At 63.3% G+C, this 91,768-nt stretch carries 81 protein-coding genes and 1 tRNA gene; 40 read left to right on the top strand and 42 right to left on the bottom strand.

Features of this window, described 5'->3' with window-relative positions; translation table 11 throughout:
* The 4 genes from GTP90_RS13940 to GTP90_RS13925 form a co-directional block, all read left to right on the top strand.
* Nucleotides 1-655, top strand: a 655-nt coding sequence (locus tag GTP90_RS13940) for a TolC family protein (RefSeq protein WP_161084108.1), incomplete at its 5' end; no start/stop codon positions are given.
* Between the two features lie 12 nt (nucleotides 656-667).
* Nucleotides 668-1,843 (top strand): efflux RND transporter periplasmic adaptor subunit, encoded by a 1,176-nt coding sequence (locus GTP90_RS13935; RefSeq protein ID WP_161084107.1) that lies wholly within the window; start codon nucleotides 668-670, stop codon nucleotides 1,841-1,843.
* Between the two features lie 9 nt (nucleotides 1,844-1,852).
* On the top strand, nucleotides 1,853-4,987 hold the full coding sequence (locus tag GTP90_RS13930; protein WP_161084106.1) for an efflux RND transporter permease subunit: 3,135 nt from the start codon (nucleotides 1,853-1,855) through the stop codon (nucleotides 4,985-4,987).
* A 15-nt stretch (nucleotides 4,988-5,002) separates the two neighbouring features.
* Nucleotides 5,003-5,461: an AraC family transcriptional regulator gene (locus GTP90_RS13925; protein WP_161084105.1), complete on the top strand. Its 459-nt coding sequence runs from the start codon at nucleotides 5,003-5,005 to the stop codon at nucleotides 5,459-5,461.
* Nucleotides 5,462-5,515: 54 nt separating this feature from the next.
* On the opposite strand, the gene GTP90_RS13920 is transcribed toward GTP90_RS13925, so the two are convergent.
* The 5 genes from GTP90_RS13920 to GTP90_RS13900 all read right to left on the bottom strand — a co-directional run bounded on the left by GTP90_RS13920 (nucleotide 5,516) and on the right by GTP90_RS13900 (nucleotide 12,800).
* A complete protein-coding gene (locus tag GTP90_RS13920; RefSeq protein ID WP_161084104.1) occupies nucleotides 5,516-6,943 on the bottom strand; it encodes an efflux transporter outer membrane subunit in 1,428 nt (475 codons plus the stop codon).
* Nucleotides 6,940-8,136, bottom strand: coding sequence for an HlyD family secretion protein (locus GTP90_RS13915; protein WP_161084103.1), 1,197 nt, complete (start codon nucleotides 8,134-8,136; stop codon nucleotides 6,940-6,942). The genes GTP90_RS13920 and GTP90_RS13915 overlap by 4 nt, the downstream gene beginning before the upstream one ends.
* A gap of 5 nt (nucleotides 8,137-8,141) precedes the next feature.
* Complete coding sequence (locus tag GTP90_RS13910) at nucleotides 8,142-9,815, bottom strand: MFS transporter (protein WP_161084102.1); 1,674 nt, start codon at nucleotides 9,813-9,815, stop codon at nucleotides 8,142-8,144.
* 112 nt (nucleotides 9,816-9,927) lie between these two features.
* Nucleotides 9,928-12,351, bottom strand: a complete 2,424-nt coding sequence (locus GTP90_RS13905) for a catalase (protein ID WP_161084101.1) — start codon at nucleotides 12,349-12,351, stop codon at nucleotides 9,928-9,930.
* A 74-nt stretch (nucleotides 12,352-12,425) separates the two neighbouring features.
* Nucleotides 12,426-12,800, bottom strand: a complete 375-nt coding sequence (locus tag GTP90_RS13900; RefSeq protein WP_161084100.1) for a hypothetical protein — start codon at nucleotides 12,798-12,800, stop codon at nucleotides 12,426-12,428.
* Between the two features lie 171 nt (nucleotides 12,801-12,971).
* Between GTP90_RS13900 and GTP90_RS13895 the strand changes: the two genes are divergently transcribed.
* The 4 genes from GTP90_RS13895 (at nucleotide 12,972) to GTP90_RS13880 (ending at nucleotide 16,666) form a co-directional block, all read left to right on the top strand.
* Nucleotides 12,972-13,739: a hypothetical protein gene (locus tag GTP90_RS13895; protein ID WP_161084099.1), complete on the top strand. Its 768-nt coding sequence runs from the start codon at nucleotides 12,972-12,974 to the stop codon at nucleotides 13,737-13,739.
* A gap of 86 nt (nucleotides 13,740-13,825) precedes the next feature.
* Nucleotides 13,826-14,560 (top strand): hypothetical protein, encoded by a 735-nt coding sequence (locus GTP90_RS13890; RefSeq protein ID WP_161084098.1) that lies wholly within the window; start codon nucleotides 13,826-13,828, stop codon nucleotides 14,558-14,560.
* A 38-nt stretch (nucleotides 14,561-14,598) separates the two neighbouring features.
* The gene (locus GTP90_RS13885; RefSeq protein ID WP_254451856.1) at nucleotides 14,599-15,411 is read left to right on the top strand and encodes a substrate-binding periplasmic protein; all 813 of its coding nucleotides are present in this window, start codon (nucleotides 14,599-14,601) and stop codon (nucleotides 15,409-15,411) included.
* A gap of 133 nt (nucleotides 15,412-15,544) precedes the next feature.
* A complete protein-coding gene (locus GTP90_RS13880) occupies nucleotides 15,545-16,666 on the top strand; it encodes a branched-chain amino acid ABC transporter substrate-binding protein (RefSeq protein WP_161084097.1) in 1,122 nt (373 codons plus the stop codon).
* Here GTP90_RS13880 and GTP90_RS13875 read toward each other — a convergent pair.
* Nucleotides 16,660-20,454: a hybrid sensor histidine kinase/response regulator gene (locus GTP90_RS13875; RefSeq protein ID WP_161084096.1), complete on the bottom strand. Its 3,795-nt coding sequence runs from the start codon at nucleotides 20,452-20,454 to the stop codon at nucleotides 16,660-16,662. The two genes, GTP90_RS13880 and GTP90_RS13875, sit on opposite strands and share 7 nt — an antisense overlap.
* 121 nt (nucleotides 20,455-20,575) lie before the next feature.
* Here GTP90_RS13875 and GTP90_RS13870 point away from each other — a divergent pair, with 121 nt between their 5' ends.
* Nucleotides 20,576-23,677, top strand: coding sequence for a ligand-binding sensor domain-containing diguanylate cyclase (locus GTP90_RS13870; protein ID WP_161084095.1), 3,102 nt, complete (start codon nucleotides 20,576-20,578; stop codon nucleotides 23,675-23,677).
* Here GTP90_RS13870 and GTP90_RS13865 read toward each other — a convergent pair.
* The 9 genes from GTP90_RS13865 to msrA form a co-directional block, all read right to left on the bottom strand.
* Nucleotides 23,674-24,159: an arsinothricin resistance N-acetyltransferase ArsN1 family B gene (locus GTP90_RS13865; protein ID WP_161084094.1), complete on the bottom strand. Its 486-nt coding sequence runs from the start codon at nucleotides 24,157-24,159 to the stop codon at nucleotides 23,674-23,676. The two genes, GTP90_RS13870 and GTP90_RS13865, sit on opposite strands and share 4 nt — an antisense overlap.
* Nucleotides 24,160-24,164: 5 nt before the next feature.
* A complete protein-coding gene (locus GTP90_RS13860; protein WP_161084093.1) occupies nucleotides 24,165-24,566 on the bottom strand; it encodes a GFA family protein in 402 nt (133 codons plus the stop codon).
* 38 nt (nucleotides 24,567-24,604) lie between these two features.
* Nucleotides 24,605-25,339, bottom strand: a complete 735-nt coding sequence (locus tag GTP90_RS13855; protein WP_161084092.1) for a YoaK family protein — start codon at nucleotides 25,337-25,339, stop codon at nucleotides 24,605-24,607.
* A gap of 47 nt (nucleotides 25,340-25,386) precedes the next feature.
* The gene (locus GTP90_RS13850; protein ID WP_161084091.1) at nucleotides 25,387-26,808 is read right to left on the bottom strand and encodes a glycoside hydrolase family 19 protein; all 1,422 of its coding nucleotides are present in this window, start codon (nucleotides 26,806-26,808) and stop codon (nucleotides 25,387-25,389) included.
* Nucleotides 26,809-26,817: 9 nt separating this feature from the next.
* On the bottom strand, nucleotides 26,818-29,166 hold the full coding sequence (locus GTP90_RS13845; RefSeq protein ID WP_175048084.1) for a chitinase C-terminal domain-containing protein: 2,349 nt from the start codon (nucleotides 29,164-29,166) through the stop codon (nucleotides 26,818-26,820).
* A 16-nt stretch (nucleotides 29,167-29,182) separates the two neighbouring features.
* A complete protein-coding gene (locus tag GTP90_RS13835) occupies nucleotides 29,183-30,199 on the bottom strand; it encodes a cupin-like domain-containing protein (RefSeq protein ID WP_161084090.1) in 1,017 nt (338 codons plus the stop codon).
* A 3-nt stretch (nucleotides 30,200-30,202) separates the two neighbouring features.
* Nucleotides 30,203-31,897, bottom strand: coding sequence for a glycosyl hydrolase family 18 protein (locus GTP90_RS13830; protein WP_161084089.1), 1,695 nt, complete (start codon nucleotides 31,895-31,897; stop codon nucleotides 30,203-30,205).
* Between the two features lie 296 nt (nucleotides 31,898-32,193).
* Entirely contained in the window at nucleotides 32,194-32,601 is a 408-nt protein-coding gene (locus tag GTP90_RS13825; RefSeq protein ID WP_161084088.1) for a DUF1842 domain-containing protein, read from the bottom strand.
* A gap of 119 nt (nucleotides 32,602-32,720) precedes the next feature.
* On the bottom strand, nucleotides 32,721-33,221 hold the full coding sequence (msrA, locus tag GTP90_RS13820) for a peptide-methionine (S)-S-oxide reductase MsrA (protein WP_161084087.1): 501 nt from the start codon (nucleotides 33,219-33,221) through the stop codon (nucleotides 32,721-32,723).
* A gap of 134 nt (nucleotides 33,222-33,355) precedes the next feature.
* Between msrA and GTP90_RS13815 the strand changes: the two genes are divergently transcribed.
* Nucleotides 33,356-33,544 carry a hypothetical protein gene (locus GTP90_RS13815; RefSeq protein ID WP_117011873.1) on the top strand — a complete coding sequence of 63 codons (189 nt, stop codon included), beginning with the start codon at nucleotides 33,356-33,358 and terminating at the stop codon, nucleotides 33,542-33,544.
* 6 nt (nucleotides 33,545-33,550) lie between these two features.
* Nucleotides 33,551-33,919 (top strand): YfeK family protein, encoded by a 369-nt coding sequence (locus tag GTP90_RS13810; RefSeq protein ID WP_254451855.1) that lies wholly within the window; start codon nucleotides 33,551-33,553, stop codon nucleotides 33,917-33,919.
* Here the strand turns inward: GTP90_RS13810 and GTP90_RS13805 are convergent, their stop codons facing one another.
* Entirely contained in the window at nucleotides 33,920-34,573 is a 654-nt protein-coding gene (locus GTP90_RS13805; protein ID WP_161084086.1) for an energy transducer TonB, read from the bottom strand.
* 36 nt (nucleotides 34,574-34,609) lie between these two features.
* Complete coding sequence (locus tag GTP90_RS13800) at nucleotides 34,610-35,608, bottom strand: aldo/keto reductase (protein WP_161084085.1); 999 nt, start codon at nucleotides 35,606-35,608, stop codon at nucleotides 34,610-34,612.
* Between the two features lie 106 nt (nucleotides 35,609-35,714).
* Between GTP90_RS13800 and GTP90_RS13795 the strand changes: the two genes are divergently transcribed.
* From GTP90_RS13795 to GTP90_RS13775, 5 genes are all read left to right on the top strand, one after another.
* Nucleotides 35,715-36,653, top strand: a complete 939-nt coding sequence (locus GTP90_RS13795) for a LysR family transcriptional regulator (protein WP_161084084.1) — start codon at nucleotides 35,715-35,717, stop codon at nucleotides 36,651-36,653.
* A gap of 24 nt (nucleotides 36,654-36,677) precedes the next feature.
* Nucleotides 36,678-37,106 carry a nuclear transport factor 2 family protein gene (locus GTP90_RS13790; RefSeq protein ID WP_161084083.1) on the top strand — a complete coding sequence of 143 codons (429 nt, stop codon included), beginning with the start codon at nucleotides 36,678-36,680 and terminating at the stop codon, nucleotides 37,104-37,106.
* 594 nt (nucleotides 37,107-37,700) lie between these two features.
* Nucleotides 37,701-38,345, top strand: a complete 645-nt coding sequence (locus GTP90_RS13785) for a Clp protease ClpP (RefSeq protein WP_161084082.1) — start codon at nucleotides 37,701-37,703, stop codon at nucleotides 38,343-38,345.
* A 75-nt stretch (nucleotides 38,346-38,420) separates the two neighbouring features.
* Nucleotides 38,421-38,858 carry a universal stress protein gene (locus tag GTP90_RS13780; protein WP_161084081.1) on the top strand — a complete coding sequence of 146 codons (438 nt, stop codon included), beginning with the start codon at nucleotides 38,421-38,423 and terminating at the stop codon, nucleotides 38,856-38,858.
* Between the two features lie 34 nt (nucleotides 38,859-38,892).
* On the top strand, nucleotides 38,893-39,876 hold the full coding sequence (locus tag GTP90_RS13775) for a zinc-dependent alcohol dehydrogenase family protein (protein ID WP_161084113.1): 984 nt from the start codon (nucleotides 38,893-38,895) through the stop codon (nucleotides 39,874-39,876).
* A gap of 110 nt (nucleotides 39,877-39,986) precedes the next feature.
* Here GTP90_RS13775 and GTP90_RS13770 read toward each other — a convergent pair whose 3' ends face one another.
* The 3 genes from GTP90_RS13770 to GTP90_RS13760 all read right to left on the bottom strand — a co-directional run bounded on the left by GTP90_RS13770 (nucleotide 39,987) and on the right by GTP90_RS13760 (nucleotide 41,552).
* Complete coding sequence (locus tag GTP90_RS13770; RefSeq protein WP_161084080.1) at nucleotides 39,987-40,286, bottom strand: hypothetical protein; 300 nt, start codon at nucleotides 40,284-40,286, stop codon at nucleotides 39,987-39,989.
* A gap of 66 nt (nucleotides 40,287-40,352) precedes the next feature.
* Nucleotides 40,353-40,883, bottom strand: coding sequence for a hypothetical protein (locus GTP90_RS13765; protein WP_161084079.1), 531 nt, complete (start codon nucleotides 40,881-40,883; stop codon nucleotides 40,353-40,355).
* Between the two features lie 246 nt (nucleotides 40,884-41,129).
* Nucleotides 41,130-41,552 (bottom strand): PAAR domain-containing protein, encoded by a 423-nt coding sequence (locus tag GTP90_RS13760; RefSeq protein ID WP_161084078.1) that lies wholly within the window; start codon nucleotides 41,550-41,552, stop codon nucleotides 41,130-41,132.
* 201 nt (nucleotides 41,553-41,753) lie between these two features.
* On the opposite strand from GTP90_RS13760, the gene GTP90_RS13755 reads away from it, so the two are divergent.
* Nucleotides 41,754-42,077 (top strand): CCDC90 family protein, encoded by a 324-nt coding sequence (locus GTP90_RS13755; protein WP_161084077.1) that lies wholly within the window; start codon nucleotides 41,754-41,756, stop codon nucleotides 42,075-42,077.
* A gap of 43 nt (nucleotides 42,078-42,120) precedes the next feature.
* Here GTP90_RS13755 and GTP90_RS13750 read toward each other — a convergent pair whose 3' ends face one another.
* Nucleotides 42,121-46,824, bottom strand: coding sequence for a DUF3320 domain-containing protein (locus GTP90_RS13750; protein WP_217431972.1), 4,704 nt, complete (start codon nucleotides 46,822-46,824; stop codon nucleotides 42,121-42,123).
* 127 nt (nucleotides 46,825-46,951) lie between these two features.
* Between GTP90_RS13750 and GTP90_RS13745 the strand changes: the two genes are divergently transcribed.
* From GTP90_RS13745 to GTP90_RS13735, 3 genes are all read left to right on the top strand, one after another.
* Nucleotides 46,952-48,046 (top strand): S41 family peptidase, encoded by a 1,095-nt coding sequence (locus GTP90_RS13745; protein WP_161084076.1) that lies wholly within the window; start codon nucleotides 46,952-46,954, stop codon nucleotides 48,044-48,046.
* On the top strand, nucleotides 48,047-48,475 hold the full coding sequence (locus tag GTP90_RS13740) for a putative glycolipid-binding domain-containing protein (RefSeq protein ID WP_217431970.1): 429 nt from the start codon (nucleotides 48,047-48,049) through the stop codon (nucleotides 48,473-48,475).
* Between the two features lie 276 nt (nucleotides 48,476-48,751).
* Nucleotides 48,752-49,168, top strand: coding sequence for a PaaI family thioesterase (locus GTP90_RS13735; RefSeq protein ID WP_161084075.1), 417 nt, complete (start codon nucleotides 48,752-48,754; stop codon nucleotides 49,166-49,168).
* Between the two features lie 400 nt (nucleotides 49,169-49,568).
* Here GTP90_RS13735 and GTP90_RS13730 read toward each other — a convergent pair whose 3' ends face one another.
* The 3 genes from GTP90_RS13730 to GTP90_RS13720 form a co-directional block, all read right to left on the bottom strand.
* On the bottom strand, nucleotides 49,569-50,513 hold the full coding sequence (locus GTP90_RS13730) for an ADP-ribosylglycohydrolase family protein (protein WP_161084074.1): 945 nt from the start codon (nucleotides 50,511-50,513) through the stop codon (nucleotides 49,569-49,571).
* Nucleotides 50,514-50,640: 127 nt separating this feature from the next.
* Entirely contained in the window at nucleotides 50,641-51,729 is a 1,089-nt protein-coding gene (locus tag GTP90_RS13725; protein ID WP_161084073.1) for an alkene reductase, read from the bottom strand.
* Nucleotides 51,730-51,777: 48 nt separating this feature from the next.
* Nucleotides 51,778-52,314 carry a carboxymuconolactone decarboxylase family protein gene (locus GTP90_RS13720; RefSeq protein WP_161084072.1) on the bottom strand — a complete coding sequence of 179 codons (537 nt, stop codon included), beginning with the start codon at nucleotides 52,312-52,314 and terminating at the stop codon, nucleotides 51,778-51,780.
* Nucleotides 52,315-52,448: 134 nt separating this feature from the next.
* Here GTP90_RS13720 and GTP90_RS13715 point away from each other — a divergent pair, with 134 nt between their 5' ends.
* Nucleotides 52,449-53,363, top strand: a complete 915-nt coding sequence (locus GTP90_RS13715; RefSeq protein ID WP_161084071.1) for a LysR family transcriptional regulator — start codon at nucleotides 52,449-52,451, stop codon at nucleotides 53,361-53,363.
* Nucleotides 53,364-53,736: 373 nt separating this feature from the next.
* Nucleotides 53,737-54,048, top strand: coding sequence for a hypothetical protein (locus tag GTP90_RS13710; protein ID WP_217431968.1), 312 nt, complete (start codon nucleotides 53,737-53,739; stop codon nucleotides 54,046-54,048).
* Nucleotide 54,049: 1 nt separating this feature from the next.
* On the opposite strand, the gene GTP90_RS13705 is transcribed toward GTP90_RS13710, so the two are convergent.
* The 4 genes from GTP90_RS13705 to GTP90_RS13690 form a co-directional block, all read right to left on the bottom strand.
* Nucleotides 54,050-54,664, bottom strand: coding sequence for a peptidoglycan-binding domain-containing protein (locus GTP90_RS13705; protein ID WP_161084070.1), 615 nt, complete (start codon nucleotides 54,662-54,664; stop codon nucleotides 54,050-54,052).
* The gene (locus GTP90_RS13700; RefSeq protein WP_161084069.1) at nucleotides 54,612-55,217 is read right to left on the bottom strand and encodes a PAAR domain-containing protein; all 606 of its coding nucleotides are present in this window, start codon (nucleotides 55,215-55,217) and stop codon (nucleotides 54,612-54,614) included. Before GTP90_RS13700 ends, GTP90_RS13705 begins: the two co-directional genes overlap by 53 nt.
* 306 nt (nucleotides 55,218-55,523) lie before the next feature.
* Nucleotides 55,524-56,684, bottom strand: coding sequence for an IS30 family transposase (locus GTP90_RS13695; protein WP_161084068.1), 1,161 nt, complete (start codon nucleotides 56,682-56,684; stop codon nucleotides 55,524-55,526).
* Between the two features lie 214 nt (nucleotides 56,685-56,898).
* Complete coding sequence (locus GTP90_RS13690; protein ID WP_175048085.1) at nucleotides 56,899-57,639, bottom strand: alpha/beta fold hydrolase; 741 nt, start codon at nucleotides 57,637-57,639, stop codon at nucleotides 56,899-56,901.
* A 169-nt stretch (nucleotides 57,640-57,808) separates the two neighbouring features.
* Here GTP90_RS13690 and GTP90_RS13685 point away from each other — a divergent pair, with 169 nt between their 5' ends.
* On the top strand, nucleotides 57,809-58,729 hold the full coding sequence (locus GTP90_RS13685; RefSeq protein ID WP_161084066.1) for a LysR family transcriptional regulator: 921 nt from the start codon (nucleotides 57,809-57,811) through the stop codon (nucleotides 58,727-58,729).
* Here GTP90_RS13685 and GTP90_RS13680 read toward each other — a convergent pair.
* The 4 genes from GTP90_RS13680 to GTP90_RS13665 form a co-directional block, all read right to left on the bottom strand.
* Nucleotides 58,714-59,082: a winged helix-turn-helix transcriptional regulator gene (locus GTP90_RS13680; RefSeq protein ID WP_161084065.1), complete on the bottom strand. Its 369-nt coding sequence runs from the start codon at nucleotides 59,080-59,082 to the stop codon at nucleotides 58,714-58,716. The two genes, GTP90_RS13685 and GTP90_RS13680, sit on opposite strands and share 16 nt — an antisense overlap.
* A gap of 237 nt (nucleotides 59,083-59,319) precedes the next feature.
* Entirely contained in the window at nucleotides 59,320-60,789 is a 1,470-nt protein-coding gene (locus GTP90_RS13675) for a hypothetical protein (RefSeq protein ID WP_161084064.1), read from the bottom strand.
* A 104-nt stretch (nucleotides 60,790-60,893) separates the two neighbouring features.
* A complete protein-coding gene (locus GTP90_RS13670; RefSeq protein WP_161084063.1) occupies nucleotides 60,894-61,196 on the bottom strand; it encodes a hypothetical protein in 303 nt (100 codons plus the stop codon).
* Between the two features lie 76 nt (nucleotides 61,197-61,272).
* On the bottom strand, nucleotides 61,273-62,139 hold the full coding sequence (locus GTP90_RS13665) for a phage integrase N-terminal domain-containing protein (protein ID WP_161084062.1): 867 nt from the start codon (nucleotides 62,137-62,139) through the stop codon (nucleotides 61,273-61,275).
* 836 nt (nucleotides 62,140-62,975) lie between these two features.
* On the opposite strand from GTP90_RS13665, the gene GTP90_RS13660 reads away from it, so the two are divergent.
* Nucleotides 62,976-63,215 carry a helix-turn-helix transcriptional regulator gene (locus GTP90_RS13660; RefSeq protein ID WP_161084061.1) on the top strand — a complete coding sequence of 80 codons (240 nt, stop codon included), beginning with the start codon at nucleotides 62,976-62,978 and terminating at the stop codon, nucleotides 63,213-63,215.
* On the opposite strand, the gene GTP90_RS13655 is transcribed toward GTP90_RS13660, so the two are convergent.
* From GTP90_RS13655 to pepN, 4 genes are all read right to left on the bottom strand, one after another.
* Nucleotides 63,194-64,405: a tyrosine-type recombinase/integrase gene (locus GTP90_RS13655; protein ID WP_161084060.1), complete on the bottom strand. Its 1,212-nt coding sequence runs from the start codon at nucleotides 64,403-64,405 to the stop codon at nucleotides 63,194-63,196. The genes GTP90_RS13660 and GTP90_RS13655 overlap by 22 nt on opposite strands.
* 179 nt (nucleotides 64,406-64,584) lie before the next feature.
* A tRNA-Thr gene (locus GTP90_RS13650) sits at nucleotides 64,585-64,660 on the bottom strand.
* 106 nt (nucleotides 64,661-64,766) lie between these two features.
* Nucleotides 64,767-65,768 carry a class 1 fructose-bisphosphatase gene (locus tag GTP90_RS13645; protein ID WP_161084059.1) on the bottom strand — a complete coding sequence of 334 codons (1,002 nt, stop codon included), beginning with the start codon at nucleotides 65,766-65,768 and terminating at the stop codon, nucleotides 64,767-64,769.
* 42 nt (nucleotides 65,769-65,810) lie between these two features.
* A complete protein-coding gene (gene pepN / locus GTP90_RS13640; RefSeq protein WP_161084058.1) occupies nucleotides 65,811-68,477 on the bottom strand; it encodes an aminopeptidase N in 2,667 nt (888 codons plus the stop codon).
* A 209-nt stretch (nucleotides 68,478-68,686) separates the two neighbouring features.
* On the opposite strand from pepN, the gene GTP90_RS13635 reads away from it, so the two are divergent.
* Nucleotides 68,687-69,361 carry a DUF4136 domain-containing protein gene (locus GTP90_RS13635; protein WP_161084057.1) on the top strand — a complete coding sequence of 225 codons (675 nt, stop codon included), beginning with the start codon at nucleotides 68,687-68,689 and terminating at the stop codon, nucleotides 69,359-69,361.
* Nucleotides 69,362-69,373: 12 nt separating this feature from the next.
* On the opposite strand, the gene GTP90_RS13630 is transcribed toward GTP90_RS13635, so the two are convergent.
* Genes GTP90_RS13630 through GTP90_RS13615 form a run of 4 tightly spaced genes read right to left on the bottom strand, consistent with a single transcriptional unit; the run spans nucleotide 69,374 to nucleotide 74,268 of the window.
* Nucleotides 69,374-70,348: a quinone oxidoreductase family protein gene (locus GTP90_RS13630; protein ID WP_161084056.1), complete on the bottom strand. Its 975-nt coding sequence runs from the start codon at nucleotides 70,346-70,348 to the stop codon at nucleotides 69,374-69,376.
* 41 nt (nucleotides 70,349-70,389) lie between these two features.
* Nucleotides 70,390-70,776, bottom strand: coding sequence for a methylglyoxal synthase (locus GTP90_RS13625; protein WP_161084055.1), 387 nt, complete (start codon nucleotides 70,774-70,776; stop codon nucleotides 70,390-70,392).
* Nucleotides 70,777-70,785: 9 nt separating this feature from the next.
* Nucleotides 70,786-71,694 carry a DMT family transporter gene (locus GTP90_RS13620; RefSeq protein WP_161084054.1) on the bottom strand — a complete coding sequence of 303 codons (909 nt, stop codon included), beginning with the start codon at nucleotides 71,692-71,694 and terminating at the stop codon, nucleotides 70,786-70,788.
* A gap of 54 nt (nucleotides 71,695-71,748) precedes the next feature.
* The gene (locus GTP90_RS13615) at nucleotides 71,749-74,268 is read right to left on the bottom strand and encodes an alkaline phosphatase D family protein (RefSeq protein WP_161084053.1); all 2,520 of its coding nucleotides are present in this window, start codon (nucleotides 74,266-74,268) and stop codon (nucleotides 71,749-71,751) included.
* 138 nt (nucleotides 74,269-74,406) lie between these two features.
* On the opposite strand from GTP90_RS13615, the gene GTP90_RS13610 reads away from it, so the two are divergent.
* The 13 genes from GTP90_RS13610 to GTP90_RS13550 all read left to right on the top strand — a co-directional run bounded on the left by GTP90_RS13610 (nucleotide 74,407) and on the right by GTP90_RS13550 (nucleotide 86,889).
* Nucleotides 74,407-75,516 carry a glycosyltransferase family 9 protein gene (locus tag GTP90_RS13610; RefSeq protein ID WP_254451854.1) on the top strand — a complete coding sequence of 370 codons (1,110 nt, stop codon included), beginning with the start codon at nucleotides 74,407-74,409 and terminating at the stop codon, nucleotides 75,514-75,516.
* A 51-nt stretch (nucleotides 75,517-75,567) separates the two neighbouring features.
* Nucleotides 75,568-76,293, top strand: a complete 726-nt coding sequence (locus GTP90_RS13605; RefSeq protein ID WP_161084052.1) for a YebC/PmpR family DNA-binding transcriptional regulator — start codon at nucleotides 75,568-75,570, stop codon at nucleotides 76,291-76,293.
* Between the two features lie 6 nt (nucleotides 76,294-76,299).
* Nucleotides 76,300-77,568: a phosphoribosylamine--glycine ligase gene (gene purD, locus GTP90_RS13600; RefSeq protein WP_161084051.1), complete on the top strand. Its 1,269-nt coding sequence runs from the start codon at nucleotides 76,300-76,302 to the stop codon at nucleotides 77,566-77,568.
* Nucleotides 77,569-77,574: 6 nt separating this feature from the next.
* Entirely contained in the window at nucleotides 77,575-78,489 is a 915-nt protein-coding gene (hemF, locus tag GTP90_RS13595; protein WP_161084050.1) for an oxygen-dependent coproporphyrinogen oxidase, read from the top strand.
* 2 nt (nucleotides 78,490-78,491) lie between these two features.
* Nucleotides 78,492-79,151: a nicotinate-nucleotide adenylyltransferase gene (locus GTP90_RS13590; RefSeq protein WP_161084109.1), complete on the top strand. Its 660-nt coding sequence runs from the start codon at nucleotides 78,492-78,494 to the stop codon at nucleotides 79,149-79,151.
* Nucleotides 79,152-79,838 (top strand): ribosome silencing factor, encoded by a 687-nt coding sequence (gene rsfS / locus GTP90_RS13585; protein ID WP_161084049.1) that lies wholly within the window; start codon nucleotides 79,152-79,154, stop codon nucleotides 79,836-79,838.
* A 6-nt stretch (nucleotides 79,839-79,844) separates the two neighbouring features.
* A complete protein-coding gene (gene rlmH / locus GTP90_RS13580) occupies nucleotides 79,845-80,315 on the top strand; it encodes a 23S rRNA (pseudouridine(1915)-N(3))-methyltransferase RlmH (RefSeq protein ID WP_008451768.1) in 471 nt (156 codons plus the stop codon).
* Nucleotides 80,316-80,429: 114 nt separating this feature from the next.
* On the top strand, nucleotides 80,430-81,050 hold the full coding sequence (locus tag GTP90_RS13575; protein ID WP_161084048.1) for a Maf family protein: 621 nt from the start codon (nucleotides 80,430-80,432) through the stop codon (nucleotides 81,048-81,050).
* 44 nt (nucleotides 81,051-81,094) lie between these two features.
* Complete coding sequence (gene rng / locus GTP90_RS13570) at nucleotides 81,095-82,561, top strand: ribonuclease G (RefSeq protein WP_161084047.1); 1,467 nt, start codon at nucleotides 81,095-81,097, stop codon at nucleotides 82,559-82,561.
* 130 nt (nucleotides 82,562-82,691) lie between these two features.
* Nucleotides 82,692-83,531: an AraC family transcriptional regulator gene (locus GTP90_RS13565; RefSeq protein ID WP_161084046.1), complete on the top strand. Its 840-nt coding sequence runs from the start codon at nucleotides 82,692-82,694 to the stop codon at nucleotides 83,529-83,531.
* A gap of 275 nt (nucleotides 83,532-83,806) precedes the next feature.
* Nucleotides 83,807-86,002: a TonB-dependent siderophore receptor gene (locus GTP90_RS13560; protein ID WP_161084045.1), complete on the top strand. Its 2,196-nt coding sequence runs from the start codon at nucleotides 83,807-83,809 to the stop codon at nucleotides 86,000-86,002.
* An 85-nt stretch (nucleotides 86,003-86,087) separates the two neighbouring features.
* The gene (locus tag GTP90_RS13555) at nucleotides 86,088-86,501 is read left to right on the top strand and encodes a hypothetical protein (RefSeq protein WP_254451853.1); all 414 of its coding nucleotides are present in this window, start codon (nucleotides 86,088-86,090) and stop codon (nucleotides 86,499-86,501) included.
* A complete protein-coding gene (locus tag GTP90_RS13550; protein WP_161084043.1) occupies nucleotides 86,488-86,889 on the top strand; it encodes a hypothetical protein in 402 nt (133 codons plus the stop codon). Before GTP90_RS13555 ends, GTP90_RS13550 begins: the two co-directional genes overlap by 14 nt.
* A 30-nt stretch (nucleotides 86,890-86,919) precedes the next feature.
* Here the strand turns inward: GTP90_RS13550 and GTP90_RS13545 are convergent, their stop codons facing one another.
* On the bottom strand, nucleotides 86,920-88,962 hold the full coding sequence (locus GTP90_RS13545) for a LamG-like jellyroll fold domain-containing protein (RefSeq protein ID WP_161084042.1): 2,043 nt from the start codon (nucleotides 88,960-88,962) through the stop codon (nucleotides 86,920-86,922).
* Between the two features lie 132 nt (nucleotides 88,963-89,094).
* Here GTP90_RS13545 and GTP90_RS13540 point away from each other — a divergent pair, with 132 nt between their 5' ends.
* Nucleotides 89,095-90,291 carry a GGDEF domain-containing protein gene (locus GTP90_RS13540; RefSeq protein WP_161084041.1) on the top strand — a complete coding sequence of 399 codons (1,197 nt, stop codon included), beginning with the start codon at nucleotides 89,095-89,097 and terminating at the stop codon, nucleotides 90,289-90,291.
* Nucleotides 90,292-90,314: 23 nt separating this feature from the next.
* Here the strand turns inward: GTP90_RS13540 and GTP90_RS13535 are convergent, their stop codons facing one another.
* Nucleotides 90,315-90,833: a hypothetical protein gene (locus tag GTP90_RS13535; RefSeq protein ID WP_254451852.1), complete on the bottom strand. Its 519-nt coding sequence runs from the start codon at nucleotides 90,831-90,833 to the stop codon at nucleotides 90,315-90,317.
* A gap of 173 nt (nucleotides 90,834-91,006) precedes the next feature.
* On the opposite strand from GTP90_RS13535, the gene GTP90_RS13530 reads away from it, so the two are divergent.
* The gene (locus GTP90_RS13530; protein WP_161084039.1) at nucleotides 91,007-91,660 is read left to right on the top strand and encodes a hypothetical protein; all 654 of its coding nucleotides are present in this window, start codon (nucleotides 91,007-91,009) and stop codon (nucleotides 91,658-91,660) included.
* The last annotated feature ends 108 nt before the right edge of the window (nucleotides 91,661-91,768 follow it).

The raw sequence follows: 91,768 nt of genomic DNA, 5'->3' as shown, positions 1-91,768 counted from the left end.
GGCGGCCGCCCGCGCTGCGGCCAGCGCGCCGGCCATCGCCATCGCCGAACTGCCGGCGCAAACATTGAGCCAGCGGCCCGACGTCTTCACCGCCGAACGCGAGGTCACCGCCGCCAGCGCCGATGTAGGCAGCGCGCAGGCGCAGCGTTATCCGCGCCTGGCCTTGTCCGGCTCCATCGGCTACGGCAACTTCCGCGCCGGTGGCGTCAACACCGGCACCGACACCTGGACCATCGGCCCGGTCTCGATGTCGCTGCCGATCTTCGACGCCGGCAAGCGCCGCGCCAACGTCGACGCGGCCAGCGCGCGCTACGACGCCGCCGTCTCCAGCTACCGCGCCACCGTGCGCCAGGCCGTGAGCGAAGTGGAACAGGCGCTGGTCAACCTGGACGCCACTGGCGCCCGTGCCGCCGATGCGCAGACAGCGCTGGACGGCTACCGCGTCAACTACACCGCCGTCGAAGACCGCTACAAGAACGGGCTGGCCAGCCTGTTCGAACTGGAAGACGCGCGCCGCACCCGCCTGGCCGCCGAACAAACCGTCATCAACCTGCAGCGCGAACGCAGCGCCGCCTGGGTCGCGCTGTACCGCGCGGCCGGCGGCGGCTGGACCGCCCCTACCGACGGTGCTCCCGCCGTCGCCAGCGCCAACTAACTTGTGCTTATCATGAAAAAACTGAAAACCAACCTGAAGCCCGTCGCCTACGCACTGCTGGCGGTATTTGTCATCGGCGGCGCCGGCGTCGCGTTCTACCCGTCCGCCACCCAGGCCGCCGACGACAAGAAGGCGGAAACCGCCAAGCCGGCGCTGACCGTCACCACCACCAAGCCCTCGGCCGCGCGCCTGCCGATCAAGCTGGCCGCCAACGGCAACGTCGCCGCCTGGCAGGAGGCCAGCGTCAGCACCGAAACGAACGGTTTGCGCCTGACCGAAGTGCGCGTCAACGTCGGCGACGTGGTCAAGGCCGGCGACGTGCTGGCCGTGTTCTCGGCCGATACCGTCAACGCCGACCTGGCGCAGGCCAAGGCCGCCGTGCAGGAGGCCGAGGCCAACGCCGCCGATGCCGTCGCCAACGCGGCCCGCGCGCGCACGCTGCAAAACACCGGCGCCCTGAGCGCGCAGCAGATCAGCCAATACACCACCGCCGAGCAGACCGCCAACGCCCGCATCGCCTCGGCCAAGGCGGCGCTGGCCAGCCAGCAGCTGCGCCTCAAGTACACCAGGGTCGTGGCGCCGGACAGCGGCATCATCTCGGCCCGCACCAACAACGCCACAGTGGGCGCGGTCTCCGGCCCCGGCACGGAGCTGTTCCGCATGATCCGCCAGGGCCGCCTTGAATGGCGCGCCGAAGTGGTGGCCGCCGACCTGCGCAACCTGAAGACCGGCACCGGCGCCGTCGTCAAGGCGGCCAACGGCAGCGAAGTGACCGGCAAGGTGCGCATGATCGCGCCGACCGTCGATGCGCAGACCCGCTCCGCGCTGGTCTACGTCGACCTGCCGGCCAGCGCAGGCGCCAAGGACGCGCCGTTCAAGGCCGGCATGTTCGCCAGCGGCCAGTTCGAACTGGGCACGTCGGACGCGATGACCGTGCCGCAGCAATCCATCGTGGTGCGTGACGGCTTCAGCTTCGTGTTCCGCCTCAACGCCGACCAGCATGTCAGCCAGATCAAGGTGCAGCCGGGCCGCCGCCTGGGCGACCGCATCGAGGTGCTGGGCGGCCTGACCGCCGACACGCAGGTGGTGGTGCGCGGCGCCGGCTTCCTCAACGACGGAGACCTGGTACATAACGTCGCCGAGACCGCGCCGGCCGAAAAACTGGCCAATAAGCTGGCAGCCAAGTAAGGACGCGCCATGAACTTTTCCTCACTATCGATCAAGAATCCGATCCCGGCGATCATGCTGTTCGCGCTGCTGACGCTGGCCGGGCTGCTGGCCTTCAAGGCCAATCCGGTGCAGGATTTCCCGGACATCGAACTACCCATCGTGACCGTGACCGCCACGCTGGACGGCAGCGCGCCGGCCCAGCTGGAAACCGAAGTGGCGCGCAAGATCGAGGACTCGGTCGCCACGCTGCAAGGCATCAAGAACATTTACACCACGGTGCTGGACGGCGTCTCCACCACCACCGTCGAATTCATTCTTGAGAAGCCGATCTCCGACGCCGTCAACGAGGTGCGCGACGCGGTGGCCCGCGTCAAGGCCGACATGCCGGCCGAGCTGCGCGACCCGACCGTGACCAAGGCCTCCACCGCCGGCCGCGTGATCATGACCTTCACCGCCGCCGCGGCCAAGACGCCCGGCGAGAAGATGGACAACCAGGAACTGAGCTGGTTCGTCGACAACACTGTCTCCAAGCGCCTGCTGGCGGTGCCCGGCGTGGGCGCGGTCAAGCGCGTGGGTGGCGTGAAGCGCGAGATCCGCGTGGAGCTGGACGACGCCCGCATGGCCGCGCTACGCGTGTCCGCGCTGGACGTGTCGCGCCAACTGCGCCTGGTGCAGAAGGAAGCGCCGGGCGGACGCGGTGACGTCAGCGGCGCCGAGCAATCGGTGCGCACCATCGCCACCGTGCAGAGCGCGGCCTCGCTGGCCGCCATCGAACTGCCGCTGACCGACGGCCGCCGCGTGCGCCTCGACCAGGTGGCCACCGTGACCGACACCGTCTCCGAGCCGCGCGCCATCGCACTGCAGGACGGCGTGCCGGTGATCGGCTTTGAAATCTTCCGCACCAAGGGCGCCAGCGAACTGGCGGTCGCCAAGGGTGCGCGCGCCGCCGTCGCCGAACTGGCCCGCGCCAATCCGCGCGTGGAACTGAAGCCGGTGATCGACAACGCCTTCCCGGTCGAAGAGAACTTCAACGGCTCGATGGAGCTGCTGTACGAAGGCGCGCTGCTGGCGGTGCTGGTGGTGTGGTGGTTCCTGCGCGACTGGCGCGCCACGCTGGTTGCCGCCGCCGCGCTGCCGCTGTCGGTGATGCCGGCCTTCCTCGGCCTGTACCTGTTCGGCTACACGCTCAACACCGTCACGCTGCTGTCGATGGCGCTGGTGGTGGGCGTGCTGGTGGACGACGCAATCGTCGAAATCGAAAACATCGCGCGCCACCTGCGCATGGGTAAAACCCCGATGGAGGCGGCGATGGAAGCGGCCGACGAAATCGGTATGGCGGTCATCGCCACCACCTTCGCGCTGGTGGCCGTGTTCCTGCCGACCGCCTTCATGGGCGGCGTGCCGGGCCTGTTCTTCAAGCAGTTCGGCTGGACCGCCGTGGTGGCGGTGCTGGCATCGCTGGTGGTGGCCCGTTTGCTCACGCCGATGATGGCGGCCTACATCCTCAAGCCTGTCGTCCACGCCGAAGAAAAAGACGGCTGGCTAATGACGCGCTACATCCGCGTGATGCGCTGGTGCCTGTCGCACCGGCTGGTGACGGCCATCGCCTCGGCCGCCTTCTTCATCGGCTCGATCATGCTGGTCGGCCTGCTGCCGACCGGCTTCGTTCCGGCGGCCGACCGCGCGCAGACCCAGATCAACCTGGAACTGCCGCCCGGCTCCACGCTGGCCGAAACCCGCGTGGTCGCCGAACGCGCCCGCAAGGCCGCGATGGAAGTCAAAGGCATCAAGTCCGTGTTCAGCTCCATCGGCGGCGGTTCCAGCGGCGACGCCTTCGCGCCCGGCGCGGCGGCCGAGGCGCGCAGCGCCGTGCTGACGCTGACCACCGCGCACCGCAACGACCGCAAGGAATCGATGGCCGACCTGGAAGGCGAGATCCGCCAGAAGCTCAGCGCCATTCCCGGCGCGCGCTTCAAGGTCGGCCCGCCGGACAACGGCGTCAAGATGCAGCTGGTGCTGCGCAGCGAAGACCCGGTCGCGCTGAAGGAAACGGCGCAGAAAGTGGAGCGCGAAATGCGCACGCTCAAAGGCGTGGGCAATGTGCGCTCCAGCGCCTCGCTGGTGCGGCCCGAGATCATCGTCACCCCGGACTTCGCCAAGGCCGCCGACCTGGGCGTGACCGCCGCGTCCATCGGCCAGACCGTGCGCGTGGCCACCGCCGGCGACTACGACACCGACCTGACCAAGATGAACCTGCCGGAACGCCAGGTGCCGATCCGCGTCAAGCTGCCGGACGCCGTGCGCGCCGACCTGGACGCCATCGGCCGCCTGACGGTGCCGGGCAAGAACGGCCCGGTGCTGCTGGCCACCGTCGCCACCATCACGATGGAGAGCGGCCCGGCGCAGATCAATCGCCTCAACCGCAGCCGCAACGTGACGCTGGAAGTGGAACTGGGCAAACGCTCGCTGGGTGAAGTGAACACCGAGGCGCGCGCGCTGCCAACCATGATGAACCTGCCGCCATCGGTGCGGATCGCGGAACTGGGCGACACGCAGGAGATGGCGTCGCTGTTCGCCAGCTTCGGCATCGCCATGCTGATCGGCGTGGTCTGCATCTACTGCGTGCTGGTCCTGTTGTTCAAGGACTTCATGCAGCCGGTGACGATTCTGTTCGCCCTGCCGCTGTCGATCGGCGGCGCCTTCGTGGCGCTGCTGGTCACCGGCCGCGCGCTGTCGATGCCGTCGATGATCGGCCTGATTATGCTGATGGGGATCGTTACAAAGAACTCAATCTTGTTGGTTGATTATGCTATTCTGGCGCGTCAGGAAGGCATGAGCCGTTTCGAAGCATTGGTCGACGCCTGCCACAAACGCAGCCGCCCGATCCTGATGACCACCATCGCGATGGGCGCCGGCATGATGCCGCTGGCGCTGGGCTGGGGCGCCGATCCGAGCTTCCGTTCGCCGATGGCGATCACGGTGATCGGCGGGTTGATCACGTCGACGTTACTGAGCCTGCTGGTGATACCGGCCGTGTTCACCTACATCGACGATCTGGAACACCTGCTGAAACGCCTGATGGGCAAGCTGCGCCGCGAGCCTGCGCCTGCACCCGACGAAACCGTCCAACCGCTGCGCAAAGTCGCCGGCGGTAGCCACTAACACGAGGAGATCATCATGGAATATGAAGTCAAGGATTTACCGGCGGTGCGCGTCGCCTACCTGCGCTACAAAGGCCCGTTCGGCGCGCCGATCGGCGAGTTCTGGAAAGAGGTGTTCACGCCGTGGCAGAAGGCCTTCGGCCTGGTGAACAAGGTCACCTACGGTGTGGCGCAGGACGATCCATCCACCACGCCGCCGGACCAGTGCCGCTACGACGCCTGCGTGGAGGTGTCGGCCGACTATCCGGTCAAGGAGCCGGCCAAGGAGGCGACCATTCCCGCCGGCCGCTATGCCATCGCCAAATTCAAGGGTACCGGCGACCAGGTTCCTGCGGCGTGGGGCGAGTTCTTCGGCCAGTTGCATGCCGAGGGCAAGGTCGATGCCGGCCCGTGCTTCGAACGCTATCCGGCCGACTACGCGATGGAACCGGCCACCGGCGTGTTCGAGTCGGAGTTGTGCGTCCCGGTGAAATAACCCACGTCGTTCCCGCGCACGCGGGAATCCATAGGCCGCATGCTCGCTAGCGCATTATGGATTCCCGCCTGCGCGGGAATGACCAGCCTCCGCCCAGCCGCCGCCCATCGCGCGGTACAGATCCACCGACGCCACCAGTATCCGCGTCTTCAGCTGCAAGCGTCCGACATCGGCGTTGTACAGCGTGCGCTGGGCGTCCAGCTCCTCCAGATACGAAGCGTAGCCGTTGCGATAGCGGTTGTGCGCGATACGCAGCGTTTCAACCGCCGTGGCGCGGCGCGCGTCGTTCTGCACCGCCTGTTCCTTCAGGCGCGCCAATGCCCCCAGGCTGTTGTCGGTTTCCGCGAAAGCCGTTCGCACCGCGCTCTCATATGCGTACACCGTTTGATCGCGCTGCGCCGCCACCGCGTCGGTCTGGTGCTGCACGCGATCGCCCTCGAACACCGGCGCCGCCACCGCGCCGGTCAGATGCCAGAGCGCCGTCGGCGCGTTGACGAAATCGTGCCACTTCAGGTTCTGCACGCCGCCCACCATCGTCAGCTTGAACGACGGCAGCAGCTGGTCGCGCGTGGCGGCCAGGTTGGCGTTGGCCGCGACCAGGTTCAATTCAGCGCGGGCGATGTCCGGCCGGCGGCGCAGCAGTTCGGACGGCAGCCCCGCCGGCACGGGAGGCGCGGCCAGCTGCGCCAGCTCCAATCCGCGCGCGACCGGACCCGGATTGCCGCCGGTGAGTATCGACAGCGCGTTTTCCTGTTCGAAGATGGAGCGCTTGAGCTGCGGCACCTGCTCGGCGGTGGTCTGGTATTCGGCCTGCGCCTGCAGCCATTCCAGCCGCGAGCTGTAGCCGACGTCGAACTGGCGCTTGGCCAGGTCGCGCGATTCTTCGCGCAGCTTGAGCGTGGCTTCGGTCAGTGCCAGCTGGGCGTCCAGGCCGCGCAGGTTCAGGTATCCCGATGCCACGGTGGCGGCGATCGACAACGCGGCGGCATCGGCGTTGGCCTGCTCCGACTGATAGGTGGCGGTGGCGGCATCGGTCAGCGCGGCCAGGCGGCCCCACACGTCGACTTCATAACTGGCCTGGAACTCGGCCTGGTAGACGTTGGTGACGTAGGGGACGCCGTTGTAGGCCAGCTGGCGCGCGCGGGTCGGCGCGGTATCGACGATGACGTTGGGCTTCTGGCCGGCGGCGGCCACGCCCACCAGCGCGCGGTACTGCGCCACGCGGGCGCGGGCGATGCGCAGGTCGCCGTTGTGTTCCAGTGCGGCGGCCACCAATGCGCTCAACGCCGGATCTCCGAACGCTTGCCACCATTGCGCCTCGACTGCGGCGCCCTGTCCCGCTTCAGCGCCGGTGCGCCAGGCGGCCGGCATCTGCAAGGACGACGCGGGCGCCGGCGGTGCCTTGGCGGCGCAGCCGGCCAGCGCCAGCATCACAGCCAGCGCCGCAGCGACCGGACGCGCCGTTACGCCCCGCTCCCTCATGGCTTGGCTCCCGCATGCTTGGCCTGCGCGCCCCCATCATCCAGCACCGCCGACGTATCGATGCTGACCACCACCGACATCCCCGGCGCCAGCCTGCGCGCCTTGGCCTGGCCCGGATCGATACGGATGCGCACCGGGATGCGCTGCGCGATCTTCACGTAATTGCCGGTCGCATTATCGGCCGGCAGCACGCTGAACTCGGAACCGGTGGCCGGCGAAATCCGCTCCACCTGCCCGGTCAACAGCGCTCCATCCAGCGCATCGACCTTGAAGGTGGCGCTCTGGCCGACCTGCACGCCATTCATCTGCGTCTCCTTCAGATTGGCGATCACCCACAGCTGGCGCGGCACCAATCCCATCAACTGCGCGCCGGTGTTGACGTAAGCCCCCTTGCGCACCGTGACCTGCCCCAGCTGCCCATCCTCCGGCGCCGTGATGCGCGTGTTATCCAGGTCCACCTTGGCCGCATTCAGCGCGGCCGTCGCATTGGCAACCGCCGCCTCCAGCGACAGCTTGTTCACCACCACCGTCTGCACCTGCTGCTTCGCGATCTCCAGGCTGGCGCGCGCCTGCGACACCGCCGCAGCCGTCTGCACCTTGGCCGCCTTGGACGAATCCTGCTCGCGCACCGACAGCGAACCATCGGCCGCCAGCGAATTCACGCGGCTCAAATCGGCCACCGACTTGGCGGCCTGCGCTTCCGCGTTGGCCAGCGTGGCCTGGTTCAACGCCACGCCCGCCTCCGCCGTGCGGCGCGCCTGCTCCCAATTGGCCAGCGCCGCCTTCTGCGCCGCCAGCTGCGCCTGCGCCTGTTCGTAGCGCTGTTGGTAGATGCGGTCGTCGATCAGCACCAGCAAATCGCCCTGCTTCACCTGCTGGAAATCCTGCACCCGCACATCCACCACATAACCGGGCAGCTGGGTGCCGATCAACGTGACCTGGCCGCGCACCAGCGCGTTCTCGGTGGAGACGATGGCGCTGCTGAACGGCGGCAGCCGCCACGCATACAGCACGATCAGCACACCGACCAGCGCCACAAACGAGAACGCGATCGCCGACAGTATCTGCGCGCGCCGGTCGGGCGCCGGCGCGGTGGGCGCCGCCGCGGCGACGGCTGCGGCAGCAGCGGCGGCGGCCACCGCCGCGACGCGGGTTTCGGAGGAAGAGGAATTATCGGGAGTCGTGTTAGCCATGTGGTTCAGCGGGATCCGGAATTGTTGAGGGAGACGTTGGCCATGCCGGTCTGCGCGTTGTGCGCCGGGCTGCCGGGGCAGACGACGCACACCGACCACAGATAGCGGCCCAGCATCCAGGCCAGTGTCAGCAGCGCGACCAGGGTAATCATCAGGAAGACATCGTTATAGGCCAGGATATTGGCCTCGCGCGTGGCCGCAGCGCCCAGCGCCGCCACACCGGTCGCGCCGCGCGCGGCGGGATCGGCCAGCCCCGCGCCCACGCTGGCGCCGCCGCTCTGGATGCGCGCCGCCACCAGCGGATCGAGCAGGGTCAGATGCTCGACCAGTATGCTGGAGTGGAATTTCTCGCGCATGACCTGGAAGGTGCCGACCAGCGCCGAGCCAAGCAGGCTGCCCAACGTCTGCGTGATGCTGAACATGACCGAGAAGCTGACCAGGTTATTCGGCGCCGCGATCACCGCGCCGAAGCCGGAGATGAAGGTCGGCCCGACGAAGAAGGCACCGCCGAAGGCCAGCAGGAACTGGCTCACATACAGGTCGGCGGGCCTGGTCAGGTTGGTGGCGTCGGAATCCATGTAGGCGCCGATCGTCATCAGCACCAGAGAGAACATCAGCTGCAAGGGGATGCGCGGCGGCGTGATGGTCAGCGCGCTGGCCACCAACCCCGCCACCGTGCCGGCCATGACGACGATCCACAGCATCTGCATCTGGTCGTTGTTCAGGCCCAGCGCCTGCAGGAAGCCCACGGTGCCGTTGGCCTCCGACTGCACCACGCGGATCAGCAGCACCGACAGGGCCAACCGCGCGATATTGCCGTTGCTGAGCCAACGCGTGTTGAGCAGCGGGCGCGCGCGGTTATGCTCGACCAGCAGCGCGGCGGCGATCAGCACGATGGCGCCGGCCAGGCACAGGCCCAGCCAGCGCGATTCGAACCACCACACCGTGCGGCCCAGCGCCAGCACCGCCGACAGCAAGGCCACGCCGGGCGCGAACAGGCCGAAGGTGAGGAAGTCCATTTTCTCGAAGGCCTTGACGCGGTCACCCGGCGGCAGCTTGAGCGCCAGCACGCAGGCCAGCGACAGCAGGGCCAGTCCCAGCTCGAAGAAGTACAGGCCGCGCCACTCGCCGAACTCCATCAGCTCCGACGAGAACAGCCGCGCCATCGGCAGCGCCAGTTGCGAGAAGCCGATGCCGAACACCGCCGCCTTGAGCCGGTGCTGGGCCGGGAAGGCCTGCAGCGTGTAGTACAAGCCGAGGGTGGTCAGCGCCGCGCCGCTCATGCCGTGCGCCGCGCGCACCGCGATGGCCGAGGCCAGGCCGTGCACGAACAGGTGGGCGACGGTGGCCAGCGCGTACACCACCAGGAATAATTCGGTGAACAGGCGCAGGCCGTACTGCTGGCGGAACTTCACCAGCAGAAGGTTCATCGACACGTTGGCCATCACATAGGCGGCCGGCAGCCACTGGATCTCGGCCGAGTAGACACCCAGCGAACCTTGCAGGTAAGGCAGGTTGACCGACACCAGCGCGTTACCCAGGCCGCCGGTGACGGCGACGATGAAGCCCACCACCAAAAAGGCCAGCCGGCGCTCGGCGGTGTGCAGCGGTGTCGACGGCGATCCCGGCAAGGAGGGACGCTCGTGCGGAAGCCATACCTGTGGGGCGTAAACGTCCATGGTGGTCAGAAGGTCCGGAAGCGAATTGTATGGGGCGTAAACTGCACAATGACGAGCATATCACTATGCTCGTCATTGTTGCGTAAATTACAGCCCATTCAAAAGGGAGAGCCTACAGGACCACCGCCTCGGCCTCGCGCTGGAAGTTGCGGTGTCCGGCCAGCGCGTGCTTGAACTCCGCCAGCGCCGCATCGAGGCTGTCGGCTTTCGCGCGCCACAGGGACAGGTCCGGTGCGCCGTTTTCCAGCGTGGCCGGCAGGCCAGCCTTCAGCAGCAGCTCGACGCCCGCGCCCACCGCCAGCACCGGCTTGCAGTGGCGGTACTGCTGGCGCACGAAGTCCAGCGCGTCGGCGTCGCGCATCAGCATGGCCGCGCTGGCGGCGCCGTCGGCCACGATCAGCGCGTCGTACAGCACCGCCGGACCGGCTTCGATGGAGATGTCGATATCGAGCTTGCCGCCGTCGGCCGCCGTCAGTTGCCCCAGCTGCGGCGCCACCAGGCGCGGCACCGCGCCGGCTTCCAGCAGGTCGGCGTAGATGGCCTTGACGCCGCCCGCCTCCACGCCGTGGCCCGCGAGGATGGCGACCCGGCGCGTGGCGATGCCGGTCGCTCCCGGCCGCGCCAGCAGCGACAGCGCCGGCGACGGAGCGTACTGCGGCGGCTCGGCGCCGGTGGCCAGCGGCATCGGCGGCGGCACCGCCAGCCCCAGCCCCTGCGCCACGCCTTCGGCCAGGAGGGGATCGACGTTGGCCAGCATGGACAGCAGCCGCACGCGGATCGCCGGCGTCTGCACGCGGCTCAACTCGAAGCGGTAGGCGTTGACGATGTGGGCCTGCTCGGCCGGGCTCTGGCTGATCCAGAACAGGCGCGCCTGCGAGTAATGGTCGGCGAACAGTTCCGGCTTGCCGCGCACCTTGTCCTCCGGCGGCTGCGGCCTGGCGGCGGCGGCGGTGGTGAAGCCGGCCATGCCGGCCTGGAACGGGCAGCCGCCGCCCAGCGAATTGGGCTCGTACGCCACGCGCCCGCGCGCGATCGCCTGGCGGTGCATGCCGTCGCGCTGGTTGTTGTGCACCGGCGCCAGCGAGGCGTTGACCGGGATCTCGTGGAAGTTGGCGCCACCCAGGCGGCTGATCTGCGTGTCCAGGTAGGAGTGGATGCGCCCCTGCAGCAGCGGGTCGTTGCTGAAATCGATGCCCGGCACCACGTGCGCGGTGCAGAAGGCCACCTGCTCGGTCTCGGCGAAGAAGTTATCCGGGTTGCGGTTCAGCGTCATCTTGCCGACCACGCGTACCGGCACCAGTTCTTCCGGCACCAGCTTGGTGGCGTCGAGCACGTCGAACGGAAAGCGCTCGGCCTCCTCCTCGGTGAAGACCTGCAAGCCCAGCTCCCACTCCGGGTAGGCACCGGCCTCGATGGCTTCCCACAGGTCGCGGCGGTGGAAATCGGCGTCGGCGCCGCAGATCTTCGCCGCCTCGTCCCACATCAGCGAGTGGGTGCCGGCCACCGGATTCCAGTGGAATTTGCAGAACACCGACGCGCCCTCGGCGTTCACCAGCCGGAAGGTATGCACGCCGAAGCCCTGCATGGTGCGCAGGCTGCGCGGGATCGCGCGGTCCGACAGGTGCCACATCAGCATGTGCGTCGATTCCGGCATCAGCGTGACGAAGTCCCAGAAGGTGTCGTGCGCGCTGGCCGCCTGCGGCATGCCGTTGTGCGGCTCCGGCTTGACGGCATGGACCAGGTCCGGGAATTTCATCGCATCCTGGATGAAGAACACCGGGATGTTGTTGCCGACCAGGTCCCAGTTGCCCTCGTCCGTGTAGAACTTGACGGCGAAGCCGCGCACGTCGCGCACGGTGTCGGCCGAGCCGCGCTCGCCGGCCACGGTGGAGAAGCGCACGAACACCGGCGTGCGTTTGCCGGCCGCCGCGAACGGCGCGGCGCGCGTGATGGCGCTCAAATCGCCGTAGCTCTCGAAGTAGCCGTGGGCGCCCGAGCCGCGCGCGTGCACCACGCGCTCGGGGATGCGTTCGTGGTCGAAATGGGTGAGCTTCTCGCGCAGGATGAAGTCTTCCATCGCGGTGGGGCCGCGCAGGCCGACCTTGAGCGAGTTCTGGTTGTCGGCGACCGGCACGCCCTGGTTGGTGGTCAGGCGCTGGTCGCCGCTGTCGACGCGCACGCGGTCCAGCGACGCGTTGGCCGGATTGACGCCGTGCGGCGGCACGCCAGCACCGGTCTTGGCGGACGGCGTGGTTTCGCCGGCGGTGCTGGCGGTGGCGGCGGGATGCGGCACTGGACAGCTCTGGCCGGCCTGCGGCGTGCGCGCGGCTTCGCCGTGTTCATTGGGTTTGTTGGCGTTGAACGCCATGCCGGCGGCCAGCTGCTGGCCGCCCTTGACCTTGTGGAGCAAGGCTTGCTGCTGCGGGGAATCGTCCCCCAGATGGTCCGGCGGCGGTGCCGACGAAGGCCCGGACACTGTACTCAAAACCGATCCGGCCCCGATGACGGCGGCCGGCGCTTTGCTGGAATTTTCCATCGATGTACTCCGATAAGCGGCGCCGGGCCGGGCCGCCGCTCATCCCGGCGGGCGCACCGGCGGGGCAGCCTGTGTTATTTGGCGCTGCGCGAGCTCAGCAGCTTGGACAGGCCGTAGCCGGCGGCGGCGGCCAGCAGGACCGACATGGCCGGGCTGGCGCGCACGCGGCTGCGGCCCGATTCGGTCAGCGCCTTGCAGCTGGCGGTGACGCGCTTGCCGCGTTCGATCAGGCTGTCGGACGTGTGTTCCATCGTGTCGGCCACCTTGCCGACACCGTCGGCGACGCGGTCGACGCCGTTGTGCGCGCTGTTGGCCAGGCGGTCGGTGGCGGGCGGAACCTTGTCGGCGACCTTGTCGATGGCGGCGTGGGCATCAGCGCGCAGGTTGTTGCCGATCTGGGTGACGCCGTCGCGGGTGGCGTTGATTTTGTTGTCGAGATTGTTGTCCATGATGCTTTCCTTTTTCGAGTGAATGTTGGAACTGCAAGGGATACAATAGGCCCATCGTCGCCGCTTAACCGTGCGGAAACTAACAAAGAGACAGGCTGAGCGCGGCATTACGGCAACGCACCCGGCAGCAGGTGCCTGTTGCCGCCAAGTTGATCAGTTGAGGAGAACGCCATGTTTCCCATCTCATCGGTGTCGCTGACGACGCCAGCCGACGTCGCGCCGGCGCATACGGCCCCGGCCGCAGGCGCCGGCTCCGCCACCGATGCACCGCCGGCCTCGGCCAGCGTCGACCTGTCGCCCGTGGCCAGCTTCCTGCTGACGCTGTCGCAATCGCGGGAGGAAGTGACGCAGCTGCGCACGGCGCTTGCCAACGGCGCGCAGCCCCGCGAAGTGGCCGCGTCCCTGAATGACACCGCGCAAAACATGGTGAACGCCATCAACCTGTTGCCTTCGGTTGATTTCAACCAGGCGCAATCGCAGACGCCGTCGTTGCTCAACAGTCTGGTGCAAAGCCTGCTGCAACCGGCCTTGAGCGACCACGCGACGCCGGCGCAGCGGCTGGCGCGGATCGGCGTCACGCTGCAGGCGCCGTTGCTGTCGGACGCGACCGGCGGCCTGTCGCTGGACAATGAGGTGTTGCGGGCCGCGTTCCACCGCCAGCCGCAGCGCACCATGCAAGCCCTGCAGGACACGCTGGACCATTTCAGCGACGTGGCGAAGCGCTATGCGGAACAGCTGAGCGCGGCCGGCAACCGCGAAGCGGAAGCGCAGGCAGCCCGGCCGCAACCGACGCTGACGCCCGCCGACGTCGCGGCCAACACCCGGCTGGACCTGGCGCGCGCCGAACTGGACCAGCTGGCGCACCATCCCACGCCGGACACCGCAGCCGACCGCCTGGCCGCGCAACGCGCAACGCTGGAACAGCCGCCGCACACCTAGCAATCAGTGTGCTATGTGAGCTGCCACACGGACGGCGGCGGCGGGATGGCGCATGCTGAGCTAAAAATACTGTTCTGGAGCGCCGCATGTTTCCCATCTCATCCACGCCGGCCAGCAATGTGACGCCCCTGGGGCCGCTGAATGCCGACTTGGTGACGGCCATCGGCTCGCCTACCGATGCGCCCGCCCCCGCCGCGGTCACGGTGGACCTGTCGCCGGTGGCCAGCTTCCTGCTGACCGTGTCGCAGACCCAACAACACCTGGCCCAGTTGCAGGCGGCCCTGGCCCAAGGCAGCGCGCCGCCCGACAGCGACACCACGCTGAGCGACCGCACGCGCGACGTGGTCGACGCCTTCAACCTGCTCCCGTCCGGCGAATTCGACCGCGCCCTGCAAGAGCCCTCCCTGCTGGACACGCTGGTGCAAAGCCTGCGACCGCCGGCGGTCGCGCAGAACCTGGCGCAGATCGGCCTGACCCTGCAAGCGACCCTGCCGCCGGACGCGCACAACAGCCTGTCGCTCGACGACGTGCAGCTGCAAACCGCCTTCCACACCGCCCCGGAGGCCACCGCCGCCACCCTGCAGGCGACCCTCGGCAACTTCGACGCCGTGGCGGAGAACTTCGCCGCGCGGCTGGCCTTCGCGCAGCAGAACGATCCGCTGGGCGCCAATCCGGCGCTGGCCGCCGCCATCGCCGCCTACCGCCTCAACGACATCGCCGGCGCCGCGAGCCATCTCGCGCAAACGGCGGGCAGCGCCATCCCGCGTGTGCCGGCGGTGGCCGCCACCGCCCGCACGCGCGCCAACGGCCACACGCCGTAAGCGCCGGTCCTTCCGCAAAACCGTGCAATAATCGGCGCTTGCCCACTGCCCTGTTGCCGATGAAGCGCCTGAACATCACCGCAATGCTGCTCGCCGCCGCGCTGTCGTGCGCCGCCCCGGCGCTCGCCGCCACCGCGCCGAAGGTGCCGCTGCTGATCGGCGACACGCTCGATGAACAGGGCAAGTCCCGGCCCATGCCGGCGGTCAAGCGCAAGGTGCTCGACGCCGTGGCGCAGGAGCTGGGCGTCACCTTCGAGCCGCGCACCTATCCATGGGCGCGCGCCGAACGCCACGCGCTCGAAGGCGAGGCCCTGGTGTTCGGCCTGCCGAAAACCGCCGACCGCCTGCGCGCGCTGCACTACTCCGACCCCGCCACCCACAACAGCTTGTGGGTGGTCACGCGCAGCGACGCCACCTTCCCCTTCAACGGCCTCGAAGACCTGCGCGGCAAGACCATCGGCACGGTGCGCGGCTACAGCTACGGCCCGGAGTTCGACGCGGCGCGCGGTAAGCTGTTCCGCACCGACGACGACATCTCCTCGCGCGGCACGCGCCTGACCCGCCTGATGCTCAAGCGGGTGGACGCGGTGCTGCTGTTCCAGCCCGAGGGCATGACCGCCAAAGACCTGGAGAACAGTATCCGCCTCTTCATGGCCCCGCGCCTGCCGGCCATCGGCGCCGCCGCCAACGCCGGCTTCAGCGTGCTGCCCAAGCCCCTGATCACCGACAGCGGCCAGTTTTTCGCCATCGCCCGCGACCGGGACGACGGCATCATCGACCGCATCAACACCGCGCTGGCGCGCATCCACAAGCGCGAGGAGGACGCGAGGCGCCAACACGCGCCGAATTAAATTTCGGCCGCAGCCGATTCGAAAGGCGATATGCCGCAAAACAGGCCATTCGCAAGTGCAAGTCACACGATAATATTTTGCGTTTTTGGCGATAATCTCGCCATCACCTTACAACACCACATCAGGAGATCGCATGAAACTGAAGCATATCGCAGCCGCCGCCGCACTGCTGGGCGCCGCCGGCGCCCACGCCCAGGACACCCTGGTCAAGATCGGCCATACCGGCCCGCTGTCCGGCTCCCAGGCCTTTTCGGGCAAGGACAACGAGAACGGCGCGCGCCTGGCGGTCGAGGAACTGAACGCCAAGCCGATCACCGTGGGCGGCAAGAAGCTCAAGTTCGAACTGCAATCGGAGGACGACCAGGGCGATCCGAAGGCCGGCATGGCGGCGGCCCAGAAGCTGATCGACCAGGGCGTCAAGTATGTGGTCGGCCCGTACAACTCGGGCGTGGCCATCCCCGCCTCGCGCACCTACAACGACGCCGGCGTGTTGATCGCCACCGTCGCCACCAATCCCAAGCTCACGCAACAAGGCTACAAGGGCCTGTTCCGCGTGAACGCCAGCGATTCGCAGTTGGGCAGCAAGATGGCGCTGTACGCGGCCAATGAACTGAAAATGAAGACCGTGGCCGTGATCGACGACCGCACCGCCTTCGGCCAGGGCCTGGCCGAAGAGTTCAAGAAGCAGGCCAAGGCCGCCGGCATGACCGTGGCCGGCCACGAATTCACCACCGATAAGTCGTTCGACTTCAGCTCCATCCTGACCAAGCTGAAAACCAAGAAGGTCGAGGCGATCTTCTTCGGCGGCTACGCGCCGCAGGGCGCACCGATGGCGCGCCAGATGAAGCAGCTGGGCATCAACGCCAAGCTGCTGGGCGGCGACACCATCTGCACCGCGGAGATGGGCAAGCTCGGTGGCGACGCCGTCGGCGAGAACGTCCTGTGCCCGCAGGGCGGCGCCAGCCTGGATAAATTGACCAGCGGCCCGGCCTTCAAGGCCAAATACAAGGCGCGCTTCAAGCAGGAGCCGGACGTCTACGCGGCGGCCTACTACGATGCGACCATGATGTACGCCCAGGCGATGCAGAAGGTGAACTCGATCGATCCGCAAAAAGTGGGCGCCGCGATCAGCGCCGGTTCCTACACCGGCGTGGCGGGCACCTACTCGTTCGACCAGCGCGGCGACATGAAGCAGTCGCCGGTCACCATCTTCCACTTCAAGGGCGGCCAGCCGGTTGCGCTGACCACCTACTGATGTAGCGCGCCGTCGGCCTTGATGTCGGCGACGGCGCCGTTCAGGATTTCCAGCGCCTGCTCCATGTCGAAGTCGCCGACCGCCTGTTCCAGCTTGCGGTAGTGCCGGGGGAAGGCGGCGGCCAGCAGCGCGCCATGTTCCACCAGCAGCCGTTCGGCGCGGGCGTCGTCGTCGGCCAGCAGTTCGCCCAGTTCGCGCACCACGGCGTCGCGCTGTTCGGGGTCGACGTCCACCACCGCCAGCTCGGCTTCCGCCGGCAGGCACGCGACGATGGCCGCCACCTGCCCGGCCAGCACCGATTCCAGCTGTGCCAGTTGCGGCGCCAGGCGTTCGGCCAGCGCGGCGGCGCCGGTCTCCCCCACCACCGCCGGCGATAACGCATGTTCGGCTTCGCCGGCCAGCATCTGCAGGGCGCTGGCGCCGATATTGCCGGCCAATCCCTTGAGTGTGTGCGCGCCGCGTTCGGCGCCGGCGCGGTCGCCTGCCGCCAGCAGAGCCGATATCTGCTTCACCGCGCCGGCCTGGTTGGCGACGAAGCCGCGCAGCATGGCCAGGTAGCGCGGGCGCTTGCCCAACACGCGGCGCAGGCCGGACACCATGTCCAGGCCGGGTATCTCGTGCGGGAAGCCGTCGTCAGGCGCGGCTTGCGGATCGCGTCCCGGCTCGGTGCGCGGCTCGTGGCGTGGTTCCGCGCCGCCGGCCACGTCCTGCGCCGGCAGCGTGTGGCGCGGCGGTATCCAGCGCAGCAGCGCGCGCCACAGCTCGTCCGGCTCGATCGGCTTGATCACAAAGTCCACCATGCCTGCTTGCGTGCACAGGTCGCGGTCGGCCTGCATGGCGTTGGCCGTCATCGCCACCACCGGCAGGCCATCCAGCGCCGGCAAGGCGCGTAGCGCGCGGGTGGCTTCGACGCCGTCCATCTCCGGCATCTGCATGTCCATCAGCACGATGTCGTACTGGCCGCGCTGCGCCATCTCCACCGCCTCCACACCGTTGTTGGCGATGTCCACCACCAGGCCTGCGTCGGCCAGTAACTCCGACGCCACCTGCTGGTTCAGTTCATTGTCCTCGGCCAGCAGCACGCGCGCACCGCGCAGGGTCGCCAGCGCGGCCAGCGTGTCGGCCGGCGCCGGACGCGCCAGCGCACTGTCATCCACCTCGCCGCCCAGCAGCCGTATCAGGGTGTTGAACAGCACGGAGGCGTTGACCGGCTTGATCAGCACATCATCGATGCCGGCGTTGCGCGCCTGCTGCTGCACCTCCTCGCGTCCGTGGGCCGTGACCATCATCAAACGCGGCGGCTCGCGCAGCGCCAGCGCCTTGATGGCCGCGGCGGTTTCGATGCCGTTCATGCCCGGCATCTGCCAGTCCAGCAGCACCGCGGCGAGCGGCTCGCCGGCGGCAGCGGCATCGCGCACGATGGCCACCGCCTCGGCGCCGGACGACGCCACCCGCACGTTGAAGCGCATGCCGAGCAGCAGTTCGGCGATCACGCTGCGCGCGCTGTCGTTGTCGTCCACCACCAGCAGGCGGCTGCCGCGCAGATCCGGCGACGGCAGCAACGAAGGGCGCGCATCCTGGCCGATGTCCAGCCGCGCGGTGAACCAGAACGTCGAACCCTTGCCCACCTCGCTCTCGACGCCGACCTCCCCGCCCATCAGCTGCGCCAGTTTCTTGGAGATCGCCAGCCCCAGGCCGGTGCCGCCGTACTTGCGCGTGGTGGAGGCGTCGGCCTGCTGGAAGCTCTGGAACAGCTGGCGCATCTGCGCCTCGCTCAAACCGATGCCGGTGTCGCGCACCGCGAAGTGCAGCAGCACGCGATGCTCGTCCCGGCCGCGCACGCGCACCGTCACCGCCACCTCGCCCCGCTCGGTGAACTTGACGGCGTTGTTGGCGTAGTTGATCAGGATCTGGCCCAGCCGCAGCGCATCACCCACCAGCGCAGCCGGCACGTCGGGCGCCACGTCGAACACCAGCTCCAGGCCTTTGGCGCCGACCTTCTCGCCGATCAGCGTGGCCAGGTTCTCCAGCAGCTGATCGAGCTCGAACGGCTGGTTCTCCACCTGCAGCTTGTCGGCCTCGATCTTGGAGAAGTCCAGGATGTCGTTGATGATGCCCAGCAGGTGCTGGCCGGCGCGCTGGATCTTCTGCACGTAATCGTGCTGGCGCGGCGTCAGGTCCGTCTTGAGCGCCAGGTGGCTCATGCCGATGATGGCGTTCATCGGCGTGCGGATCTCGTGGCTCATATTCGCCAGGAACAGCGACTTGCTGCGCGTCGCGTCTTCGGCGGTCTGCTTGGCCGCGCTGAGCGCCTGCGCCGCCGTGTGCTCCGCCGTCACGTCGGCCAGGTAGCCGTTCCACACCTCCTCGCCCGCGTGCTGGTGCACGCAGGTGCAATGGATGTCGACCCAGCGCGCCGCCGCCAGCCCCTGCGCGCCGAACTCCACGCGGCGGTGCACCGACCAGTGCTGCCGCGCGCTGGCGGCGATCTGCGCCAGCAGGCCCGCGCGGCCGTCGGGATCGAGCAGCGCGAACAGCATGGCGCCGTCCTCCAGCACATCGCTCGCCTGCAGGCCGGTGATGGCGGTGATGGCGGGACTCATGAAGCGGAAGCGCGGCTCGCCCTCAGCGTCCATCTGGAACTGGTACACGGCCACCGGCAAGTTGTTGGTGATCTCGCGCATGCGGCGCTCGTTCTCGAAGCGCAAACGGCGCGCGCTTTCGGCGGCGCGAGTGCGGCCCGTCACCACCATCGCGCACAACCAGACGGCGGCGACGCAGCCGAAGGCCAGCGCCAGCTGGTTCCACAACGGCAGCCAGTTGCCCTTGTCCTGCATGATCACCACGCGCCAGGCACCGCCATCGTCGGACCAGTTCAATTCGGCGGCGGCCAGTGCCTGCGCACGTCCCTGGAACTCGGTCCGGTCGCCAACCAGTGCAAACGGCAGCTGCAGCGGCCCGGCGCCGGTGAACAATTCGCCGAACTGCTTTTCCTTTTCCATCTGGGCGACGCGCGCCGGCGCCGTCGTCCCGGCCTGCATGAACAACCACTCGTTGCGGTTGGTGGCGAACACCAGGCCATCGGGCGACAGCAGCAGCACCGGGTCCTTGCTGCGGGCGAGGATCCGGTCGATCTCGGCGGCCGGCATCTTGATGGTGTAGACGCCGGCGACGGGCGTGTCGCGCGAATTGCCGCTGTAGACCGGCGCCGCGAAATACAGCCCGCGCTCGTGCGTATTGCTGCCGATGGCGGCGTAGACATTGGCCTGCCCCGCCAGCGCGCGCCGGCAGTACGGGCGATAACGCAGGCTGCGGCCCACGCCGATGGCTTTGCCCTCCTTGTTCAGGTAAGCGACGGTGGTGCCGTCGCCATTGAGCACGAACACGGTGTCGGCGCTGTATTGATCGAGGACGGCGGCGAAGTCCACGTGCAGGCGATAGGCGTCGGGCGCCAGCTCGCCCGACAGCAGCAGCTTGACGCCGTCCTCCACCAGTCCCATGAGAATCGCCCCACCCATCACGCGGCCGTCGGTACTGTCGAACTGGATCTGGCGCGCGATGTCGTCGGCCGCCGTCTTCAGGTCGCGGCTGTGCTGCTGGAACACCACCTCGCGCTGGATCAGCACCGCGGCGCCGGCCAGCGCCAACGCCAGGGCGCCCCAGCGCATGGTCCGGCGGCCGGGCAGAGCGCTGCGGCGCAAGCCGCGCCACACCGAGCGCCACGTGCGTCGGGACGCGCGGGCCGGCGGCGCCGGCTGTTGGGGTACTCCGTCTGAAGATCCGTCCATGGCGCCTTGCATAGCATATAGATTTGTCAAGGGATTATAGCTGAAAAGTGTTAGCCGGCAACGCTTCCACGGCGGCCGAATCTGTGCTTTACTTGGCTAGCCAAAATACCAAGGTCCTTGAATGCCGCGCACCTCCGTCCGCCCTCTCATCCGCCTGCTGCTATGCGGCGCGCTGGCCTGCCTGCATGCCGCGCCGGCGCCGGCGGCACCGCGTCCGCTGGCCTTCACCGCGGTCGACTCGCTGGGCGCCGACAGCCGCGCCATCCTCGCCATGCTGCAGGACCGACAGGGCTTCGTCTGGATCGGCACCATCGAGGGCGGCTTGTTCCGCCACGACGGCCATAAGCAGGTGCGCTACATCAACGACCCGGCCGACCCGCATAGCCTGCCGGGAGGCCGCGTCACCTCGCTGTACGAAGACGAAACGGGCAGGCTGTGGATAGGCACCGACGAAGGGCTGGCGCGCTTCGACCCGGCGGCCAACAACTTCACCCGCTACGTGCCCGCCGGCGGCCCGGGCAACGCGCGCATCGTGCGCCGCATCGTCTCCGACTACAAGGGCGGCATGTGGGTGGCGACATGGGGCGGCCTGCACCGCTTCGACCCGCGCAAGGGCAGCTTCACGACCTACCGGCACGAGGCGGCGCGGCCGGACAGCCTGCTCTACAACGACGTCAACGCCGTCGCCGTCGACACCAAGGGCGGCGTCTGGGCCGCCACCTGGCCCGGCGGCCTGGATTACATGGCGCCCGGCGCCAGCGGCTTCCAGCACTTCCGCGTCGACGACCCGGAGCATCCCAACCCCAAGGCCAACGACGTGCGCGCGCTCTACCTCGACAGCGCCGCCACGCTGTGGATAGGATCGGCCGACGGCCTGGTGACGTGGAAGACCGGCCAGCCGTGGGAGCTCCGCGAGGCGCTGACGGTGCCGGCCAAGCGCGTGACCGACATCGACGAGGACCGCGCCGGCGACATGTGGATCAGCACCCGCACCAGTGGCCTGCTGCGCTGGGACCGCGAGCTGCGCCAGTTCCAGAGCTACCGCCACCGCGCCGAGGACGCGCATAGCCTCAACAGCGACGCCATCAACACCACCATGCGCGACCGCAGCGGCACCTTGTGGGTAGGCTCGCTGACCGATGGCGTCAGCCGCGCCAACCTTGGCTACCACGGTTTCGAGCGTTTCGTCCCGCGCGACATCGATCCCGACTTCGTCAAGTCCAGCAACTTCGTGCGCAGCGTGGGCGCGGCCGCCAACAACCAGCTGTGGCTCGCGCTGGACGACGGCCTGGCGCTGTTCGATCCCGCCACGCGCAAGATGGTGCGCACCTGGAGCGCCACGCCGAAGCGGCCGGGCGCCATCAGTTCCAACGTCATCTACAGCACCTACCAGGCGCCGGACGGCACGCTGTGGGTGGGCACCTCGGAAGGCCTGAACCGGCTGGACAAACCGGACGCGCCGTTCAAGGTGATCCACTTCGGCAGCAAGACCACGGACTTCATCAACGCCATCGCACCGGGACGCGGCGGTGTGCTGTGGCTGGGCACCGGCACCGCCCTGCTGCGCTACGATACGGCCAGCGGCGCGGTCCAAAGCTACGCGCACAACGACCAGGACCCGGACAGCCGCAGCGTCGACGGCGCCTCCACCGTGGCGGAGGACAGCGCCGGCCGCGTATGGACCGGCGAGTTCTATCGCGGTCGCGGGCTCGATATGCTTGACCCGGCCAGCGGCAAGTTCCGCCACTTCCGCTTCGACCCGAAAAATCCGGCAAGCCTGAGCAGCGACCGTGTCAGCAGCCTGCACCAGGACGCCGACGGCAGCATGTGGGTCGGTACCTCCAAGGGCTTGAACCACGTGGTGGCCGGCAAGGACGGCGCCTTCAGCATCACCCGCATCCAGGAAAAAGGCGAGCTGGGTACGCGCCTGATCGAGGCGATACGCTCGGATAAAAACGGCATGATCTGGGTGACCACGGCGGCGGGGCTGAGCAAGATCGATCCGGTCTCCGGCACCGTCACCGAATACTCGGTGGAGGACGGCCTGACCGAAGGCTTTTACATCGACTCCGCCGCCAACAGCGGCAACGGCTTCCTGTACTTCGGCAGCAGCAGCGGCGTCACCGCGGTCAACCCGGCGATCCACAGCAGCGCCTCACGCCCGCCGCAGCTGGCGATCACCGACATCCGCGTGCTCAATCGCTCGCTGGGTGGCAAGAACCCGCCGCAGGACGTGGTGCTGGAAGGCGGCGTGACGCAGCCGCGTTCACTGAGCCTGCCGTGGACCGCCAACACCATCTCGATCGAATTCGCAGCGCTGCATTTCGCCGAACCGCGCAGGAACGCCTACAGCTACTGGCTGGAAGGCTTCGACACGCAGCCGGTGCAGGCCGACGCCGCCCATCCCGTCGCGACCTACACCAATCTGGCGCCCGGCAAATACCGCTTCCACCTCCAGGGCAGCAACAACAAGGGCGTGGCCAGCCGCGATGAGATCATCCTGCCGATCACCATCACGCCGCCGGTGTGGGAAACCTGGTGGGTGCGCACCGCCGTGGTGTTGCTGGCTGCGGCGCTGCTGTTGCTGATGTTACGCTGGGCGGTCCGGCGCATGAGCGCACGGGCGCGGATGCTGGAGGCGCAACTGCGGGAGCGCAGCGAGGCACTGCGGATCGCGCAGCACAAGCTGGCCAACCTGTCCGCCACCGACACCCTGACCGGCATCGCCAACCGCCGCTGCTTCGATGACCAGTTGGCGTGCGAATGGCGCCGCGCGGCGCGTGAAAAGAAACCGATGGCGATCGGACTGGTGGAGATCGATCAGATGGCTGCCTACCGCGAGCACTACGGCCAGCAGGCCGCCGACGAAGTCCTGCGACTCGCGGCGCACGCACTGAGCGGGGCGGTGCAGCGCGCCGGCGACCTGGTGGCGCGCTACGGCGCCGACCATTTCGCCTTCCTCGCCCCCGCTACCGCCGGCGACGAAGCGATGCGGATCGCGCGCCGCATGGAGGCGGCGCTGGCCGCCTTGAACCTGCCGAACGTGAAGGCCACATCGGGCGTCATCAGCGCCAGCATCGGCGTCGCATCGCTGCCGGCGACGCAAGACGGCACCACCGAAGACTTGGTGCTGACCGCAGACCAGGCGCTATACCTGGCCCGCTCCGAAGGCGGCAACCGCAGCGTGCTGGCGCCGGAAAGCGCGGAGGCGCGAGTGGCTTAGGAAAGCTGCAACTCCCAGTAGCCGACATCGACCCAGCGGTCGAACTTGCGGCCGACCTGCTTGAAGTGGGCGACCTTCTCGAAGCCCAGGCTTTCATGCAGCGCCACGCTGGCCTCGTTGGGCTGGGCGATGCCGCCTATCGCCATGTGGATCTCTCGGGCGCGCAGTTCCTCCAGCAGCACCTTGTACAACGCCGATCCTATCCCCTTGCCGCCCTGCCCGAACTTCACGTAGACGCTGGTCTCGGCGGAAAAACGGTAAGCGCTGCGGGCGCGCCATTTGGTGGCGTAGGCGTAGCCGAGCACTTCGCCATCCAGCTCATACACCAGCCAAGGCAGGTGTGTGGTGACGTCGCGGATGCGGCCCGCCATGTCCTCCGGCGCGACCGGATGCTCCTCGAAGCTGATGGTGGTGGTGGCGATGTAGTGGTTGTAGATGGCGACGATGGCGGATGCATCGTCCGGCGTGGCGGGTCGTATCATCGGATTCAAAGGTGGCGGGTTTCGGTGGGTGGCGATATCCAGTTGTCGGCGCGGCCGTCGACATAGGTGATGGGAGCATTGGCGAAGTCCTCGTCGCTGACGCCATCGAGGCTGGCGACGTTCACGCCGTAGAACACGCCGTAACGCGGCGAGTTGCCGACACCGTAAGGCCGCACGCCGCAGTGCTTGCAGAAGTAGTGATGCTCGTTCTTCGCGCCGAACTGGTAGACGTTCATCTCGCCCTCGCCGGCCAGCAGGCGGAAGGCCTCGGGCCTGGCCATCACGGCCCAGCAGCGTATCTTCAGGCAGAACGAGCAATTGCAGCGCAGCGTGCCGTGCGCCAGGTCGACATCCGCCTCGAAGCGCACCGCGCCGCAATGGCAGCTGCCTTGGTAAGTCCTCATCATCCGGTGGTATCTCCTTGCGGCAAAGTATAGACTAATCCTTAACTCTTCGCCTGCAGCAGGTCGTCGAACACGGGGATGATGGCCAGCGACAGCAGCGCCACCGCCAGCGGCACCGTGACGATGAAGCCCAGGTATTTGAAGCCGAAGGCGCCGGCCAGGCCGCCCAGCAAAAACATCCCCAGCAGGGAGCTCAGTAACAATAGCTTGCCGCGGTCGGCCATCACCCTCTCGGCCAGGGCGCTGTCGTTCCAGTAAAACATTTTACCCAGCTCGATGCCGATGTCGGTCACCAGGCCGGTGACGTGGGTGGTGCGGATTTCGGCGCGCGACACCTTGGTGATGATGGCGTTTTGCAGTCCCATCACAAAGCATAGCAAGGCGATGATGGCGGACACCTGCCCGGAGGCGTCCAGCCGCGCGCCCATCAGGCCAAAACACAACAGCAGCGCCGCCTCCACGATCAGCGGCAACGCATACAGGCTTTGCGCCCCGCGCCGCCGGCCCCAGTTGATCAGGATCGCCGACGTGGCCGCGCCCAGCAGGAACGACAGCAGCGACGCCAGGCCCGCCAGCACCAGCCGCACATCGCCCAGCGCGGCGTCGTCGGCCACCGCCGAGACGATGCCACTCATGTGGGACGTGTATTGTCCCACCGCGAAAAAGCCGCCGGCATTGACCGCCCCGGCCACGAAGGCCAGCGAACGGCCAAGGCGGCGGTTACTGATATCGGTGCGTTGCGGACTTGTCATGGCCCGCAGGTAGTGCATAGGCATTGGGGGCTTTCTTGTTGCTGACGGCCCTTCCATTGTATGCCATCACCTCACTTGAGCGTTACTCCCCAGTTCTTCTCCACGCATTTGGTGTAGTTTCCGGGGATTAGAGCGCTGTACGGCGTTTGATAGTTGACCAACTGGCATTGGTAGTCGCCGCCGCTGCTCCAGTTCTTCTCCCAGTAGATGTTGTAGGCCGCCGAACTGGAACCGCTGAAGCGCTGCATCGTCGCGCAGGACAGCTGCTCGCTGCCGATGTTCCAGCCCAGGTCCGCCGCAAACTGCTTGTAATAGTCGATGCGGTTCTGCGCCGCCGCCTTCTCGGTGCCGGTGCCGCATTCGGCGTTGATGATCATGATGGTGGTGGCGAAGTTGTTGCCCGCGCCAGCCGCCTTGTCCGCGGCATTCGGCACCCAGGTCCCGTCCAGCAAATGCAGCATCGATGGCTTGGGCGGCTGCGGGTAAACGAAGAAGAACGTCGCCGAGGCGAGATTGAGCCAGGTCGACGCCACCTGGTCGGGATTCTTCAGCAGCACCGACTGGTCGCCGTTGAACATCACCTGCGAGAACGGGCCGTAGTTGTAGTTGTACGAGAGCTGCTTGGCGCCACGCCCGTAGTACTTCTTGAAACTGCCATCGGCGTTTTTACCGCAGGTCCAGACGGTGTTGAACACCGGGTCCGAGCACTCGACGTTGTAGCCGCAGTTGGTACCCGTTTCGTCGCAGCCCATCTCGCGCAGGTACTTCAGGCCCTGCCGCCATTGCGGCAGCGGCAGGCTGGCGTTGTGGTCACCCGTCTCCTGCGCGAAGTGGGCGAACATGGTCGCCAGCGAATGGCGGCAGATGGCGTCCGCATCGCGGCCGTCAGTGTAGTCGCCGCAGACCGCCGGGAACTTGGCCACCGCCTGCAGGAACCGGCCGTACGTGTAGCTGGGCTCACGGATGCCGAAGTAGTAGTCCCACTTGGCCGATGTCAGCAGACGCTCGACCCGCTTGACGTTGGCCGGATTGGCCGCCGCGCCGGGCGATACGGCTTCCACCGCCGCGTTGTCCAGCGTGCGGATCGACGCCTTCACCGTGCGGAAGAAATCATTATCGGTGAGCTGGGCCTCGCGCGCCTCGGCCTGCGCCTTGGTCGGCACGCCGCCCGGTTGCGGCGTACCCGGATCGGGTGGCGTCGGATCGGTGGCGTCGCCGATGTACTTCCACGGACCCCACGTATCCGTCTGATTGGGCGCGGTGCCCTGCACCCACCATTTGGCCTCGTACTGCTTGCCCTGGTAGATCGCGCACATGCCGGCGGTGTAGACCGCCGTGGAGGTCCATGCCGGGCAGGCGGTGGCGGCGGCCGTGCTGATGCCGCCGGAGAGTACGCGCGGAGCGTTGCTGTCAGCCTGGCCGCCGCCACTGCCGCCGCCACAGGCGGCCAGCAGCAAGGCGCCCAGTACAGCGATGCTGTGAACTGGTTTCATCGCGTCTCCTTATTTCAGCGTGACCGGCAGGCCGGGATACTCGTCGCTCAAGGCATAGCGCACGCCATTGACCGTGACCACGTACGCGGACGGCCCCGAGATCGGCAGCGAGTAGTTCAGCGTCAGCGACACCGAGGCCCCCGGCGCCAGCGATTGCCACGATGGGATGGTGAACTTGGCGTGGTTGAAGTTGGCCTTGAAGCCGCCGATATTGTTCGGCCCCGTGTAGCCGGCCTTGGTCACCACCAGCCCGTAGCCCGATTGATCGCTCATGTTGGCGGGCGCCGATACCGGATAGTCGAATTCCACCACCGAGCCGCCCGGGATGGTGACGGTGGTGTTGTTCGTCACCGTCATCACGGGGTTGATCGGGTAGTTGCTGTCGCCGAGCTTCCAGCCGCCCAGCGATATGCTGACCTTCGCGCTACTGGCCGGCATCGGCGATTCCGCCCGCGTGGCGCCATAAGGGCTGGCGGCCTTGAAGGCGTTGTAGATGTTGGTGGTCAGCGTGTAACCCATGAAGTACTCGCCCTTGCCGCCGTTCCTGCTGGCGTCCCAGGCGTAGTCGCCGGCCAGCTCCCAGATCATGATGCCGCCGATGGCGTTGTCGATCACGTACTGGGTCTTGGCGGCCATCGATTGCGCCGTCTCGGTGGAGATGAAGACTTTGCGCGTGGCGTTCCACAGCCACGGCGCGGCCATCGTGGCGCTGTAGTTGGCGGCGTACGTACCGGTGAGGGTCTTCTCAGTCACGCCGTAGGCATCGAGGTAGTCCGGCACGATGGCGTTCTGCAGGTTGAGCGCATGCCACAGCGGATTGCCGCCGCCGGGAACCGGCTTGCCGTTGGCATCGAGGTCGTACCAGACGTTGTCGATGCCGACCGCGCCGGTGCCGCAGGTCTTGACGCCGGCGCAGGTGACGGTGTCGTTCACCAGCGGCGTGGTGCCCCACAGGCCGTTGCTGCCGCCGGTGACGTCCTTCCAGCCGCGCGTGTAATACGGCACACCGATGTTGATGCGGCCGGCCTGCAATGCGCCGCGATAGTAGCGGTAGGCCCAGTCGACGTTCAGGTAGCCGATGCCGCCGTATGAGTAGGCGTTGCCGGCTTTGAGTTCGGCGTCGTTGCCGTCGTCGAACAGCGCGGCGTTCGGACCGACGTACTGGTTCCAGCCGCCGTGCAGATCGTAGGACATCAGGCTGGCGTAATCAAGGTACTGCAGGCCGGAGAGGTTTTCCTCGCCGCGCAGTATCCAGCCGGACGCGGAGCCGGCGATGGTCAGCATGTAGTACTTGTTGTCGGCGACGGCCGCCGTGTCCAGCTTCTGACGCACGGTTTTCAGCAGCACGTTGTAACTCTTCATCAGGCCCGCCAGGCGTGGCTTGGAGAGGCTGAAGTCCAGCGGGTTGCCTGCTTCGTTGTTGGTGGTCGGGTGTTCGTAGTCGATGTCGATACCGTCGAAGAAGGTGTACTGGCGCAGCACGGCCACCATCGAGTCGGCCAGCGTGTTGATGCCGGCGGTGTTGAGCGAGCCGTCGGCGTTGGTGGTGGCCGTGTAGTAGCCGCCGCTGCCCGCCCAGCCGCCTACCGACAGCATGACCTTCACGCCGGGGTAGCGCTTCTTGTATTGCGCCAGCAGGTTGAAGTGGCCTTTGTACGGCAGCGATGGGTCCATCGCCGCGGCGGGGATGGTGGGCCAGGTCATGCCGGTGTCGGGGTTGTTGGCGCCACTGCTCAGTTGGACCTTGGCGTTGGCGTCCACCGAGGCGAAGGCGTAGTTCACGTGGGTGATTTTGTCCCACGGGATGTTGTTGACCAGGTAGGACGGCGTGTTGTTCGCGCCCGTGCGCCAGCTGGTGAAGTAGCCGACGATGCGGCGGTTCAGGCCATTGGCCAGCTTCTCGCGGCCGTTGGCGTCGTACACGCCGCAGTAGTTCACGTTCGGCACCGGCGAAGTCAGTCCATCAGGACGGCACGCGACTGGCGTTGGCGTTGGCGTTGGCGTTGGTGTTGGTGTTGGTGTTGGTGTTGGTGTCGGAGTCGGAGTCGGAGTAGGCGTCGGCGTTGGGGTCGGAGTAGGCGTCACGGACTGCAGCGCCCACGGCCCCCACTCCTCCGTGCCCGGCACGTTATTTTGCGTCCACCACTTGGCCTTGTAGGTCGAGCCGTTGTAGGTCACGCACATGCCGGCGGTGTAGACCGCGCTGGACGACCATGCCGGGCAATCGGCGGTGGCGGCGGCGGTCTGTATGCCGGCCATCAGTTTGGGCGCGGGCGTCGCGCTTTGCGGGTCGGAACCGCCGCCACAGGCGGCAACAGCGCTGCCGATCAGCGCCAGCATCAAAAGGTTGTGTCTCATTTTGTATTCCCGTATTTTAGAAATCGTGATTGTTCGGGTAACGGCTGTAGAAATCGTTGTCCCACTTGAAGTGGGTGGCGGAGATGGTGATGGTGATATCCAGCGCTTCGACGAAGTGCCACCAACCGACGGGCAGGAACAGGATCTCGCCCGGCTCCAGCACGCAGTCGATGACCGGCACGTCTGCCATCATCGGAAAACGCTGCAGGTCGATGTTGCGTCCATCGACCGGAGTGAAACAGTGACGCTGGTTGTACAGCTTGGGCGTATCGCAAGGAGCGATCAGCCGCACGCGCTTGCGCCCGGCGATCTGGATCATGAAGTTGTTGGTCAGGTCGTGATGAAACGGCGTGATCGTGCCGGCCGGCCCAAACCAGAAGAAGCCCCGTCCTTCCGGATTCAGATACTCCGGCAGCGGCGGCACATCGGCCATCAACTCCTGCAACGACTCCCGATTCTGGCCGTCGTTATTGGCGGTCATGTAGAAGTCGTTGGTATGGCCGCTGTCGCGCACCAGCGCCACGTACTCGCCGAAACGCATGCGGCGCTTGTGCGACTGGCTGTTCATCTCATAATCGGGATCGGCGCTGCGGCCGAACTGCACCTCCACCATGCGCTCGCCCAGCTGCTCGCCAAGGTAGTCCAGCGTCCACTTGGCACGAGCGGCGCAGTCGTCCAGCATGCCGGTGATGATCACCGGCAGATTGCGGCGGTAGTGCTGGTCCAGGAACTCCGCGCCGGACAGGCGCGCCCGCCGCGGAAGTTCAACAGGCGCCAGCCGGTTCAATTGCGACTGGATGTCGATCACCCAGTCGCGCTTGGCCAGCCGGTTATGCAATCGCGATACGCCCTTCAGGTAAGGGCTGTGCAGCGCAGCGGCGATCTCCGCGTGCGCATCGCGCGCGCTGATGCCGGACTGGATCAGGATGCCGGCCAGCGTATCCGGCCGGCTGCCGAGGATCAGGTTCTCGGCGATCCAGCTGCGCCATGCATCGCTGACGCCGATGGTTTGGACAACGGCATGGCGCTTCATGGCTTAGCGTCCTTTCCAGACGGCGCTGGTCAGAGCGCCGTTGGCGTCGCCGTCCAGCTCCCAGGAGAAGGCGCCGCGCAGGCTCTGGTCGCGCATGTACTGCATCTTGGTCGCGATCACGGTCGGGTCGTCATAGCTCCACCATTCGCCGGTGCCGGTGTACAGGAACAGCTGCTTGGTCTGCGGATGGTACCAGCGCGTGCCTGCCTTGTTGACCAGGACCTTGTAGTCGTCGATGCCGGTTTCGTAGGTACCCGCCGCGCCGCCGGTGGTGGATTGATACAGGCCGTTGGCGTTCGGGCCGGCGGCCACGCCTTTCCATCCGCGTCCGTAGAACGGCACGCCGAGCAGGATCTTATTGCGCGGCATACCGGCTGCCACCAGCGCCGTCACGGCGTCGTTGGTGTTGTACTTGGCGAGGACGCCGGTGGCCGGATCGGCGGGGTCGTGGTACAGCGGCGAGTGGAAGTTGGTGGTGTTTTCCCATGCGCCGTGGAAGTCGTAGCTCATCAGGTTGACCCAGTCCATGTACTGCGCATACAGGTTGGGTTCCGTCTGGGCGATCTTCTCGCTGCCGGCGCCGATGGCGGCCGTCAGCGCATACCGCTTGCCGTCGATGGCGCCTTGCGCGTCCAGCTGCGCGCGGAACTCGGCCATCAGCAGCGTGAAGTTATGCTTGTCGTTGACCGCGTCGACGGTGTTGTACGGCTGACCGCCACCGCCCGGATATTCCCAGTCGATGTCGATGCCGTCGAAGACGCCCTTGGCGGAGCCTGGGCCGCCGCGTCCATCCTGCACCGGCAGGTCGCCGGCGATGAACATCTTCACGCAGGACTTGGCCAGCTGCTTGCGCAGCGCGTCGGTCTTGGCCGCGGCCGAGAAGTTCTTCGACCAGGTCCAGCCGCCCAGCGAGATGAACACCTTCAGGTTGGGGTGCGCGGCCTTGAGCAGTTTGAGTTGCTGGAAGTTGCCGGTCAGTGGAGCGTCCCACGGAATGGTCTTGCCGTCGACGGTGCGCGCTGGCTGGCGTTGATAGTCGGCGTAGGCGTCGCCGCCGGTGCCGGCCGCCGGCGAGGTCGGATTGTCGTTGCCCACTTCGGCGCTGGTGACCATGTCGCATTCGTAGCCGCCGTTCTTGGCGTAGGTGTTACCGAAGGCGTAGTTGATGAAGGTGAGCTGGTCGGCGATGCTGGTCTGTACGCCGTTGACAGGGGTCTTGGTGGTGTGGATGTCGGCCACTTCGTAGCCGCGTCCATACACGCCCCACTGCGCGAAGTAGGAGCCGATCTCGCGGCCGCCGACCGGCGTTGGTGTCGGTGTCGGAGTGGGCGTCGGCGTCGGTGTCGGCGTTGGTGTTGGTGTTGGTGTTGGTGTTGGTGTTGGAGTTGGAGTTGGAGTCGGCGTTGGCGTCACCGACTGCAGCGCCCATGGCCCCCATTCCTCCGTGCCCGGCACGTTATTTTGCGTCCACCATTTCGCCTTGTACGTCGAGCCGTTGTAGGTCACGCACATGCCGACCGTGTAGATGGCACTGGACGACCACGCCGGACAATCGGCGGTCGCGTCGGCGGTTTGCACGCCGGCCAGCAATTTTTGTGGTGCGGTGGTGGCGGGGCTGTCGCTGCCCCCGCCGCAAGCCGCCAGCATACTGGCGATCAGGCCGAGTACGGCCGCATTACCCTTGACTGCACGTTCCATGCTCTCTCCTCCTTGGTGGGTGACTCTCTGCTTTTCTTATTTTTTCAGGATGGAGTCTAAAAAAGTGGTAGTCAAGTGGTTTTATTTTGTTGCGACCATTCGAATACCAGTTTCAACCAAGGAAGAGTTATTGCGGAAAGATCCGATGTGGGACTTGAAAGAGTATGTAAGTGCTCACCAACCAAATTCAGCAGGCAAACCGGCGCGACTTGCCCCTGACTTTCGAATGTCTCAAATTGAACATGGTGTTAAATGGCGAGTACCAATTTTGCGCGCCCGGCAAGTGGTACGGCCGGCTACTCGGCGGAGGCAAGCTCCGGCAACATCGCCCGCGCGACGCCGTCGCGGACTTCGACGATGCGCGGTTGCCGCGTATCGCCAAAGCTCATCTTGTAGCAAGCCTGGCCGTCCTTGGATGCGGTAGGCAACACCATCAGCAGCTGGAAAGCGCTCGGCTCCTCCTCCACCGACGGGAAAATCGACGGCAATCCGGCCAGCACCACGGCCCGCAAGGGCTCGCCGCTGTCGATTTCCGTGTGGTGGCCGCGGATGGAAATCCCGGCGCTTTCGCCGTTGCTGAAGTCCACGCGCGCGTGGCCCATCACGCTGTCGTTCAAGGCGTTGACGACCAGGTTCAAACGCAAGGTTGGATTGCCTTCGATGGCGCTGGTGATTTCATACACTGCTGTAAATAATTGACTCATGGTGCTTCCTGACGAATGAAGATGAAACATGAGTCAACTGTAGCCGCACAACCGGAAGCTTGCCTTCCGAATACCTTCCGGCCGCCAAGCGATTGATTAGATTGGAAATATTATCAGCATCACCGCTTGGGCAACTGCCAGTCCGGACGGATGAAATGGCAGGTGTAGCCGTTCGGAACGCGCTCCAGATAGTCCTGGTGCTCCGGTTCCGCCTCCCAGAACGGCCCGGCCGGCGCCACTTCGGTGACGACTTTCCCCGGCCACAGACCGGACGCGTTGACGTCGGCGATGGTGTCCTCGGCGACCGCCTTCTGTTTCTCGTCAACATAGTAGATTGCCGAACGATAACTGGTACCGATGTCGTTGCCCTGCCGGTTGCGGGTGGTCGGATCGTGGATCTGGAAGAAGAATTCCAGAATCTTGCGATAGCTGATCACGGCCGGATCAAAAATGATTTCCAGCCCTTCGGCATGGGTGCCGTGGTTGCGGTACGTGGCGTTCGCCACATCGCCGCCGGTATAGCCGACCCGCGTCGCCAGCACGCCTGGGTACCTGCGCAGCAGATCCTGCACGCCCCAGAAGCATCCGCCGGCCAATATCGCTTTTTCAGTTGTCGTCATATTCCATCCTTTGTGAGTATCTCTGTACAATTTAGCGACGTTCCCCGGTTCTTCAAGCCGGCCAAAAGAAGGATCTTCCAATTGCTTTTGTGATAAGCTCAAATGCTGCTGTTGACCAACAACCGGAGTCACCCATGCAAATAGAACGCCGTTCGCGTCCAGATCGCGTCAAAGCCATCGCCGTCAACGCGGGCCTGGCCCTGCTTGAAACCGCCGGCCGCGAAGCCGCCGCCACCTTCCTTGAAGATGCGGGCGTGCCCCTGCCCGTAATTGCCCGCGTGCTGTCGGAACCGGACAAGCGCCGCGCCGAAGACCTGCGCTAAAGGCCCTTGAAAATCAAATACCTGACCCTGCCCATTTTAATGCTGGCCATGACTTCAGGCATGGCGGCCGAACTGTCGCCGGCCTCGCGCACGGAAATCAACGCCTTGCTCAACCGGCTGGCCAACTCGGGCTGCCAGTTCAACCGCAACGGCAGCTGGTACACGCCGGTCGACGCCAAGACCCATCTGACGCGCAAGCTCGACTATCTGGTCGAGAAAAAACAGGTCGGGAGCACCGAACAGTTCATCGACCTGGCCGCCAGTTCCAGCAGCAGCTCGGGGAAAAATTATCAGGTGCGATGCGGCACCCAGCCGGCCGTCGCCAGCGGCGTCTGGCTCAAAGGCGAACTGCAAGCACTGCGCGCCGGCAAATAGCTAGGGCTTAAGCAGCACGCGGCCGAACGCCGTGTCCGTGTGCTGGCCCGGCAGTTGCGGATCGATCGCGAAACGGCAACTCTGCAGATAGCCGGCAGCCTGCGCCACCACGTCCGGCGCTTGGCCGCTGGGTTCGGCCACCACGCGGATCGGCGCACCGTCGCTGTTGACCAGGAAGCGCAGCAGGATGCCGTCGTTGCCGCTCGGCCGGCGGTCGAATTCCTTGAAGCCGTCGAAGCGGCCGGATGGCTGGCAGCTGCCGGCCACCAGCTTGGGCCGGACAGCCGGGCCGTCGCTGAACTGCCAGACAAATTGCATCGGAAAGGAAGCGCCGCTTTTGGCTTCGTCCAGGTGTGGCTGGAACACGCAGCGGGAGATGCCGTTGATGGCGGCATCGTCGAGGATCTTCCAGCCGCTGCCCTGGGACACTTCCGGACGCACCACCTTGCCGTCCTCGCCGATCTTGAAACGTATCGTCGTCACGCCTTCGATTTCATAGCGCCGCGCCTCGTCCGGCCACTGCGGCTGCGCGCAGCTGACCGGACTGACCAGCGATTTGAACGGCGCCTGGCCGCGCTGCTCAGCGTGGCTCATCAGGTTGAGCAAACCCAGCAGGCCGGCGACGGCGGCGACGAAAAGCAGTTTCTTGTTCATCGGGCGATGATATCAGACGCCGGTCAGCCCGCAGGTTCAATTCTCCAGCAAATCAAAATCGCCCTGGGCGTAGCGCGCGCCGTGCACATTGCCCTCCTTGAAGATGGCATCGATGGCAGCCAGGTCCGCCGTGCCCAGCGTGATCTCCGCCGCGCCGCAGTTCTCCTCCAGATGGCCGAGCTGGCGCGCTCCGGGGATGGGCACAATGTCCTCACCCTGATGCAGCAGCCAGGCCAGCGCCAACTGCGCCACCGTCATGCCGTGGCCGTCAGCCAGTTGCTGCAACTGGCGGATCAAGGCGAGATTGTCGCGCATGGCCGCATCCTGGAAACGCGGCAGCGTGCGGCGGAAATCATCGTGCGCCAGCCCATCGGGCGACGTCATCTCGCCGGTCAGGAAGCCCCGGCCCAGCGGGCTGTATGGCACGAAGCCTATGCCCAGCTCACGGCACACCGGCAGCACCTGCTGTTCCGGATCGCGGCTCCACAGCGAATACTCGCTCTGCACGGCGGCGATCGGATGCACCGCATGCGCCCGCCGCACCGTCGCGGCCGACACCTCCGACAGGCCCAGGTGGCGCACCTTCCCCTCGCGCACCAGCTCCGCCATCACGCCCACCACCTCCTCCACCGGCACGGACGGATCGGGACGGTGCTGGTACAGCAGGTCGATAGTCTCGATACCGAGGCGTCGCAGCGAGCCGGTCACCGCTTCCCGGATATGCTCCGGCCGGCTGTCGACGCCCGCCATGCGCTGCAATCCCTGGCCGTGCGGCAGGATGCGGAAGCCGAACTTGGTGGCGATCCGCACCTTGTCGCGCACGCTCCTGAGCGCCTTGCCGACCAGCTCCTCATTGACGTAAGGCCCGTACACCTCGGCCGTATCGAAGAAGGTCACGCCCATTTCGACGGCCCGGTGCATGGTGCGGATGGACTCCGCATCGTCGCCGCCGCCGTAGGCGAAACTCATGCCCATGCAACCGAGGCCGATGGCCGAAACCTGCAAGCCGCCACTTCCCAATTTTCGCTGTTTCATTTTCCGCTCCTTGTAATCAATGGTTAAAATGATACGTTTGCTCTATTCTCTATACAATCACCAGGAAATCACTTGAACCAATGAACGGAATTCAGCAATAGCACCTATGCGACATGACCTCAACGAGCTGGAAATATTTGTCGCCGTCGCGCGCCACCGCAGCTTCCGCAAGGCGGCCGAGGAACGCAACGTCACCGCCTCATCGCTGAGCCACGCCATGCGCGCGCTGGAGACGCGGCTGGGCATACGCCTGCTGAACCGCACCACGCGCAGCGTCGAGCCCACCGAGGCGGGCAAGCATCTGTACGCGCGGGTGAGCCGCGTGATCGAGGACCTGGACCAGGCGCTCGATGAAATCAACGGCTTCCGCGACACCATCCAGGGCACGCTGCGGCTGAACGTGCCGCGCCCCGCCGCACGCCTGCTGCTGGCGCCGATATTGAGCGGCTTCCTGAAGATGCACCCGGGCGTCAAGATCGAAGTCGTCACCGACGATCAGCTGGTCGACATCGTGGCCGAGGGCTACGATGCCGGCGTGCGCTTTGGCGAGAGCCTGGCGCTGGACATGATCGCCATTCCCATCGGCGCGGCGCAACGCTTCGCGGTGGTCGCGGCGCCAGATTTTCTCGATGTGCATGGCCGCCCCGCCGGCCCGCCCGATCTGCGCGGCCTGCCCTGCATCGGCCGCCGCTTCCCCAGCGGCGTGATCTACGCATGGGAATTCGAACGCGATGGCCAGGGAATGGCGGTCAGCGTCGACGGCCCGCTCGTGCTGGACGACGACGCCATGATGGTGGACGCGGCATGCGACGGCGTCGGCATCGCGTTCGTCCATGAGTCCTACGCGCTGGAGCACATCCGGCAGGGCCAGCTGGTGCGCCTGTTCGAAGAGTGGTGTCCGGCCATGCCCGGTTTCTACCTGTACTACCCGAGCCGCAAGCACATGTCTGCCGCGTTGCGCGGCTTTGTCGATTGGTGCATCAAGGAACGGCAGGACGAGGAAGCCGCGGCGATGGAACTGCCACCGTCGAACCTCATATCTTAACTCACCGACTCAGAAAGGCAGCAGATGACACCCGCGCAAATTTCCGTTTTGGACGACAGCTCAAGCGATTCTGAAAGCGTACGACAAGTTAAGGCGCTCTATCGGGCGCTGAAAGCCAAAGATCAACAAGCAATCCGCGAGATATTGGTGGATGAACCTGTGTGGGATGTTTGCCCAGGCTTTCCAGAAGGCGCGGTTTATCGCGGCCTGGCCGAAATATTTGGCGGGTTCTATCAGAAGCTGCGCGCTCGCGTCCATTCCTTTGGCGCTGTGCCAGACAGCTTTGTGGATGGCGGAGATACGGTTGTAGCACTAGGCCACTATCAAATGACGAAGAGCGAGGGCGACGCCCCGGTCCTGGTACGCTTCTCTCACGTATGGCGTATCGATAGCAGGAAGCGTATTGAAGGAGTGTGGCAAGTAGCGGACTCGGCCCAGTTCTTTGCTGCCTGAACGCCTCATCGCGCTCCTTATTTTGGCGTCCCGCTCAAATCAATATGACCGGTCGCCGAATAAAGGATGCGGGCATTCCCGGGGCCAGTAAGCGCGACCGAATAGGCACTTCTATTTTGCTGAAAGCTGCCGCTTTGCCCTAGGGTTGCGTTGAACCCATCCTGGTAATCGTCCTGCGAGTTAATTTCCGCCGTCGGCAACGCCTGCGACCAATCTCTACACGGGTCACGGAGACCTTTCCCGTGCTGGTGTTCTTGACCTTGGTCGTCTTGTATTTGATTTCAAGCTTGATGGAATCTTGAATCCGATGCGGGCGTACCACTGCAAGCCGCTGACGGCAGGACGACGAAGCCGCCACAAACAATTTCTTGGTTATTTGATTTGCGTCAAGCGCCGCTGATGCTTCTGTTGAGGTGATGCACTACCTTGTAAATCAAGCAGGCCGCTACGGCAGGCAGCGCCAACTCACCAAGGAACCATCATGCCCGTGATTCAACGTTATCGCACGCAAACACGCCCGCGCGCCCTATGGCTGTCCGTGGTTTCGGTGCTGCGCTCCGCGGCGAAAAAAACGCCTATCGCAGGAGTTGCACGATGAGGCCATCAGTCTTCAAGGAACAGGAGCAGGAACCGGAGGATGCGGGGCAGGAACCGTTCCAGGGCCTGATGCGCTACGAATACCACACGCAGCTGCGGCAGATCTCCTACTACCTGTCGGGCAGCATCGTCCAGGCAAGCTACTACACCGATCTGTTCCACACCCTGCGCACCGCCAGCGAGAACGACCTGGTGTTCCTGCATCTGAATACCTCCGGCGGCGACTTCGACACCGGGCTTCAGATCATCAACAACATGCAGGCGTCTAACGCGCACGTGGTCACCGTGCTGGAAGCGCGCGCCTACTCGATGGGCGCGTTCATCTTCCTGGCCGGCGACGAACTGGTGGTGCACGACAATTGCCAGCTGCTGTTCCACATCTACTCCGGCGTCTTCACCGGCAAGGGCAACGAACAGCAAGCCGAATCGCTGGCGCTCAGCAGCTGGTTCGAGAAATTCATGTCGCGCACCTGCCAGCCCTTCCTGGCCGCCAGCGAAATCAAGAACATCCTGAAAGGCTCCGACCTGTGGATGGACTCGGATGAAATCCGGCGCCGCATGGCGCGCCTGCAGCGCGAACAAGACAAGCAGGCCGCACCGCGCAAGCCCAAGGTTGCCATTGCCGGCGGCACCAAGCGTTAGTCGTACGTCTGATTTATTTGAACTGCAGTACAGTGTAACCAGCCACCCACTCGCTCACGCAACGGAAAGAAGATCATGTTCAAACACATCTTATTGCCGACCGACGGCTCGGCCATTTCCTCCGCCATCATCCAGAAGACCATCGCCTTCGCCAAGGAGAGCAACGCCACGGTCACCGCCGTGCACGTGATCGCGCCCTTCCACGTCCTGACGGCGCATGCCGACATGCTGGAAGCCACCCGCGACGAATATCTCCGCGACAGCCAGCAGCACGCGCAGCGCTACCTCGACGATATCGAAAAGGCCGCAGGTGAAATGGGTGTGCAATGCAAGACGGTCATCTGCACCGACGACCAGCCCTACGAGCAGATCATCGAAACCGCACGCCTGCACGGCTGCGACCTTATCTGCATGGCCTCGCATGGGCGGCGCGGCGTCAAAGGGATGTTGCTGGGCAGCGAAACGCAGAAAGTGCTGACTCACAGCCAGATCCCGGTGCTGGTGTTCCGCTGACATCATGAGCGGCTCGCTTGGTCCTGATGGCCAAATGCTGGCCATGCTGCTGGATCGGCCGGGCCAGGCGCTGCGCGCCGCGCACATAGCGATACCCACGCCCTCGTCCCAACAGTTGCTGCTGCGGGTGAGCGCGTGTGGTGTATGCCGTACCGACCTGCACATCATCGACGGCGAACTGGCGCCGCACCAATCGCCGCTGATACCAGGCCATGAAGTGGTCGGATATGTGGTGCGCTGCGGCGCCGAAGTGCAAGGCTATGCACCCGGCGACCGCGTGGGCGTTGCATGGCTGGGCGACAGCTGCGGCCATTGTCCCTACTGCGCCAGACAAAATGAAAACCTGTGCGAACAAGCCCTCTTCACAGGTTACGACCTGAACGGCGGCTATGCCGGATACATGGTGGCCGACGCGCGCTACGTCTTCCGCCTGCCCGCCGCTTATGACGACGTCCACGCCGCGCCGCTGCTGTGCGCCGGCCTGATCGGCTACCGCGCGTACGCGATGGCAGGCCAGGCCCAGCGCATCGGCCTGTACGGGTTTGGCGCGGCGGCCCACATCCTGTGCCAGATCGCCCGCCATCAGGGACGCGAGGTGTATGCGTTCACGCGGCCAGGCGACACGCGCTCACAGGAATTCGCCCGCCGCCTGGGCGCGATCTGGGCCGGCGACAGCGAGCAAGCCGCGCCGGTTCCGCTGGACGCCGCCATCCTGTTCGCGCCAAACGGGGCCTTGGTGCCGCGCGCGCTGGCGGCGGTCCGCGCCGGCGGCAGCGTGATTTGTGCCGGCATCCACATGAGCGAAGTGCCGGCGTTTCCTTACGCGCTGCTGTGGGGAGAGCGGACGCTGCGGTCCGTAGCCAACCTCACGCGCGCCGATGGGGTGGCCTTTTTCCAGCTCGCAGCGGAATGCCCGCTGCAAACCCACACGACGGTGTTCCCGCTGGGGCAGGCCAACGAGGCGCTGGCCGCACTGCGCGGCGGCGATCTGGATGGCGCTGCTGTATTGGTGCCCTGATTCCAGAGCGCGCAAAGATCTATCCCGTGCGCATGCGACGGCGTCTGCATCTGGTGTATCGGGAACCTGCAGGAAGAGGAAGCCGCCGCGATGGAGACCCCGTAGCCGGATTAATCCGGCGGCAGCTCGCGGATCTCCACGCCGCCACCGGCTTCATAGTGCGGATTGCCGACCAGGAAGCGCGCAGCATCATCGAGATCAGCGGCGCGCACGCGCAGGTAGCCGGTGACACACAGGCTTGCGGAATCCGCCGGTGCGCCTTTGCGATACACCGCGCCCTGACCGATGGAACTGCCGCCGTCGAACTGGCCGCTCTGACGCAGGCCGGTGATATAGGATTCCCAAAGCGCGCTGTTTGCGGCGTCGGGGTTCGCGGTATCGTCAAGCATGAGGATGATGTAGTCGTTCATGGTCGCTCTCAGGATGGGCTTGAATCCCTATTCTATCAGCGTACCAAAGGGAATTTCTCCAGCCCGCTATCTTGGAGCCTCAATCGAATCGATACGACCGCTCGCGGAATAGAGGATCCGGGCATTCCTGGGCCCAGTAAGCGCGATCAAATAGGCGCTTCTGTTTTGCTGAAAGCTCCCGCTCTGACCTAGTGCACCAAAAGGAAAACTGACGCACATAAATTTTCCGCTTGCATCCTTTACCGTTCCCCACTCCGCGATGTACGGGTTCAGCTCAGTCGGACGCGCTTCAAAGCCGGCGAGCGCTCGGGCCGACTCCAGCGGATAAATTTTGTGATCAAAAAGGATGCCCTTCGCCACGCCCTTCTCCGCGTAGCCAACCTCCTTCCCTTGCGCGACGAAATAATAGGTAGCGTTGAACCCATCCTGGTAGTCGTCTTGCGAATTAATTTCCTTCGTCGGCAGAGCCTTCCAAGTCACGGACGAAGAAACGGCTCTCGCAGACAGACAGCTGAGAATCGCCGCGCTGGAAGGCTCGGCAGCCCGTGCCTCCGACACAACCAGGCAGATCACGAAGAACAAAAGGCGGCGCATCATTTGTATTCCCATCCATGCGTAACTTCCAGAAATTGTGGATTAAATTTCCAGAAGATCGTTCCACCATAAGCTGCTGTTGAATCATATTGATGATCATAGCGGCCAATCTCCACACGGATCGTGGAGACCTTGCCCGTGCTGGTGTTCTTGATCTTGGTCGTCTTGTATTTGATTTCAAGCTTGATGGAATCCTGGATCCCATAAATGTCATGCGACGGATCGGTAAACTTGACTCCTCGTCTGACCTTAAAGTGATGCTGGTAGTTCGATTTGATCTAAGAGAGAAAAAAATTGCTCGACAATCTCTTCTTCTGACGTGCGGTCATTTTGACTGTCAGATGAAATTTCTGCTGCGGACGATACACCAGCTGATGCTGGCGAGCCCTCGATTACTCGGCTTCGCAGGGTCTGGTTTGGAACAAGTTTCGGGGGCATGGAACAAGCGCACATGCACAAGTCATCCCCCAGTGCGACTTGCCTTCCGTTCCAGGTTTCAGGAATGCGTGATCCGACGCACAATATCTTTCCCTGAGACTTGCAAGCAGGGCAGAAAATAAGATCGTTCTCCAGAGCGATCTGTACTCCGTTGATGCTGCCATTAGCGCTGGCTGTGATAACTTTGCCGCCGGCAGTGGTCGATGCCCCCAACGTAATCGTATAGCGCCGCATTCATAACTCCCTTATCCTTGTTAAATCGAGGGAAGAAAAGAACAATGCCGAGAGCCAATTATTGAACGTGGGCATTTCCACACATTGAGAAAATACAAAGGGACATGCGAAGGGACAAACGAATGACAAAAGGACGGCCCCAAAAGCTACTTCGGTTCTGACACTACATGCAATAATGAAGAATGCACGGGAGCCCTAACCATGACCTCCGCAATCTTTGACAGCCACAAGTACGCCAAGCGCCTGATCGATGCGGGGGTGCCACCGCAGGCCGCTGACGTTCAGGCCGAGGCGATGCTCGAGGTGATGACACAAGTGGCGGCTAGCTCTGCCACGGTCAATATGCAGGACAGCAAAATCGATCGGCTGGGCACTAAGATCGATCGATTGGACAGCAAAATCGACCGCTCGGTAGCTGAGCTGAAGGCAATCATCGAGCAAGCCAAAGCGGAGCTGACGCGCTGGATAATCGGATTTGGCGTCACCATCCTCGGCGTCATCTCAGCCTTAAGACTTCTCAACTGACCCGGCCCGATACGACCGCTCCTCAAGAGATTTGCTTATATCATCAACTCCGCTGTTCCAGGCCCGCCGCAAGCCGCTCCTGCAAGTCCGGCCCTACCCGACGGAAACCAAGCAGCCTGGCCGCCGTCCGTATCAGATCGCTCTCGGCACCGCCCGCGTTGTCATTGCGCGCCATCGTCAGGGCCGCGGTCACCTCCAGCATGGAGATGCTAAGAGGCTTGATCGTCGCACCGCTCTCAGCCGATCGATCCCTAACCGGCGGCGCCTCCGACTGCTGGCGAGTAAACCAGAACGTTCCGTCGGAGAGCAAGTCTTGCCCATGAGATTGGGCATGGCTGAGCGCCTCGCGCGTTTTGGTCACAATGCGCGCCCCCGCTTTTTCCTTTCCAAAGCAGGCCGCCAGGCGCCGCGCGGTCTCTTCTATGTGTATCGGTCCTTCGACATCGACAATGCGCTTCACCAGATCCGCCAGCACGGCAACGGCCACCTCATGCGGCTCCTGTCCACCAGTCACCGGGAAATGGGCCCGCCGATAGGCAGGCATCTGTCGCGGCTCCACTCGCGAGACATCAAATGACGGTGGGGCTTCCATAGCCAGATCCATGGCCGGCACAGGCCGCGCGCGATTGGCTCCTTCAATCTTTACGCCAGCCTCCGAAGCGGTTCGCGCATCGTCGAGGGCGACGCGCAAGCGCTCGATCTCGATGCTGCGGCTATAGAACCAATCGGTGCTCCATATCCGATGAAAACGCCAACCCAGATGTTCCAGCACATCCTGCCGGAGACGATCCCGCTCACGAGCCCATTGCGCGCTATGATAAGTCTGGCCGTCACACTCCACCGCCGCGATATAGGTTCCCGGACGGTCCGGATGGCGAACGCCGATATCGATACGGAAGCCGGCCGAGCCAACCCTCGAATCGACCAGGTAGCCCAGACTCCGGATCACGTCGGCAACGTCCTCCTCAAACGGCGTGTCGGCTTGCAGCCCGGTTGGTTCCGCGTCGTTCACCAGACCACCGTTCGCAAAATCCAGGAAGCGCTTCAAGATGCGAGTGCCTTGGCGGGTCGTTCGGCTTGGGTCGATATCGGCTGGATCGAACGAAGCGAAAACCTCGCAGCGCACGCGCGCCCTGGTGAACAGGACGTTAAGCCGCCGTTCGCCGCCTTCCAGGTTGACCGGCCCGAACGTCATGCTGGTCAGCCGCCCGCCGGCCACGGTAGGGCCGTAGCAAACGCTCACCAGAATCACGTCCCGCTCATCCCCCTGTACGTTCTCAATGTTCTTGACGAAAACGTCTTCCGACTGCCCTTCCCGCAAAAACGCATCCAGCGCGGGATCGCTACGGCGCGCGAATTCCAGCAGCTCTGTAATCAAGGTCTTCTGCGCCGAGGAAAACGTGACGATGCCAAGCGACAGGCCTGGATGCAGGCGCGCATGCTCGGCCACCCGCTCCACAATGGCGGCGCCCTCCTTGCGGTTATCCCGCTTGCCGCCCTTGTCGTAGACACCGTCGACGCGCGTGAAGCACAGGCCGTATGCCGGGTCCTCCTGCAACGGCGATGGCGGCAAAATGAGGCCATCCTCATAGAACTCATGATTCGACACCGATATCAACGACGGATCGCGCGAGCGGTAATGCCACCGCAACATGCGTGAGCTGAGTCCCCGTGCCTCGCACAGGCTGAGTATGCTCTCCATCATGCCGAGCTTCGCGGCATTGCCCAGCAGGCCATCGTCTTCCTCTTCCGGCTCTTCGTCGGACTCATCCGCCAGCAGCCGGTCAAAGAAGGACGAAGGCGGCAATTGTTTCTGATCGCCGACAACCACGATCTGGGTCGCGCGCGCGATGGCGCCGAGCGCATCCTCCGGGCGGACTTGCGACGCCTCGTCGATCACAAGCAAATCAAACTCCAATGCTCCCGGTGGAATGAACTGCGCAACCGAAATAGGACTCATGAGCAGAACCGGCTTAATCCTCTGCACTGCCGTACCCGCGTTCTGGAATAGTTTTCGAAGCGCGATATGCCCGCGCTTCTTGCCGATCTCCCCTCGCACCACCTTCATCTCGCCCAGCGCGCCTTGCGGGACCTGGGCCAGATGCCCGGCCAGTATGCTGGTGACGTTTTCGGAGAGCCGTTGCCGCTCAAGCGCCCCGAACAACGCGACCAGGTCGTGCTTATCCTCAAGCGCCATGTCGCGCAAGATGGGAACCGACTCACGCGCGACATGCCAAAGCCGTTCGGCTCGCGCATAGCGAAGCTCGATGGCCGCCATGCCGCTATCGAGCTCACCGGACTGCATCCGTCTTGCCAAATCAGGCACGCCAGCTTCCTCGATACGGTTGTGAAGGCGCGTCAAATTGCTCCACCCCGCATAGCGGTCTGTCGACCTGGCCATCTCATCGCATCGCTTGGCGAACGCATTCAAGTCGGCACGATCAGGCCCGCCTTCGCCAAACGTGCGTGGTTCCAGATCCAGCAGGCCAACGACCTCGCCCAGTTTTCGGCGCGCAGCGGCTTCACGCTCATGCAAGGCCTTCCGCATTGCCGCGACGGAGCCGGCGTCAGCGGCCATTGACAGCAGCGCATCGGGAACGCAACGCAGCGCTGCACCATCAAGACGTTCGCACCAGGCGGCTATTGCCGATAGCCGGTGAAAATCGGTGAGCTCGCCACGCCATTCGCCCTGCAAGACATGAGCGCAATATTCCGAGTCGCGCTCCCATCGCAATTTGCACGCTTCGATACTTCCCAGGCGATCCAGGAGTTCGAGCCGGTCTTTGGCCGACTTGGGCAATGCCCCGCGCAACAGGCCGGCGAGCTCGCGCGACGCACGGCGGTAGGCGCCGCCCCATCTCGCAAAGAACGAATGCACCCCGGCCGCCAGCGCACCGCGCAGCGTGATAGTCGATACGGAAAACGCCGATTCGACAAAAGTGGCCTCAGCCGCATCCCGTTCGGAGCGCCAGGTGGCCCCGTCAGTCACGGTCTGTTTTATTCGCGCGATGTCCCCGGCGGACAAGAGCGCCTTCGCGATCTCGACCGCTCCCGCAGGCATCCCCTCCAGGCGGGCAAGCACATCATCAAGCGGTGCGACCGACGAGAACGCAATCGGAACGTCGATCCGCAACTGAGCGATGGCTTCGTTAACCGCGAGAGCCAATGCCGACAAGGCATCGCGCGCTTCCGATAGCAAAGTCTCCAACCGCTTCAGGTCGACCGGCTGGAGCTCAAGATTCCGCGTTCCCTCAAACGGATGCTTCTCGCTGGAGGTCTCTTTCCTTAGCGAGTCGCCGTACTGCCTTATCGTGTCCAGCAGGCGCCGCTCGCTGTCCTCCGTCATCGTGGACAGGCCGGCACTCTCGATGTCTGGCGCCGGCACGCCCAGTCCTATGTAGCGAGTCTGCACACCCAGCACCGAGAATGGCGTGGCGCCAGTATTTCCGATGGGCCGGTGAAGCGCCTCGGTGAATTGATTGAGCCTATCGCGCACCGCGGTCAGGTCCGCCGGCGCGCCAGGGGTCGAAGGCACCGCGGCCGCAGCGCCGAGGGTACGCGCCAGCTCCGCCAACACGGCGTTCTTGTTGACGTTTCTGGAATGAAGCTCAAGGCAAACGTCCCGCAGTCCCACCCGAACCAGACGGTCATGAACCACGGAGAGCGCCGCCATTTTCTCCGCCAGGAAGAGCACGCGCTTCCCATCCTTGACGGCCGCTGCGATGATGTTGGTGATCGTTTGGGATTTCCCCGTTCCGGGAGGCCCCTGAACGACAAGGTTGCGTCCCGACCTGACTTCCTCAATCACACGGGCCTGTGACGCATCGGCATCGACCACGTGCAGAAGTTTTTCGGGCGGCAGCATGTCGTCGAGCTTGTCATTGGCGTCGAAGATCGAAGGAGCAGGCTCGAAGCCTTCGAACAACAGGCCTCGTGTCAGGCCATGATTCGCTATCGCCCCTTCCGGCCATGCCTCAAGCGCGAGATCGCGATACATCAGCAGCTTAGAGAACGAAAAGAAGCCGAGCTGCATTGCGTCGGATTCGATTCGCCAGTCCCTCTGGCCATGGATGACCTCCCGGACCTGTTCGAAATAGCTGGAGGGTATCCATTCTTCGTCAGCATGAATCTCGGGTAATTGGATGCCGAAATCATCCTTCAACCGTTGCTGAAGCGGCAAATTGGTCACCAGCTCGTCATCCCGGATCCGCACATCATAGGTCGATGTGCGCAGGTTACGAGTAAGCTCAACCGGCAGAAGAACCAGCGGTGCTTCGCGAGCGACAGTCGACTTGTCCTCGAACCAGGTCAGGAAACCCAGCGCCAGGTAAAGGATGTTAACCCCGGATTCCTCTTCCGCCGTTTGCGCCTCACGCGCGATCTTCAACAGCCGTTTTTGCAGCGCGTCCGGTCCCATCCGCGTCTCGAGGTAGGCGTCGGTGTAGCGGCCGTGATCGAAGGCCAGCTCGCCTGCGTCCGCAAGGCGAACAGAGGTCCCGTCATCGTCCCGGTCGCGTCCGATGGCAAGGAAGCGCATGGCCTTGTGGGTGGAGAGGATGGCGTACACATCGTCGGAACGCTCGTTGACGAGATTGATGACATTGCCCCGCACGTTGGCCCGGTTAACATGAATGAGCCGGTTGCGCGTGCCAGTCTCGACAAGGCGCTTGCGCGTCTCGTTAAACAAACGGACCAGGCCTGTTTGGGGCGACTGTTCTGTCAGCATCTCGTTGTTCTCATCACTCACGGCTCACTCCTTCACATGGCAGGTGCCAGTTTAATTGAAATGGTTTGCAGATTTGTAAATATTGACTTAGTATCGAAATGCATAAGCCCTTATGAATTATTCGTTTTTCACGGAGACAAACTCGATAATGCGTAAACTTCTTCCCGCAGCAGTCATGGCCATCTGCGCCATCACCTTCACCAGCGCAGGCGCACAAGAGCAACGGCCTGCCCCAGCCGCGCAGCAGTCCCAGCCGCTGAGCGCCGCGGACAAGGCCGCCGCCGTCGAACTCTTGGCCCAACGGCTCTCCGCCAACTACGTTTACGCTGACATCGGCAACAAGATGGCCGCCGCCGTCCGCGACCATTTGCGCAAGGGCGACTACAAGAAGGTTGCGACGCACGCGGAATTCGCAGAATTGCTGACGGCCCATATCCAGGCCGCCAACCCGGACAAGCACCTGCGCATCCGCTACGCCCCGGACACAAAGCCCGATACGCCTCGTTCCACGCCCACGCAAGTCGCGCCCTCCGAGGTTAAGAAGCGCATCGAGTCCGGGACCTACCTGAATTTCGGATTTGAAAAGGTGGAACGCCTGCCGGGCAATATCATGTACCTCAAGTTGGACGGATTCTTTAACGCGGATTTCGCCAAGACAGCCGCCACGGCGGCCATGAATCTGGCAGCCAATGGCCACGCGATGATCATCGACCTGCGCCAAAACGGCGGCGGCGACCCGCGCATGGTGGCATTCGTGGCCAGCTACCTGCTCGGCGATAAGAAGGTCCATCTGTCGGACATCTACTTCCGGGCTGATAACGAAACCGATTCCTTCTGGAGCGACCCATCCGTTCCTGGACAGCGCTTTGGCGCGGACAAGCCCGTCTATGTGCTAACCAGCGGGAAGACCTTCTCAGCAGCCGAAGATTTCACGTACAACCTCCAGGCCCTCAAGCGCATCACCGTGGTTGGTGAAACCAGCGGCGGTGGCGCGCATCCGATCCGTCCGTTCCCTATCAATTCGAACATGGTCGCCATCATCCCGGTCGGGCGTTCGATCAACCTGATCACCAAAGGCAACTGGGAAGGCACCGGAGTCAAACCGGATGTTGCCGTCGCGGCCGACAAGGCCCTTGCAAAAGCGAACTCGCTAGCCCTGCGTCAGCTCATGCCGCAAGTTAAAGATGCCGGCGAACGCGCGGACCTTGAGAAGAAACTCGCCGAGCTGGAAGCGACTTTGTAAATGCCTGCCATCGTTCACTGGTGCGACTGGAACGGCGAAGGACTGGAACGGTGTCATTTTTCCGAAACCGCTGACGGGTTCACCCTCGAAGGAGTGCTCATCGGCACCCGCGAAGGACATTACGGTGCTCATTATCTGGTCCGTACCGACGCACACTTTCACACCCGCCACGTTCGCGTCGCGTATGTCGGCGGCCCTTGTCTGGAGGTGGCAGCCGACGGGCAAGGGCGATGGTGGGACCGGCTCAGCGGTGAGCAGCTTGCCTTTCTTGACGGTTGCCTGGACGTCGACATTGGCGTTACGCCGGCGACCAACACCCTGCCGATCCGGCGGCTAAAACTGGCGGCGCAGGCGAGCGCGGAGATCGAGGTCGCCTACATTCCTTTGCCAAGCGAAGTCACAGCGCAGTTCGCGCCCCATCGCGAATGACAACGCTATACTTGCCTGGTCGCCAATTCGCGCACAGGTACGACGGAATTCCCGGCGGGTTTTCCGCCGAACTGGATGTGGACCGGCACGGGCTGGTGCTCGACTATCCGCCCATGTTCCGCGGGGTGCAGGGAGATCTTCGATGAGTACTTTTTCCTCGACCTACGAGCGCTTGAAACTTGGTCCGGGCTGAATAGTGAAGTCGTTACCAGCCGGGCATGGCATCATCGATGAAGCGTCAGGGGATTTTCTAAATTTGGTTCAAGAACTAATCACATGAAAACAAATCAAATGATGGCCTCTACCGACGAGCTGAACGCGGTACTCGCCGCATCGGCATTCCTCGAACCATATAAACTGTTTGTATCGAATTGCGAGTTAGGACAATGCACTGTGACCGTGCCATTTAGTCGCAGCCTGGAACGGCCCGGCGGAATTGTCAGCGGGATGACGATCATGGGAGCTGCCGACGTGGCGATGTGGTTAGCCATCATGACCGAGCGCGGCACAAGCGAGCAATGGGTAACGACCGATATCAAGACAACCTTCCTACGCAGCGCGAAAGAACAGGACATCATGTGTACGGCGCGCCTACTCAAGCTAGGCAAGCGAACCGCGTATGGTACAGCGGAGTGCCTGAACGAAAACGGCGACCTGTTGGCGCACCACGTCATCACCTACGTGCGCTGTTGATTTAGCCGGGTCACGTGGCAAAATTAGCGAAGCAGTGTGGCGACAAAAGCGCCCCCCAATAGCACAAATGGGGAAGCTATGACGAGTAACACAGCCAGTCGAGCTGTTGATGAATACCGGCTGTTTGCCACAGCGCGCTTTGATATTTCGGATGACCAAAAGAACCCGGGAAGACCACACACCAGCGCAAAAAGATAGGCTAAGCCGTAGCCGATAGCGGCAGCGAAAGTTACGCCGAATGCGTCATCCCCGTAACTCCAGTATTCACCAAAACAAATGCGAGCGCTGTAAGGAATGGCAGTAGGCTTACTGACATAAGGACGTCTGAAAATAATTTTTGAGTACGCACGTTTCCTCCTAACTTTGGTGTCGAGTGGCCGCCGCTGGCCGAATGGCGGCTTTAAGCTACGGTTGCCTGGCCAATAGCCAGACGACTAAGCGTATTTTCAACGATTGCTCGACCGTTCAAGGCCTCCTTCCAGCGGACTGGAATTCCTTGCTCACCATAGAGGATGCCGGCCAAGCCGCCAGCGATGCAGGCTGTCGTGTCTGTGTCATTTCCAAGAGCAATGGCGTTACGGAGACAGGCCTCATAGTCCGAAGTAGCGAGAACGCATCGGATTGCAGACCATAGACTGTCGACCACATATCCCGACCCCTTGGACGGTTCCAAGCGGCCATCTAATACGATGCCTAACTCAAGCCGCTCGGTCGGATGAACTGCTTCCTCAAGTGTACCCTGCGCGTAATCCAGTGCCTCGATAGGCGTTCCCCCCTCCACCATCTGCCAAGCCATGAGCGCGTAGAGTGCACAGGCCAGTTGCGACCGCAGATGCGCATGAGTCGGCATGCTTTGCTTTCTGGCGCGAGCGATAATATCCGTTGAGGTCGGCGTCAAAAAAAACGCGCATGGAAGCGCACGCATCAATGAGCCGTTTCCATTGTTCCGTTCATCGGAAGGGCTGCATGTGAGGGGATCGCCGCTTCGGGCATAGTTGCCAAGTGCTTGCATCGTCTGGATGCCGATGTCGAAAACGTGCCCGTCAGGTGTCATGAATCCCGTGCGATACCAGGCCAGCAATCCGTCGGAGAACTGTTTGAGATCGAGCGACGAACACGTTACCAAAGAATCCAACAACACCAACGCTTGCGCGCCGTCGTCGCTCCAGGTTCCCACAGGAACAGCGCGATGTGCTCGCGCAAATCCACTGGGTGGGGACATTTCGATGAGGTGTCGCTCAGGAATATCTTCCGGAGATGAAAACTCATAAGGTACGCCGAGTGCATCTCCGATGAGCAAGCCGTACAGGCCACCGCGAATTCGTTCCCATCTGTCTTGCGGCATAAAGTTCCTTCAGCTATCCGAGCATTATCCGAGCCAGCATAACACTCTTGCCTCTACGAGAAGCTCACGGTTTGTCACACCATGCCGATCTTCTGCGCCCGTCACGCTTCGGGGAACAGCCTTCCGCTTAAACGTCTGCGCCCCACGTTGGATAGTCGATATAGCCGCGTTCGGTGCCGCCGTAGAAGCTCGATGGATCAGCTTCATTCAGCGGTCCGCCGTGTCGCAGGCGCTTTGGCAAATCCGGATTGGCGAGGAACAGGCGTCCGTAGGCCACGGCGTCGGCGCGGTCGCTGGAGACGGCCAGCTCGCCCCGCGCGGCGTCGTATCCGCCATTGACGATGTAGATACCGTTCCACATCGCGCGCATATGGCCGAACAGCTCGGGCAAGCCCTCGCTCGCGGGCACCTGCCCAGGCGAGGCTTCCACCACATGCAAGTAGCCGACACGCAGCGCATTGAGAACATCAACAACATGGGAAAACGTCTCCGTCGGGTTGGCGTCGGCCATATCGTTGAACGTGCCGCCGGGGGAAATGCGCACGCCGACGCGGCTCGGCTCCCAGACGCCAAGCACGGCCTCGACAACTTCGCGGAGAAACCGCACCCGGTTCGAAGCGGCACCGCCGTAGTCGTCCGTGCGCACGTTCGACTTCGACTGAAGAAACTGATCGATCAAGTAGCCGTTGGCGGCGTGGATCTCGACCCCGTCGAAGCCCGCCTCCTTGGCGTTGACCGCCGCCTGACGGTACTCCTCGACGGTCTGGCGAATATCCGCCAGCGTCATCGCCCTCGGTTCGGACACGTCCACAAAACCCGTCGCAACCACCGTCTGGCTCTTGGCCGTGATCGCCGAGGGGGCCAATGGCGACGCGTTGTCCGGAAGCAGGCTGGTATGGGAGATGCGGCCAACATGCCAGAGCTGAAGAAAGATGCGTCCACCCGCATCATGAACCGCCTGCGTAACTTGGCGCCATCCCGCAATGTGCTCGGCCGTATAAATGCCCGGCGTATTGACATAGCCCGTCCCCATCGCGGAGATTTGCGTCGCTTCCGACACGATCAAACCGGCCGATGCGCGCTGGCTGTAGTACGTCGCCGTCCACATTCCCGGCACGCCATCCGGCTGGGCCCGATTACGCGTCAGTGGCGCCATGAAGACGCGGTTCTTCAGTTGCAGATCGCCCAATGCTAGTGGCTCATAAAGGGAATTCATCAGTGGTGCCTCTCGAGGTGAAGTGAAATGTGGAGTTCGCGTGTTCAATCAATCCAGCCGTGGGGCAGCGGGAAAGTCGACCGGGATCTGCGTGGTCGAATGCAGGTAGTTGGTCACGGTCTTGTCGCCGATGGCGACGATGGTGTCCACCAGGTTTTCCTTGGTCCAGCCGGCGGCGAAGAACGCCTCGACCAGGCCGTGATCGACATGGCCGCGGCTTTGCGCGATACCTTTGGTCAAGCGGGCGAGCGCGTCGAGCTTGGCGTCGAAGCTGGCGTGGCCATGGCGGATCTCGATGATTTGCGCATCGGTGAAGCCGTTCATTTTGCCGACCATGGTGTGCGCGGCCAGGCAATATTCGCATTCGTTCACCTGGCTGACGACAAGGTTGACGACCTCGCGCGCCTTGCCGGTGATGCTGCTCTTGGCGCCTTGAAACGCCATGTAGGTGGCGAGGGCATTCTCCGAGTGGGCCAAGGTGGCGAACAGGTTGGGCACCATGCCGAAGCCTTTTTTGAGGTTGTCAAAGATCGCCTGGTTGGCTGGGCTGACTTCTTCGCGGGTGGGAACGTTGATGGTGGTCATGGAAATCTCCTGGTAATGGTTGAGAAACGATGGGTTTGCTTGATCGATGGCTCTACTTTGACTGATTCTCTTTGGTTGATATAGCCCGGTTTTCGCACTATCATTTAGTAACAAATGGAATATATAGGGCGAGTATGGACAAGCTGTCGGCAATGCGAACGTTTGTGAGAGTAGTCGAGTCCGGCAGCTTTTCCGCCGTGGCCGACGAATTCCACGCCACCCAAAGCGCCATCAGCAAGCAGGTGGCCGCCTTGGAAAAGGAGCTGGGGGCGAAGCTGCTCGTCCGGACAACGCGCTCGCTTGCCCTGACCGAAGAAGGCGGCCGCTATTTCGTGCAGGCGCGCAGGTTGGTCGCCGAAATTGCCGAGGCCGAGTCCAGCCTCGTCAACGGCGCGGGGCAGCTGCGCGGCTGGATTCGAGTGGCCGCCTCGGTAGCTTTTGGCCATCGGAAGCTGATGCCCCTGCTGAAGTCCTTCATGGCGGCACACCCCGACGTCAAAATCGACCTGCGGCTGCATGATGGATTCATCGACCTGGTCGAACAGGGGATCGATGTGTCGGTGCGGATCGGCGAGCTGCCGGACAGCGGGCTGATCGCCAAGCGCGTCGGCACATCGGATCGCATGCTGCTCGCCCATCGCGACTACCTGCGGGCCCTTCCCAAGGGCGTTCGCCCTCCCGTCAGTCCGGAAGACCTGCTGGAGCACGAATGCATCGTCTACACGGAGATGGCCAACAGCAATTTATGGGTGTTTACTGCGGGCGCGGGCGCGTCCGAGGCGATAGGAACCGTCAAGAGTATTCGGGTCGAGGGACATATTCAGACCAACAGCAGCGAGGTGCTACGCTCGGCCGTGGCGACGGCCATGGGAATCGGCTACCTGCCCACCTGGCTGCTCGACAGCGAGTTGGCGAACGGTGAAGTTGTGCGACTCATGCCCGATTGGGAGACGCCGCGCACCCCGATTCATCTTGTGAGCCCGCCCGAACGCAAGCATTCGGCCAAGGTGCGGGCGTTGGTGGCGCACCTGTCGGCAGCGCTGACGTGACGACTTTCCGAACTTCTCAGGACAACAAAAAACCCGCTTGTCCGACGGAGGAAGCGGGTTTTCGACTTCTTGATATCTTTTTTACTGCTGTGTTCTGGTGCGCTTGCCGGAATCGAATTTCGCATACCGCCTTTAGGTACAGTACGTATTACATATTGGCATAAAAAAAGTACCGACAAAAGTACCGACAAAATGCAAACTGGAAACAGTAAGATTCCACAATCCCCCCGTGGAACTTGCATCCACAAAAAATCTTTTACCTTTGCGGCCGCTGGGATTCACTGAGAGGGTTCCTAACATCCCGATTGTGAATTGAGACGTATAATTCTCTTACACCTTCCTCGCGCAGGATGCTGAAACGTTAAAGGATGATATGAAAATTTCCGGATTTATTTTTGCGACCTGGCTGTGTGTATCTGGCGTAGCTTACGCTGGAAGCACCAGCCCGCGAGATGTTCAGGCGTTCATCAAAAATGCCGACTTGTGTGTGCACCTGGCCGGGGAATGGGACAGCGATCTTCCAGAGCAGGAGCAAAAAGACCTCAAATTATCGATGGACAAATACTGTGGGGCCGCAAAAAAACAGCTGAATAAACTTTCGATCAAGTATAAGAAAAATGCGGCTGTCCAAAAAACACTATCGCAGTACGACGACTCTGTGAAGCTGTACGGAACGAACCAGTGATTCAATGACCAGTCGTTGACCAGTGTGGCTTGTCACTTGCCCCACCAACAAATTTCTTCACGTTATAGCTTGCTCCAACCACCTTGAGTTGCGCATTCATGCCGGTGCGTGGTGTCGTGTCGATTTGCACCATCGTTCCGTTGGCATCCTTGATGGTGATGGTACCGCTCCAAGTGATACGCATGTCGATCGCCTGCCGTTCATTATGTAACGAGTGCAGCGCTGGCGGCACACCTAAACTATCGATGTTATAGGCGACCGCCATTTCTCTGGCTGCGTTCCTGGACGCCGCCAAGGTAGGATGTACCCATTCTATGTTTACCCCATCCATGGCAGGCGCCAATGCAGGGTCTGCGCCGTTCTTGATCCGCCACGCCCAGTGCATCAAATAAGAGCGCTCGGGCGGTCGGTACGTCGAGGCAGGATGCACTTCGATTCCGGCCGCCTCCATTGCCTCTATGAATGAATCCACAGCAATCCGGAATTCCGGCGTGAGCGCGCTCGTGGCGTGGCTGCCTGGAAAGCGAGGCACCCATTGCGGTCCGCTCAGTTCTTTCGCTACGCTAACAACCGCAGGGGTCTGATTCGATTGTGGCGTGAGCTGCGCTGTTGTCATAGTAAGGAACCTCTATTTTGGCGGTCTGTGGCGAGTCGGAAAATACTTTTTGTGTGTGGCCGTTTTTGTCGGTGACGCCTTTAAATTCGCGGCCATCATCAAGCGTAATTTTGTAAGGCGTGTTGCTCAAGTTATTTCCTGTTGCGTCGTGTTTCACATGGAAAAACAGGTCGTAGTTAGCCGATGCCGATGCCAATATTGCAGCCTCAGCATCTTTTGCTTTGACGCTTGTTACGGATTTTGCGGCAGCGGCAGCTGAGCCGGTGGCGCCGGTGCTGGCACCACCACCGCCCCACTCCACGGTATCGGTAAATTGAGTAGCGATGAGCGTTGCACCACAAGACGTCTTCATGCCGGCGACCGCGACACCTTGGCCGAAAAATGTTGTGGTCATAACCCCTTCTACGATGGGAAAGTTGCCTCGACATTTAGGGCAATGAACCAAATGCCCCTTGTAAGCGATGGGCTGTCCCATACAAATCTCGGAAGGGGAGCCTTCGAGTACCGTGCCTCCATGACTGGTGCGATCGCCCTTTCGAATGATTTCCGGCATAAAGATCTCTCAGTGATATTTTTTGCATCATAGCATGCTTGTCTTTTTTGCACTTTTGCGCACGCGGATATCCACCGTGAACTCGGTGAACGGCAAGCGAACGCACGATTGAGCCAGCGCAAACTCACGGCGGCGGATCGCACTACGGAGGCGGTAGCGATTGCCCGACTAAAGCCTGTTGACGCACTCTGATCGCATCGCCCTGCCGACATTCATCCACGCCGTTTTGCGACGCTGGAACGCATACTTCACGCTAATGTCCGACTATACGCAGAGCACGTCGCGAGGCCGCTTGCGCCTGCGGATTCAACTGGTCGACGCAACACATTGATAGAACCGTTGAGCCGGCGTTTCGTAGTCTAATGTCTTTCTTGGTCGTTCATTCAGGCGATTGGCAACGGCGTCGAGCTGGCCCTGAGAGTAGTTGGATAAATCCAGTCCTTTTGGAAAATACTGCCTCAGCAAGCCATTGGTATTCTCATTTGAACCGCGCTGCCAGGGATTCCTCGGGTCGCAGAAGAACACCTGTATATCGGTCGCCAGCTTGAAACGTTTGTGATCGGCTAGTTCGGAGCCTCGGTCCCATGTGAGCGACTTGTAAAGCGCTTGCGGCAACTTCATCGCATGCTGGATCAAGGCATTGACGACCGTTTCGGTATCCTTGCGCGCCACCTTCACCAACATCACATAGCGCGTCTGTCGCTCTACCAGCGTGATGATCTGGCTGTTATGGCTACCGCACAGAAGATCGCCTTCCCAATGACCAGGCACCGCTCGATCTTCCGCCGCAGCTGGCCGATCGCTAATCGAAATGGCATCCACGATTCGGCCGTGATCCTCGGTCTTTTGAGTGTGGTGGCGGGAACGGCGCATCACACGAGTGCGCCGCAAATGCTCAACCAACTCCTTCTTCAAGGCACCACGAGCTTGGATGTACAAGCTGCGATAGATTGTCTCGTGTGACACTTGCTGCTCCTTGGCGCCTGGGTAGGTGTGCTTGAGCCACCCAGCAATCTGTTCAGGCGCCCATTCCAATTGCAGCTTGTCCGCCACGATACTGGCCAGTGCCGGGTTCTCTACCAGTTTACAGCGCTTAGGGCGTCGTGCCCGATCCCATGCACGCTTATCGGCATAATTGACTCGATAACATGTCTGGTCGCCATTACGTTTGATTTCTCGGCTAATCGTAGATGGGGCTCGGCCGAGAGAAATTGCGATCGCACGAAGCGATACCCCGGCGACCAGAGAGCGCGAGATTTCTTCTCGCTCAGATAGGGTAAGCGCCAACCTTGAGCGACAGCGCTGCGCTGGAGTAATCCCGCCAGTCCGAATAAGGATTCCCTGGATCGCCCCGTGACTTCGGCCGAACAGTTCAGCAATATGCTGCAGAGACTCGCCTTTGCGCCAGCGTTCCCACATCAATGCCTTTTGCTCTTCCGTATAATAGATTCGTGGCTTGCGTTTCATGGCAACACTCCTCCTGCCTAAGCAGTTTAGCGTGTTGCGTCGACCAGTTGAATCCGCACCCCTTTTCAGCCATTCACCCCCCTGGTAGTTGATAAAATGAAGTAAGCCTCGCATCATTTCTGCCGGCCTGCCGGCAGAATATCCATTCAACTGGTAGAGTTAAGGCGCTCCAATTGGCGGTCGAAGCGCGTTACTGAAAGAGCCTCAGATTCCGTTACTTCATCGTGGCTGCAGCCGCAGCGATGATCACCGCAGCCACGTCATCAGGTCGCGACAAGTGCGGGGCATGGCTGGTCGGCAAAGTCACGGTGGTCGCTTGAATCTTCTTGGCCAGGGCACGCTGGAGTTCAGGCTGGAGCAGGTGGTCTTGCTCACTGACGATGTACCAGGAGGGCTTGCTCTTCCAAGCAGCAACGGACACCTTGTCTGCAAAATTCTGTCCCTGGGTCAGATGCTGAGTGGCGGCGATCACCTTGGTCTGCGCCGCCGGGACGTCCTGGGCCAGGTACTTGGTCACGCCCTCTTCTGTGAGAGTAAGGAAACCCTCTTTGTCCGCGGTCAGGTGGTTGAGGCCAGGTGGCGTTGGGTAGTCCTTGTTCAGGTCGGAAATCGACTGGTTCTCGGCGGGGGCGTAGGCCGCAACATAGACCAGTGCCTTCACATTATCCCGTTGCCCTGCTTCGGTAATAACGACTCCCCCATAGGACCAACCAACCAGGACCACCGGGCCGGTTTCCCTATTGAGAACACGACGCGTGGCGGCCACATCGTCAGCCAGCGAAGTCAGGGGGTTCTGGGCGGTCACCACTTTCAACCCCTTGGCCTGGAGGAGCGGAATGACCTTGCTCCAGGTGGAGCCATCCGAGAACGCGCCGTGGACCAGTACAACCGTGGGTTTTTCGGCATTGGCAGCGTCGGTTGGCGCCGCGCCGCCGGCTACTGCAGCGCCGCCCATTGCGGCAGCAAGAATTGCTTTTTTCGCGATATGTTTCACTTTGTTTCCTTCCAAGTTTGTGCCGACCAGAGAGCCAGCGTGTGGTGAAGTGCTATGTCTGCACTATACTTAGGAAACAATCTGGGATAAATTGCCGAATTGAACCAACATAGAAAACAAACAGGCTCCAATGGACAGATTGACTTGCATGCAGATTTTCGTAAAGGCTGTGGAGCGCGGTTCGCTTACCGCCGCCGCCGAGGAGCTCAACATATCCTCCCAATTGGCCGGCAAACAAATGCGAGCCCTGGAACAAAGTCTCGGGATCAAACTGTTGAATCGCACCACACGTCGGCAAAGCCTCACTGATAGTGGCCGGGTGTTTTATGAGAGAGCTAAGAACATCCTGGCCGAAATGGAGGCGGCTGAAGCGCTAATCGCAGAAACGCGGGCGGTACCTCGAGGCCAACTACGGATTAGTGCACCAATTACCTTCGGCAGCCGCGCGCTGGCGCCGGCGATAGCGGAGTTCCTGAGCCAAAATCCAGAGGTATCGGTCGAACTGAGCCTGACGAACCGAACGGTCGATTTGGTAGACGAAGGTTACGATCTGGTGTTCCGAACTGGCGTGCTCCCGGATAGTGGGCTAATGGCCAGAAGGCTCGCTCCACATAGGCTGATGCTTTGCGCCACACCTGCATATCTCGCAGCTCGGGGCGAACCACGCAGCCCAGAAGAACTGCGGCAACATGAATGCCTGGTATTTGCTCATACCTCAATGCGCACCGAGTGGACCTTCAACGGCCCTGATGGGCGCGTGTCCGTGCCGATATCTGGAAGATTCTCGACCGATAGTGGAGAAGCGTTACGAGCAGCGGCAATCGCCAACCAGGGAATTATCCTTCAGCCGCTGGAGCTGTTAAGGGACGAGATCACCGCCGGACGCTTGGTTACCTTACTGCCGAACTACGAACCGATTGCTCGGCCTCTGCATGCTGTATATGCCCCTGATCGGCGCATGACGCCAAAGCTGCGCAGCTTCCTGGACTTCGCTATTCAGAAGTTTGGAGTGGACTTGCACGACAGCCGCAGCACTCAGGTTGCTTCCTGACCCTCAACCTGCGCTGCCTTTCTATATGCGCGAACTGTCGCTTCATGCGTAGCGCCCCATTCCCGCATTGCCGTTATCAGCGGCACCAACGTCAAGCCCAGCGAGGTCAATGAATACTCAACCTTCGGCGGGACTTCCGGATACACCTTCCGATGGATGATCCGATCTGTTACCAGTTCGCGTAGCTGTAACGTAAGCATTCTTTGAGTCACATCCGGTATGAGGCGGCGAAGCTCGTTGAAGCGCCGAGTGCCAGACATCAGGTGAAACAAAATCAGCGATTTCCATTTGCCACCCACGACATCCACTGTGAAGCTACCTGCTCGACCAATAGCAATGCCGCGAGTCCCCATGCTTGCCTATTCATTGAGTCCTTTGTTCATTGTCGGCTATTGGCCGATTGCGGACACATGTTCTAGTGTCGGTCGGCGTCGCCAGGCGGACGGACGGAATATGCTGTTGGCGCGCCGAAGGTTGGGCAAGTCCCGTCACGTCTTCGCCACTCTAAATTCTCTCGGGCCGTTGTGACCTCACCCCACCAATGTGCGCACGTGGAATTCGCCGATTTCTGCCGCATTTAGATCGTCGAGCTAGGTGGGCATAATTGTTTCGCGCACGGTGATTCCCAAGAGAAGGGCCGTATCTCTATGACGATTCGGGAGCCGCGCCTGTAGGGCCAAGAATACTTTGATGGTGGGGGCAGTACTGAGTAGGTCTGCTTTTGCCTGTGCACGCAAGACCGCCTCGTATTTCACGACCTGGTACAACCCGCGTTGGTAGTCGAGATCGTTACCTTCCGACACTATGGACTTCACTTCCACACCGATCCAAACGTCCGGCGACTTAAAGAAGACGTCGATTGAGTCACCTGATCGCAATGGGTACTCGGTAAAGCGTTCGAACTTGGCGTCGGCACCAAAGAGTTCCGGATGGGCCATCACATAGGCCTTCAACGCCTTGTGCTCGTCCGACTCACCGCCTCCCCAGCCACTTGTTGCTTTAGACGCTTCCTCGCCTTCCGGAAGAACGATTGGGTCCATCCCCATCGCCACTAGCACGTCATTCCAGCGTGTCCCGAAACGTAGAATCCTTGCGTACTCGTTCTCGACCTTCGCGAACTTTTCATCTTCGGTCATTGTCGAATATTCAGGCCAGCGCACGCGCACACCGACATCGGGTAACCCAGCGTGCTCGCCAGTCTTAAGGACAACAATTGTGGTCAGGTAAGGGACGTCGATACCTGGCATGGCCGCTTCAATCATTTGCATCGCAGTACCTAGCACACCCCCCATCCCACGTGCAGCCGGCATGTCGTGCTTGTTCAGCCGGTGCACCATGCCCGCGAGGTCTTCATACGTGAGAACTCGCATGACGTCGTCCCGCTGACGGAACACGTGCGCCACTAAGATCGGTATGACCAGCTCCGCGTACTCGTCATTAGACTTGTTCGCGGGCCGAATGATCTCCTTGTCGAACACTGACACAACCTCTACATGTTCGTCGTCGAAGATGACTGGGAATGGACCGGCCGGCGCAACAATCTCAAAGATGACAGGCAGCTCGGTCGCGCGATCATCTTTGGCGGCTGCCTTATCGACGAACCGCGCCTCCAGCTCAAGGCGTTTCATCAGGTCCGCATCCCAGAGAGGTGACACGCGCCTGAGTTCGAGCTGGCGATCAACGTAGAAATACTTAATCTTTTTTCGCCGCATCCCCCGCTGCACTGGCTCCGCTTCGTAGCCAAGCACCCGAGCTCGCGGCCCCGACTTGAAGGCGTCCAAAATATTGTCGTTCGCCTTTCGGCCGCGCTCTATGGCCCCGCCCTGCCAACTGGCGAACTGTCCGCCAAGTTGCACGAATCGGCGTTCCTCCCCGTTTGCGGGATCCATCAGAGACAAGATGTCGTCACTCCAGACCGTGTTGATGAGCAGACGATCCGGCGTGAATGCATTCCAGGGCGTGTCGAGAATAGCATGGCGGTTACTGCGGTGCCATGTATCGATCCCGCAGGTCTTCTCCCAGAAAACATGGGGACTCCGAATGATGCGTTCAGTGGGCATTCTTGTTCACTTTAGTAGACCGCTGTAGTGTCGCCGAGAGGAGCATGGTTGCTGCCTATGCTAGGTCCGCACCTGGCCGGTTGCTGTCACCCCACTGCAAACGGTCAGTAGTGCTCCACAGATGAGCCGCCGTTAGACTTCGCCTCAAGCGCAAGCACTCGTTCACGCAATGCAATCGTAGGCGCTTGTGATAGCAAGACGAGGCCGACAGCAAAGGCGATGAAAGCCCAGAACGACAGCTCGCCTGCGACGTGCTGGCCGACATATACGCCTCCCAGTCCAGTCAAAAATGCTCCGACTGTTTTCATCAGGTTTGACAACATAAACTCTCCAAATTTTCTGGCACGGCGGGCCACCTTTAGCCGGAAATGGCCGGTGGCAGCCCAGTCCAATTCACTGAGCAGCATAACATGTTGCACTTGTGAAAAATTCACCCATTGTCACAGGCTAATTCTGCAAAGAGTCAAAGGCGATCCCCCTACCCTAGCGGCCGAGATAGACGGCAGTGATTTGCTCTCGACCATGGCCCATTTCTTCAGACAGTAACAATCTCGCCGAGAGATCTCGCTCCCGCTGCTCGGGACTTAGCTGAGATGAGCGGGGGCCACCGCGCGCTGGGCAATGCCAGCCGGTGAGCTGGTGGTAGCGTAACTGCGCATAATGATGGCGTAGACCATGCACCCCGTGAATGCCCGCCTTGTCGCACTGAGCGCGGAAGCGTTGCAGCTGATCGCGATACTGCAAGTGCCTGGGAATAAGGCTGCCGCCAGCGGTGAGCCGCCTGGCTTCGTTGAGAACTTCGCGCTGCTCGGGCGTGCGGATGGCGGTCTCACGATATTTTCCTCCCTTGGTCCATGAGTCTTTGAGCCTTAGTCGATCGCCGCCATCGGCCCAAGCTGGAACAATCTTGATGCTCTCTTCGCGCCTCAATCCAAACGCGGATTGCAGACATAAGGACATCGCCGTGTAAGCATCCGTGATCTTCGCCAGACGCGCATCATCAAGCACCTTGGCCTTGGAGATGTTGGTGACAAAGGTGCGCTTATCGATGTCGTAGCTGCCGTTGTCACGCGCGATGATGTTGTCCTTGCCGATCTTCTGCGCCCACCAGCGCATGGCGCTCATACGGTTCTTCATCGTGCCGGCGCTGACGCCATCGGCCTTCCATTGCTGCACCAGCGCGTCCACGTGCTTGGGGCGCAGACTGTCAGCATTCATATGGCGATATCCGAGATCGTGCAGCTGGTTAGCGACGTGCGAGAGTATCCGTGCGCGGTCGGCCTGCGTGGCATAGCTGCCATCGCGATTGCGGTCGCACAGCTGCTTGAGTTGATAGTTCAAGTCGCGCATCGCATGCTCCTCAAATCAAACTTGGTGTGATCGAGTCAGGTAAGTGTTTCTGGCCTCCGTGCTTGCCGCAGCAAGGACGGTTTGTAAAGGCCTCGGGACACCACTCCCGTGTATGCGGTGTGTTCACTGCTTGCCCGCGCCGCATGCGCGTGTGGCGCCGCGATCCGCTCCTTGTAGAAGCCTGATCGCGGTGGGACCAGTTACCCAGGGTCCATGGGGTGTGCCTCGCACACGTTGTCGGCCCACAAGGGGCATAGTTGGCAAGCAGCGTTCTGCTGCGCTGATAGCGGTAGATCCGCCGTCACTAGCCTGCGTCACTGAGAAAACAGCGGTGGAGCCCATATAGCGCTTGGTTGCTAGCGCGTCGTCACTGGCAGCAGGCCGCCAGTAACGACGCGCGGTTTGCGCCGCGGACTATGGCGGCGTATCGACATGCACGCAGCGGCAGATCGCCGCGTGAAGTGGTGACAGTGCGCGAAGGCGCACAATGTGACGCGCATCGCCCTCAGTGGAAGGATGCGCAATAAGGATGCAGCCAGTCCTGGCTGATCGCGGGTTCGCTCACAGGCGAGTCCAATCTAGATGTACTGACTAAGGGCGCGTGACGAGCGCTACGCCTGGCGCAATGCCAGGTTGCGAAGGGCGATCCTTCGCGTCGAAAAATATATTGTCCTCCACCTGGCATAACGCCGGCATCACCGACATAAAATTCTCGCCGATTTATTTGTCTAACGCTGATGGGGAATGGCCCGCGATAAACGCCCTGATTTCGGTTGGCGCTTGCGCGGACAACGGTACATCTTATCGTACTGCGACAACCACCACTGGAGGACAACATGAGAACCTACGACAGTCTCCCCGATACCATTCGCTTGATTCGACTGAAGGAAGTATTGCGGATATGCGGCATGTCCCGAAGCACGCTGTACAACAACATCAAGGAGCGCCAGTTCCCCGAGCCGATCAGGATCTCAGCGCGCTCCGTAGCCTGGCTCCAAAGCGAGGTGCAGGAATGGGTCGAACTCAAGGTCAAGCTGCGCACCGTGAAGCAACGTCAGTCGCCCCAGCTGCGGTGATCATCGCCATCACGCAACCTGTCCAGGTAATCGGCCCAGCGCTGCATCATCTCGCGCCGGGCCTGCAGGTGCTTGGTGCGGTTGTAGGCGCGCCCGTTCGGATCTTTCACGGCATGCGCCAGTTGGTGCTCGATCAGGTCGACACGCTCCCCTAACACTTCATCCAGCATCGTGCGGGCCATCGCGCGGAATCCGTGGCCCGTCATCTGCTCCTTGCTGTAGCCAAGGCCGCGCAGTGCCGCGTTGACCGTGTTCTCGCTCATGCACTCGTTGGCGGTGCGCAGACTGGGGAAGACGTAGCGGCCATCTCCCGTTACCGGATACAGCTTGCGCAGGATCGCCACGGCCTGCCGCGCCAAAGGGACGATGTGCTCGATGTGCATTTTCATCCTTATGGCCGGGATGCGCCACTCCGCGCCATCCAGATCGATTTCCGCCCATTCTGCGGCCCGCAACTCCCCCGGACGTACAAACAGCAGCGGCGCCAGTTTCAACGCCGCCTTGGCCACCGGATAGCCGTCGTAGCCGTGGATCGCCCGCATCAGTGCCGCCACGTCCTTCGGCTCCGTCAGCGCCGCGTGGTGGGAACGCGGGATCACCGCCAGCGCGCCGCGCAGATCAGCCGTCACGTCCCGTTGCACGAGATCGAGCGCGACTGCGTATCGAAAGATCTGTCCGCACATCTGCTTGATGCGGTGGGCAGAGTCATAGGCTTCTCGGGCCTCCACTTTCTGCGCCACGGCCAATACGTCGCGTGGCTTGATCGCGGAAATCGGCCGCTTGCCTATGAGAGGAAACACATCGTGCTGCAGCCAGGCCAGCACCTTGTCCTGGGTGCTGGCGGAGCGCATCTTGGCCTGCATCGCCAGCCACTTGAGCGCGACCGATTCAAAGGTGTGGCTGGCGGCGATCAGCTTCGCCTCGCGCTCCTCGCGCCTGGCTTCCGCCGGATCGATGCCATCGGCCAGCAGCACGCGCGCGTCGTCGCGCCGCTTGCGCGCCTTGACGAGGGCAACCTCGGGATAGGTGCCCAGCGCCATCGTCTTGCGCTTGTTGAGGTATCGATAGTCCAGGCGCCAGTACTTGCCCTGCGGTTTGACGTGAATGTAGAGTCCTCCGCCGTCGTAGTGCTTGTCTCCGCCCTGCTTGCTTGCCTTGGCGAATCGAACAAAGGTGTCGGTGAGCGCCATGGGAGCCTCCCTCTGTCGGTATACGAAATCGAGCTCAGCAACGAGATACCGACAAAATTGACGGTATACGCCCTTGATTTTATGTTAACTCCCCGGATTTTCAAGGACAACAAAAAACCCGCTTCTCCTATGGAGGAAGCGGGTTTTTCGACTTCTTGATACTTTTTACTGCTGTGTTCTGGTGCCGCTTGCCGGAATCGAACTGGCGACCTTTTCATTACGAATGAACTGCTCTACCAACTGAGCTAAAGCGGCGAAGTCGCACATTCTAACAAATATTTCTTGCTACACGCTAGTCCCTGCACGATAAATTTTAGCCATGCTGCAAAAATATCATTGCTTTGTGCGGTTTTGAAGCTTCTCAGCCCGCGTGGTAGCCCGTCACCACCGCCACTTCGTCCCGCGAACCCAGGAACACCGGCACGCGCTGGTGCAGCTTGTGCGGCTGGATCTCCATGATGCGGTTCTGGCCGTCGGTGGCCGCGCCGCCCGCCTGTTCGACGATGAAGGCCATCGGATTCGCCTCATACATCAAACGCAGCTTGCCTGGCATCGACGTGTCGCGCGTGTCGGCCGGATACATGAAGATGCCGCCGCGGTTCAGGATGCGGTGCACGTCGGCCACCATCGAGGCGATCCAGCGCATGTTGAAGTTGGTGCCGCGCGGACCGGTCTCGCCGGCCAGCAGTTCGCTGACGTAGCGCTGCACCGGCGCGTGCCAGTGGCGCTGGTTCGACATGTTGATCGCGAATTCCTTGGTCTTGGCCGGGATCTGCATGTTGCGCTGCGTGAGCACCCACGAACCCATCTCACGGTCCAGCGTGAAGCAGTTGACGCCGTTGCCGGTGGTGAGCACCAGCATGGTCTGCGGGCCGTACACGGCGTAGCCCGCAGCCACTTGCTTGGTGCCGGCCTGCATGAAGTCGGCCTCGGTCGGCTGGCCCATGCCTTCCGGCGCCTTCAGCACCGAGAAGATGGTGCCGATGGAGACGTTGACGTCGATGTTCGAGGAGCCGTCCAGTGGGTCGAACAGCAGCATGTATTCGCCTTTTGGATAGCGGTTCGGGATCGGGTGGATCGATTCCATCTCTTCCGACGCCATCGCCGCCAGGTGGCCGCCCCATTCGTTCGCTTCCAGCAGGATTTCGTTGGAGATGATGTCCAGCTTTTTCTGCACTTCGCCCTGGATGTTTTCGGTGTCGGCGGTGCCGAGCACTTCACCCAGCGCGCCTTTGCCTACCGAGTGGCTGATGGTTTTGCAGGCGCGTGCGACCACTTCGATCAGCAGGCGCAGTTCGGCCGGGATCGAGTTGTTCTGGCGCTGTTCTTCCACCAGGTATTGTGTAAGGCTGATGCGTTTCATGGTTTCCCTTGCGTTGAATATAAATCGTATAAATCGTTATGCTTAATTGGCCAGCGCCTTGGTGACCACTTCCAGCACGTCGTTCGACAGCTTGGCGCGGCCGGCGACTTTTTCCAGTGCCTTTTTCATCTTGGCCTGAAGCGCCGGGGCGTATCGGCGCCAGCGGTCCATGCCGCGCGCCAGGCGCGCCGCCACCTGCGGGTTGATCGCGTCGAGCTTGATGACGAATTCGGCCCAGAACTCATAGGCGCTGCCGTCCGCCGCGTGGAACTGCGACGGGTTGGCGCTGGTGAAGTTGAAGATCAAACTGCGCGCGCGGTTCGGGTTCTTCAGCGTGAAGGCCGGATGCTGCATCAGCTTGCGCACGGCGGCCACATTGGTGGTCGGCGCGGCGGCCTGCATGGCGAACCATTTGTCGATCACCAGCGCCTCGTGTTCGAAGTCCTGGTAGAAGGCCTTCAGGTACGGGCCCGCTTCGGCGCCGCTGTGGATCATCGAGACCAGCGCGGCGGAGCGGTCGGTCATGTTGCCGGCCTTTTCGAACTGCTGCTGCGCGAGCTTCAGTTCCGCCATGTCCGGCGCCACCATCAGGTAGGACAGGCACAGGTTCTTCAGCGCGCGCTTGCCGGCCGACAGGGCGTCCGGGCTGTAGGCGCCGGGCGTCTGGTTGGCGTGGTATTGCGCCAGCAGCTCGCTCTTCAGCGCAGCGCCGATGGTGCGGCGCATGAACTGGCGCGCCACGTGGATGGCTTGCGGGTCGACCACGTCCATCTGCTCGGCGATGATGATTTCCGACGGCAGGATCAGCGCCAGTTCGCGGAAGGCCGGGTCCAGCGTGTCGTCGGTCAGCACGGCGCGCTGGGCGTCGATGAAGGTGGCGTCCAGTTTCAGGCCGGCGTCGCTGCCGCCGGCGGCCGCCACTTGCGCGGTCAGCTTCAGCAGGCGCTCCATCGCCAGCCGCTGGCCCGCTTCCCAGCGGTTGACCGGGTCGCTGTCGTGGCTGAACAGGTGCAGCAGCTCGTCGTCGGTGTAGTCGTATTCGAGGATCACCGGCGCCGAGAAGTCGCGCAGGATCGATGGCGTGGGCCGCTCGTCGACGTGGCGGAAGCGGAAGATCTGCTCCTGCTCGGTCAGCTCCAGCACCACGGTGGTGGCGCCCTTGGCGTGCTTGCCGCCTTCCAGCGTCAGCGGCAGGTCCTTGCCGTTGGCGCTCAGCAGGCCGACCGCCACCGGGATGTGGAAGGGCAGCTTGTCGGCCTGGCCGGCGGAGGCCGGGCAGCGCTGGCTGAGGATGATGTCGAAGTTGCGCTTGACGGCGTCGTAGCGCGTGCGCGCGGTGACGATGGGCGTGCCGGCCTGCGAGTACCAGCGCTCGAACTGGCGCAGGTCGCGGCCATTGGCGTCGGCCATGGCGGCGCGGAAGTCGTCGCATTCGACGGCCTGGCCGTCGTGGCGCTTGAAGTACAGGTCCATGCCTTTGCGGAAGCCGTCGCGGCCCACCAGGGTCTGGTACATGCGCACCACTTCGGCGCCCTTTTCATACACGGTGACGGTGTAGAAGTTGTTGATCTCGACGAAGGAGTCGGGCCGCACCGGGTGCGACATCGGGCCGGCGTCCTCCGGGAACTGGGCCTGGCGCAAGGTGCGCACCTGGTCGATGCGGGTGACGGCGCGGCCGCTGTCGGTGCCGATCATGTCGGCGCTGAACTCCTGGTCGCGGAACACGGTCAGGCCTTCCTTCAGCGACAGCTGGAACCAGTCGCGGCAGGTCACGCGGTTGCCGGTCCAGTTGTGGAAGTATTCGTGGCCGACCACGGCTTCGATGCCGGCGTAGTCGATGTCGGTCGCCACGCGCGGGTTGGCCAGCACGAACTTGGTGTTGAAGATGTTCAGGCCCTTGTTCTCCATCGCGCCCATGTTGAAGTCGCCCACGGCGACGATCATGAAGCGGTCCAGGTCCAGCTCCAGGCCGAAGCGTTCCTCGTCCCAGCGGATCGAGTTCTTCAGCGACTGCATGGCGTAGTCGGTCTTGTCGAGGTTGCCCTCTTCCACCCACACCTGCAGCAGCACCTCGCGGCCCGATTGCAGCGTGTATTTCTCTTCCTGGCAGACCAGGCGCGCGGCCACCAGCGCGAACAGGTAGGACGGCTTCTTGAACGGGTCTTCCCACTTGGCGTAGTGGCGGCCATCGCCCAGCTCACCCTCCTCGATCAGGTTACCGTTCGACAGCAGCACCGGATAGGCGGCCTTGTCGGCGCGCAGCATCACGGTGTACTTGGCCATCACGTCCGGGCGGTCCGGGAAATAGGTGATGCGGCGGAAGCCTTCGGCCTCGCACTGGGTGAAGAAATTGCCGTTCGAGACGTACAGGCCGGACAGGCTGGTGTTCTGCACCGGCGCGCACAGCGTTTCGATTTCCAGCACCGCCTTGGCCGGGGCCTTGCGGATGGTCAGCGTGCTGCCGTTCAGATGGTATTCCGTCGGCGCCAGCGTCTTGCCGTTCAGGCGCAGCGCCACCAGTTCGATCTCCTCGCCGTGCAGCACGATGTCCCGGCTCTTGCTGGCCGGGTTCTGCCGCATGGTGATGCGGTTGGCCACCACGGTGCGGTCGGGATCGAGGTCGAAACCGAGTTCAACGGTATCAACCAGGTAGGCGGGAGGGGTGTAATCTTTGCGGAATATCGTCTGTGGACTGCTGTCTGTGCGCATTGGAGGACTCTGGTGACGTAAGCAAAAGCCTATTTTACCAATACCAGCCGCCGGAGGACGGGCGAATTGCCCGAGCCGGCCCGGATCGGTGGCGGATAAGTTGCTGGTTTCCACCTCGCCGTAACATTCTGTAATAATCATGCAAGGGCGGAGCCGCCGTCGTAAACTTGGATTTGTAAAATACCGTCTGTAACCGAGAGGGCAATATCATGAAATATCTCGCCTTGCTGGCCACCGCAGCGATCATGCTGCTGAGCGGCTGCGCCACCACCATCCATAGCGACGTCACGGCATTCAATGCCTGGCCGGCCGACCTGCAGGACAAATCCTATGCGTTCGAAGCCCCGCAGGGCGCGGACGACACGCTGGAATACCGCAATTATCAAGTGCTTGTGAGCAACGAACTGGGCAAGCTGGGCTTCCATCAGGCGGCCGCCAACCAGCAGCCGAAGTTGCTCGTCGGCATGAAATTCAGCACCATCGACCATCCGGTGCGGGTGCTGGAGGCGGATGATCCGTTCATGGGGCCGTACTGGGGGCCGGGCTACGGCCGTTACGGCTGGGGGTATTCGCGCTGGGGTTATCGTCCGTACTTCTACGATCCGTTCCGCTTCTACGGCGGTCCGATGATGGTGGAAGAGCGCATCAAGCATGAGTATCAGCGCCAGCTGCGCGTGACCATCAACACCATCGACGGCCGCAAGCTGTACGACGTGACGGTGCAGAACACCAGCCGCGTGCAGGCCACGCCGCATGTGATGCCGGCGCTGGTGCAAAGCGCCTTCACCGGCTTCCCCGGCGTGAACGGCGTGCCGCGCAAGGTTGACCTGACCATCGATCCGAAGACTGAAACGGTCGACGCTACGCCGCCCAAGGCCGGCTAACGGGCCGGAACTTTACGGCAGCAGGATCGAGGAGCCGGTGGTCTTGCGGCCTTCCAGTTCGGTATGGGCCTGCGCCACATCCGCCAGGGCGTAGCGCTGGCGGACCTCGATCTTCACCTCGCCGCTGCCGACCACGCCGAACAGCGACTTGGCCGCCGCTTCCAGTTCCTCCCGGTTGGACAGGTAGGCCATCATCGACGGCCGCGTGATGAACAGCGAGCCGCGATTGGCCAGCTCGGTCAAGCTGAACGGCGGCACCGGACCCGACGCATTGCCGAAGCTGACCATCGTGCCCAGCGGCCGCAAGCAGTCCAGCGAGCCGATGAAGGTGTCCTTGCCGATCGAGTCGTACACCGCCGTCACGCCCTTGCCGCCGGTGATCTCCTTCACCCGCTCGGTGAAGTTTTCCTTGTTGTAGTTGATGACGTGGTGCGCGCCGTGCTCGGTGGCCAGCGCCGCCTTCTCCTCCGAGCCCACCGTGCCGATCAGGGTCACGCCCATCACCTTGGCCCACTGGCAGGCGATCAGCCCGACGCCGCCGGCCGCCGCGTGGAACAGGATGGTGTCGCCGGCCTTCAGCGGCACCGTGCGGTGGAACAGGTACTGCACCGTCAACCCTTGCAGCATCATCGCGGCCGCCGTGTCGAAGCCGATTTTCTCCGGCAGCACCAGCAGCTGCGCGGCCGGCATGTTGCGCGCCTGCGCGTAGGAGCCGATCGGCCGGCCCGCGTAGGCCACGCGGTCGCCCACCTGCACCTCGGTCACGCCCTCGCCCACCGCCTCCACCACGCCCGCGCCCTCCATGCCCAGGCCGGCCGGCAGCGGCTGCGGATACAGGCCGGTGCGGTGGTACACGTCGATGAAGTTCAGGCCGATCGCCTCATGGCGCACCCGCGCTTCGCCGGGGCCGGGCGGGCCCAGCTCCACGTCCACCAGTTCCATTACCTCCGGGCCGCCGAAGCGGTTGATGCGGATTGCCTTGGTCATGTGTACCTCCGTTGTGCTTGATGCGAAAAGTGTAGCGCCGGTCAGGCCGTGGCGGCGCGCAGCTGCAGCTGCGACAGCACCAGGTGGGCCGACGAGACGTTGGTGGCGCACGGCGTGTTGTGCACGTCGCAGGCGCGCACCAGCGCGTTGATGTCCGGTTCGTGCGGCTGCGGCGTCATTGGGTCGCGCAGGAAGATCACGCAGTCGATCTCGCCCTCGACCAGCATGGAGCCGATCTGCAAGTCGCCGCCGAACGGGCCTGAATGCTTGCGGTCCACGGTCAGTCCCAGCTCGTTGATCAGGCGGCCGCCGGTGGTGCCGGTCGCGGTCAGCGTGCAGGTGGCCAGGAAGTCCTTGTACTCGGCGGCCAGGGCGATCATGTCGTCTTTTTTCTTGTCGTGGGCAATCAGGGCAATGCGGGTTTTCATGTCTTGGTCCTATTTTTTTGACAGCAGATAAATCCCGGCCAGCACCAGCACGGTGCCTCCCAATTGCCAGGAGGTGACAGGCTCGCCCAGCAGCAGCGCGCCCAGGAACAGCGTTGAAACGGGGCCGATCATACCAGCCTGCGAGGCGGTGCCGGCGCCGATGCGCTCGACGGCGGCCATGGTCATGAACACCGGCATCACGGTGCACAGGATGCCGTTGACCAGCGACAGGCCATACACCGGCAGCGGCTGCAGCAGTCCGGACGCTGGCCGCAGCAGGAAGAACTGGCCGATGCAGGCGGCGCTGGAGACGCACATCGCATACGACACCAGCCGCAGCGCGCCGAGCCGGCGCACCATCTCGCCCGACAGCAGCAGGTAGATCGAATACGCGGCGGCCGAGCCGGTGACCAGCAAGGCGCCCAGCACCACGTTCTGGCTGCCGCTGTTGAGGTCATGCAGGAAGACGAACACGATGCCGCAGTAGGAGATCAGCAGCGCCAGCCACTGCTTGCGGCTGATGTGCTGCTTGAGCAGCGTGGAGGAGATCAGCAACACGAAGGTCGGCGTCAGGAACAGGATCAGCCGTTCGAGGCCGACCGAGATGTATTGCAGGCCGAGGAAGTCGAGGAAACTGGAGAGGTAGTAGCCGACCAGCCCGAGGCCGACCAGGCGCCAGCGGTCGTTGCTGGTGAGGGGCGCCTCGGCGCGCATCTTCCACAGCGCGATGGCGGCGAACACCGGCAGCGAGAAGATCATGCGGAAGGCGATCAGCGTGACGGCGTCGATGTGATAGCGGTAAAGCAGCTTGGCCACCACCGCCTTGGTCGAAAACAGAACCGCCCCGCCGATGGCGATACCCAAGCCGCCCAGATAAGCGGCGCGCGCCGGCGCGCTGTCCGTGATGCTTTTTTCCATACCGGAATTGTACGGGCAAACGGACAGCGCCGCTGGCGGCGCCTTGTTTTACGCTTAGCTGATCGCCACGGCAGCCGAGCCGGCGGTTACGGTGGCGGTAGTCACGCGGGCCACTACGCTGGCCGGCGCGCTGGCGCCCACCAGTTTGTTGACCTGCTTGAACTGCGCGACCATCTTGCCCGGCGTGAGCGTGACCACCGTGAACCCTTGCGCATCGGTGTTCAGGTGCTTGATCCACGGGTTGTTGCCCAGGCCGGACAGCTGCTGCGCCAGCGCCAGCAGCGAGACGCTGAAGTCGCTGTTGGCTTGCAGGCCGGCCAGCACCGCGCCGGTGGTCGCGTCCAGCTGCGCTTCCGGCAAACCCTTGGCGGCCAACGCGCCGCGCACCTGCACGCGGACCTGCTCCGCCAAACTGGCCACGGTCGGCGCGGCCTTGCCCATTGTGTAGTCCAGCAGGTCGATCGAGATGTTCAACGTGCCCAGGCCCGTGACCGGGATCGCCAGCGGGTAAGCCACCAGCGTGGCGATGTCGCCCAGCGCCGACGCCGCGTCGCGCAGGTAGCTGAAGAACGAATCCGAACTGATACCGGCCGACACCAGGTCCACCATCACCGGCGTGCCGCCGCCGGTGGCGTCGAAATCGTCGCTGACGGTGCCGGCGAAGAAGGCGTGGATGTCGCCGGTGATCGCCACCACGTTGCCGATGCTGTTGGTCTTCAAATGCGCCATCAGCGCCTTGCGCTCGCTGTTGTAGCCGTCCCACTGGTCGCAGTTGAGCAGGAAGCGCGTGAAGAACGGCGCCAGCTGCGCCTTCTTGCCCGACGCCGCCACGAACGGCGAGTCGATCTTCTTGGCCTGGATGTCCGGCTTGATGTAGCCGAAGGCGATGGTCTGCGCGCCGGCGCCAGCCAGCGCGGCCGGCGTCCCGGCGACGATGCCGCTGGCGGCGACGTAGACGCGCGAATACGCGGCCACCGCGATGGTGGCCTGCGCCACCGTCAGGCCGGCCTTGACGCCCGCGCCCACCTGCGTCTCCGGCGTGCTGCCGGGGGTGGCGTAGGCCTGCAGGATCGCGCCGGCGCCAGCTTGCGCCACGGCCGCCGCAGCGCCCGCGGTGGCCGCCGCGACGATCGCGGAAGCCAGCGGGAAGTTGCCGCTCACCGCCGCCGCCGTGCTGCCGATCGAGGCCGCGATGGTCGGCACCGCGTTCAGCGCCAGCAGGGTGGCGATGGCGTCCACGCCGTTCAGGCCCATGCGCAGCAGCGACACTTCATTGCCCCACAATTTCCAGGTCGCGGTGGCGGCCTTCATCTTGTCCATCCACCACTGGCGCTGCGTGGTACCCAGCATGGTCACGGTGGCCAGCGGCTCCAGGCCGATGGTGGTGGCGCCGGCCATCTTCTGCGCCTCGACCGTGTTGAACAAATCCTGCGGCACCAGGTAGCGCGAGCCGATGCGGCCCAGCGCCTGGCCGGTGGCCGGGTTGATCGACGATTCCGGAATCACGTGGTCGGCGCGGTACAGGCGCTCGTCGGTCATCACCAGCTGCATCAGCTTACCGAACTGGAAGTCGCGGTAGATCTTGATGTTCTGGAAGCCGGTGCTGGCCGTGTCGAAATCGACGTCGGCCGGCATGTATTCGAACCACGCCTGGTTGGCGTTGCGGCGGCGGCCAGCCTGGTGCAGGTCCGAGCCGTCGGCGTTGAAGCTGCCGTCGTAGGTCTGCGCATCCTGCCAGGCGTCGTCCGAGAACTCGTGGTCGTCCCAGATGGCGATGAAGGCGAAGCGCTCGTGCAGCGCCTGCAGACGGCTGTCGGTGCGGTACTTCTTGTACAGGTAGCGGTAGTCGGCCAGCGTGGTGGCGTACTTGGCGCCGGAGGTGCCGCTCTTGAAGGCGCCGTCCGGTAGCACGAGCGCGTCGTGGCGCGATTCGACCGCGCCAAGCTGGAAGGAGTCGCCCACCGTCTCGTAGATGTAGTCGCCCAGGTGGACGATGAAGTCCAGGTTCTCGCCCGCGATGCTGCTCATCGCGCCCCAGTGGTTGACGCTCCAGTCCTGGCAGGTCATGTAGGCGAACTGCAGCTGCGAGACGTCGGCCTCGGCGGCCGGCGCGGTCTTGAAGCGGCCCACGTTGGAGCGGCTGTCGCCGGCGATGAACTGGTAGTAGTAGGTGGTGCCGGCCGTCAGGCCGGTCAGCTTGTGGCGCACGGTGTTGTCGTACTTGACCTGCAGCGGCAGGGTCACGTCGGCCACGGTGGCGCCGCTCAGGGCCACGGCGCCGCCCAGCGAGCTGCTATTATCCACGGCGGTCACAACCAGGCGGATGGCGGAATCGCTGCCGGTGGCGGCGGCGACATTGTCGGCCGATGCCGGCACGGCGCGGGTCCACAGCATGATGCTGTCGGCGCGCGGATCGCCGGAGGCCACGCTTTGCGGGAATTTCCACGCGCCGCTGGCCGGTGGCAAATCGCTGCCGGGCGCCGCGCTGCTGCCGCCGCAAGCGCTCAGGCCTGCGCCCGAGGCCACCGATACCGTCACAAAACTGCCGAACTTCAGAAACTGCCGCCGATCCATGTGCACTCCGTATTGTAGTTATGTAAAAGGAAAATCGTAGCAGGAGGATATGACAGCTTCCCTACAAAAAGTGGAGGCCTGCCTCTAGAGCCGACAACGTGTTACCGTCTTGACTTATTTTTATTGCCAGCCCGCGACATGAAACAACTGATTCCCGCACCACTGCTTGCCAAGGCAGACAAAATCCTGGTCGTCACCCACATGGCGATCGGCGACTTCACCTACATGCAAATGTGCTTTCGCGCGCTCAAGCAGGCCCACCCCCACCTGCAGATCCACCTGTGGGTCGACGAGCGCCGGCGCTCGGACAACCCCGAGGACTGGCCGCACCTGAAGAACTACTCGCTGTACGACTGGCTCACCGCCAGCCCCTACATCGACCAGACCTACACCCAGAACTACAGCCCCGCGCTGCACGCGCAATCGATCGCCAAGGCGCAGCGCGAGGAGTGTCCGATCGTGGTCTCGCTGACCCACATGGCCTGCCATCGCTACGCGCGCCTGACGCGCGAGATCAGCCCGCGCGGCTTCATCGTCGGCCTGAAGAAGCAGAAGTACCGCTTCTTCGAGCTGTCCAAGAAGCTCAGCATCCTGAAGTTCAACGCCACCATGCCGCTGTACGAGTCGCAGGAGCGCGACGTGCCGCATGTGAGCGACATCTACGCGCAATGGTTCCAGACCGCCTTCGGCATCGACATCCCCAAGCCGGACCGCTACCCGACCATCCAGATCCCGGACCAGTGGATGCGTTATGCGCGCGATCAATTCGCCGCCTGGGGCCTGCCGCCGCAGGTGGTCTTCATCAACGCCTACTCCAAGGGCGAGGAGCGCTGCTGGCCGCTGGAGCGCGCCTTCGAGCTGATCAAGGAAATGCGCGCCCAGCCCAAGTGGCGCGAAGCTGGCTTTATTGTCAACGTTGTGCCGGAAGACATGCAGAACGCCCAGGCGCTGTACGACCGCCTGGCGCTGCCCGACACCCACCTGTTCTCGGCGGTGGACAACTTCTTCCAGCTGCCGGCCGTGCTCAGCCTGTGCAGCCTGATCATCACGGTGGAAACGGCGGTCATGCACCTGGCGAACGCGGTGCACGTGCCGGTGATCGCCCTGATGCGCCAAAACAACCCGGAATGGGTGCCGATCGACCAGGAAAACAGCGCCGTCATCCTGGTCAAGGAAATGGACGCGTGGGTAACGAAAATCGAGCTGCCAGAGGTGATGGAAAAGGTTTTGAGCTGGCCCCTATGCTAGAATACCGCCCTCACCGCACACCAATGACTTACCGCCGAAGGAAGACCGAACATGGCTGGACACAGCAAATGGGCCAATATCAAGCACAAAAAAGCAGCGACCGACGCTAAACGTGGCAAGATCTGGACCCGTCTCATCAAGGAAATCACCGTGGCTGCGCGCATGGGCGGCGGCGACCTGAATTCGAACCCGCGCCTGCGCCTGGCCGTGGACAAGGCGGCCGACGCCAATATGCCGAAGGATAACGTGCAACGCGCGATCACCCGCGGCACCGGCGGCGAAGACGGCGCGGCCTACGAAGAGGTTCGCTACGAAGGTTACGGCGTGGGCGGCGCGGCCGTCATCGTCGACTGCATGACCGACAACCGCGTGCGTACCGTGGCTGAGGTGCGTAACGCCTTCAACAAAAACGGCGGCAACATGGGCAACGAAGGCTCGGTGGCCTTCATGTTCAAACATTGCGGCCAGTTCCTGTTCGCGCCCGGCACCAACGAGGACGCGCTGATGGAAGTGGCGCTGGAAGCCGGCGCCGAAGACGTGGTGGCCGACGAGGAAGGCGGCTTCGAAGTGCTGTGCAATCCGCACGACTTCGCGACCGTCAAGGATGCGCTGGAAGCCGCCGGCTTCAAGGCCGAAGTGGCCGAGATCATCATGAAGCCGGACACCGAGACCGTCTTCACCGGCGAGAACGCCGTCAAGATGCAAAAACTGCTGGACGCGCTGGAAGCACTGGACGATGTCCAGGAAGTCTATTCCAACACGCTGATCGAAGACTGAGGATTTATGAAAATATTGGTAGTCGGCTCCGGCGGCCGTGAACATGCGCTGGCCTGGAAATTGGCGCAATCGGAGCGCATCCAGATGGTCTACGTCGCCCCCGGCAACGGCGGTACCGCGCGCGATCCGCGCCTGGTCAACGTCAACATCACGGACCTGCACGAACTGGCGACCTTCGTCGAACAGGAGCACATCGGCCTGACCGTGGTCGGCCCGGAGACTCCGCTGGCCGGCGGCATCGTCAACCTGTTCCGCGCGCGCGGCCTGAAGGTGTTCGGCCCGACCAAGGAAGCGGCCCAGCTGGAGTCGTCGAAGGACTTCGCCAAGGCCTTCATGCAGCGCCACGGCATCCCGACCGCCAAGTACCAGACCTTCTCGGACGTGGCGCAAGCGCACGCCTATATCGACGCCAACGGCGCACCGATCGTCATCAAGGCCGACGGCCTGGCCGCCGGCAAAGGCGTGGTGGTGGCGATGTCGCTGGAAGAAGCACACCGCGCGGTGGACGACATGCTGGCCGATAACCGCTTCGGCGACGCCGGCGCGCGCATCGTCATCGAGGAATTCCTGGCCGGCGAAGAGGCGAGCTTCATCGTCATGTGCGACGGCAAAAACATCCTGCCGCTGGCCACCAGCCAGGATCACAAGCGCCTCAAGGACAACGACGAAGGCCCGAACACCGGCGGCATGGGCGCCTACTCCCCTGCCCCGATCGTCACGCCGGCCATGCACGCCCGCGTGATGCGCGAGATCATCAACCCGACCATCGCCGGCATGGCGAAGGACGGCATCGTCTTCACCGGCTTCCTGTACGCCGGCCTGATGATCGACGCCCAGGGCAATCCGCGCACGCTGGAATTCAACTGCCGCATGGGCGATCCTGAAACGCAACCGATCATGTCGCGCCTGAAGACCGACCTGGTGACGGTGATGGAACACGCCGTCCACGGCACGCTGGACCAGGTCGAGCTGGAATGGGACCGCCGCACCGCCGTTGGCGTGGTGCTGGCAGCCGCCGGCTACCCGGACGCGCCGCTGAAGGGCGCCGTCATCGACGGCATCCCGGCCGAGACGCCGGAAGCGGTGACCTTCCACGCCGGCACCGCCGAAGTGGGCGGCCATCTGCAGGTGACCGGCGGCCGCGTGCTGTGCGTGGTCGGCCTGGGCGACAGCGTCAAGCTGGCGCAGAAGCAGGCTTACGAAGTGGTCGACCAGATTTCGTTCGACGGCATGCAGTGCCGCCGCGACATCGGCTGGCGCGGCCTGAAGCACTAGGACCAGATGTCGTCCCTTCCGAACCCCGGCGCCGTCAAGGCTTACCTGCTCGACCTGCAAGATCGCATCGTGCAGGCGCTGGAGGCCGTCGACGGCAAACCCTTCCTGCGCGACGCGTGGGATCGGCCCGAGGGCGGCGGCGGCATTTCGCGCCTGATCGAGGAAGGCAACGTCATCGAACGCGGTGGCGTCAACTTCTCGCACGTGATGGGCGCCAAGCTGCCGCCGTCGGCGTCCGCGCACCGCCCGGACCTGGGCGGCCAGCCGTGGGAAGCCATGGGCGTGTCGCTGGTGATCCATCCGCGCAATCCGTACGCGCCGACGGTGCACATGAACGTGCGCTTCTTCACCACCACCAACGCCAGCGGCGAACCGGCATGGTGGTTCGGCGGCGGCATGGACCTGACGCCCTACTACGGCGACAAGCAGGACGTGAAGCACTTCCACCAGGCCTGCGCCGACGCGCTGGCGCCGTTCGGCGGCGACCTGCATCCGCGCTTCAAGAAATGGTGCGACGAGTATTTTTACCTGAAACACCGCCAGGAAGCGCGCGGCGTCGGCGGCATCTTCTTCGATGACTTCAACGAAGCGGGCTTCGAGCAAAGCTTCGCCATGATGCAAAGCGTCGGCGACGCCTTCCTCAAGGCCTACCAGCCCATCCTGGAACGCCGCAAGGACACGCCGTACGGCGAGCGCGAACGCGACTTCCAGGCCTATCGCCGCGGGCGCTACGTCGAGTTCAACCTGGTGTTCGACCGCGGCACGCTGTTTGGCCTGCAGTCGGGCGGCCGCACCGAGGCGATTTTGATGTCGATGCCGCCCATCGTCAAATGGCGCTACCGCTGGGAGCCCGAAGCGGGCAGCCCGGAGGCGGCGCTGTACAGCGACTTCCTGCCGCATCGCGACTGGCTCGCCGCGTGACGATGGCTTACCGCGTCGCACTGCTGGGAGGCAGCTACGATCCGGTGCATCACGGTCACGTCGCACTAGGCGCGCACTTTGCGCAACTGCTGCAGGTGGACCAGTTGCGCGTGATCCCCGCCGGCCTGCCATGGCAGAAGTCCACCCTGAAGGCGACGCCCCGCCAGCGCGCCGAGATGGTGGCGCTGGCCTTTGCCGGCGCCCCGTACGGCGTCGTGGTCGACATGCAGGAAATCGAGCGCGGCGAACAGGGACAGGCCACCTACACCATCGACACGCTGCGCCAGGTGCGCGCCGAACTGGGTGCGGCGGCCTCCATCAGCTTCCTGATGGGCGCCGACCAGCTGCAGCGGCTCGACACCTGGCATGAATGGCAGGCGCTGTTCGACTACGCCCATATCTGCGTAGCGGCCCGCCCTGGCTTTAACCTGGCCACCGCCGGCCTTCCGCCGGCAGTGGCCGAGGCGTTTTCCCGCCGTCTGGGAACGCCTGAACAAATCCGCAACACGCCGCACGGTCTGACTTATCTGGCACAGGACTTCGCGGTGGATATCTCCGCCACCGAAATACGTGCGGCATTACAACGGGGGGAAAGCGCAAACTCGCTTATCCCGCCGCTAGTGCTAGACTATATTGAACAACACAATCTATACAAAAGCTAAATGGACATCAAAAAACTGCAATCCCTCGTCGTTGACGCCCTCGAAGACGTCAAGGCCCAAGACATCGCCCTGTTCGATACCACCCATCTGACCAGCCTGTTCGACCGCATCGCCATCGCGTCCGGTACCTCCAACCGCCAGACCAAGGCGCTGGCCGCCTCGGTGCGCGACAAGGTCAAGGCCGCCGGCGGCGACGTCTACGGCATGGAAGGCGAGGACACCGGTGAATGGGTGCTGGTCGACCTGGGCGACATGATCGTCCACATCATGCAGGCGCCGATCCGCGCCTACTACCGTTTGGAAGAGATCTGGGGCGACAAGCCGGTCAAGCTGGGCGCCGCCAAGCGCAAGTCGACCAAGGAAGGCGAGGAAGCCGCCGCGCCGAAGAAAGTCAGCAGCCACCTGGCCGCCGGCAAAAAGGCCGTCGACGCCTCCCCGGTCATCGAGAAGAAAACCCCGGCACGCAAAGCCGCCGCCGCCAAGCCGGCCGCCGAGAAGAAGCCGGCCGCCAAGAAGGCAGCCGCAGTGCCAGCCGGTAAAACCATCAAGGTCGGCAAGACCAAGTCGGCGGTCGCCGCCGCCGAAGCGCTGAAGGCCCTGCCGCCTAAGCGCAAGGTCGCCAAGCCAAAAGCCGATGAAGCGCCGGTCAAGACCGTCATCAAGCGTATCAAAAAAGTCGAAGAGTAATCGGGCATGCAGCTGATCATCGCTGCGGTCGGCCATAAAATGCCGGCCTGGATAGAAACGGGCTTCGCCGAATACGCGAAGCGCATGCCGCCGGAACTGAAGATCGTGCTGAAGGAAATCAAGCCGGTCGACCGTTCGGGCAGCAAGACCGCCGCCACCGCGATGGCGCTCGAACGCGAGCGCATCGAGGCGGCGCTGCCCAAGTCCGTACGCATCATCGCCCTCGACGAACGCGGCAAGGACCTGACCTCGGTCGGCCTGTCGCAGCAGCTGGAAGCCTGGCAGCAGGACGGCCGCGACACGGCCTTCCTGATCGGCGGCGCCGATGGCCTCGATCCCGAGCTGAAGGCGCGCGCCGAGGGCTTGATCCGCATTTCCAGCATGACGCTGCCGCATGGCATGGTGCGGGTGATGCTGGCGGAGCAGCTGTACCGTGCCTGGAGCATCACCCAGAACCACCCGTATCACCGCGTTTAAGGCCATGATAAAAGAGCCGCAGCGTCGTTGTTGGCGCCTCGCCGTACCGGTTGTACTGCCTTCGGTGCCACGCCTAGCTGCGCCCCTTTTCTCACGACCTTAAAAATATTAGACATGAAACCGGTCGACAAAAAGATCTACCTCGCTTCCAAGAGCCCGCGCCGGCGCGAACTGCTGCGCCAGGTGGGCATCGATTTCGAACTGCTGCTGCTGCGCAGCGACGGCCCGCGCGGCGCCGACGTCACCGAGGAGGTGCTGCCCGGCGAGGCGCCGCTCGACTACGTGGCCCGCGTGGCGCGTGAAAAAGCCGCCTTCGCGGCCGACCTGGTGGTGCGCCGCCGCATGGCGCCGCGCGTGGTGCTGGCGGCCGACACCACCGTCACCATCGACGGCGCCATCCTCGGCAAGCCGGCCACGCCCAACGAAGCCATCTCCATGCTGCAGCAGCTGTCCGGCCGCACGCACCAGGTACTGACCTCGATCGCCGCCCACTCGGCCGATTTCGCCGGCCAGGTCACGCAGGTGTCGGAAGTGCGCTTCGGCGTGCTGACGCCGGCCGCCATCGCCGCCTACTGCGCCACCCAGGAACCCTACGACAAGGCCGGCGGCTACGGCATCCAGGGCCCGGCCGCCGCGTTCATCGAACACATCACCGGCAGCCATTCCGGCATCATGGGCCTGCCGGTGTATGAAACCGTCCAACTGCTGCGCCAGGCGGGTTTGCCGCTGCCCTGAGCGGCGTGTATGATCGTCGTTCACAGCCCATTCAGAAGCCGAGCATGAACGAAGACATCCTGATCAACATCACCCCGCAGGAAACCCGGGTCGCCCTCATCCTGCAGGGCGCCGTGCAAGAGCTGCACATCGAACGCACGCTCACGCGCGGGCTGGCAGGCAATGTCTACTCCGGCAAGGTCGTGCGGGTGCTGCCCGGCATGCAGTCGGCCTTCATCGATATCGGCCTGGAACGCGCAGCCTTCCTGCACGTGGCCGACATCTGGGAAGCCCGCCCGCACGACGGCGGCCAGAACGCCGCTCCCACCCCGATTGAAAAAATCCTGTTCGACGGCCAGGTGCTGACGGTGCAGGTGATCAAGGATCCGATCGGCACCAAGGGCGCGCGGCTGTCGACGCAGATCTCGATCGCCGGCCGCATGCTGGTCTACCTGCCGCAGGACGCCCACATCGGCATCTCGCAGAAGATCGAAAAGGAAGCGGAGCGCGAAGCGCTGCGCGCGCGGCTGCAAAGCCTGCTGCCGCCGGAGGAAAAAGGCGGCTACATCGTCCGCACGCAGGCGGAGGACGCGTCGGACTCCGACATCGCGGCCGACGTCGAATACCTGCGCAAGACCTGGGGCGCCATCCTGCACGGCGCCAAGACCAAGCCGGCCACCACCCTGCTGCACCAAGACTTGAGCCTGGCGCAGCGCGTGCTGCGCGACTTCGTGCACGACGACACCGCCACCATCCAGGTCGACTCGCGCGAGAACTACCTGAAGCTGCAGGAATTCGGCCTGGCCTACACGCCGGGCGTGCTGCCGCGACTGCAGCACTACACCGGAGAGCGTCCGCTGTTCGATTTGTACGGCGTGGAGGAAGAGATCCTGCGTGCGCTGGGGCGGCGCGTGGACCTCAAGTCCGGCGGCTACCTGATCGTCGACCAGACCGAGGCGATGACCACCATCGACGTCAACACCGGCGGCTTCGTCGGCGGGCGCAATTTCGCCGACACGATCTTCAAGACCAACCTGGAGGCGGCGCATGCCATCGCGCGCCAACTGCGGCTGCGCAACCTGGGCGGCATCATCATCCTCGACTTCATCGACATGGAGAACAACGAGCACCGCAACGCCGTGCTGCAGGAGTTGAAGAAGACCTTGTCGCGCGACCGCACCAAGGTGTCGGTGTCGGGCTTCTCGGCGCTGGGGCTGGTGGAGATGACGCGCAAGCGCACGCGCGAATCGCTGGCGCACATCCTGTGCGAACCGTGCCCGGCGTGCGCCGGCAAGGGCCAGGTGAAAACCTCGCGCACCATCTGCTACGAAATCCTGCGCGAACTGCTGCGCGAAGCCAAGCAGTTCAACCCGCGCGAATTCCGCATCCTCGCCTCGCAGGAGGTGGTGGACATGTTCCTGGAAGAGGAATCGCAGCACCTGGCGATGCTGGGCGACTTCATCGGCAAGAAAATCTCGCTGCAGGTGGAGACCGCGTATCACCAGGAGCAGTACGACGTGATCTTGATGTAAGCGTTGGCCGCGTGCGAAAGTCCAAACGACTGACCGCGCGTGCGCCCCCCATTGTCACCCATCGAACCCTATGAGCGTAATATTTGCCAATTAGGTCACCCCTTATTGTCCATACAAGACTTTTCACTTTATGTCGAGCATTGCCATCACTGGGCTAACTACGGCTAGGGACATCGACAGCATCTCACGTCCCGTTTCAACTTTCAACGCCACCTCCGTAACAAAGGACTGGGAAAATGCGCGGCATCAGCATCGCAAGGCGCAGCTCATCTACTCGGTACGTGGCATCCTCAACTGCGAAATCGATGACGGCGTCTGGATCGTGCCGCCGCAGTGTGCCATCTGGATACCCGGAAACTTGCCGCACTCGGCACGGGGTGCGGGTGAAACCGAATGCTATTGTCTGTTCGTCGAACCGGACGCCGCACCGGATCTTCCGAAAATCTGTTGCACGATTTCTGTATCACCGTTGCTGCGCGAATTGCTAATGAAGGTGGCCGGCATGCCTGAGCTATATCCGCTGGGTGGGGCGGAAGACCGGCTCATCGCCGTATTGCTCGATGAGTTGGTGGCGGCGCCGGTGGAACTCTTGCATTTGCCCATGCCGCGCGATTTGCGCTTGCGTCGTCTCACGGAAACAATGCTGGCCGACCCCACTGATAAAACCTCGAAAGCCGACTGGGCGACGCGAATCGGGCTCAGTGAGCGAAGCATGAGCCGTCTACTGCTACAAGAAGTTGGAATGGGTTTCGGACGCTGGCGGCGGCAGCTGCATGTGATCCTTGCACTCCAACGGTTGACCAAGGGCGAAAGCGTGCAAACGGTGGCATTGGAGTTAGGGTATGAAAACGCCAGTGGGTTCATCACAATGTTCCGCAAAGCGGTTGGCAAGCCTCCCGCACGGTACCTGTCGGACCGCATGAGCGGCGCGGAGCTTGCGCCCGTGCCGGGCATTATGCTTCCCGATTAAGTCTCCCCATAGAGCTAAATGCACGCCTATGCCAGGTAAACGGTCTGGCGGCGTGGAAATGCATGGCCTAAACGAATAACAATCTGGCTCCATTTCGCTATCTTCCCTCCTCGGCTTCATTGTTAAATACGGCATCTAAATACAAATGAGTATCATTTATGCCTACCCTCATAACTGCCGGAAAGTTTCCCAGACCAATTGGTTTACACGCAAAGCCGGCCGTCTATCCTCCTCCACATGGGCCACACAACGGCCCCATCAGGATCGCGCCGCGCATGGTGCTGCGCTCGGCAGTCGCGGCGGCAGCGCTCATTAGCGCGCAGGGTGCGTTCGCCGCTGAGTCAGCGCAAATCCAAAACAAGGCAGGGGGGATGCCTCAAGATGAGATGTCTTTGCCTGCGATAACTGTAACGGGCCGCTTGTCTACGGCGACCACCGAAGGTACGGGCTCCTACACCACGGGCCAGACGTCGCTGGCGACGCACCTACCGCTGTCATCGCAGGAAACACCGCAGGCAGTGACGGTAATCACGCGCCAGCGCATGGACGATCAGCAATTGGATTCGGTGCAGGGTGTGCTTGAGAACACCACGGGCGTCACGTCGTACCAGTCCGACAGCGAACGGACGAGTTTTTATTCGCGTGGATTTTTGATCAACAACGTTCAGCACGACGGCATCCCCACCGTCGTCGGCGACATCGTCAATGGGAGCGGCATCGGCTCTATCGACACCGCGTTCTATGATCGTGTCGAGGTCGTGCGCGGAGGCTCCGGCTTGGTGACCGGCACCGGGAATCCATCGGCCGCCATCAACCTGGTGCGCAAACGGCCAGCCCCTGAATTCTCTGCAGCCGTCTCGCTCGCCGCGGGAAGCTGGGACACCCACCGGGGAATGGCTGACATATCAACCCCGTTGACAGAGGACGGCCGCATCCGCGCGCGCATGGTAGGGACGTACCAGGACGGACACTCGTACATCGACGGCTACAAGCCACAGAGAAAGGCGGTCTACGGCATCATCGAGGCAGATCTGACGCCAGCCACGACAGTGAGCCTCGGCTATGACTATCAGGACATCACGCCGAAGGGCTCTACCTGGGGCGGTTTGCCGCTATGGTTCAGCGACGGCACGCAGGCCGGGTATGGACGCGGCAAGAACTACGCGCAGGATTGGAGCCATTGGAACAACACCCTTAAGACAGCGTTTGCCGCGATCGAGCACCGCTTCGGCAAGGACTGGAGCGTCCGGGCCATGGTTAACCAGTACCGTACCGAATTCGATGCCGAACTGCTCGGCCTGGTCGGCCGCCCCGATCGCGCCACGGGACTGGGCTCCTATCCCTACGGGGCCTATCCGACAGCGCTGGCGTCCTCAGGCCACAGCCGTCAAAACACCGTTGACGTGATGGCGAGCGGCCCGTTCGAACTGCTGGGTCGCCAACATGAGCTGGTGCTAGGGGCGACGAGTTCGCGCCGCGAGGCCAGCCAGCAGGATATCGCCCCGTTCTATGCAGGCTTTGCGCCGGTCAATGTCTATGACCTGGGTTCGGCCTATCCGCGCCCCGACTTCGACGCCAGGGCTTCAGTGCCGACCCGCACCCGCATCAAGCAGAACGGCGTCTACAGCGCAGCCCGGTTTTCGCTGACGGAATCCCTGAAACTCATCGGCGGCGGCCGGTTCAGCAACTACGAAATCGACGATAACGTCGGTGGCACTTCGGTGCACTATAAAAAGAGCGATGAGTTTACCCCGTATGCCGGCGCGATCTACCAAATCGACAAGACATATTCGGCCTATGTCAGCCACACCGGCATCTTCAATCCGCAAACCGACCACCGAGACAGCAAGGGCAACGTGCTTACACCATCAAAGGGGAAAACCGAGGAAATCGGCCTCAAGGGCGCTTACTTGGACGGACGTCTGAATGCCTCGGTGGCCTTGTTCGAGACCAATCTGGACAACGCAGCGCAGATGGTCGCCGGGACTTATACGCCAGGCGGCGCCCAAGCGTACAAAGGTACGGACGGGACCAAGTCGCGCGGGGTCGAGTTGGACCTGCAGGGCCAACTGGCGCCTGGCTGGAACATGTACGCTGGTCTCGCCCACTTTACGGCGCAAGATGGCGATGGGGGCCGCTTGAATTCGCAAATACCGCGCACCACCGCCCAGTTTTTCACCACCTACCAGTTGCCCGGAGGATGGCGCAAGCTGACCCTCGGCGGCGGCGTCAAATGGCAAAGCCGCTTTTACCAAGCGCCCAATACTGGCACCAGTTCGCTGGGTGGGGAGCAGAGTTCTCATGCGCTGATGTCGCTGCTAGCACGTTACGCCATCACGAAGCAGACCAACGTGGCCATCAACCTCAACAACGTGTTCGACAAAAAGTATGCGCTGCAAAAGGGCGATTTCGACACCGTGAGTTATGGCCCACCACGCAACGTGATGGTCACGCTGAACTATAACTATTGATGTACCCACAGATATACCGTCATTAATTTCCGAGAAAGCTCCTATGCCATCGCAGCCCACCCTAAGCCCCTTCCAGAATCTGGCCATGAACAACCAAAACAGGATCGCCTTGTTCTGGTTGACGACAGCCGCTGGTGTCGTCCTTTTTGTAACGTTCCAGTTGTTCTTCTACGTAAACGACTTTGTCAGAGCGCAGGGAGCGACACCGCCAATTACGTTTGAGCCCGGCGTACTTTGGATGTTTTCAGCGTTCTATGGCTGCTGGATCGTCACGGTGCTCCTCGCCCTGCGCGGAACGCGCACGGCTCAGTGGCTTGTGCTGGTCCTGGGCAGTCTGCTGGTCGTCTTGAATACCCTGGGGGGAATCGCCGACGGCTTGCGCGATGGCTGGCACATTGCGTTCTCGGCATTGTTCTTCATCACGCTGCCCGGCGTATTCGCCATCGCGGCCACCTGGGGCCACATCAAAAGCAAAGGAAACAAACATGTCTATCAATAGTTCTGACTTCCCCTTGGTCTGGATGAATCTATCGCAAGAACCCGGACATGATCATCAGCCGGACTTCGATGAGTTCGAGGCCAATTTGCAGCGCGGCGTGTCCTTCGTACTCTTGACCGATACCGTACCTGCCGACGACCATGAACACTCGCCGGAAGAAAAGAAGCGCACCGCGCTATGGATGAAAAAGCACAAGCTTGAGTTGCGAAGGCTGGTTCTTGCAATGATCATGGTCGAACCGAACTCGGCAAAACGTCTTGGTTTCAAGGCCTTTGCGGTCGTCTTTGCCAAGTTCTGGGGCTACCCCTTACTGCTTGCTGCTTCTCGCGAGCAGGCAATGGAAATGGCAAGAGAACTGCTCTCAACGCATGGAAAATCATCCGACTGATCGCCAAGCGGGCGTTCGATCTCGCGGCGCCTAGCCGCGACGCGCCGTCAACCATTGGCTCGGTGGCAACGCGGCGCTGGCCACGCGCACTTCGCCGATGTTGCCGTAGAACCCGTCCGCCCTCGCGCCATCCCACGAGCCGCCGCCCACCACCCACGGCGACGACGCCGACAAGGTCGCCAGCCCGACCACGTGGCTGCTGTTGCGCAGCACCGGCGCGCCCTCCACGTACATGACCGTGTCGTGCGTGACCGGATCGTTGACGATGGCGATGTGCACCCAGTTGCCGGCAATGATCTCACCCGACCAGCTGGCCATGGCGTCGCGCTGGCCGCTGACGTCCGGCACCACTTCCCATTGCACCTCGCGCAGGCTGGAGATGGCGAACAACAGCGGCGGCGATTCCGGGTCGCCGCCGTCGAAGCCGGCCAGGCCGCCGCGCTTGCCGTCGCGCGTCATGATATTCATCCAGGCGTGCTTGGCCTTGTCCCACGCCGGGTTGATTTTGACGAAGGCTTCGATCGTATAGCCGGTGGTCGCGAAGGTCTGGGCGTTGATCGCGGCCGTGGCGTCGGTGAGGAAGTAGCTCAGGCGCGGCGCGTTCTTGTCGGTGTTGAGGAAGCTGACCGAACCGGGCGCCGACGACAGCCGGTGATGGTCGCTGCTCCACACGATGTCGCCCGCCGCCGCGCCGACGATGCCGCCCTGGTTGAGCTGGTCGCGCACCAGCGGATTGGCGCCGGTGACGTCGGCGATGCGCGCGCCGGGCGCGACCGGCGCGCCGTCGCTGCCGCCGTAGAAGCGCCAGTGCGCCACCGTGGACGCCACCTTCGGATAGTCGTCCGCGTCCTTGGGCGCCACCGGCGCGACGATGGCCGGCTCGGTGTAGCCCTTCAGGACCAGCGCCCTGGCCTGCTCGACCAGCGACGACGCGACCGTCGCCTTGCCGGCGCTGAAGCCGGCATTGAAGCGGGCGAAGCGCTTGGCGAAATTGATGTCGATCGTGAAGCTGTGGTTGCTCTCGGTGAGCACCGCGCGGTCGAACGCGTTCAGCGTGTCGACCGGCTTCATCGGCACCCACGGCGAGAACGACAGCACCTTGATCTGGTTGTTGGTCAGGTCGAATTCATACAGGCGCATCAGGCCGTTGCCGCCCTGGTAGGCCATCTGGTAGTCGACCACCATTTCCTCGACCGCGTTGCCGAAGTCGTTGGTCTTGGTCAGCCGCGCGCCGCCGTGGTGGTGGCCGTTGAGCGTCATGAAGATCTGGTCGTTATCGCGTATCAGCTTTTCCCACAGCATTTTGCCGTAGCCGGTTTCCAGCGGGCTGACCGCGTCCGGCGCGATGTTGAGCAGCTGGTGGTTGACCAGGATGGCCGGCAAGGTTGGATGGTCGGCCAGCACCTTGCGCGCCCAGGCGATGCCGGCGTCCGAGATGCGCCACGACAGCGACAGCACCAGGAACTGCTGGTCCTGCGCCTTGAAGATGTGGTACTCGTGGAAGCCGGTGCTGTCGCGCGCGCCGAAGGTGGCCTGGCGCTGCGCCCGCCTCGTGCCGAACCATTGCAGGTAGGGCTCGTTGGCCAGCACGCGCTGCGTGTCGGTGCCCTTGGCCGGGTCGCTGTCGAAGTCGATGTCGTTCAGCACGTCGTGGTTGCCGGCCAGGATGGAGTATGGCACCTTGGCCGCCTCCAGCACCTGCATGGCGCCGTCGGCCACCTTCCACTGCTCCGGCTTGCCGACCTGGTCGACCACGTCGCCCAGGTGGATCAGGAAGGGGATGTTGAGCGCCTGCGCGTTGCGCGCCACCCAGCTGGTCTGCGCGGCGTAGGGTTCGTTGCCGTAGTGGCGCTCGTACTGGCTGCTTTCCGACGAGGTCGCATAGCGCGAATAGAATTGCGTGTCCGGCAGCACCGCCAGCGCGAAGCTGGCGATCCGGGTGTCCTGGGTGTTCGACGGGGCCGCGTTGTCGCCGCCGCAGCCGGCCAGCAGCCCGCCGGCCGACAGGCCCGATGCCAGTCCCAGTTTGAGCAACGACCGCCGTTGTGCATCCTGTGCTCCCATCTTTTCCATGTCACGCCCTCAGCAATGTGAAAGCGCCCATGCTAAAGGCCCAGCATGACTTGCAGATGACAAGGCGTACGGTGCGCAACCTGTTGTCGAGTGCGTATAATTACCAGTCATCACAACCAACCCGGTGGCGTCATGCTCGACCTCCGCACCATCAACTCCATCACCGGCATCATGGCTTTGCTCATGGCCTTCGTGCTGCTCGGGATGCGCCACTACTATCCGCGCCGCATCCAGGGGACGTTGATGTGGGGACTGTCGCCCATCGTCGGCGGGCTCTCCTCGCTCGCCTATGGCCTGGACGGCTGGCTGCCCACCGCGCTGGCCGCCATGCTCAGCAACTCGCTGGCGTTCGCCAGCGCCGCGCTGAACCTGTTCGGCACGGCCGCATTCTATGAACACCCGTTGAACGGCCGCCGCTGGCTGGCGTTCACCGTTGCCGTGCTGGCCGTCATGACCTGCTTCATGGTGGTCTGGCCGGACTACCGCGTGCGCGTGACGGTGTTCGCGCTGGCGATGACGGTCTACACCGGCGTCCACGCCTCGATGCACTGGCGGCATGGCCTGAGCTTTGCCGGCCGGCTGCTGGCCGCGCTGCTGCTGGTGCGCTGCGCCATCCTGCTGCTGCGCGCCGGCAGCGCGCCCTTCATCGACGCTGCCGACGCCAGCCGCTATGGCGCGACATGGATACAGCTGCTCTACATCAGCTCGTTCAGCGTGGGCGGCATGGTCACCTGCCTGGGCCTGGTGCTGCTGGCGAGCGAACGGGTGGGGACGGAATTCGAACGCATGGCCAATGTCGACCTGCTCACCGGCGCCGCGTCCCGGCGCGCCATCATGCAGGCGTTCGAGGGCGAAGTGGCGCGTTGGCAACGCACCGGGCGCGTGTTCTCCATCCTGCTGCTTGATATCGACCACTTCAAGCGCATCAACGATCGCCATGGCCACGTGGTCGGCGACCAGGTGCTGGCGCGGTTCGCGGCCACCGTCAAATCGGCGCTGCGTTCCATCGATACGCTGGGGCGCTACGGCGGCGAGGAATTCATCGTCCTGTTGCCCGACAATGATCTGCAGGGCGCGGCCGTGGTCGCCGAGCGGGTGCGCCAGGCCGTCGAGCAGGAAGTGGGCGCGGCGGGTTTGCCGGCCTGTACCACGAGCATCGGCTGCGCCTGCATTAGCCAGAGCCAGGCGGCTGTGACGGCCTTGCTGTCGCAAGCCGACGCCGCCTTGTACACGGCCAAGCACGAAGGCCGCAACGCGGTGCGCCTGGCCCAGCCGCCGCCCGATCAGCTATCCAGGCAAAACCGTCCCACGCTGGAGAACGCCGGCTAAGGTGCGCCGCCCTCCGCGCCGGCTCAGCGGGTCGGCGCGACCGTGATCACGGTGCGGCTCAGGTCGATGCCGCGGATTTGCACCGAGCCGAAATTACTGTTGTCGTTGACACCGGCGCGGATGTTCTGCAGGTCGAGCTCGCCGATCGACGCCGGCAGCGCCAGGTTGACGGAGCCGTCCGCGTTGAGGCGCGGCGCGCTGCCGTTCGGCCCGTACACGACGTCGCGCGCCGTCACGTCCGCATTCAACACGCCCAGCAGCGGGAACAGCACCGAGCCCATCTCGGCGCCCCTGGCGTCGGCGCCGGACACGCCGCCGAACAGGCCGTGCAAGGGAAACAGGCCGCGATGCAGCGAACGCGCCGGCGGCCGTGGCGCCGGCGCCGGGATCGGCGTCGATACGCCGCGCAGCTCGGCATCGTTCAGGGCGCGCAGCCTGGCCGCGGCCTCGTCGCCGTGCGCGCCGGACAGCGCGCCAAGCAGCACGATGCTGGTGACAATGCGGGTGAGTTTCATCGGGTCTGTGTGATTGAGTACGGCCATGGCGTAATGCTAGCATCGCCCGCGCGCCGGCGTGCCACTCAATGCTGACCCTGGCGGCCAATCTGCGTCGCCGCCGCTGTCTTGCCAGCGCCACAGCGCGCACGATTGCGCTCATGCGGCCGTTGAATGCGATGGCATAATTATAATATTAAACACACCATTTCGGAGGCGGCATGGCGGCTCGGCACACACTGGCGGCATTGGGACTGACCTTGGCGGCGCAGCTCGCGCTGGCGGACGAACACGCGCCGGTGGCGGCGCCGGCGCCCGCCGTCGGCGACTCCTGGACCTACCAGTACACCGACGTCTGGAAGGGCGCGAAGGGCAACCTCAACCGCGTGGAAGTGACCGGCGTCGACGCCGCCGGCGTGCACGTGGACATCAAGCGCGCCGCCAGCGGCGCGCTGATCGGCAAGCAGCTGTTCAGCGCCGAGATGAATCCGGTCGACCGCGGCGCCATGCACTTCGCGCCGGCGTTCGCGCGCTACGCCTTCCCGCTCACGCCCGGCAAGGAGTGGACCACCGACGCCACCGGCGACAATCCCAAGTCCGGCAAGCACTGGCGCTACCGCATCAAGGGCAAGGTGCTGAACTGGGAAAAGGTCAAGGTGGCGGCCGGCGAGTTCGAGGCGCTCAAGCTGGAAGTGGAGGCGCTCTACCACGGCGAGGAACCGAACAGCCCCGGCGGCAGCGGCCAGCTGACCGAGACGCTGTGGTTCGTGCCCGAGGTGAACAACTTCGTCAAGCTCGACTATCGCGACACCGACTGGAACGGCCGCATCTTCAACCGCGACAGCTGGGAACTGACCGCTTTCGTGCGCAAATAAACGCGAATGCGCCGCCATGCCCACCGACGCCACACCGCCCTCGCCCTACAGCGACGGGCTGCTGCACGCCCGCGCCGGGCTGGCGCGGCCGCGCTCGCCGCCGGTGCC

Origin of the sequence: Duganella vulcania (assembly GCF_009857655.1) — a bacterium.
Lineage (GTDB): Bacteria > Pseudomonadota > Gammaproteobacteria > Burkholderiales > Burkholderiaceae_D > Rugamonas > Rugamonas vulcania.
The sequence above is the reverse complement of the archived record's forward strand: the minus strand, read 5'-3'. Positions and strand labels throughout refer to the sequence as shown.

What these genes read in the sequence shown, in the direction of transcription:
- GTP90_RS13935 (WP_161084107.1), top strand. Translation starts at nt 668, where the DNA reads ATGAAAAAACTGAAAACCAACCTGAAGCCCGTCGCCTACGCACTGCTG.
- GTP90_RS13930 (WP_161084106.1), top strand. Translation starts at nt 1,853, where the DNA reads ATGAACTTTTCCTCACTATCGATCAAGAATCCGATCCCGGCGATCATG.
- GTP90_RS13925 (WP_161084105.1), top strand. Translation starts at nt 5,003, where the DNA reads ATGGAATATGAAGTCAAGGATTTACCGGCGGTGCGCGTCGCCTACCTG.
- GTP90_RS13920 (WP_161084104.1), bottom strand. Translation starts at nt 6,943, where the DNA reads ATGAGGGAGCGGGGCGTAACGGCGCGTCCGGTCGCTGCGGCGCTGGCT.
- GTP90_RS13915 (WP_161084103.1), bottom strand. Translation starts at nt 8,136, where the DNA reads ATGGCTAACACGACTCCCGATAATTCCTCTTCCTCCGAAACCCGCGTC.
- GTP90_RS13910 (WP_161084102.1), bottom strand. Translation starts at nt 9,815, where the DNA reads ATGGACGTTTACGCCCCACAGGTATGGCTTCCGCACGAGCGTCCCTCC.
- GTP90_RS13905 (WP_161084101.1), bottom strand. Translation starts at nt 12,351, where the DNA reads ATGGAAAATTCCAGCAAAGCGCCGGCCGCCGTCATCGGGGCCGGATCG.
- GTP90_RS13900 (WP_161084100.1), bottom strand. Translation starts at nt 12,800, where the DNA reads ATGGACAACAATCTCGACAACAAAATCAACGCCACCCGCGACGGCGTC.
- GTP90_RS13895 (WP_161084099.1), top strand. Translation starts at nt 12,972, where the DNA reads ATGTTTCCCATCTCATCGGTGTCGCTGACGACGCCAGCCGACGTCGCG.
- GTP90_RS13890 (WP_161084098.1), top strand. Translation starts at nt 13,826, where the DNA reads ATGTTTCCCATCTCATCCACGCCGGCCAGCAATGTGACGCCCCTGGGG.
- GTP90_RS13880 (WP_161084097.1), top strand. Translation starts at nt 15,545, where the DNA reads ATGAAACTGAAGCATATCGCAGCCGCCGCCGCACTGCTGGGCGCCGCC.
- GTP90_RS13875 (WP_161084096.1), bottom strand. Translation starts at nt 20,454, where the DNA reads ATGGACGGATCTTCAGACGGAGTACCCCAACAGCCGGCGCCGCCGGCC.
- GTP90_RS13870 (WP_161084095.1), top strand. Translation starts at nt 20,576, where the DNA reads ATGCCGCGCACCTCCGTCCGCCCTCTCATCCGCCTGCTGCTATGCGGC.
- GTP90_RS13865 (WP_161084094.1), bottom strand. Translation starts at nt 24,159, where the DNA reads ATGATACGACCCGCCACGCCGGACGATGCATCCGCCATCGTCGCCATC.
- GTP90_RS13860 (WP_161084093.1), bottom strand. Translation starts at nt 24,566, where the DNA reads ATGATGAGGACTTACCAAGGCAGCTGCCATTGCGGCGCGGTGCGCTTC.
- GTP90_RS13855 (WP_161084092.1), bottom strand. Translation starts at nt 25,339, where the DNA reads ATGCCTATGCACTACCTGCGGGCCATGACAAGTCCGCAACGCACCGAT.
- GTP90_RS13850 (WP_161084091.1), bottom strand. Translation starts at nt 26,808, where the DNA reads ATGAAACCAGTTCACAGCATCGCTGTACTGGGCGCCTTGCTGCTGGCC.
- GTP90_RS13845 (WP_175048084.1), bottom strand. Translation starts at nt 29,166, where the DNA reads ATGAGACACAACCTTTTGATGCTGGCGCTGATCGGCAGCGCTGTTGCC.
- GTP90_RS13835 (WP_161084090.1), bottom strand. Translation starts at nt 30,199, where the DNA reads ATGAAGCGCCATGCCGTTGTCCAAACCATCGGCGTCAGCGATGCATGG.
- GTP90_RS13830 (WP_161084089.1), bottom strand. Translation starts at nt 31,897, where the DNA reads ATGGAACGTGCAGTCAAGGGTAATGCGGCCGTACTCGGCCTGATCGCC.
- GTP90_RS13825 (WP_161084088.1), bottom strand. Translation starts at nt 32,601, where the DNA reads ATGAGTCAATTATTTACAGCAGTGTATGAAATCACCAGCGCCATCGAA.
- msrA (WP_161084087.1), bottom strand. Translation starts at nt 33,221, where the DNA reads ATGACGACAACTGAAAAAGCGATATTGGCCGGCGGATGCTTCTGGGGC.
- GTP90_RS13815 (WP_117011873.1), top strand. Translation starts at nt 33,356, where the DNA reads ATGCAAATAGAACGCCGTTCGCGTCCAGATCGCGTCAAAGCCATCGCC.
- GTP90_RS13805 (WP_161084086.1), bottom strand. Translation starts at nt 34,573, where the DNA reads ATGAACAAGAAACTGCTTTTCGTCGCCGCCGTCGCCGGCCTGCTGGGT.
- GTP90_RS13800 (WP_161084085.1), bottom strand. Translation starts at nt 35,608, where the DNA reads ATGAAACAGCGAAAATTGGGAAGTGGCGGCTTGCAGGTTTCGGCCATC.
- GTP90_RS13795 (WP_161084084.1), top strand. Translation starts at nt 35,715, where the DNA reads ATGCGACATGACCTCAACGAGCTGGAAATATTTGTCGCCGTCGCGCGC.
- GTP90_RS13790 (WP_161084083.1), top strand. Translation starts at nt 36,678, where the DNA reads ATGACACCCGCGCAAATTTCCGTTTTGGACGACAGCTCAAGCGATTCT.
- GTP90_RS13785 (WP_161084082.1), top strand. Translation starts at nt 37,701, where the DNA reads ATGAGGCCATCAGTCTTCAAGGAACAGGAGCAGGAACCGGAGGATGCG.
- GTP90_RS13780 (WP_161084081.1), top strand. Translation starts at nt 38,421, where the DNA reads ATGTTCAAACACATCTTATTGCCGACCGACGGCTCGGCCATTTCCTCC.
- GTP90_RS13775 (WP_161084113.1), top strand. Translation starts at nt 38,893, where the DNA reads ATGCTGGCCATGCTGCTGGATCGGCCGGGCCAGGCGCTGCGCGCCGCG.
- GTP90_RS13770 (WP_161084080.1), bottom strand. Translation starts at nt 40,286, where the DNA reads ATGAACGACTACATCATCCTCATGCTTGACGATACCGCGAACCCCGAC.
- GTP90_RS13765 (WP_161084079.1), bottom strand. Translation starts at nt 40,883, where the DNA reads ATGATGCGCCGCCTTTTGTTCTTCGTGATCTGCCTGGTTGTGTCGGAG.
- GTP90_RS13760 (WP_161084078.1), bottom strand. Translation starts at nt 41,552, where the DNA reads ATGCGGCGCTATACGATTACGTTGGGGGCATCGACCACTGCCGGCGGC.
- GTP90_RS13755 (WP_161084077.1), top strand. Translation starts at nt 41,754, where the DNA reads ATGACCTCCGCAATCTTTGACAGCCACAAGTACGCCAAGCGCCTGATC.
- GTP90_RS13745 (WP_161084076.1), top strand. Translation starts at nt 46,952, where the DNA reads ATGCGTAAACTTCTTCCCGCAGCAGTCATGGCCATCTGCGCCATCACC.
- GTP90_RS13740 (WP_217431970.1), top strand. Translation starts at nt 48,047, where the DNA reads ATGCCTGCCATCGTTCACTGGTGCGACTGGAACGGCGAAGGACTGGAA.
- GTP90_RS13735 (WP_161084075.1), top strand. Translation starts at nt 48,752, where the DNA reads ATGAAAACAAATCAAATGATGGCCTCTACCGACGAGCTGAACGCGGTA.
- GTP90_RS13730 (WP_161084074.1), bottom strand. Translation starts at nt 50,513, where the DNA reads ATGCCGCAAGACAGATGGGAACGAATTCGCGGTGGCCTGTACGGCTTG.
- GTP90_RS13725 (WP_161084073.1), bottom strand. Translation starts at nt 51,729, where the DNA reads ATGAATTCCCTTTATGAGCCACTAGCATTGGGCGATCTGCAACTGAAG.
- GTP90_RS13720 (WP_161084072.1), bottom strand. Translation starts at nt 52,314, where the DNA reads ATGACCACCATCAACGTTCCCACCCGCGAAGAAGTCAGCCCAGCCAAC.
- GTP90_RS13715 (WP_161084071.1), top strand. Translation starts at nt 52,449, where the DNA reads ATGGACAAGCTGTCGGCAATGCGAACGTTTGTGAGAGTAGTCGAGTCC.
- GTP90_RS13710 (WP_217431968.1), top strand. Translation starts at nt 53,737, where the DNA reads ATGAAAATTTCCGGATTTATTTTTGCGACCTGGCTGTGTGTATCTGGC.
- GTP90_RS13705 (WP_161084070.1), bottom strand. Translation starts at nt 54,664, where the DNA reads ATGACAACAGCGCAGCTCACGCCACAATCGAATCAGACCCCTGCGGTT.
- GTP90_RS13700 (WP_161084069.1), bottom strand. Translation starts at nt 55,217, where the DNA reads ATGCCGGAAATCATTCGAAAGGGCGATCGCACCAGTCATGGAGGCACG.
- GTP90_RS13695 (WP_161084068.1), bottom strand. Translation starts at nt 56,684, where the DNA reads ATGAAACGCAAGCCACGAATCTATTATACGGAAGAGCAAAAGGCATTG.
- GTP90_RS13690 (WP_175048085.1), bottom strand. Translation starts at nt 57,639, where the DNA reads ATGGGCGGCGCTGCAGTAGCCGGCGGCGCGGCGCCAACCGACGCTGCC.
- GTP90_RS13685 (WP_161084066.1), top strand. Translation starts at nt 57,809, where the DNA reads ATGGACAGATTGACTTGCATGCAGATTTTCGTAAAGGCTGTGGAGCGC.
- GTP90_RS13680 (WP_161084065.1), bottom strand. Translation starts at nt 59,082, where the DNA reads ATGGGGACTCGCGGCATTGCTATTGGTCGAGCAGGTAGCTTCACAGTG.
- GTP90_RS13675 (WP_161084064.1), bottom strand. Translation starts at nt 60,789, where the DNA reads ATGCCCACTGAACGCATCATTCGGAGTCCCCATGTTTTCTGGGAGAAG.
- GTP90_RS13670 (WP_161084063.1), bottom strand. Translation starts at nt 61,196, where the DNA reads ATGCTGCTCAGTGAATTGGACTGGGCTGCCACCGGCCATTTCCGGCTA.
- GTP90_RS13665 (WP_161084062.1), bottom strand. Translation starts at nt 62,139, where the DNA reads ATGCGCGACTTGAACTATCAACTCAAGCAGCTGTGCGACCGCAATCGC.
- GTP90_RS13660 (WP_161084061.1), top strand. Translation starts at nt 62,976, where the DNA reads ATGAGAACCTACGACAGTCTCCCCGATACCATTCGCTTGATTCGACTG.
- GTP90_RS13655 (WP_161084060.1), bottom strand. Translation starts at nt 64,405, where the DNA reads ATGGCGCTCACCGACACCTTTGTTCGATTCGCCAAGGCAAGCAAGCAG.
- GTP90_RS13645 (WP_161084059.1), bottom strand. Translation starts at nt 65,768, where the DNA reads ATGAAACGCATCAGCCTTACACAATACCTGGTGGAAGAACAGCGCCAG.
- pepN (WP_161084058.1), bottom strand. Translation starts at nt 68,477, where the DNA reads ATGCGCACAGACAGCAGTCCACAGACGATATTCCGCAAAGATTACACC.
- GTP90_RS13635 (WP_161084057.1), top strand. Translation starts at nt 68,687, where the DNA reads ATGAAATATCTCGCCTTGCTGGCCACCGCAGCGATCATGCTGCTGAGC.
- GTP90_RS13630 (WP_161084056.1), bottom strand. Translation starts at nt 70,348, where the DNA reads ATGACCAAGGCAATCCGCATCAACCGCTTCGGCGGCCCGGAGGTAATG.
- GTP90_RS13625 (WP_161084055.1), bottom strand. Translation starts at nt 70,776, where the DNA reads ATGAAAACCCGCATTGCCCTGATTGCCCACGACAAGAAAAAAGACGAC.
- GTP90_RS13620 (WP_161084054.1), bottom strand. Translation starts at nt 71,694, where the DNA reads ATGGAAAAAAGCATCACGGACAGCGCGCCGGCGCGCGCCGCTTATCTG.
- GTP90_RS13615 (WP_161084053.1), bottom strand. Translation starts at nt 74,268, where the DNA reads ATGGATCGGCGGCAGTTTCTGAAGTTCGGCAGTTTTGTGACGGTATCG.
- GTP90_RS13610 (WP_254451854.1), top strand. Translation starts at nt 74,407, where the DNA reads ATGAAACAACTGATTCCCGCACCACTGCTTGCCAAGGCAGACAAAATC.
- GTP90_RS13605 (WP_161084052.1), top strand. Translation starts at nt 75,568, where the DNA reads ATGGCTGGACACAGCAAATGGGCCAATATCAAGCACAAAAAAGCAGCG.
- purD (WP_161084051.1), top strand. Translation starts at nt 76,300, where the DNA reads ATGAAAATATTGGTAGTCGGCTCCGGCGGCCGTGAACATGCGCTGGCC.
- hemF (WP_161084050.1), top strand. Translation starts at nt 77,575, where the DNA reads ATGTCGTCCCTTCCGAACCCCGGCGCCGTCAAGGCTTACCTGCTCGAC.
- GTP90_RS13590 (WP_161084109.1), top strand. Translation starts at nt 78,492, where the DNA reads ATGGCTTACCGCGTCGCACTGCTGGGAGGCAGCTACGATCCGGTGCAT.
- rsfS (WP_161084049.1), top strand. Translation starts at nt 79,152, where the DNA reads ATGGACATCAAAAAACTGCAATCCCTCGTCGTTGACGCCCTCGAAGAC.
- rlmH (WP_008451768.1), top strand. Translation starts at nt 79,845, where the DNA reads ATGCAGCTGATCATCGCTGCGGTCGGCCATAAAATGCCGGCCTGGATA.
- GTP90_RS13575 (WP_161084048.1), top strand. Translation starts at nt 80,430, where the DNA reads ATGAAACCGGTCGACAAAAAGATCTACCTCGCTTCCAAGAGCCCGCGC.
- rng (WP_161084047.1), top strand. Translation starts at nt 81,095, where the DNA reads ATGAACGAAGACATCCTGATCAACATCACCCCGCAGGAAACCCGGGTC.
- GTP90_RS13565 (WP_161084046.1), top strand. Translation starts at nt 82,692, where the DNA reads ATGTCGAGCATTGCCATCACTGGGCTAACTACGGCTAGGGACATCGAC.
- GTP90_RS13560 (WP_161084045.1), top strand. Translation starts at nt 83,807, where the DNA reads ATGGTGCTGCGCTCGGCAGTCGCGGCGGCAGCGCTCATTAGCGCGCAG.
- GTP90_RS13555 (WP_254451853.1), top strand. Translation starts at nt 86,088, where the DNA reads ATGAACAACCAAAACAGGATCGCCTTGTTCTGGTTGACGACAGCCGCT.
- GTP90_RS13550 (WP_161084043.1), top strand. Translation starts at nt 86,488, where the DNA reads ATGTCTATCAATAGTTCTGACTTCCCCTTGGTCTGGATGAATCTATCG.
- GTP90_RS13545 (WP_161084042.1), bottom strand. Translation starts at nt 88,962, where the DNA reads ATGGAAAAGATGGGAGCACAGGATGCACAACGGCGGTCGTTGCTCAAA.
- GTP90_RS13540 (WP_161084041.1), top strand. Translation starts at nt 89,095, where the DNA reads ATGCTCGACCTCCGCACCATCAACTCCATCACCGGCATCATGGCTTTG.
- GTP90_RS13535 (WP_254451852.1), bottom strand. Translation starts at nt 90,833, where the DNA reads ATGGCCGTACTCAATCACACAGACCCGATGAAACTCACCCGCATTGTC.
- GTP90_RS13530 (WP_161084039.1), top strand. Translation starts at nt 91,007, where the DNA reads ATGGCGGCTCGGCACACACTGGCGGCATTGGGACTGACCTTGGCGGCG.